The sequence below is a fragment of the Archangium lipolyticum genome, assembly GCF_024623785.1.
GTDB lineage: Bacteria > Myxococcota > Myxococcia > Myxococcales > Myxococcaceae > Archangium > Archangium lipolyticum.
Map to the genome: position 1 here is coordinate 285,174 of NZ_JANKBZ010000009.1, position 94,077 is coordinate 379,250.

87 protein-coding genes (1 of these 87 cut by a window edge) are annotated in these 94,077 nt (G+C 68.7%); 45 read left to right on the forward strand and 42 right to left on the reverse strand.

Features of this window, described 5'->3' with window-relative positions:
- The 3 genes in view from NR810_RS21515 to NR810_RS21525 are tightly spaced (at most 44 nt apart) and all read right to left on the reverse strand, a layout consistent with a single transcriptional unit that may run on beyond the window.
- Positions 1–1,014 carry the 5' portion of a hypothetical protein gene (locus NR810_RS21515; protein WP_257455181.1) on the reverse strand. Its footprint begins 564 nt before the window's first position, so only the first 1,014 of its 1,578 coding nucleotides appear in the window; its start codon is at positions 1,012–1,014; the stop codon falls past the left edge of the window.
- A gap of 44 nt (positions 1,015–1,058) precedes the next feature.
- The gene (locus tag NR810_RS21520) at positions 1,059–1,406 is read right to left on the reverse strand and encodes a P-II family nitrogen regulator (protein ID WP_257455074.1); all 348 of its coding nucleotides are present in this window, start codon (positions 1,404–1,406) and stop codon (positions 1,059–1,061) included.
- Positions 1,403–2,752, reverse strand: coding sequence for a bifunctional glycosyltransferase/class I SAM-dependent methyltransferase (locus NR810_RS21525; RefSeq protein ID WP_257455075.1), 1,350 nt, complete (start codon positions 2,750–2,752; stop codon positions 1,403–1,405). The genes NR810_RS21520 and NR810_RS21525 overlap by 4 nt, the downstream gene beginning before the upstream one ends.
- A gap of 166 nt (positions 2,753–2,918) precedes the next feature.
- Between NR810_RS21525 and NR810_RS21530 the strand changes: the two genes are divergently transcribed.
- Genes NR810_RS21530 through NR810_RS21550 form a run of 5 tightly spaced genes read left to right on the forward strand, consistent with a single transcriptional unit; the run spans position 2,919 to position 9,931 of the window.
- A complete protein-coding gene (locus NR810_RS21530; RefSeq protein ID WP_257455076.1) occupies positions 2,919–5,114 on the forward strand; it encodes a GumC family protein in 2,196 nt (731 codons plus the stop codon).
- A 14-nt stretch (positions 5,115–5,128) separates the two neighbouring features.
- The gene (locus tag NR810_RS21535; protein ID WP_257455077.1) at positions 5,129–6,265 is read left to right on the forward strand and encodes a glycosyltransferase; all 1,137 of its coding nucleotides are present in this window, start codon (positions 5,129–5,131) and stop codon (positions 6,263–6,265) included.
- Positions 6,262–7,656 (forward strand): hypothetical protein, encoded by a 1,395-nt coding sequence (locus NR810_RS21540; RefSeq protein WP_257455078.1) that lies wholly within the window; start codon positions 6,262–6,264, stop codon positions 7,654–7,656. Before NR810_RS21535 ends, NR810_RS21540 begins: the two co-directional genes overlap by 4 nt.
- Positions 7,653–8,768 carry a glycosyltransferase family 4 protein gene (locus NR810_RS21545; RefSeq protein WP_257455079.1) on the forward strand — a complete coding sequence of 372 codons (1,116 nt, stop codon included), beginning with the start codon at positions 7,653–7,655 and terminating at the stop codon, positions 8,766–8,768. Before NR810_RS21540 ends, NR810_RS21545 begins: the two co-directional genes overlap by 4 nt.
- Positions 8,765–9,931, forward strand: coding sequence for a glycosyltransferase family 4 protein (locus tag NR810_RS21550; protein WP_257455080.1), 1,167 nt, complete (start codon positions 8,765–8,767; stop codon positions 9,929–9,931). Before NR810_RS21545 ends, NR810_RS21550 begins: the two co-directional genes overlap by 4 nt.
- A 12-nt stretch (positions 9,932–9,943) precedes the next feature.
- On the opposite strand, the gene NR810_RS21555 is transcribed toward NR810_RS21550, so the two are convergent.
- From NR810_RS21555 to NR810_RS21565, 3 genes are read right to left on the reverse strand one after another with little or no spacing between them, the layout of a single operon-like run.
- On the reverse strand, positions 9,944–11,098 hold the full coding sequence (locus tag NR810_RS21555; protein ID WP_257455081.1) for a glycosyltransferase family 4 protein: 1,155 nt from the start codon (positions 11,096–11,098) through the stop codon (positions 9,944–9,946).
- The gene (locus NR810_RS21560) at positions 11,095–12,285 is read right to left on the reverse strand and encodes a glycosyltransferase family 4 protein (RefSeq protein WP_257455082.1); all 1,191 of its coding nucleotides are present in this window, start codon (positions 12,283–12,285) and stop codon (positions 11,095–11,097) included. Before NR810_RS21560 ends, NR810_RS21555 begins: the two co-directional genes overlap by 4 nt.
- The gene (locus tag NR810_RS21565; protein ID WP_306818371.1) at positions 12,282–13,544 is read right to left on the reverse strand and encodes a glycosyltransferase family 4 protein; all 1,263 of its coding nucleotides are present in this window, start codon (positions 13,542–13,544) and stop codon (positions 12,282–12,284) included. Before NR810_RS21565 ends, NR810_RS21560 begins: the two co-directional genes overlap by 4 nt.
- Positions 13,545–13,670: 126 nt before the next feature.
- Between NR810_RS21565 and NR810_RS21570 the strand changes: the two genes are divergently transcribed.
- From NR810_RS21570 to NR810_RS21580, 3 genes are all read left to right on the forward strand, one after another.
- A complete protein-coding gene (locus NR810_RS21570; RefSeq protein WP_257455083.1) occupies positions 13,671–15,218 on the forward strand; it encodes a lipopolysaccharide biosynthesis protein in 1,548 nt (515 codons plus the stop codon).
- Positions 15,215–16,411, forward strand: coding sequence for a glycosyltransferase family 4 protein (locus NR810_RS21575; protein ID WP_257455084.1), 1,197 nt, complete (start codon positions 15,215–15,217; stop codon positions 16,409–16,411). Before NR810_RS21570 ends, NR810_RS21575 begins: the two co-directional genes overlap by 4 nt.
- A gap of 123 nt (positions 16,412–16,534) precedes the next feature.
- On the forward strand, positions 16,535–17,692 hold the full coding sequence (locus NR810_RS21580; protein ID WP_257455085.1) for a polysaccharide pyruvyl transferase family protein: 1,158 nt from the start codon (positions 16,535–16,537) through the stop codon (positions 17,690–17,692).
- On the opposite strand, the gene NR810_RS21585 is transcribed toward NR810_RS21580, so the two are convergent.
- A complete protein-coding gene (locus NR810_RS21585) occupies positions 17,662–18,867 on the reverse strand; it encodes a cytochrome P450 (protein ID WP_257455086.1) in 1,206 nt (401 codons plus the stop codon). The genes NR810_RS21580 and NR810_RS21585 overlap by 31 nt on opposite strands.
- Before the next feature lie 63 nt (positions 18,868–18,930).
- Between NR810_RS21585 and NR810_RS21590 the strand changes: the two genes are divergently transcribed.
- Positions 18,931–19,680, forward strand: coding sequence for an AraC family transcriptional regulator (locus tag NR810_RS21590; protein WP_257455088.1), 750 nt, complete (start codon positions 18,931–18,933; stop codon positions 19,678–19,680).
- A gap of 9 nt (positions 19,681–19,689) precedes the next feature.
- Positions 19,690–22,314, forward strand: coding sequence for an alpha-amylase family glycosyl hydrolase (locus NR810_RS21595; RefSeq protein ID WP_257455089.1), 2,625 nt, complete (start codon positions 19,690–19,692; stop codon positions 22,312–22,314).
- A 38-nt stretch (positions 22,315–22,352) separates the two neighbouring features.
- Here the strand turns inward: NR810_RS21595 and NR810_RS21600 are convergent, their stop codons facing one another.
- From NR810_RS21600 to NR810_RS21620, 5 genes are all read right to left on the reverse strand, one after another.
- Positions 22,353–23,060 (reverse strand): 2OG-Fe(II) oxygenase, encoded by a 708-nt coding sequence (locus NR810_RS21600; RefSeq protein ID WP_257455090.1) that lies wholly within the window; start codon positions 23,058–23,060, stop codon positions 22,353–22,355.
- Between the two features lie 98 nt (positions 23,061–23,158).
- Positions 23,159–24,328, reverse strand: a complete 1,170-nt coding sequence (locus NR810_RS21605; protein ID WP_257455091.1) for a S8 family peptidase — start codon at positions 24,326–24,328, stop codon at positions 23,159–23,161.
- A 401-nt stretch (positions 24,329–24,729) separates the two neighbouring features.
- Positions 24,730–25,689 (reverse strand): NAD-dependent epimerase/dehydratase family protein, encoded by a 960-nt coding sequence (locus NR810_RS21610; protein ID WP_257455092.1) that lies wholly within the window; start codon positions 25,687–25,689, stop codon positions 24,730–24,732.
- A 5-nt stretch (positions 25,690–25,694) separates the two neighbouring features.
- The gene (locus tag NR810_RS21615; RefSeq protein WP_257455093.1) at positions 25,695–26,444 is read right to left on the reverse strand and encodes a nucleotidyltransferase family protein; all 750 of its coding nucleotides are present in this window, start codon (positions 26,442–26,444) and stop codon (positions 25,695–25,697) included.
- Positions 26,441–27,592, reverse strand: a complete 1,152-nt coding sequence (locus NR810_RS21620) for a glycosyltransferase family 4 protein (protein ID WP_257455094.1) — start codon at positions 27,590–27,592, stop codon at positions 26,441–26,443. The genes NR810_RS21615 and NR810_RS21620 overlap by 4 nt, the downstream gene beginning before the upstream one ends.
- Positions 27,593–27,768: 176 nt before the next feature.
- Here NR810_RS21620 and NR810_RS21625 point away from each other — a divergent pair, with 176 nt between their 5' ends.
- Genes NR810_RS21625 through NR810_RS21635 form a run of 3 tightly spaced genes read left to right on the forward strand, consistent with a single transcriptional unit; the run spans position 27,769 to position 30,994 of the window.
- Positions 27,769–29,253, forward strand: coding sequence for an MraY family glycosyltransferase (locus NR810_RS21625; protein WP_257455095.1), 1,485 nt, complete (start codon positions 27,769–27,771; stop codon positions 29,251–29,253).
- A gap of 5 nt (positions 29,254–29,258) precedes the next feature.
- Positions 29,259–30,302 carry a nucleotidyltransferase family protein gene (locus NR810_RS21630; protein WP_257455096.1) on the forward strand — a complete coding sequence of 348 codons (1,044 nt, stop codon included), beginning with the start codon at positions 29,259–29,261 and terminating at the stop codon, positions 30,300–30,302.
- A 14-nt stretch (positions 30,303–30,316) separates the two neighbouring features.
- Positions 30,317–30,994 carry an acetoacetate decarboxylase family protein gene (locus tag NR810_RS21635; protein WP_257455097.1) on the forward strand — a complete coding sequence of 226 codons (678 nt, stop codon included), beginning with the start codon at positions 30,317–30,319 and terminating at the stop codon, positions 30,992–30,994.
- Positions 30,995–31,022: 28 nt separating this feature from the next.
- On the opposite strand, the gene NR810_RS21640 is transcribed toward NR810_RS21635, so the two are convergent.
- Positions 31,023–31,424, reverse strand: a complete 402-nt coding sequence (locus NR810_RS21640; RefSeq protein ID WP_257455098.1) for a DUF6567 family protein — start codon at positions 31,422–31,424, stop codon at positions 31,023–31,025.
- Between the two features lie 91 nt (positions 31,425–31,515).
- On the opposite strand from NR810_RS21640, the gene NR810_RS21645 reads away from it, so the two are divergent.
- Both NR810_RS21645 and NR810_RS21650 read left to right on the forward strand, forming a co-directional pair.
- Positions 31,516–32,487, forward strand: a complete 972-nt coding sequence (locus tag NR810_RS21645; protein WP_257455099.1) for a nucleotidyltransferase family protein — start codon at positions 31,516–31,518, stop codon at positions 32,485–32,487.
- Between the two features lie 87 nt (positions 32,488–32,574).
- On the forward strand, positions 32,575–33,873 hold the full coding sequence (locus NR810_RS21650) for a UDP-glucose dehydrogenase family protein (RefSeq protein WP_257455101.1): 1,299 nt from the start codon (positions 32,575–32,577) through the stop codon (positions 33,871–33,873).
- Positions 33,874–33,931: 58 nt separating this feature from the next.
- On the opposite strand, the gene NR810_RS21655 is transcribed toward NR810_RS21650, so the two are convergent.
- Positions 33,932–34,270 (reverse strand): hypothetical protein, encoded by a 339-nt coding sequence (locus NR810_RS21655; RefSeq protein WP_257455102.1) that lies wholly within the window; start codon positions 34,268–34,270, stop codon positions 33,932–33,934.
- A gap of 105 nt (positions 34,271–34,375) precedes the next feature.
- On the opposite strand from NR810_RS21655, the gene NR810_RS21660 reads away from it, so the two are divergent.
- On the forward strand, positions 34,376–34,987 hold the full coding sequence (locus NR810_RS21660; RefSeq protein WP_257455103.1) for a hypothetical protein: 612 nt from the start codon (positions 34,376–34,378) through the stop codon (positions 34,985–34,987).
- A 109-nt stretch (positions 34,988–35,096) separates the two neighbouring features.
- Positions 35,097–37,715: an O-antigen ligase family protein gene (locus NR810_RS21665; RefSeq protein WP_257455104.1), complete on the forward strand. Its 2,619-nt coding sequence runs from the start codon at positions 35,097–35,099 to the stop codon at positions 37,713–37,715.
- A gap of 33 nt (positions 37,716–37,748) precedes the next feature.
- On the opposite strand, the gene NR810_RS21670 is transcribed toward NR810_RS21665, so the two are convergent.
- The 4 genes from NR810_RS21670 to astB form a co-directional block, all read right to left on the reverse strand.
- The gene (locus tag NR810_RS21670; protein ID WP_257455105.1) at positions 37,749–38,654 is read right to left on the reverse strand and encodes a DUF3396 domain-containing protein; all 906 of its coding nucleotides are present in this window, start codon (positions 38,652–38,654) and stop codon (positions 37,749–37,751) included.
- On the reverse strand, positions 38,651–39,472 hold the full coding sequence (locus NR810_RS21675; RefSeq protein WP_257455106.1) for a hypothetical protein: 822 nt from the start codon (positions 39,470–39,472) through the stop codon (positions 38,651–38,653). The genes NR810_RS21670 and NR810_RS21675 overlap by 4 nt, the downstream gene beginning before the upstream one ends.
- A 117-nt stretch (positions 39,473–39,589) precedes the next feature.
- The gene (locus NR810_RS21680) at positions 39,590–40,096 is read right to left on the reverse strand and encodes an aminoacyl-tRNA deacylase (RefSeq protein WP_257455108.1); all 507 of its coding nucleotides are present in this window, start codon (positions 40,094–40,096) and stop codon (positions 39,590–39,592) included.
- A gap of 99 nt (positions 40,097–40,195) precedes the next feature.
- Complete coding sequence (gene astB / locus NR810_RS21685; RefSeq protein WP_257455109.1) at positions 40,196–41,521, reverse strand: N-succinylarginine dihydrolase; 1,326 nt, start codon at positions 41,519–41,521, stop codon at positions 40,196–40,198.
- Between the two features lie 17 nt (positions 41,522–41,538).
- On the opposite strand from astB, the gene NR810_RS21690 reads away from it, so the two are divergent.
- From NR810_RS21690 to rpoN, 5 genes are all read left to right on the forward strand, one after another.
- Entirely contained in the window at positions 41,539–42,489 is a 951-nt protein-coding gene (locus NR810_RS21690; RefSeq protein WP_407653813.1) for a lysophospholipid acyltransferase family protein, read from the forward strand.
- Positions 42,490–42,494: 5 nt separating this feature from the next.
- Positions 42,495–43,037, forward strand: a complete 543-nt coding sequence (gene lptC, locus NR810_RS21695) for an LPS export ABC transporter periplasmic protein LptC (RefSeq protein ID WP_257455111.1) — start codon at positions 42,495–42,497, stop codon at positions 43,035–43,037.
- On the forward strand, positions 43,030–43,965 hold the full coding sequence (locus NR810_RS21700) for an LptA/OstA family protein (protein ID WP_257455112.1): 936 nt from the start codon (positions 43,030–43,032) through the stop codon (positions 43,963–43,965). Before lptC ends, NR810_RS21700 begins: the two co-directional genes overlap by 8 nt.
- The gene (lptB, locus tag NR810_RS21705) at positions 43,962–44,699 is read left to right on the forward strand and encodes an LPS export ABC transporter ATP-binding protein (RefSeq protein ID WP_257455113.1); all 738 of its coding nucleotides are present in this window, start codon (positions 43,962–43,964) and stop codon (positions 44,697–44,699) included. Before NR810_RS21700 ends, lptB begins: the two co-directional genes overlap by 4 nt.
- A 264-nt stretch (positions 44,700–44,963) precedes the next feature.
- Positions 44,964–46,478 (forward strand): RNA polymerase factor sigma-54, encoded by a 1,515-nt coding sequence (gene rpoN, locus NR810_RS21710; protein ID WP_257455114.1) that lies wholly within the window; start codon positions 44,964–44,966, stop codon positions 46,476–46,478.
- A gap of 154 nt (positions 46,479–46,632) precedes the next feature.
- Here the strand turns inward: rpoN and NR810_RS21715 are convergent, their stop codons facing one another.
- Positions 46,633–47,733 (reverse strand): glycosyltransferase, encoded by a 1,101-nt coding sequence (locus tag NR810_RS21715; protein WP_257455115.1) that lies wholly within the window; start codon positions 47,731–47,733, stop codon positions 46,633–46,635.
- Positions 47,734–47,830: 97 nt separating this feature from the next.
- Between NR810_RS21715 and NR810_RS21720 the strand changes: the two genes are divergently transcribed.
- Together NR810_RS21720 and NR810_RS21725 are read left to right on the forward strand one after the other, a co-directional pair.
- Complete coding sequence (locus NR810_RS21720; RefSeq protein WP_257455116.1) at positions 47,831–48,646, forward strand: hypothetical protein; 816 nt, start codon at positions 47,831–47,833, stop codon at positions 48,644–48,646.
- A gap of 104 nt (positions 48,647–48,750) precedes the next feature.
- The gene (locus NR810_RS21725) at positions 48,751–49,629 is read left to right on the forward strand and encodes an SDR family oxidoreductase (RefSeq protein ID WP_257455118.1); all 879 of its coding nucleotides are present in this window, start codon (positions 48,751–48,753) and stop codon (positions 49,627–49,629) included.
- Here the strand turns inward: NR810_RS21725 and NR810_RS21730 are convergent.
- Entirely contained in the window at positions 49,604–50,032 is a 429-nt protein-coding gene (locus NR810_RS21730; protein ID WP_257455120.1) for a thioredoxin domain-containing protein, read from the reverse strand. The two genes, NR810_RS21725 and NR810_RS21730, sit on opposite strands and share 26 nt — an antisense overlap.
- A 208-nt stretch (positions 50,033–50,240) precedes the next feature.
- Positions 50,241–50,825, reverse strand: coding sequence for a TetR/AcrR family transcriptional regulator (locus tag NR810_RS21735; protein WP_257455121.1), 585 nt, complete (start codon positions 50,823–50,825; stop codon positions 50,241–50,243).
- 212 nt (positions 50,826–51,037) lie between these two features.
- Here NR810_RS21735 and NR810_RS21740 point away from each other — a divergent pair, with 212 nt between their 5' ends.
- Together NR810_RS21740 and NR810_RS21750 are read left to right on the forward strand one after the other, a co-directional pair.
- Positions 51,038–52,048, forward strand: a complete 1,011-nt coding sequence (locus NR810_RS21740; protein ID WP_257455122.1) for a Rossmann-fold NAD(P)-binding domain-containing protein — start codon at positions 51,038–51,040, stop codon at positions 52,046–52,048.
- A gap of 212 nt (positions 52,049–52,260) precedes the next feature.
- Positions 52,261–52,410: a hypothetical protein gene (locus NR810_RS21750; protein WP_257455124.1), complete on the forward strand. Its 150-nt coding sequence runs from the start codon at positions 52,261–52,263 to the stop codon at positions 52,408–52,410.
- Positions 52,411–52,443: 33 nt separating this feature from the next.
- On the opposite strand, the gene NR810_RS21755 is transcribed toward NR810_RS21750, so the two are convergent.
- Entirely contained in the window at positions 52,444–53,178 is a 735-nt protein-coding gene (locus NR810_RS21755; protein ID WP_257455125.1) for an SDR family oxidoreductase, read from the reverse strand.
- A 133-nt stretch (positions 53,179–53,311) separates the two neighbouring features.
- Between NR810_RS21755 and NR810_RS21760 the strand changes: the two genes are divergently transcribed.
- From NR810_RS21760 to NR810_RS21770, 3 genes are all read left to right on the forward strand, one after another.
- Complete coding sequence (locus NR810_RS21760) at positions 53,312–54,154, forward strand: helix-turn-helix domain-containing protein (protein ID WP_257455127.1); 843 nt, start codon at positions 53,312–53,314, stop codon at positions 54,152–54,154.
- 285 nt (positions 54,155–54,439) lie between these two features.
- On the forward strand, positions 54,440–54,835 hold the full coding sequence (locus NR810_RS21765; RefSeq protein ID WP_257455128.1) for a VOC family protein: 396 nt from the start codon (positions 54,440–54,442) through the stop codon (positions 54,833–54,835).
- A gap of 543 nt (positions 54,836–55,378) precedes the next feature.
- Entirely contained in the window at positions 55,379–56,512 is a 1,134-nt protein-coding gene (locus NR810_RS21770) for a M12 family metallopeptidase (RefSeq protein WP_257455129.1), read from the forward strand.
- 231 nt (positions 56,513–56,743) lie between these two features.
- On the opposite strand, the gene NR810_RS21775 is transcribed toward NR810_RS21770, so the two are convergent.
- From NR810_RS21775 to NR810_RS21795, 5 genes are all read right to left on the reverse strand, one after another.
- Positions 56,744–57,079 (reverse strand): putative quinol monooxygenase, encoded by a 336-nt coding sequence (locus tag NR810_RS21775; RefSeq protein WP_204219566.1) that lies wholly within the window; start codon positions 57,077–57,079, stop codon positions 56,744–56,746.
- 420 nt (positions 57,080–57,499) lie between these two features.
- Positions 57,500–58,789, reverse strand: coding sequence for a matrixin family metalloprotease (locus NR810_RS21780; RefSeq protein ID WP_257455130.1), 1,290 nt, complete (start codon positions 58,787–58,789; stop codon positions 57,500–57,502).
- A gap of 422 nt (positions 58,790–59,211) precedes the next feature.
- Positions 59,212–59,766: a carbohydrate-binding protein gene (locus NR810_RS21785; protein WP_257455131.1), complete on the reverse strand. Its 555-nt coding sequence runs from the start codon at positions 59,764–59,766 to the stop codon at positions 59,212–59,214.
- Positions 59,767–59,777: 11 nt separating this feature from the next.
- Entirely contained in the window at positions 59,778–61,271 is a 1,494-nt protein-coding gene (locus NR810_RS21790; RefSeq protein WP_257455132.1) for a TIM-barrel domain-containing protein, read from the reverse strand.
- 559 nt (positions 61,272–61,830) lie between these two features.
- Positions 61,831–62,298, reverse strand: a complete 468-nt coding sequence (locus NR810_RS21795; RefSeq protein WP_257455133.1) for a MarR family winged helix-turn-helix transcriptional regulator — start codon at positions 62,296–62,298, stop codon at positions 61,831–61,833.
- Positions 62,299–62,478: 180 nt separating this feature from the next.
- On the opposite strand from NR810_RS21795, the gene NR810_RS21800 reads away from it, so the two are divergent.
- The 5 genes from NR810_RS21800 to NR810_RS21820 all read left to right on the forward strand — a co-directional run bounded on the left by NR810_RS21800 (position 62,479) and on the right by NR810_RS21820 (position 66,662).
- The gene (locus NR810_RS21800) at positions 62,479–63,258 is read left to right on the forward strand and encodes an alpha/beta fold hydrolase (protein ID WP_257455134.1); all 780 of its coding nucleotides are present in this window, start codon (positions 62,479–62,481) and stop codon (positions 63,256–63,258) included.
- Positions 63,259–63,505: 247 nt separating this feature from the next.
- Positions 63,506–63,733 (forward strand): hypothetical protein, encoded by a 228-nt coding sequence (locus tag NR810_RS21805; protein WP_257455135.1) that lies wholly within the window; start codon positions 63,506–63,508, stop codon positions 63,731–63,733.
- Positions 63,730–64,401: a ferric reductase-like transmembrane domain-containing protein gene (locus NR810_RS21810; protein WP_257455136.1), complete on the forward strand. Its 672-nt coding sequence runs from the start codon at positions 63,730–63,732 to the stop codon at positions 64,399–64,401. Before NR810_RS21805 ends, NR810_RS21810 begins: the two co-directional genes overlap by 4 nt.
- Positions 64,402–64,581: 180 nt before the next feature.
- Positions 64,582–65,322: a response regulator gene (locus NR810_RS21815; RefSeq protein ID WP_257455137.1), complete on the forward strand. Its 741-nt coding sequence runs from the start codon at positions 64,582–64,584 to the stop codon at positions 65,320–65,322.
- Complete coding sequence (locus NR810_RS21820; protein ID WP_257455138.1) at positions 65,319–66,662, forward strand: sensor histidine kinase; 1,344 nt, start codon at positions 65,319–65,321, stop codon at positions 66,660–66,662. Before NR810_RS21815 ends, NR810_RS21820 begins: the two co-directional genes overlap by 4 nt.
- Before the next feature lie 154 nt (positions 66,663–66,816).
- Here the strand turns inward: NR810_RS21820 and NR810_RS21825 are convergent, their stop codons facing one another.
- Positions 66,817–68,565, reverse strand: coding sequence for a DUF4082 domain-containing protein (locus NR810_RS21825; protein ID WP_407653814.1), 1,749 nt, complete (start codon positions 68,563–68,565; stop codon positions 66,817–66,819).
- 726 nt (positions 68,566–69,291) lie between these two features.
- On the opposite strand from NR810_RS21825, the gene kdd reads away from it, so the two are divergent.
- A complete protein-coding gene (gene kdd / locus NR810_RS21830) occupies positions 69,292–70,329 on the forward strand; it encodes an L-erythro-3,5-diaminohexanoate dehydrogenase (protein ID WP_306818378.1) in 1,038 nt (345 codons plus the stop codon).
- A gap of 103 nt (positions 70,330–70,432) precedes the next feature.
- Here the strand turns inward: kdd and NR810_RS21835 are convergent, their stop codons facing one another.
- The gene (locus tag NR810_RS21835; RefSeq protein ID WP_257455141.1) at positions 70,433–71,395 is read right to left on the reverse strand and encodes a LysR family transcriptional regulator; all 963 of its coding nucleotides are present in this window, start codon (positions 71,393–71,395) and stop codon (positions 70,433–70,435) included.
- A gap of 114 nt (positions 71,396–71,509) precedes the next feature.
- On the opposite strand from NR810_RS21835, the gene NR810_RS21840 reads away from it, so the two are divergent.
- Positions 71,510–72,562, forward strand: a complete 1,053-nt coding sequence (locus tag NR810_RS21840) for an NAD(P)-dependent alcohol dehydrogenase (protein WP_257455142.1) — start codon at positions 71,510–71,512, stop codon at positions 72,560–72,562.
- Between the two features lie 110 nt (positions 72,563–72,672).
- On the opposite strand, the gene NR810_RS21845 is transcribed toward NR810_RS21840, so the two are convergent.
- Entirely contained in the window at positions 72,673–73,866 is a 1,194-nt protein-coding gene (locus NR810_RS21845; protein ID WP_257455143.1) for an FAD-dependent oxidoreductase, read from the reverse strand.
- 84 nt (positions 73,867–73,950) lie between these two features.
- On the opposite strand from NR810_RS21845, the gene NR810_RS21850 reads away from it, so the two are divergent.
- From NR810_RS21850 to NR810_RS21860, 3 genes are all read left to right on the forward strand, one after another.
- Positions 73,951–74,883, forward strand: coding sequence for a LysR family transcriptional regulator (locus NR810_RS21850; protein WP_257455144.1), 933 nt, complete (start codon positions 73,951–73,953; stop codon positions 74,881–74,883).
- 154 nt (positions 74,884–75,037) lie between these two features.
- The gene (locus tag NR810_RS21855) at positions 75,038–75,307 is read left to right on the forward strand and encodes a hypothetical protein (RefSeq protein ID WP_257455145.1); all 270 of its coding nucleotides are present in this window, start codon (positions 75,038–75,040) and stop codon (positions 75,305–75,307) included.
- Between the two features lie 63 nt (positions 75,308–75,370).
- Positions 75,371–76,414, forward strand: coding sequence for an SDR family oxidoreductase (locus NR810_RS21860; RefSeq protein ID WP_257455146.1), 1,044 nt, complete (start codon positions 75,371–75,373; stop codon positions 76,412–76,414).
- Positions 76,415–76,470: 56 nt separating this feature from the next.
- On the opposite strand, the gene NR810_RS21865 is transcribed toward NR810_RS21860, so the two are convergent.
- The 9 genes from NR810_RS21865 to NR810_RS21905 form a co-directional block, all read right to left on the reverse strand.
- The gene (locus NR810_RS21865) at positions 76,471–77,460 is read right to left on the reverse strand and encodes a serine/threonine protein kinase (RefSeq protein ID WP_257455147.1); all 990 of its coding nucleotides are present in this window, start codon (positions 77,458–77,460) and stop codon (positions 76,471–76,473) included.
- Positions 77,461–77,942: 482 nt separating this feature from the next.
- Complete coding sequence (locus tag NR810_RS21870; protein ID WP_257455148.1) at positions 77,943–78,437, reverse strand: hypothetical protein; 495 nt, start codon at positions 78,435–78,437, stop codon at positions 77,943–77,945.
- A complete protein-coding gene (locus tag NR810_RS21875; RefSeq protein ID WP_257455149.1) occupies positions 78,437–78,790 on the reverse strand; it encodes a DUF6152 family protein in 354 nt (117 codons plus the stop codon). The genes NR810_RS21870 and NR810_RS21875 overlap by 1 nt, the downstream gene beginning before the upstream one ends.
- Before the next feature lie 169 nt (positions 78,791–78,959).
- Positions 78,960–79,865: a hypothetical protein gene (locus NR810_RS21880; RefSeq protein ID WP_257455150.1), complete on the reverse strand. Its 906-nt coding sequence runs from the start codon at positions 79,863–79,865 to the stop codon at positions 78,960–78,962.
- A 386-nt stretch (positions 79,866–80,251) separates the two neighbouring features.
- Positions 80,252–83,632: a kelch repeat-containing protein gene (locus NR810_RS21885; protein WP_257455151.1), complete on the reverse strand. Its 3,381-nt coding sequence runs from the start codon at positions 83,630–83,632 to the stop codon at positions 80,252–80,254.
- Positions 83,633–83,736: 104 nt separating this feature from the next.
- Positions 83,737–84,057, reverse strand: a complete 321-nt coding sequence (locus NR810_RS21890; protein WP_257455152.1) for a hypothetical protein — start codon at positions 84,055–84,057, stop codon at positions 83,737–83,739.
- Between the two features lie 6 nt (positions 84,058–84,063).
- Positions 84,064–84,531: an SRPBCC family protein gene (locus NR810_RS21895; protein WP_257455153.1), complete on the reverse strand. Its 468-nt coding sequence runs from the start codon at positions 84,529–84,531 to the stop codon at positions 84,064–84,066.
- Positions 84,532–84,601: 70 nt separating this feature from the next.
- The gene (locus tag NR810_RS21900; RefSeq protein WP_257455154.1) at positions 84,602–85,804 is read right to left on the reverse strand and encodes an aminotransferase class V-fold PLP-dependent enzyme; all 1,203 of its coding nucleotides are present in this window, start codon (positions 85,802–85,804) and stop codon (positions 84,602–84,604) included.
- Positions 85,805–85,951: 147 nt separating this feature from the next.
- Complete coding sequence (locus tag NR810_RS21905) at positions 85,952–86,182, reverse strand: hypothetical protein (protein WP_257455155.1); 231 nt, start codon at positions 86,180–86,182, stop codon at positions 85,952–85,954.
- 301 nt (positions 86,183–86,483) lie between these two features.
- Here NR810_RS21905 and NR810_RS21910 point away from each other — a divergent pair, with 301 nt between their 5' ends.
- A complete protein-coding gene (locus NR810_RS21910; RefSeq protein WP_257455156.1) occupies positions 86,484–87,119 on the forward strand; it encodes an HD domain-containing protein in 636 nt (211 codons plus the stop codon).
- On the opposite strand, the gene NR810_RS21915 is transcribed toward NR810_RS21910, so the two are convergent.
- On the reverse strand, positions 87,053–88,066 hold the full coding sequence (locus NR810_RS21915) for a GlxA family transcriptional regulator (protein WP_326522514.1): 1,014 nt from the start codon (positions 88,064–88,066) through the stop codon (positions 87,053–87,055). The genes NR810_RS21910 and NR810_RS21915 overlap by 67 nt on opposite strands.
- 191 nt (positions 88,067–88,257) lie before the next feature.
- Between NR810_RS21915 and NR810_RS21920 the strand changes: the two genes are divergently transcribed.
- From NR810_RS21920 to NR810_RS21935, 4 genes are read left to right on the forward strand one after another with little or no spacing between them, the layout of a single operon-like run.
- A complete protein-coding gene (locus NR810_RS21920; RefSeq protein ID WP_257455157.1) occupies positions 88,258–88,812 on the forward strand; it encodes a hypothetical protein in 555 nt (184 codons plus the stop codon).
- Positions 88,813–88,847: 35 nt separating this feature from the next.
- Positions 88,848–89,420: an RNA polymerase sigma factor gene (locus NR810_RS21925; RefSeq protein WP_257455158.1), complete on the forward strand. Its 573-nt coding sequence runs from the start codon at positions 88,848–88,850 to the stop codon at positions 89,418–89,420.
- Complete coding sequence (locus tag NR810_RS21930) at positions 89,417–90,253, forward strand: DUF4384 domain-containing protein (RefSeq protein WP_257455159.1); 837 nt, start codon at positions 89,417–89,419, stop codon at positions 90,251–90,253. The genes NR810_RS21925 and NR810_RS21930 overlap by 4 nt, the downstream gene beginning before the upstream one ends.
- Positions 90,250–92,121, forward strand: coding sequence for a hypothetical protein (locus NR810_RS21935; RefSeq protein ID WP_257455160.1), 1,872 nt, complete (start codon positions 90,250–90,252; stop codon positions 92,119–92,121). The genes NR810_RS21930 and NR810_RS21935 overlap by 4 nt, the downstream gene beginning before the upstream one ends.
- A gap of 70 nt (positions 92,122–92,191) precedes the next feature.
- On the opposite strand, the gene NR810_RS21940 is transcribed toward NR810_RS21935, so the two are convergent.
- On the reverse strand, positions 92,192–92,851 hold the full coding sequence (locus tag NR810_RS21940) for a type IV pilin protein (protein WP_257455161.1): 660 nt from the start codon (positions 92,849–92,851) through the stop codon (positions 92,192–92,194).
- A gap of 299 nt (positions 92,852–93,150) precedes the next feature.
- Here NR810_RS21940 and NR810_RS21945 point away from each other — a divergent pair, with 299 nt between their 5' ends.
- Entirely contained in the window at positions 93,151–93,570 is a 420-nt protein-coding gene (locus NR810_RS21945) for a GFA family protein (RefSeq protein WP_257455162.1), read from the forward strand.
- Positions 93,571–93,572: 2 nt separating this feature from the next.
- On the opposite strand, the gene NR810_RS21950 is transcribed toward NR810_RS21945, so the two are convergent.
- The coding region (locus NR810_RS21950) for an alpha/beta fold hydrolase (protein ID WP_257455163.1) at positions 93,573–94,077 on the reverse strand (505 nt) is incomplete at its 5' end.

Here is a 94,077-nt window from a genome sequence, read left to right on the forward strand (position 1 = left end):
CGTGAAATACGTGTACCCGGCGAGCAGCGCCACCACGAGCCACAGGTGCGCCCGCATCTCCACGCGGGTGCGTGCCTCTCGCCACAGCACCACCACCCCGGGCAGCGCGAGCAGCAGGAAGGGCGACAGGGTGAACAGCCCCCGCAGCGGCGAGAAGAACGAGAGGAAGAACGCGCGCGGATCCGGATAGCGGATGCCCAGGAATCCGCCCAGGTGCCACGGCTGATAGGCCGCGTCGTTGAGATGCTTGTACCCGCTCTCCAGCGGGTGTCCGAAGGCCGCCTGGTGGTACAGCATCAGCCCCACCACGAAGGGCAATGCCCCCAGCGTGGCCAGCGCGGCCCCCCGTCCCAGCCGTACCCACCGCGCGCGCACCGGCTCCTCGCGCCACAACACCGTCAGCACCGCGTACAGCACCAGCCCGAGCACGCCCAGCGCGCCGGTGTACTCGGCGGCCACCGTGGCCCCCGCGCACGCGCCCACCACCAGATAGCCCCGCTCACGCCACTCGCCGCGAGCCAGCCGCCACAGCGCGTAGAAGCCGCCGAACAGCAGCACCGCCGTCGTCTGGTGGCTCATGAAGAGCAGCGAGTAGCTGAACGCCAGCGAGCCCAACCCGTACGTCACCGTCACCGCGTCCGCCACCGCCGGGGACAGGTACGCAAGCAGGAAACGGCGCACGAGCCACAACATGAACAGCGTGGGCAGCACGGTGAGGAACAGCCGGCTGAAGAAGACGAGCGGCACCTCGGGCACGGCGTAGAGGAAGTCACCGCCCCACCACCGCAGCACCCCGTAGACCGGCACCGCGGCGAAGGACAGCAGCGGCGCCTTGGACGGGTAGTACCTCCCGTCCTTCACCGACAGGTCTCCCACGTAGCCGAAGTCCTGCAGGGCCCGGTTGATGTCCAGCGTCCCGTACTCCACCAGCGCGCGCGTCTGCCACAACCGGCACAGCTCGTTGGGCGAGCGCAGGCCCGGGTGGTACGGGAACAGCAAGACGTACAACGCCACTACCACCGCGTACACCGCTCGCGGTGCTCGCGAGGGCAGGGGACTCACAGCGCGTCGCTACCGCGCTCCCCCGTGCGGATGCGCACGGCCTCGTCCACCGGCAGGACGAAGATCTTCCCGTCGCCAATCTTCCCGTCGGGGCCCGAGCGCGCCGCGCGCACGATGGCGTCCACCACGCGCTGCACCAGGTCGTCGTCCACCACCACCTCCACCTTCACCTTGGGGAGGAAGTCCACCACGTACTCGGCGCCCTTGTAGAGCTCCGTGTGGCCCTTCTGCCGGCCGAACCCCTTCACCTCCACCGCGGTGAGACCGTGCACGCCCACCTCGTGAAGGGCGTCCTTCACGTCATCCAGCTTGAACGGCTTGATGATGGCTTCGATCTTCTTCATGCGGCACCTCCAGTGGCGCGCGCCACCGCGAAGAGGCTCATTCCCACGGGCAGCTTCACCTGACTCTCGGCTCGCGCCAAGAACGGAGCGATGCGGTCATACACCTTGAGCTGCAACTTCGGTACCGAGCGGCGGCGCATCACCCGGCTGTTCATGAACCAGCCCGGAATCCCCACCAGGTTCATCCACTCGAGCCGCTCCACCTCGAAGCCGTTGCCCTCCAGCACGGAGCGCAGGCCGGGCATCGTGTAGCGCCGGTGGTGTCCCACCGCCTCGTCGATGGCCCCGAAGAGCTGCGGCAGCGCCGGCACCAGCACCACCACCCGGCCGCCCGGGGGCAGGATCTGCCGGAAGCGCCGCACCGCCGAGGCGTCGTCCGGGATATGCTCCAGCACGTTGGACAGCACGATGGTGTCCAGCCGCTCGGCCTTCAGCGACTCCCAGTCCGCGAGCGCCACGTCCGACAGGTACGGCCTGACGTGCGGCCGGCCGCGGAACTTGTTGCGCAGCCGGTCCACGTAGAAGCGGTCCACCTCGAGCGCGATGAGCAGCTCCAGCCCCGGCTCCAGCTGCTCGGTGATGGTGCCGATGCCCGCGCCAATCTCCAGCACGCGCCGGCCCAGGTGCTCGCGGAAGCGCTGGCCCAGCCACGCGTTGTAGTTGCTGGCGCCGTCCATGCGCTCCAGCGTGTTGTAGCCCTCGTGCTGGTTGTCCGCGTCGTTGCGTACCGTGGCGTAGCGCATCAGCGTGCGCAGCCGCGCCAGCTGCGAGGCCAGCGGCTGGTGCGGCGCCGTGTCCAGCACCAGCGGCACCTCGGCCAGCCGGAAGAGCTGCGCCGCCAGCTTCACGACGATCTCCGCGTCCACCGAGTCATCCTCGCTGGTGAGCGACACCGACTTGAGCGCCTCGGTGCGGAAGGCGCGCTGGCCAGAGAGCGGATCCGTCAGCGACACGTCCGTGACGAAGCGGGTGACGTGACCCAGGGCCTTGTCCGCCAGCACCTCCGCGTCCCGCGAGGGCATCCGCCGGCTGCCGAAGACCGCGTCCGCCGCGTCCTCGCGGATGGGCCGGCACAGCGCCTCGTACGACTCCAGCGGGTAGGCCGTGTCCGCGTCCTGGAGGACGGTGATATCTCCCGTCACCCGGCCGAGCGCCGCTCGGATGGCCGCTCCCTTGCCAGGCAGCCCCGGGAGCACGTTCACGTTCGGCCCGGAGGGCACATCGAGCGGCCCCTCTCCGGCGAGGATGACCTCGGCCCCCCGGGCGGCGAGCAGGTGGGCGAAACGGGAGGCGGCCGGGGCGGACGCGGGGGTGAAGGGGATGATGAAGGAGGGAGACGGACTCACGCCCGCGTGACTACCACACGGCGGGCGCGGGTGCTCGGGCGGACGGCGGGCGTGTGTTAGGAGGGCATCCGGGCGAGGCGGTGAAGATTGACCCACCCGTCCTCCCGGGGCACTCTGGCCCCTTCGCCACGGCGCGGGTACGCCCGCGTTCCGGCAGGAGAGCGACGTGGAAGAGACCCCCAACGAGGCCCCCGAGGCCCAGGAGCCCGCGCTGGACGTCATGCAGTACGTCCGCGCGCTCTGGCGCCGCAAGTGGCTCATCGTCGGCGTGACGGCCGTGATGGCCCTGGTCGGCACGCTCTACACCCTGCGCCAGCCGAAAATCTATTCGACCAGCACCTCCCTCATCATCGACGTCGCCGCGCCCCGCGTGCTCGACACCGAGGTCAAGGAGGTCATGGGCGACGAGCGCAGCAACTACTGGGCGAACAAGGAGTACTACCAGACGCAGAACGAGGTCATCACCTCGCGCGCGGTGGCCTCCCGGGTGGTGGACAGGCTGGGCCTGCAGAACGACGCGGCCTTCCTCGGCGTGGAGGGCATCAAGGACGAGGAGGCGCGCAAGAAGGCCATGGCCTCCATCGACGCGGTGGGGCTGGTGCGCTCGCGCATCAACGTCATCCCCTCGGTCAACTCGCGCGTGGTGCGCATCGCCGTGGAGGACGTGGACCCCGACCGCGCGGCGCGGCTGGCCAACGAGGTGGCCGAGGCCTACATCGCGGAGAACCTCAACCTGCGCTTGAAGACCACCGAGGGCGCCAGCGCCTGGCTCGAGGAGCGGATGAGCGAGCTAGGGGCGCGTGCCAACGGCAGCGAGCTGAACCTCTTCAAGTTCAAGCGCGGCGCGGACATGCTCTCCATGTCCATCGACAAGAAGGGCGCGCCGCAGCAGAGCACGGCGAAGCTGGCGTACGACACGTACATGGCCACGCTCATCGCGGTGCGCACGAAGATCGCCGGGCTCCAGGCCCGGGTGGACTCCATGCGCCAGCTGCGCAAGAGCGCCAGCCCCGAGTCGGAGCACTGGGCCGAGGGCCTGTCGGAGGCCAGCGAGGGCGCCCTGCGCGACCTGCGCACCCGGGTGCTGGAGCAGCGCACCGCCTGCGTGGAGCTGTCCGGGCGCTATCTGCCGGATCACCCCAAGATGCAGGAGTGCCAGCAGAAGCTGTCCGTGATGCAGCAGGAGCTGCGGCGCAGTCTGGAGAACCTCGTGCGCGGCGCGGAGACGGACCTGGCGGCCGCCCAGGCCAACGAGCGCAACCTCCTGTCGCTGGTGGAGAAGGCCAAGGCCGAGGCCTTCCAGGTGACGGAGAAGGAAATCCAGTACGAGAAGCTCCAGCGCGAGGCGGAGAACGACCAGCGCATGTACGAGATGGTCCTCAAGCGCTTCAAGGAGCTGGAGGTGTCGGGCCTGCTGCGCACCAGCAACGTGCGTGTGCTGGACCCGGCGCTGCCCAACCGCGTGCCGGTGCGGCCCAACACCCGCAACTCGGTGCTGCTCTTCGTCATGCTGGGCCTGCTGGGAGGCGTGGCGGTGGTGCTGGGGCTGGAGTTCCTCGACGCGAGCGTGGCCAGCCGCGCGGACGTGGAGGAGCGGCTGGGGCTGTCCTTCATCGGCGTCATGCCGCCGCTGGTGCCCAGGGACGGAGGCCCGGTGGACCTGTACATCCATCGCCACCCGCGCTCGCCGGCGGCGGAGATGTGCCGGGCCATCCGCACCAACCTGCTCTTCATGTCTCCGGACAAGCCCTTCCGCACGATGGTGGTGAGCTCCGTCGAGCCCTCCGACGGCAAGTCCACGGCCGTCATCAACCTGGGCATGGTGATGGCGCAGACGGGCACCCGGGTGCTGTTGATGGACACGGACCTGCGCCGGCCGCGCCTGCACCGGGCCTTCGGCGTGCCCGACGACGTGGGCGTCAGCTCCCTGGTGGTGGGCGAGGGCTCGCTGGAGGGCGCCATCAAGCCCACCGACGTGCCCAACCTCTTCGTCCTGCCCGGCGGGCCGCTGCCGCCCAACCCCGCCGAGCTGCTCCACACCCGCGCCTTCTCCGAGCTGCTCGGCAAGCTGCGCGAGCGCTTCGACTGCATCCTGCTGGACAGCCCGCCCCTGGGGCCCGTGTCCGACGCGCTCGTCCTCTCCAAGCAGACGGACGGCATCCTCCTGGTGCTCAAGGCCGGCACCACCCACCGCGAGAAGGCCAAGCGGGCCATCCGCTCGCTGCGCGACGTGAAAGCCCACATCATCGGCGCTCTTCTCAACCACGTGGACATGAAGAATGGTAGGTACGGGGGCGAGTACGGCGGTTACAACTCCTACCTCGGCTACGGCGGCGAGCGCGACGAGCGCACCGTCTCCTGAGAAGCGCTCCGGCGATGAAGGTCCTCCAACTCGGCAAGTACTACGCCCCCTACCGGGGCGGCATGGAGACACACCTGTCGGGCCTGTGCGAGGAGCTCGTGGGCCGCGTGGAGCTGGAGGTGCTCGTCTCCAACACGGTCCCGCGCACGGTGCACGAGGTGGTGCGTGGCGTGTCCGTCACCCGCTGCGCCGAGCTGGTCAAGGTGGCCTCCACCTCGCTCAACCCCACGCTGCCGCTGGAGCTGTCGCGGCGCCGGTATGACCTGCTGCACATGCACTTCCCGCACCCCATGGCGGTGATGGGGTACCTGGGGAGCGTGCGGCCGAGGCGGCACGGGCTCGTCATCACCTACCACAGCGACGTGGTCCGACAGAAACGGCTGCTGAAGCTGTACGGGCCCTTCATGCGGCGGGCGCTGGAGCGCGCGGACGCCATCCTGGTGGGCTCGCCCAACTACGTGGAGACGTCCGAGGCGCTGCGCCCGCACCGGGCGAAGTGCCACGTGGTGCCCTTCGGCATCGACGTGACGCGCTTCACGCGCACGCCCGAGCGCGAGGCGGCCGCCGCGGCCGTGCGGGCCCGGTACGGCGGGGCGCCGCTGCTGATGGGGGTGGGGCGGCTCGTCTATTACAAGGGCTTCGACCACGCCATTCGCGCGCTGAGCCAGGTGGCGGACGCGCACCTGCTGCTGGTGGGTGAGGGCCCGCTGCGCGCGGAGCTGGAGGCGCTGGCCCGGGAGAGCGGCGTGGCCGGGCGCGTCCACTTCCTCGGGAACCTGGGGGACGAGGCGCTCCTGTCGCTGTACTACGCGTGCGACGCCTTCGTGCTGTCCTCCGTCACCCGCGCCGAGGCCTTCGCGCTGGTGCAGCTGGAGGCCATGGCCTGCGGGCTGCCCATCATCAACACCGCGCTGGATTCGGGAGTGCCCTTCGTCAGCCGCCACGAGGAGAGCGGGCTGACCGTGCCGCCGGGAGACGAGGCGGCGCTGGCCGCGGCCATGAAGCGGATGCTGGCGAACCCCGAGCAGCGGCGGGCCTGGGGTGAGGCGGGCCGCGCACGCGTGCTGGCCGAGTTCACCCAGGCGCGCATGGGCGAGCGTGTGCTCGACGTGTACCGGCGGGTCCTGGACGGAGGAAGGGCGCGGCGATGATCGGCCTGCTGCTCACGGTGCTGGCCATCGTCGTGACGATGTTCGCCACGCGGCGTGCCGTCGGCCATGGGCTGGGCGCGCTGATGCTGTTCGGCTACTTCTACGGCATCCTCCGCGCGCGCTTCCTGGATGGCTTCTCGCACTTCATCTGCGACGGCGCGGTGCTGGGGCTCTACCTGGCCTTCTTCACCGGGCGGCGCAAGGCGGTGCGGGTCGGCCGGGACGGTCTGACGCTGAAGCTCTGGGTCAAGGTGCTGATGATCTGGCCCCTGTGCACCATGCTGCTGTCGCCGCTCTTCGACTCGCAGCACTTCTTCATCCAGATCGTCGGCCTGCGGGTGGCCATCCTCCTGTTGCCGCTCATCACCATCGGCGCGAGCCTGGACGACGAGGACCTGGACCGGCTCGGCGAGTGGATCCTGTGGCTCAACCTGGTGGCGTTCGCCTTCGCGCTGGCGGAGCTGCGCTTGGGGCTGGAGCCCTTCTTCCCGCGCAATGCCTCCACCGCCATCATCTATCTCTCCACGGACGTGGGAGACGAGGGACTGCCCCGCATCCCGTCCACCTTCAACAACGCGCACTCCTTCGGGGGCACGATGCTGATGACGCTGCCGATGCTCCTGCGCCGGTGGCACCGGCGCCCGCGGGGCCGCCTCCTCACCGCCGCCGTGCTGGTGTGCAGCGTGCTGTGTCTCTTCATCTGCGCGGCGCGCCAGCCCGTGGTGCAGCTCCTGGCCATCATCCTGCTGCTGCTGCTCTTCACCCGCGTCTCCCTCAAGGTGATTGGCTCGGTGCTGGCACTTGGCGTGGTGGTGGGCCTCGTCGTCATGCAGAACCCGCGCTTCCAGCGCTTCGCGACGCTGCAGGACACCGAGTACGTGTCCGAGCGCGTGTCCTGGAGCGTCAACAGCAGCTTGATGGATGTCGTCACGAACTACCCGCTGGGCAACGGTCTGGGTAGCGCCGCGGGCACGAGCATCCCCTTCTTCCTGCTGGACCTGGCCAGGCCCCAGCACGGTCTGGAGAACGAGTTCGGCCGCATCGCCATGGAGCAGGGCATCATCGGGCTGCTCATCTGGATGGGTTTCCTCCTCTGGCTCGTCACCCGCATCCCGCCGCGACGCCGCGGCGCCTCGCTGGTGGCGGACCGGATGATCTGGCTGACCATGGGAGTGATGTGGATGACGGCCTTCATCGGCACGGGCCTGCTCTCCTCCGTGCCCGGCTCCGCGATGCTGCTGCTCTGGATGGGGGCCGTGGTGGGGATGCGGCGTCCGGCTCCCGCGGCCAGACCCCGGCAGGCCGCCGCTCGTGCGCCCGTTCCCGCTCCCGCCGGGCCGCCCCCTCCTCCGGCCTTGCCGGTGGGTTCCCTGGAGGCGGTGCGCCGATGAAGATCGCCCTGGTGGTGCACGACTACGAGCGCGGCTTCGGTCACAGCCGCTACGTCGTCGAGCTGGCCGAGCGCTTCCGCCAGAAGCACGAGGTGCATGTCTTCGCCGACCGCATCGACCGGAGCGGCTCGGAGGGCATCACCTTCCACCACGTGCCCGCGGTGCGCACCACCGCGCTGGTCAGCGTGCTGTCCTTCTATGCGTCCGCCACGCTCCAACTGGGACGCGCCCGGGGTTTCGACATCATCCACGGCCAGGGGCTCATCGCCGCGCAGGCCAACGTCCTCACCGCGCACATCTGCAACCGCTCGTGGTTCCAGGCCCAGCGCGCGCTCGGCTACGACTACACCCCGCGCCAGCGCATCTTCGAGAACGTGCTGGTGCCGCTGGAGGACCGGCTCTACCGGAAGTCCGGCGCTTCCGTCATCGCCATCTCCCACAGGCTGGAGGAGGAGCTGCGCACCCTGCACGGGAGCCGGGCCCCCATCCACGTCGTTCCGCACGGCGTGGACGTGGAGCGCTTCCACCCCTCGCTGCGCGGGCAGGTGCGGAGCGAGGTGCGCGCGCGGCTCGGCATCGCGCCGGAGGAGCGGTGCGCGCTCTTCGTGGGAGACCTGCGCAAGGGCGCCGCCGTCACCGTGGAGGCGCTCTCCCGTGTCCCGGACCTCTCGCTGGACGTGGTCACCCGGAGCGACACCGCCTCGCTGCGCGCCCGGGTGGAGCGGCTCGGGTTGGGCAAGCGGGTGCGTTTCCACCCGCCCACGGCCACGGTCGAGCGCTTCTATGCCGCGGCGGACCTCTTCGTCTGCCCCACGCCGTATGACGCCTTCGGCATGGTCGTCACCGAGGCCATGGCCTGCGGGCTGCCCGTCATCGTCTCGCGAGCCGCCGGGGCCTCCGAGCTCATCACCCACCGCGAGGACGGGCTGCTGCTGGAGGACGCCGGGGACATCGAGGGGCTCGCGGCGGGCCTGCGGGAGCTGGCCGTGGACAGGGACTTCGCGGAGCGCGTGGGCCGGGCGGCACGGGCCCGGACGGAGACGCTGACCTGGGATGAAGTGGCGAGGCGGACGCTCCAGGTGTACGAGCAGGTGCTGGAGAGGCGTGCATGACGACCCCCACCCGCCGCCGGCTGGTGTTCATTTGCGAGAGTGGTACCGACGTGCGTCTGGTGACGGGGCTGAAGCAGCGCTTCGAGCTGACGCTGCTGCTGCGCCCCGCCTTCGGACCGCGCACCATCAACTGGAAGGACGAGGGCCCCGAGCCCGTCCGCATCGTGGAGGGGCCCGCCGGGCGGGTCGCCTTCGCCGCGTACGCCGGGGCGTGGCTCCTGCGGCACCGCGCGGAGTTCGACGCCGTGCTGGCGCAGAACGCGGGCGTGGCCTCGCTGGCCGCCAACGTCACGCGTGGCGTCACCCGTGCTCCCACGTACCTGCTCATCTGCAGCCCCAACATCGCCTACTTCCAGTGCCGCTACTCGCGCGGGGAGATTGGCCTGCCGGCCTATGTCGCCGGGCGCACGTTGTTGGAGGCGGCACGTGCGGCCAACGCGCTGCTGGCGGATCGCTACCTCGTCCTCAGTGACTACCTGGGGCGCGAGGTGTCACTCGGGCGGACGGAGAAGGTGCGCCTGGTGCCCCTCTACGGGGTGGACACGTCGCGCTTCACGCCGGTGTCCGCCGAGGAGAAGCGGCGGCTGCGCGCGAAGCTGGGCCTGCCCGAGGAGGGCTTCCTCATCTTCTTCTCCAGCCGGGTGGCCCCGGAGAAGGACACCGAGTCGCTCCTGGATGCCTGTGCCCTGCTGCGTGCGCAGGGGCGCTCCTTCTGGATGCTCAACCTGAGTGGTGGGCACAAACGGCTGAAGGAGCTGGCCATGGAGCGGGGCCTGGGGAACTGCACCCTCGCTCGTGACGCGGTGGACCCGATACGCGAGCTGCCCGCGTACTACCAGGCCTCGGACGTGTGCGCGCAGGTGTCGCTGGAGGAGGGGCTCGGGTTCTCTCCGCTCGAGGCGCTGGCGTGCGAGGTGCCCGTGGTGGCCACGTCCGTTGGCGGACTGCGGGAGACGATCGTCGATGGCGAGACGGGCCTCTCCGTTCCGGTGCGCTCGCCCCGGAGGCTCGCCGCGGCCCTGGCCCGGGTGATGGACGAGCCGGAGACGTTCCTCGCCATGGCCCGGAACGGGCGGCGCATGGTCCAGGAGCGTTTCGAGGCCTCGCGCTGCTTCGATGCCTTCGCCGGGCTGGTGGAACAGGAACTGGCCTCCCGGCGCTGAGCGGGAGGGGGCTCAGCGCCCGGCGAGCCGGCGGTACGTGTCCAGGATGATGCGCGCGTGGTTCGTCCACGAGTAGCCGCGCCCGCGCTCGATGCGCCGGCTCCGGGCCGCATCGGATTCCGGTGCGCTCAAGACGCCGTGTACCGCCTCCGTCCACGCCACGGTGTTACCCACCGCTGCGTAGTTGGCGGCATCCCCGCCTACCTCGCGCAGCACCGGGATGTCGCTCGCCACCACGGGCGTGCCGCAGGCCAGCGCCTCGATGACGGGCAGCCCGAAACCCTCGGACTCGCTCGTCACCAGCACCGCCTTCGCCTTCCGGTACAGCCCCGCCAGCGTCGCCCGGTCGAGCTTCGCGGGCTGTAGCAGCGCGTCGCCAATGCCGAGCCTCGCCACCTGGGCCAGCTGGGCCTCGTTCAGCGCCGCGCCCTGCTGCACCAGCCGCAGGTCCGGATGTTGGCGGCGCATCGCGGCGAATACCTCGAAGAGCACGTCCAGGCGCTTGCGCGGAATCCCGCTGCCCACGTGCAGCACGTAGGGCCGTCCACCCAGGGGGCGCAGCACCTCGTCGCTCGTGTCTCCCGGCACCGGCTCGGGTCCGTACTCCTCCGAGACTCCCAGGGGTGCATGCACCAGCCGCTCGGCGGGCACCACTCCGTGGCGCAGCAGCTCCTCTCGCACCGCGCCCGTGCTGTGGAACACCACGGCCGCACGTTGCAGTCCCTTCAGCGTGGTCCAGGCCATCGCCTTGAACCAGGCCGGCCTCCGCTCCTTATAGGGCTCGAGGATGCTGCGGAAGGCATCCAGGTCATGGCAGTACACGCCCGCGCGGCCGGGCGGGAGCGTGTGCACGAGCTGCGCATACGTGTGGTCCACCACGTGCCAGGCGTCCTGCCCGCGTCTGCCCAGGGCCGTCCGGGCCGGGTACGCGAGGAAGCGCGTGAGCACCCGGTCCACGTTGAGCGCCTCGCGCCTGTCCCGCAGCACCGGCAGCTTGCGCGCCAGGGGCAACAGCTTCGGGCGCATCGACGTCACGTACACCGCTTCGGCCAGCGGACCGTGGAACTGCTGGTGCAGCGCCTCGCCCGCGAGGTCCATGCTCGGCCAGCCCTCCTCGAGCGGGTCCATCAGCAACGCCAGACGCAGGGGGCTCTCGGTGCGGCTCATGTGTCCTCCACCACGCGCGCGGGCGCTCGGTCCAGCAGCACCTCCAGCGTATGTGTGAGTGAGAAATTCTCCGTATAGAAATCGGCGCCACGCTGGCCCAGGGCGGACCATGTGTCCGGCGCGGACAGCAGGGCCTCGGCCGTCTCCCGCACCGAGACGCTCGAGGCCTCGGGGGCCAGCGCGAGCGCGCCAGAGCCATGCCACAGGGGCTCGGTGGCGGAGCCGGCGTTGGACACCAGCGGCACGCCCAGCCCCAGCCCCGCCATGGCGCTGCTGCGGCGCGTGCTCAGCCCATCGGGGAAGGGCTGCAGGAGCACGTCGCAGGCCTTCAGCGTGGCGGCCAGCTCGTCCCCGGGCAGCCCTCCCAGCGCGCGCACGCGTCCGGCGAGCTCCGGGTGGCGCCCGGTGAGTTGCTCCGCGAAGCGCGTGCTTCCCCGGCCCGTCAGCACCGCCAGCCGGCGTGAGTCCCGCCGCAGCAGCCCGGGCAGTGTCTCCTCCAGCATCGTCACGAGGGGCTCACCGTACGTCCCCAGGTGGCCGAGCAGCACGGTGTCCGGGCTCGTGCGCAGCGAGGCCCGGGCGCTCTCCACCCTGTCCGGGGACGGCCGCGTGGAGAGGTTGCTCGGCACGGGCAGCCATTCGATGGGCGCCCGGCGCGGTGGCCGGGGCAGGCGCTCCTTCCACCACGGCGTGGAGACGAAGAGCCGGTCCGTCCGGGCCATCACGAGCGCCGCCATCACCCGCGTGACGGCGCCCAGCACGTTGTGGCGCCACGGCCGGTCCCAACCCCAGGGGAAGGTGACCTCGTGGAAGAACGTCCACATCTCGTCTCCCCTGCGCCTCGCGAGCCACAGCGCGAAGGGGACGTTCATCGCCCGGTAACCAAAGGCGTGGGGCACGTACTGCACCAGCAGCCGCTTCGGGCCGGGAAGCCTCTCCAGCTCGCGCTCCATCCGCAGCAGGCCTCGCGGGCCGAAGCCCTCGGGGAGCCGGTGCACGGTGACGCCCTCGGGGGGCGGGGTGTCCTGGCGCTCGCCCGGAGCCCAGACGTGGACGGCGCAGCCTTCGCGCGCGAGCCCCTCGGACACCTGCCACGTGTGGTCGCTCACCCCGCCGGGTTGGGGCGGGTACTCGCCGGTGAGGAGGTGCCAGGAGACGCCGAGCCCGTCCTCGCGCTGCCCGCTCATCCCCGCCCTCCCAGCACCCGCGTGTAGACGTCCCGCACCTGCGAGGCATAGCGCTCACGGGTGAAGCGCGCGAGCACCGAGCGGCGGGCCTCCTCGGCCAGTCGCGCGCGCAGCTCCGGCTCCCGGACGAGCCGTGCCATCGCCTCCGTGAGTCCCTCCACGTCCCCGGGCGAGAAGGCCAGCGCGTCATTCCCGGGCCGGACGAGCTCCGCGGCCCCTCCCGCGGCGGAGACCACCACCGCCCGGGCGCAGGACATGGCCTCGACGATGGTCATCCCGAACGGCTCCGGCCGGGTGCTGGCGTGCACCACGCCGTCGAGCGCCCGGTAGATGGTGGAGGGCTCGGCCTGGAAGGGGATGAGGCCCACGTGGCCCTCCAGGCCCAGCGCGTGCGCGGTGGCGCGCAGCTCCGCCTCGGAGTACTGCGAGCCGGGCGTGCGGTACACGGGGCTGCCCACCACGTAGAAGCGCACCGCGTGCGTGGGGAGCCGGGCCCGCAGCCGCGCCGCGGCCTGGAGGAACACCTCCTGGCCCTTCCATCGCGCGTACGTGGCCACCAGCCCGAGCCGCACCGTGCCCTCGGGCGCCGGGGGCAGGCCCGCGAGCGTGTCGAGTCTCGCGCCCTCGGCGGGGCCGGGCGCGAAGCGCTCCGTGTCCACGCCGTTGTGCACCGGGTACACCGGGACGCGGCCGAGCACGTGCCGGGCGTCCTCCGCCACCGCCGCCGAGTTGGCGATGGCCGCCGCCGCGCGCACCCCGGCCACCCGCAGCACCCGCCGCAGCAGGGGCCGCTCACCGAGGAAGTCATGGATGTGCCACACCACCGGGGCTCCGGGGGCGCAGAGCGCGGCGAGCAGGTGCGTCTTCAGGCCGTTGGAGTGGATGAGGGTGGGGCGGAAGTTCCGCAGCGCGCGCTGAAGGGACAACAGGTGGCCCGCGGCGGCCGGGGTGGCCCGGGCCAGGGAGGCGCCGAAGCGCAGGACGCGGTCCGCTCCCGCCCCCCGGAGCTGCGAATCACCGAGCGTGGCGAGCTCGGAAGGCAGGGGCAGGGCGAGCGTCTCCACGCCGAGCGCCCGTGCCTGCTCCGTCAACGGCCCCTCCGCTCCGGCGATGAGCCCGAGCCAGGGGCCGTCGGACGCACGGCGCAGACAATCCAGCAGGTCCAGGAGCGTCCGCTCCGCACCGCCCACCACCCCCACGGGACTCAGGAAGAGCAACCGCACCGGGCGGACGCCACCAGAGGTGGAGCGGTAGGTCAAGGCGCGGATGCGCCCATCTTGAAGGGACGGAGGGCTCGGTTGACTGCCGGGCGCTCGGGGGTCCCCGCCGACCCTGACATGTCTCGACCGTTCCCGAGTGGGGTGGTGGCAGTATAGGAGGCGCTCATGAGTCGAACGCGCCGGTACCTTCGTGGAATGGGGGTGGGTTACGCCCACCAGTTGCTGTCCATGGGGGTGGGGCTCTACCTGACCCGGTTCCTGCTCGAGCGCCTGGGCTCGGAGCAGTACGGCCTCTGGATCGTCGGCATGCAGCTGCTGGGCTGGCTGCTGCTGCTGGACGTCGGGGTGGTGGCGCTGGTGCCCCGGGAGATCGCCATCTCCACCGGCCGCGCGGACGACCCGGAGGCCACCTCGCGGCTGGTGGGCTTCTCCGTGCGGTTGGCGCTGATGCAGACGGTGCTCGTCGGAGTGGCGGCGCTCGTCCTGTGGTGGCTGTTGCCCTCCGACTGGGACGCGCTGCGTCCGGCGTTGGGGCCCACGCTGCTCGCCTTCGTGCTCCAGTACCCGTTGCGCCTGCTGCCGGCGCTGTTGGAGGGCTTGCAGGACCTGGCCTGGCAGTCGGGCGCACAGATGGTGGCCTTTCTCCTGGGCAATGCCACCACCGTGGGACTGGTGCTGTCGGGCCAGGGGCTGGTGGCGCTCGCCTGGGGGTGGATCGTCCAGCAGGGAGTGGTGGCCATGCTGGCCGGCTGGCGCCTGTGGCGGAACCACCGGCACCTGCTGCCCCGGGGGCTGCCCGCGCTCGCCTGGCCCGAGGTGCTCCACTGGCTGCGCCGGGGCGCGTGGATCAGCGTCGACAAGCTGGCCACCCTGCTGGTGAGTGGCACGGACCTGCTGCTGGTGGGCAAGCTGCTGGGGCCCGAGGCCACCGTCGCCTACGCGTGCACGGGCAAGGCGGTGAGCATCCTCATCCACCAGCCGCGCATGCTCGTGAACACGGCGCTGCCTGGCCTGAGCCAGATGCGCACCGGGGAGTCTCGCGAGCGCCTGCTGCATGTCACCACCGGTCTCACCCAGGCCACACTGCTCGTCAGCGGGCTGCTCGCCACGGGGGTGGTGGCCGCCAACGGGGCCTTCGTGGGCTGGTGGGTGGGCGCGGACAAGCACCTGGGGCTCGCCGTCACGGTGCTGTTCGCCCTCAACATGACGCTGCGCCACCTGGCCAACGCCACCGCGCTGGCCACGTTCTGCTTCGGGGACGAGCGCCGCATCGCGCTCACCACGCTCGTGGATGGCTCGCTGGCCTTCGTGCTGGGCGCGGTGGGCCTGAAGCTCTTCGGCTACATCGGCGCGCCGCTCGGCACGCTCGCGGGCCTGGTGCTTGTGAGCATCCCCGGCCACCTGCGCGCGCTGGCGCGCCACTCCGGCACCTCGGTGGGGCAGCTCCTGTTGCCGCTCGCGCCCTGGGGCCTGCGTACCGGAATCCTGATGGTGCTCGGCGCCGCGGCGGCCCTCGCCTGGTCGCCCGGCCATTTCGCGGGCCTGTTCACGCTCTCCGCCGCCGCCGCGCTGCTGTACCTGCTCGTGGTGGGCCCCGTGGCCTTCCGCGGGCCGCTGGAGTCCTACGTGCGGCCCCGGTGGAACGCGGTGCTCGCGCGCATGCCGGCGCGTTGGGCGGCTCGCGCGGGCTCCAAGCCCTCGGGAACGCCATGAGCCACGGTCCGCGCATCCTCCTCGTCACGAGACACCGCGCCGTGGTGGGAGGCGTCGAGACGCACCTGCGCACGCTGCTGCCGCTCCTCCAATCCCGTGGCTTCTCCCCCGCGCTCCTCTTCGAGCACGACGCCGCCCCGGGCCAGGCGCGCATCGACGAGGGGCTTGGCATTCCCGTGTGGGGCCTCGACGCGCTCGGACGCAAGGGAGTGCTCGACGCCGTGGCGGCGTGGAGGCCCGCGCGCGTGTACCAGCACGGCGTGCAGGACCTGGAGCTGGAGGAGGCGCTGCTGGAGCGCTACCCGGCGCTGCTCTTCCTCCACGCCTACTACGGCACGTGCATCAGCGGGATGAAGCGCCATGCCTTTCCGCGGCCCGTGCCGTGCCAGCGCGTGCTCGGCCCCGCGTGTCTCGTGCACTACCTCCCGCGCCGCTGCGGCGGGCGCAGCCCCCTCACCGCGGTGCGGGAGTACCACTACCAGCAGCGCCGCCTCGCCCTGGCCCGGCGCTATGGCACCGTGCTGGTGGGCAGCCGGGCCATGCGTGAGGAGTACCTCCGGCACGGGCTCTCCGAATCCCAGGTGGTGCTCCTGACGCTCTTCGGCGACAGCCTGCCGGACCCGGAGCCTCCCGCGCCCCGGCCCTTCTCCGGACAGGTATTGATGGTGGGGCGGCTCACGGAGCTGAAGGGTGGGGTGGAGCTGGTGCGGGCCCTGCCCCGGGCCCGTGCGGCGCTGGGGCGCGAGCTGGAGCTGGTGGTGGCGGGAGACGGGCCGGAGCTTCCGCGCATGCGAGCGGAGGCGGAGTCCCGGCGCGTGCCGGTGCGCTTCACGGGTTGGGTGGACCGGGCCGAGCGGGAGCGGCTGATGCGTCAGGCGGACCTGCTCGCGGTGCCCAGCGTCTGGCCCGAGCCCTTCGGAGTCGTGGGAGCGGAGGCGGGCGGGGTGGGGCTGCCCTCGGTGGCCTTCGCGGTGGGCGGCATTCCGGACTGGTGCGAGCCGGGTGTGTCCGGTGAGCTCGCCCCGGGTGACCCTCCCACGCCCGAGGGACTCGCCGACGCCCTCGTCCGGGCGCTCGCCGATGCGGACCACCATGCCCGGCTGCGAGAGGGCGCATGGCGCATGTCCCGGCATTTCAGCACCGGCACCCACCTGGACGCGCTGTGTGCGCTTCTCGGTGCGCCCGCGCGGTGACGGACGGCTGTGTCGGCTGCTGAAACTCTCCGGCGCCGATTCCGTTCTCCAGTGAAGGAGTCCAGGGGACGCGGGTGCTCGGGATGAGCGCTTCGTCAGGTGGGTGCACAGGCTTTTTGTCGGATGCATGCCCTCCTCGCCGCCATCCACCGCAATCTCCTCGTTGCCCGGGAGCGGCTCTGCTTGTTGAGGGAGGGGGGGCCGCGGGTGGCGTACGCGGGCGGCCAGGGGTGGCGGAATCTCGGAGATGATGTCCTCTTCGAGGCCGCGCAGCGGGTGCTCGGGGGCGTCCGCCTCGTGTCCTTCCGCTACCCTCGGCAAGAGGAGCGCTTCGCCCGCCTGGGCCTCTCCGGCCGGTCCTACTTCCAACTGTTCATCCTGGGTGGAGGGACGTTCATCAACCCCTACGGGCTTGGCACGGTGCGCGCGGCCCTCCGGCAGGGACTGCCCGCGTGGACGCTGGGCACCGGGGTGGGCAGCGCCGGCTTCAACATGAGCCGGAGGCCGGAGCTGGCGGAGTGGCGAGCCCTGCTGCGGGACTTCCATGCGGTGGGGGTCCGGGGACCCTGCTCCAAGGCCCTGCTCGAGGACCTGGGCGTCTCCCAGGCGGAGGTGATCGGCGATCTGGCGCTGGTGCTGGCGCGCGAGGCGCCGATGCGGCCCCTGGAGCCGCGCCGGTTCGCCGTCAATCTGGTCCTCCCTCCGCGGCAGGAGCGAGAGGGCTTCTCCTACGAGCGGCTGGAGGGATTGGAGCGCGCCATCCGTCACTTCATGGACCAGGAGTGGGAGCCCCTCTTCGTGGCCATGCACGAGCATGATGTCGAGTCGCTGCACCGCCTGAAGACCGCGGTGGGCAGGGCGGAGGATCCCACGCACAGCCCGCGGACCGCCGAGGAGTACATGGAGCTCGTCGGCCCGTGCACGCTGACGCTCGCCACGCGCCTGCATGCCGCCGTGCTCTCGTGTTGTGCCGGCACACCGGCCCTCTCGCTGGGCTACCGGGAGAAGTGCCTCGACTTCATGTCCTCGTTGGGACTGGAGGCGTGGCACGTGGACCTGTCGGTTCCCGAGGAGGACATCTTCGAGCGGGCCGTGGCGCTGGCCGAAGTGGCCGACCACCTTCGTGCCCCCATCCTGGCGCGAGCCCAGGCGCGGAAACGGCGCCTCCATGCCTATGCACGGAGCCTGCTGGCGAGTGCCTCTGGCTGTGAGTTCCTCGAGGTCGGGGGACGCTCGGCCGAGGAGGCGCGTCATGACAGCTGGGACCGTACGGGGACGTAGTCCCGCCTGACGGGCTCGAAGCGGATGGGCAGGCGGGCCGGGCCGTGTACGTGGATGGCCTCGCGCGGCTCCCACGGTGCGTCACTCGCGAGCTCGAAATCCTTCACCCGCTCCAGGAAGGCGGGGAGGGCGATCCGGGCCTCCAGGCGGGAGAGTGGTGCTCCGATGCAGAAGTGGATGCCGTGCCCGAAGGCGATGTGCGGGTTGGGATCTCGCGTGATGTCGAACCGGTGCGCGTCGTGGAACTTCCGAGGGTCCCGGTTCGCCGAGCCAATCATGGGCATCACCATCTTCCCGGCGGGAATCACCTGGCCATGCAACTGGACGTCGTGCCTCGTCACGCGCCACATCGCCTGGACGGGCGAGCGGTAGCGCAGGACCTCCTCGATGGCCGAGGGCAGGAGGTCTGGCGCCGCTCCCAGGCGGGCGCGTTGGTCCGGGTTCTCGATGAGGCAGAGGATCGCGTTGCTGATGAGGTTCGTGGTCGTCTCGTGGCCCGCCACGAGGAGGAGCTGGAAGAATCCCAGCAATTCCTCCTCCGTCAGCCGCTCGCCATCCACCTCGGCCTCGACGAGCCGGGTCAGGAGGTCGTCTCCTGGCTCCGCCCTCCGTTGCTCGAGCAAACCCCGAAGATAGACCTTCATCTCATCCGTCACGGCCCTGAACGCACCCTGGACCCGGGCTGCCTCCTCGCCACCCGAGGTGGTGTGGCTGAGGGCCAGGATGACATCGCTCCAGCGCCTGAACCGAGGCTGGTCGTCTATCGGGGCTCCGAGCATCTCCGCGATCACCATCAGCGGAAGGGGAACGGAGAAGTCCGCGACCAGGTCCATTTCACCGCGCTCGAGCACCGGGGCCAGGAGTGCGTGCGACAACTCCCGGATGCGGGGCTCGAGGCTCGCCACGGCCCGTGAGGTAAAGGCCCGCATGATGAGGGCGCGCAGCTTCGTGTGGCGCGGCGGGTCGGAGAAGATGAGCCATTGAGAGGTCTGGGTGGTCGGCGGTGCCAGGATGGAGCTGAACGCCTCGTGGTCATTGAGCACGCGTTTCACGCCCTCGTAATCGAAGAGCATCCATGAATCGGAGCGTGGCTCGTGGAGCAGGGGAGAGCGGCTTCGGAGCTGGTCGTACTCGGGATAGGGATTGCGGCGCGTCTCGTCGGAAAGAAAGTTCATCACTGCTCATGACCTCCAGGACCTCGAGTCACGGACATGGAGAGACGGTACAGTCACGGGCTCATGGACCGCTTGAACGAATCGCGGATCGGTGCCGTGCTCACGGACACGTTCGCGGTACGCGCCTCGATGGGGACGGCTTCATCTCTTCACGCTCAGCACGGCGTGGGGATCCTCGTCGGACTGGACAGCGACGTGACGGTGACCGGGCCAGACGGCGCGCGGGTGAGTGGACGCGTGGTCGTGGTGCCTCCCCATCTGCCGCACGCCGCCTCCTGTCCCGGGCCCACCCTCGGGTTCCTCTACGACCCGGAGCGGGCCTCACACGTCGCGGGCTATTCGCGCCTGCGTGGAGGAGCCTTCCCTCTCGAAGGCCGCCTCGCTGCGCGTTTCGGAGCGGCCCTGGCCGCGCACCGCGCCTCCCTGTCCCACCCCGAGAGCCTCGACGGTCTCGCGCGCGAGTACGCGGCCTGGCTGGCGAAGGAGTCACCCCGCCGCGAGCCTGACGGACGTGTTGCCCGTGTCCTCGAGGTCTTGCGCGATCCGGAAGCCGACCGGCGTCCCGTCGTCGAGCGCATCGGCATCTCCCAGGCGCACCTGCAGGCGCTGTTCGTCCGCGACGTGGGGCTGCCCATCCGCACCTTCCAACTCTGGCACCGGCTCCTCGTCGCGGTGGCGGCATCCGCTCGGCTCGATGCGACGAACGCGGCCCACTTCGCGGGGTTCGCCGACCTCGCGCACTTCTCGCGGACCTGCCGCCGCATGCTCGGCTACACCCCGACCGCGCTGCGCAGCGGGCTCCTCGCTGTGTAATCTCGGGGCATGCGTCCCATCTCCTCGAAGTTCCTGGCACTGGTATGGGGTGTCGCCTCCCTCCTGGGCTGCAAAGCCCACGAGGAGCCGCCACCTCCACCGCCTCCCGCGGATCCGCTCCACGTCCCTTCTCCGGACTGGAGGGACCAGATCCTCTACTTCGTCATGACCGACCGGTTCGCCAATGGCGACCCGGGCAATGACAACCAGGGAGCGGGCGAGTTCGACCCGGCCAATGGAGCGAAGTACAGCGGCGGGGACCTGAAGGGAGTCCTCGACCGGCTCGACTACATCCAGGGACTGGGCGCCACGGCCATCTGGATCACCCCGCCCGTGGCCAACCAATGGTGGGATCCGCTCGTCAACTACGGCGGCTATCACGGCTACTGGGCACGGAACTTCACCCAGGTGGATCCCCACCTGGGCACGCTGGAGGACTACCAGCGCCTGTCCCGAGGCCTTCACGCGCGCGGCATGTACCTGGTGCAGGACATCGTCCTCAACCACATGGCCAACTGCTTCCGTTACACGCGCTACGACCCCTCGGACGTGACAGCCAACGTGGTGCTCAACACCGGAGCCAGGCCGGCCTGTGGCCCCACCCAGGCGCCGTTCGACCAGTGGGATCCCACCAACGCCGCGCACCGTCAGGCCAACATCTTCCACTGGACGCCCACCATCGCGGACTACGGCAACCGCGAGCAGGAGGCGAACTGGCAGCTCTCCGATCTGGACGACCTGAACACGGACAACCCGGCGGTCGTCGCGGCCCTCAAGGACAGCTACAACTTCTGGATCCGCGAGGTGGGCGTGGATGGCTTCCGCGTGGACACCGTCTTCTACGTGCCCTCGTCCACCTTCAAGGACTTCCTCTACTCCCAGGACAAGGAGCATCCGGGCGTCCTCGAGCACGCGCGGAGTCTGGGCAAGGAGGGCTTCCTCGCGTTCGGAGAGGGTTTCGCCGTCGACAAGCCCTTCGATGACGCCGCGTCCAGGAAGGTGGCCTCGTACATGAAGGACCCGGCCACCGGTGAGGACCTGCTGCCGGGCATGCTCGACTTCCCGCTGTACGGCACGGTGGGGGATGTCTTCGCCCGGGGACGCCCCACGTCGCAGCTGGCGTACCGGATGTCGCGCTCGCGCGAGCTGTTCGCGCGGCCGCACCTGATGCCCACGTTCCTGGACAATCACGACGTGGACCGCTTCCTGGCGGGAGGCTCGGAGGCCGCGCTGCGCCAGTCGCTGCTGTTCATGATGACGGTGCCCGGCATTCCGGTCCTCTACTACGGCACGGAGCAGGGCTTCACCGAGCAGCGCGGCGCCATGTTCCAGGGCGGCTTCGGGTCGGGCGGGAAGGACCGCTTCGATACCTCCGCGCCGCTGTACGGCCTCATCCGGGAGCTGACGTCCCTGCGCAAGTCCCAGGCCGTCTTCCGCCGGGGCACGCCCACCGTGCTGCGGCAGAACGACGCCCGTGGCGGAGTGTTCGCGTACAAGATGGAGGGTGAGGGGCAGGTGGCCTTCGTCGTCTTCAACACCTCGGACGAGGAGACGCTGCTGGACAACCTGGGGACGGGACTGGCCGATGGCAGCGAGCTGAAGCTGCTCGCGAGCCTGGGGCCCGCGGCCGGGGACGCCGCCGTGGGACGTGGTGGGAAGCTCTCCCTGAAGCTGCCCGCGCGCGCGGCCCGGGTCTTCATGCCCACCGGCAAGGTGACGCCGCCGCCCGCGGAGACCGCCCGCATCACCCTGGCCGCGGCCAGCGGCGACACGGTGAGCGGAGACTTCGACCTGTCCGGCACCGCCACGGGTGTGTCCACCTTCAAGGTGGTGGTGGATGGAGCGCTGGGCTCGGCGAGCACGGTCACGGTCGGGAATGACGGCACCTGGCGGACCACGGTCAGCGTCGCCGGCATGGTGGACCCCGGCATCCAGCACTCCCTGGTGGCCTGGGCCGAGGACGCCCAGGTCTTCTCCGAGACGCGCACCTTCCGCGTCGACCGTTCCTTCTCGCCCCTGCTCACCCACGAGGATCCGGCGGGTGACGACACCGGCCCGGGGGGCAACTACCACTACCCCACCGACTCCTCCTGGGGAGAGAACCACCAGGGAGATCTGCGCCGCGTCACCCTCCTGGGCTCCGGCAATGTCTTGAAGATCGCCCTCCAGACGAACCGTGTCACCACCATCTGGAATCCGCAGAACGGCTTCGACCACGTGGCCTTCACCGTCTTCGTCGACGTTCCCGGGCGCACGGGCATCACCGTGATGCCACAGCAGAACGCCTCCGTGCCCGCGGGGATGGAGTGGGATTACCGCGTCCGTGTCCACGGCTGGTCCAACGCCCTGTTCGACACGCGTGGCGCCTCGGCCTCTTCAGACGGCACCCCGGTCTCTCCCGCCGCCGCCATCGAGGTGGACATGGCCGGGAACACCGTCACCCTCACGCTGGCGGGAGAGCTGTTCGGTGGCCTGACGAGCGTCAAGGGGGTGAAGGTGTACGTCACCACCTGGGACTACGACGGAGGCTACCGGCCGCTGGTCCCCACCGCCGAACAGTGGAAGTTCTGGGGCGGCGATGGGGCCACGGACCCGCTGGTGCTGGACGACACGCCCGTGCTCGTCATTCCCTGAGCACGGGCGCGGCGCTCAAGGTTCGGGGCGCGCGGAGCTCACGCCGGAGGGGCGCCGCCGTACAGCGTCTCGGCGCGGTGGAACAGCACCCAGGACGTGATGATGTATTTGTCACCGGACCGCGGCACGTTGCCCCGGTGGGTGTGTGTGAAGCCCGCGGGGAAGATGATCATCCGGCCGGCTTTCGATTGGACCTTTTTCTCCTGGTAGAAGAATTCGGTCTCGCCGCCCTCGCTCACGTCGTTCAAATAGAATTGGAACGCGAGGACGCGGTGCAGGGGCTCGCAGCTGGCGTCCTTGGGAAATATCTCCGAGTGCCAGTGCGGATAGCCGCCGGAGCCCTGGAGGTACTTCTGCACCTGGAGGTTGCCATAGCGGTAGAGGGTGCCGATGAGCTGGTCGAGGGCCGGGCCCTGCAACTGGGAGAAGTTCTCCCGGGTGATCGTCATCAGCTGGCCCGTCTGGGGGTGCTTCATCGACAGCGAGACGGCGCCGACCAGGGCGTACAGGTACTTGCTCAGGTAGCTCCTGAGCGGAGGGAAGGCGCGGTCCAGCAGGAGTCGGAGCAGCACCTGGTATTCGGGGTGGGCGTTGAGCAGGAGGTCGTAGCTGTCCTTCTTGCTCAGGTCGACGCCGCCTCCGGTCTTGCCCCGGTACTTGTGGGGGCTCTGTTCGAAGAGCTGGATGATGTCCTGACACAGCCCGGGGGGAAGGACGTCGTCGTGGACTTCGATGAAATCGGTCATGGCGTTGGCCTCCCAGTCTACCCGCAACGCAATGCACACCGGGGACCGTGGCGTGAGACCACGGCCCCCAGTGGGCTCATCCGTGCTTCAGCCGTGTCTTACAGCGAGCCCTTGTAGAGCAGCTTGTTGGGCGTGCCCGAGGGGTTGCTGGTGACGGCGTTGTTGGTGGCGTTGTTCTTCAGCCACGCGTCGATGGTGGCCTGGGAGGCATCGCCGTAGGTGGCCTTGTAGAGCGCGGCCACGCCGGCCACGTGCGGAGAGGCCATGGAGGTGCCGCTGATGGTGTTGGTGCTGCCATTGGACCAGGTCGAGGTGATGCTGGAGCCCGGGGCGTAGATGTCCACGCAGCTGCCGTAGTTGGAGTACGAGGCGCGGGCGGTGGTCTTGGTGGTGGCGGCCACCGTGGTGACGACAGGCGCGCTGGCCGGCGAGTAGTTGCAGGCATTGGCGTTGTCATTGCCCGCGGCGACGGCGACGAATACGCCGGCGTTGGCCAGGTTGGTCACCGCCGTGTTGACGGTGGCGGAGTAGCCACCGCCCAGGCTCATGTTGGCCACGGCCGGCTTGATGTGGTTGGTGCGCACGTGGTCGATGCCGGCGATGACGCCCGAGTTGGTGCCGGAGCCGTTGCAGTCCAGAACGCGGACGCCGTGCAGGGAGACGCCCTTGGCAACGCCGTAGGTGGAGCTGCCCACCGTGCCGGCCACGTGGGTGCCGTGACCGTTGCAGTCCTGGCCGTTGCCGCCGAACGCGTCATACACGTTGTTGGCGCGGCCACCGAAGTTCGAGTGGGTCGTCAGGATGCCCGTGTCGATGATGTACGCGTGCACGCCGGCACCCGTGCTGGTGTACGTGTAGGTGCTGTTGAGCGTGCTGGAGCTCTGGTCGATGCGGTCCAGGCCCCACGTGGCGCCGCTCTGGCTGGCGCTCGACGAGGCGAACTGGTCCTCCTCGACATACTCGACGTTGGGGTTGCGGCGCAGGGCGCGCAGCTGCGTCTCGTTCAGCGTCACCGAGAAGCCGTTGACGGCCTGCGAGTACACCAGGTTCGGCGACACGCCCAGGATGGCCGCCACGGAGCGCGCCTCCGCACCGTCCTTCAGCTTCACGATGTAGTCACCATCGACGCGCAGGCCCGGCGCGGCCTGGTGCAGCGGCGCCACGCTCTGGCCGAGCTCATCGTCGGCCGCCATGTCCATCTCGTTGCCACCGCAGGCCGCCAGGGACAGCACGGAACCAAGGAACAGCACATTACGCATCGCGCGCATGGAGTCTTCCTTCCGTTGACTGCTGATTGATGTGGGGGGGTGTTCGCTTCACCGTGAGTGAAGCGGATGGAACCCTATATCAACAGCAACTATGTTGCAATAAGGCGAGGGCTGTTTTTCGAAATCACCCGGTCAAACGTGAAAATCACGTCGAGCCGATAAAGTGCAATGGTGTTGCAAATGCAAAGAAGTATCCGAGAAGAGGACGCCCTGTTCGGAACGAGGACACCCCTCGGCGAAAGGCTGTCGTGTCTTGAGGCGGTGTCTGGTTTGTGAGCGGGCACCCTGCCTGCTTCGTTCAATGAAAGACATTGGGTGCCGGAAAAAGAACCGGGGCCGCTTCGAGAGGAAGCGGCCCCGGGGAGCAAGTCAGGAGTCGAACGGATGGACCGTGTGGCGGACTACTCGAGGTGCGAGCCGCCGCTGGCGAGGTACTGCCGGTACCACTCCACGGTGCGCTTGAGGCCCTCGTCCAGGCTCACGCGCGGCGTCCAGCCGAAGAGCGTGCGCGCGCGCGAGCTGTCCGCGAACATCCGCCAGATCTCCGTCGGCCGGTACTCCAGCGCGCCAATCTCGATGGAGGATTTGGTGTCGGTGAGGGCGGCGATCTTCTTCACCAGGTCGCGGATGGCCACCTCCTCGCCCGAGGCGAGGTTGACCGGGCCCTCGATGGTGCCGGTGTGATCGGCGGCGGCGAGGAGCCCGTCCACCAGGTTGCCCACGTAGTTGAACTCGCGGGTCTGCTCGCCCTTGGTGGTGCGGATGGGCTTGCCCTTGAGGCAGTTGATGATGAGCTCGGGGATGATGGCCTTGCTGCTCTGATAGGGGCCGTAGGCGTTGAAGGGCCGCAGCACGACGATGCGCCCGCTGCCCTTCATCCGCTGCTTCATGCGGCAGTACAGCTCACCGGAGTACTTGGTGATGGCGTAGGGAGAGATGGGCTCGGGGTTCATCGTCTCCACGAAGGGCACGCCCGACTGGTGGCCGTACACCTCGGAGGTGGACATGTAGACGAAGGCCTCGGTGCCGGGCACCACGTCCAGCAGGTTGGCCGTGCCCTTGGCGTTGACGTCGAAGCACTCCTCCACCTGCCGGAAGCTCTCGCCCACGTGGTTGTAGGCGGCCAGGTGGAAGACCACGTGCGGGTCGAACTTCGCCACCTCGTCCAGCGCGCCGCGGTTGCGCAGGTCCGCTTCGATGACCTTGATGCGCGTCCACTCATCGCGCAGGCGCTCGTTCTTCATCACGTTGCCGTAGCGCGTGGTGACGGCCACCTTCGCGCCCTGCTCCAGCAACCGCTTCACCAGGTGGCTGCCGATGAAGCCGGAGCCGCCCGTCACCACCACGCGTTTGTCTTTCATCCCGCTCATGTTCCCGTCCCTTCCAGAAGGGTGAAGAATTCGATCTCGCCCTCGGCTTCGGTGCGTTCCTTCTCGGTGTTCACCGTGAGGTGCTTGCCCTGGTGCTTGTGTGCCCGTACGGCCCCGCGCTTCGTCAGCGCGCCGAGGAACATCATCAGGTCCGTCCCCCGCCGCATCTCGTCCAGCGCGGCGGGCTCGCAGAGGATGAAGCCGATGTTGATCCAATACGGCAGCACGGGCTTCTCCAGCAGCCCCGACACCCGGTCCGTGTCCCCGTCCATGGAGACGATGCCGTAGGGGCTCTGCAGCGGGTACACCGTCATCGTGGCCAGGGCTCCGGCCTCCGTGTGGTGGCGGGCGAGCGAGCCCAGGTCCACGTTGGCCAGGGTGTCGCCGTAGCAGACGAGCGCCCGGCCGGGCACGTGCCGGCGTGCATCCAGCACGCGGTCCGCCATGCTGGCGTCCTCACCCGAGTCCACGCACACCACCTCTTCGATACCCGAGGGCAGGGACAGCTCCTCGACGAAGCGGACGATGGCCTCGGCCTTGTAGCCGGTGCACAGGACGAAGCGGCGCACGCCCTGCAGGGACAGGTAGCGCAGCAGGTGCTGGAGCAGCGGCTTGCCGCGCAGGGGGACGAGGGGCTTGGGGAGGTGCTCGGTGAAGGGACGGAGGCGCTCGCCCTTGCCGCCACACAGCAGCACGGCGGTGACGTCCGAGAGGGGAGAGCCGGTATCGGGAGGAGGAGTGCTCATGTGAGGGCCTGCTGGATGCGCGTGACGAGCGGGCGCCGGAAGTTCTCGGGGGTGAGGTGGCGCTGCACGGCCTCGCGGGCCTTGGCGCCCATGCCAGGCAGCAGCTCCGGGTGGCGGTGCAGGTGCTCCAACCGCTCGCGGATGGCGCGTGCGTCACCGGTGGGGACGATGTAGCCGTTGACGCCGTCCTCCACCAGGTCCGCCGCGCCGGTGTTGTCGGTGACGATGACGGGCACGCCGCTGGCCATGGCCTCGGCCACGGAGTAGGAGAAGCCGTCGGCCAGCGAGGGGTGTACCAGGACGCTCGTCTTCCCGTACACCTCGCCGTAGCCCACCTTGCGCACCTCCACCGGCTTCACCACGAGGGAGGCGTCGCGCGCCTGGAACTCGCGCAGCATGTTCGTCGCCGCGCGCGAGCCCGGCCCGCCCCAGAGCACCAGCTCCGCGTCCTTGGGCTTCAGCGAGTCCCAGGCCTCCAGCAGGTAGTGGAAGCCCTTCCACGGCTCGATGAGGCCCACGAAGCTCACCCGGAAGACGTCCTGTGGGAAGGTGGCCTGGGGGAACTCCGAGAGGTCCAGGGGCGGCGTGGCCACCACCAGCTTCTCCTCGGGGAAGCCGCGCGCGAGGAAGGTGCGCCGGGCGCGCTCGGACATGACGCGCACCACGTCCGCGGTGCGGTATTCGTCGAGGATGCGCCGGTACATGCGCGGGCCGATGTTGCCCTTGAGGCCGAACTTGCGCGACTCGCGGTCCACGTGGGAGCGGAAGTCCTCCACATGGGTGTTCACCACGTCCAGCACCGTGCGCATGCCCCGCCGGCGGGCGGCATGGAGGCTCTCGGCGCACTGGCCCACCACGCCCTGGAAGACGTCCGCGGCGGGCAGGTTCGAGGCCACGTAACGGTCGAAGTGCAGGTCGCTCGCGAGCACCATCCAGTCGCGGCGGCGGCGCAGCAGCGGCACGCGCCCCATCCACGTGGACAGGGGCGAGGCGGGCACCCGGTGGGTGCGCGGCTCTCCCGAGTCACGACAGAAGACGCTCAGCGAGAAATCCTCGCGGAGCGCCTCGAGCATGTGCTGGAGGTTGAGGCCCTGGCCACCTTGTCGGGCCACGGCATTGGCTGCGAGGAGCAGAGCCTTCTCGTTCACGGCGCCCTCTTACACAATCCCACCCCGGCTTGGGTACAGGGGATTGCATCGCGGGGGGATTGAATTGTCCGGTCGGTCCCTCCCCATCCGGACGACATATTTGTCACACCTCCGGGCATTGACGCACCGCGCCCATCTCGGCACCATGCGCCGCCTTTGGGGGTGGAGAGTTCGAGATGATTACCTATCTGGTGGCATTCCTCGTCGCGCTGATGGTGGCCCTGGTGCTGACGCTGGTGGTGCGTAACCGTGCCCTGGTCTGGGGCTGGGTGGATCAGGCCAACTCCAGCCGGAAGGTCCACGTCCGTCCCATTCCCCGTCTGGGCGGAATTGGTATCGTGGGCGGATTCTTCGCGCCGCTCTGTGCGCTCTTCCTGGTGGACTCGGTGGTGGGTGTCCAGTTCCTCTCTCAGACGGAGCTGGTGTGGGGTCTGTTCGGCGGCGGGCTGGTGGTGGCGCTGCTGGGACTCTATGACGACTTGAGGGGCGCGGGCGCGAAGCTGAAGTTCAGCGTGCAGATGCTGGTGGCGCTCGGGCTGTACGCGCTGGGCTTCCGCATCGAGGTCCTCGCCAATCCCTTCGGGCCCGAGGTGCCGCTGGGCCTGCTGGGGCTGCCCTTCACCGTGTTCTGGGTGGTGGGGGTCATCAACGCGCTCAACCTCATCGACGGGTTGGACGGGCTGGCCGGTGGGGTGGCCTTCTTCGGGGTGGGCACCAACTTCATCCTCGCGCTCAGCCGTGGGGACGTGCTGCTGTGCCTGCTGATGGCGGCGCTGGCGGGCGCCATCCTCGGCTTCCTCGTCTTCAACTTCAACCCGGCCTCCATCTTCATGGGGGACACGGGCAGCATGTTCCTGGGGTTCGTGCTGGCGGCCGTCTCCATCAAGACGAGCGCCAAGAGCGGTACCGCGGTGGCCATGCTGGTGCCGGTGATGGCGCTGGGCCTGCCCATCATGGACACGCTGCTGGCCATGGTGCGGCGCACGCTGCTGGGCCGGCCCATGTTCAGCGCGGACAAGGAGCACATCCACCACCGGATGATGAGCCGGCTGGTGCTCAGCCACCGCGCGACGGTGCTGGTGCTGTACGGGCTGTGCGCCCTCTTCACGCTGACGGCGCTCGGTCTGCACTGGGCCAACAGAGCGCAGAGCGCCATGCTGCTGACGGGCATGGGGGTGGTGGTGGCGGTGCTGATGCGCAAGCTGGGCTACCTGGACCTGCGGCGCGCCAGCGGCATGAGCGAGTTGCGGCGCAAGAACATCCGGCTGCGCTCGCTGGTGAAGGGCGTCACCGACGAGGTGCGCGTGGCCAATGGGCCGAAGGACCTCTGGGCCGCGGTGCGTCCGCTGGCGGAGGCGCTCGACGCCTCTCGTCTGGAGCTGCGCCTCGAGCGCCAGCGTGACGGCAACCGCGACGGGCTCACCTTCGAGACGCGGCGGCCCGCCGGCGCGGCGCTGCCGCTGGAGGTGTCCCTGCGGGTGGAGGGCTCGGGCGAGACGCTCGGCCGGTTCCTGATCGCCTGGAGTGACGGGCGCTCGGAGATCAACCGCGACGAGGAGCTGGCGCTGGAGCTGGTGGTGGACGCGGTGGGGGACCGGGCCGGGAAGCTGCTGGCCCAGGCCGAGGCGGATCCCCTGCGCGTCGTCTCGTTGCGGCGGTGAGCGGCATGGGCGCGCGGGCGCTCCTGGACGTGCTCCGGGCCTGGCCGGAGGCCCCGGGGGGCTCCGTGCCCGGAGACGCGGAGGCCTTCGTGCACGCGGCGGCCCGGCATGGGCTCGCGGGCTTCGTGCAGCACGCGCTGGGGCGCTCGGGCTGGGCGCTGGACGAGCCGGTGCGCACGCGCCTGCGCCGCGAGGCCCTGGCCCAGGCCGCCCGGGGCATGCGTGTGAAGGCGCTGCTGCTGCGGAGCCTGGACGCGCTGGCTCCGGTGGGGGTGGTGCCAGTGCTGCTCAAGGGCCACGGGCTGGCCGTGCGCCTCTATCCGGAGCCGCTGCAGCGGGCCACCACGGACGTGGACCTGCTGGTGGCGGACGAGGAGGTGGCGCCGGCCTCGCGTGTCCTGGAGGGGCTGGGGTTGAGGCCGCTGAGCGAGGCGGCGGCGGCGCACGCGCGGGAGCACGAGCACCACCTGACCTTCTCGGGTGCCGCGGGGATGGTGGAGCTGCACTTCCGCGCCCTCGTCGGCTACGGCCAGGCGCTGGAGGGACGGGCGCTGCTGGCGCGCGCGGAGGAGGCGGTGCTGGAGGGCCGGCGCGTGCGCTACCTGAGCGCGGAGGACGAGCTCGTCTACCTCGCGCTGCACGCGAGCAACCACCTGCTGCAGCGGCTGTCGTGGCTGTTCGACCTGAAGCTGCTGATGCTGGCCCATCCCGGGCTGGACTGGGGGCGGGTGGTGGAGGTGGCGCGCGGGACGGCCTTCCCCCACCTGGCGTGGTACGCGCTGGAGGCGGCGTGGCGGCTGGTGGGAGCGCCGGTGCCGGAGGTGACGCTGGCGGCGCTGGCTCCGCCCTCGTGGCAGCGGATGATGGCGGCGCGCTTCTTCACCGCCGAGCGGCTGTTGGACACGGAACTGATGAACCACAAGCCGGCGTGGGTGGCGGCGAAGCTGTTGCTCGCGCCACGGCTGTTGCCCATGGCACGCTATACCGCGCGTCGGCTGCGGGAGGATGGGCTCGCGGCGCTGCGCGCGCACTTCGTGTCCTCACCCTGAAGGGAGCCCCGCTCGTGTCCAGGTCCTCGGCGTCGAAAGACTTTCCTCCCGCTCCCTGGGTCCTCCGGGGACAGATCTACGGCTCCATGTGGATGGTGCCCGCCGAGCGCATCCAGTTCCGTGTGGATCCAACCTTCGAGCTGCTCACCTTCGCGGGCCGTGTGTGCGTCGTCGCCTGCTTCGTGGACTACCAGGAGGGGAGCGTGCTCACCTATGGTGAGCTCTTCGGTGCCGTCAGCGTGAGGACGCGGGAACCGCGCCACCGGGGGCTTACGGTCACCCACATGTGGGTGGACAGCGAGCGCTCCATGCGTGGAGGCCGCGCGCTGTGGGGCATGCCCAAGGAGATGGCGCGGTTCGAGTTCGACCACCATCCGCCCGAGGGGGCCTTCAGGGGCATCGGTTGGGATTCACGGAAGAAGGAGCTGGCGAGGATGAGCTGCGACGTGGTCGCTGGACTGCCCGACAGCGTCCGCATCCCGATGAGCCTGCCGAACCTGCAGATGCTGGATGGGAAGGTGCAGTCACCGAAGACGGCGATCCACTTCTCGCCCCGGCTGATGCGGACCGAGTGGTCCATCCCCGAGGACAGCCCCCTGGCCTCGTTGGGCATCTCGGGGGCGAGCCCCTGGATGAGCTTCCAGGTGCGGAACTTCGAGTGGAACCTGCCCGCGGCGACTCCAGTGGACTGAGCGCCGCGGGAGGTGGGCGGGCGCTGGACTACTTGCTGACGGACGGGCGCCCGGCCGCGCCGGACGGCGTGAGCTCGAACACGTCGCCAGACACGGTGAGCTGGCGGGTGCAGTAGAAGCCCAGGTAGGAGCGGATGGCGTAGTCCTCGCGCAGGTTCATGATGACCTGGTTGGGCGCGAGCTCGGCGGAGAGGTACAGCTCCTGCATCGCCTCCTGGTACAGGTTGGTGGAGAGCGGGATGATGCAGAGCACGGAGCCGGTGGAGGACGCGCCGCTGGCCGGTTTCACATAGCGTACGCCCGCGACATCCATGCGGTACTCGAGCTGCTGGGTGGAGATGGCATCGCGGATGAAGCCGCCGGACGCACCGCAGCCGGCGAGCAGTCCCGCGCCGAGGGCGAGGGTCGAAAGACGAAAGGTCTGGGTCATGGTCGCGCAGCCAACAACCAGTGGCCCGGTGACGTCAAGAGCAGGCTTCCGATTGCGTCCCGTGCGTGCGAGTCGCTAAAGGTCCGGCCTCATGGCGATCAGTCTCATCGACACCTTCCGTCTCCTGGCCTCGTTCGACCCACCGCGCCGTTCACTGCGCGGGGCGCCGTGGGAGGAGTACGTGGACTGGTCCATCGCGCAGGGTCTGGCGCCGTTGGCCTCGTACAACCTCGAGTACCGGCTGGGTGGGGCGGACGCGCCGGAGTGGGCTCGCGACCGGTTGCTGAGCATCTACCAGGGCTCGCTCAACGACAACGTGATGAAGCTGGTCAACTTCAAGCGCTCCGTGGATGACCTGGAGGGCCGCAAGCTCCTCCTGTTGGGAGGAGCCGCCTTCGCCGACACGCTCTATCCGCACGTGGCCTTCCGCCCGGTGCTGGAAATCCAGATGCTGTTGCGGCGCATGGACGTGGATGCCTTCGCCGGCTACCTCGCCCAGCACGAGTTCCGTCCGGAGCCCGACGAGCCCGCCCATGGCGCGGCCCGGGTGGTGTCCGACGGCCGGACCCCCATCTTCCTCTACGCGGACGTGCTCGGCTCCGAGCGCCGCGACGAGGTCCAAGGCATCTTCGAGCGTGCGAAGCCGATGAGGATGTACGGCTCCTCCGTCTACCGTCCGGACCTGGAGGACATGGTGCTGCTCGTCGTCCTGCAGCACGCGCGAGAGGGCTACCAGGTGCCCTGGCTGTCCTTCGTGGACCTGCGCGAGCTGGTGATGGGGGCGAAGTCGATGGGGGGCCTCTACTCGCGCTCCATGGATGTAGCGCTGTTGCTGGAGCGGGCGAAGGCGTGGAGGCTGGAGCGCTCCCTGTATGCGTCGCTGTCCCTCGTGGCGCGGCTGTTCCCCGAGACGACCGAGGCGGTGAAGCCGGCCCTGCCGCCGCTGCGCCGCGCCACGCGCGAGTTGCTGGACAGGCTGGTCGTCAACCCGGCGAGCGAGCCCGGCCAGATGAGCCATGTGCGGGGCTCGGATCGGTTGCGCCGGCTGCTCACCGGGCAATGAGGGGGGCGCCTGGACGTGACTCGCCCCTTCCCCCGGGTGCCCCTCCCGGCGTAAGAGCGTTCCCGGCTTCTGTCAGCCAGGACGCTCATGCACATCGCCATCATCGGAACGGGCTACGTAGGTCTCGTCGCGGGTACCTGCTTCGCGGACTCGGGTAACGACGTCATCTGCGTGGATATCGACGCGCGGAAGATCGCCCAGCTTCAACAGGGAGAGGTTCCCATCTACGAGCCGGGTCTCGAGGAGCTCATCCGCAAGAACACGCGGGACAGGCGCCTGAGCTTCACCACGGACCTGGCCGCGTCGGTGTCGCGTGCGCAGGTGGTGTTCATCGCCGTGGGCACGCCCGAGGGTGAGACGGGCGAGGCGGACCTCCAGTACGTGCTGGCGGCGGCGGAGCAGATCGGCCGGGCGATGCGCCAGTACACGGTGGTGGTGGACAAGAGCACCGTGCCGGTGGGCACCGCGGACAAGGTGCGCGAGGTCATCTCCCGCGTGACGGAGGTGGAGTTCGACGTCGTCTCCAACCCCGAGTTCCTCAAGGAGGGAGCGGCGCTGGACGACTTCCTCAAGCCGGACCGGGTGGTGATCGGCACGGAGTCGGAGCGGGCGCGCAAGGTGATGGGCCAGTTGTACGCGCCGTTCGTGCGCACGGAGAACCCCATCCTCTACATGGACACGCGCTCGGCCGAGCTGACGAAGTACGCGGCCAACGCGATGCTGGCCACGCGCATCTCGTTCATGAACGACATCGCCGCGCTCTGCGAGCGGGTGGGCGCGGACGTGGACTTCGTGCGCAAGGGAATGGGGGCGGACAAGCGCATCGGCTACCCGTTCCTCTTCCCGGGCGTGGGCTACGGCGGCTCGTGCTTCCCCAAGGACGTGAAGGCGCTGGTGGCCAAGGGCCGCGAGCAGGGCCTGGAGTTGGATCTGCTGCGCGCGGTGGAGCGCACCAACGAGCGGCAGAAGAAGGCGCTGGTGCACAAGGCGCTCAAGCACTTCGGCTCGCTGGACGGGCGCAAGTTCGCGGTGTGGGGCCTGGCCTTCAAGCCGAAGACGGACGACATGCGCGAGGCCCCGTCCATCGAGGTCATCGAGGGCCTGCTGGCCAAGGGCGCGCAGGTGTCGGCGCATGACCCCGTGGCCGAGCGCACGGCGCGGCGGGTGTTCGGCGAGCGCATCCGCTACACGAACGTGCCCTACGAGGCGCTGGAGGGCGCGGACGCGCTCTTCGTCGTCACCGAGTGGAACGAGTTCCGCCACCCGGACTTCGAGCGCATGAAGGCGCTGATGAAGACCCCTGTCATCTTCGACGGCCGCAACATCTACGACCCGTCGCGGATGAAGGAGCTGGGCTTCTCGTACATGGGTCTGGGCAGGCGGTAGACCCTCACCCCGGCCTTCTCCCAAAGGGAGAGGGTGGGGGGCCCGGTGCGGCCGGGGTTCAGCGGGCCAGACCGCAGTCCTGCTTGCCCTTGTCCGTCCGGATGAACGCGCAGAAGCGCCGGTTCTGGGCTTCTTCGTCCTGATTGTTCGGATCCGTGTCCTGCTCGTCCGGGGGAGGGGCGACGCACGTCGTCAGCTTCTCCTCGCAGGCGGCGAGCTGCTCCTCGGTCTCCTCGACGCGTGTCTGTTCATCGGCCACGGCCTGGAGGCAGATGGTGCGGTTGACGGGCTCGACACAATCGCAGAGCCGCTCCGACAGTTCCCGGCACGAACTCTTGCAACCGGCGAGGGCGAGCAGGGCGGAGGAGATCAGGAGGAGGGTGGCGGAGCGGCGCATGAGGTGGGCGAAGATGCCAGATGGAGTCCTGGATGCAAGCAATGGCGGAGGCAGGGTCGGGTGCTAGCCTCTCCGGTTGCTCACTTTCCGGGAGACTCCCTCGTCATGACGTCGCTCCTCCTCGTCCTGCTCGCCGTTTCACCCATGCCCGGCCAGGCCTCGTTGCTGGCTCCCGCCCGTGCCGAACCGGGGCCTTCGGCGAGGCTGCTCGTGGCCCGGGACACGCGGGAGGAGGCGGTCCTGCTCTCCCGGCTCGAGGCTCCCGCCACGGAGAGCCATGAGGAGCGCATCCGCGCGCTGTCCCGTGAGATTGACGACATCAACACACGCCTGCGCCGCACCAGTACGAACTGGCCCATCGGCTCTCTGGTGATGTCCTACGCGGGCTACGTGCTGGCGCCGATGCTGCTCGTCGGGCTCCCGCTGATCGTCTACGGGCTGGCCGTGTCGACGCAGTACGCGGCCACGCTCGTTGGTATCGGCGCGGCGCTCACGGTGCTGGGAGGTGGTGGCGTGGCCCTGCTCATCGTGGGCATCGTCAGTGGCATCAACGCCTCGGAGGCGGCCCGAGCCGAGCGCGATGACCTCCTCCGCAGGCGCGGTCAGCTCGAGGACGAGCTGCGCGAGCTGAAGCAGGCGAGGCCGGAGTCCTCCGTGCAGGCCTGGCGCGATGGACGGGCCGAGAGCTTCATGAGGGTGGCCTCGCTGTCCTTCTGAGCAGGCGGGCGGGCTTCCCTCCGCATCCCGGCTTCCCCTGGGGAGGCGGGTCCGGAAGCGGCCACTTCCGAGCGCCTGTTCGGACCCGTGACATACTCGGGCCGCCCCCATGTTCCCCGTGTCTGACTCCCACTCCCGGCTCTCCCGGTATGCCCTCGGCGCCGAGGGAGTGCTGGCGATGCTGCTGGTGCTGCTGCCGCTGGCGCTCGGGAGCGCGCCGGGCTGGGTTCTCTGGCCGCTCGTGGCGCTCTCGGGACTCGCCTTCGTCCTGGCGTGTGTGGGGGCCAGGAGGCAGGGCCGGGCGCTGTACCTCCCGCCGCTCGCGCTTCCCCTCGGGGCGGGGGCCCTCCTCTGCCTGCTTCAGCTCGTGCCGTTGCCGCCGGGGCTCCTCGCCGTCCTGAGCCCCGAGGCCGCCGGGCTGCGTGACTTCGCCCTCGTTCCCCTGGGACTGGACGGCCCGCGGCCCCTGTCGCTGGACCCGCCCGCCACCTGGCGCGAGCTGGCCCGGCACCTGGCGTACCTGCTCACCTTCGTCGCCGCCGTGCAGGTGTGCCGCTCCAGCCGCGCGCGCCGCCGGCTGTTGAGCACGCTCGCCTTCACGGGAGCGGGGGTGGCCTCGCTGGGGCTGCTGCACGCGTTGCTCAGCCTCGACAGGCTCTTCGGCGTCATCGCCTTCATCCACGCGCGGCCACCGCTCCTCACGCCCTTCGGCAATCCCAACCACCTCGCGGCCTTTCTCACCCTGTCGGCCACCGTGGCGTTGGGGCTCGCGCTCTCCAGTGGGACGCGGGTGCGCGCGGTGCCCTTCGCGGTGGCCGGCGTGCTGAGCGGAGCCGGCGTGCTGCTGACCCTCTCGCGCGGGGGCATCGCCTTCTTCGTCTTCGGGCAGCTCGCCTTCGTGCTGTTGCTGCTCGGGCGCCGGGCGGAGAAGGCGCGGGCGCGCACGTGGCGCCGGGGCGGGGCCGTGCTGCTGTGTTTCCTCGCGGTGCTCGTGGTGGGCGGCTACGTCGCCTCCGAGCGCATCTCCGCCGAGCTGGCCACCGCGGACAGCGTGGAGGAGCTGCGCCAGAGCAAGATGGAGCTGTGGCCGGAGGTGGCCTCGGCCGCGCGAGCCTTCCCGCTCGGCATGGGGCGCGGTGCCTTCGAGTCCGTCTTCCCCCGCTACCAGACCCGGCCCGTCATCAATACCTCCACGCACCCGGAGAACGCGGTGCTGCAGCTCGCCAGCGAGCTCGGGGTGCCCGGGGTGTTGCTGCTCGCCATGCTGCTGTGGGGCTTCGGCCGGTTGCTGCGCCGGGAGAGGCTGGGGGTGATGGAGATGGCGGTGCTGGCGGGCGTGGCGGCGCTCGGGCTGCACGACCTCTTCGATTTCAGTCTGGAGCTTCCCGCGAGCGCGGTGGCGGCCTGGGTGGCACTGGCCACCGTGGCCCGGTCCGATGACTGGGAGCGCTCCGGGTCCCCGCGCGGCCATGCGCCCCTGCCGGTGCTCGCGGTGGGAGTGGTGCTCACGGCCGTGGGACTGGCCGCGCTCGTTCCCGGCCGGAGCACCTTGGCCACGGCCGAGGAGGAGCTCGGCGGACTCGTCGCCGCGCGCGCCCCGCTCGCCGAGGTGCGTGCCCGGGGGCTCGCGCTCATCGACCGGCACCCGGCGGATCATGGGCTCCAGGACTTGATGGGCATCGCCCTCGCGGACGCGGGGCCCTCGGAGGCGGTGGAGGCGCTCGCCTTCGCCAACCGGGCCCTCTTCCTGAACCCGCAGGATGCACGGGCCCACCGCGTGGCGGCGCGAGCCCTGCTCACGCTGGGCCGCCGCACCCAGGCCTTCCTCGAATACCGCCTGGCCTTCGGGGCGGGAGACCGGGAGCTGGTGTGGCGGGAGGCGCTCGGGCGGGCGCGCACCCTCGCCGAGCTCCAGGCCCTCACGCCGGACTCGCCGGCGGACGTGGTGCCCTTCGCCACGGAGCTCATCCGGACGGGGCACGCGGAGGAGGCGCTTCCCTGGCTCGCCTGGGCCCGCGAGCGCCTCGGCGAGGCTCCCGAGGTGGTGGGCTTGTGGGAGCGCGAGGCACGTCTGCGGCTCGACCGGCGCGAGCTGGTGGAGGCCGAGTCCGCCAGCGCCGAGGTGTCCCGCCGGGCACCGGACGTGCTCTCCTCGCACCTGCTGCACGCGGACGTGCTCCGGGCCCAGGGCCGGAAGGAGGAGGCGCTCGAGTTCCTCGAGGCGCTGCGCACCCGCTTCCCGGGTGACGAGGAGCTGGCCTTCACGCTGGCGCGGCAGCAGGTGGACCTGGGCCTGACGCGGCGTGCGCGGGAGACGCTCCAGCAGGTGGCGCCCTTCCTTTCGAGCCTGCCGCATCGGGCCCAGCTGTTCATGCTGGAGGGGGCCAGCTACGAGCAGGAGGGGCACCGCGCGCGGGCGCTCGAGTCGTGGAAGTCGGTGGCGCGCATCCAGCCCGGCCCCGAGGCCTGGTTCAAGGTGGCGAGTCTGCACGAATCGCTGCACCAGTTGGACGCCGCGGCGCGGGCGGTGCGCGAGGGATTGAGGCTGCTGCCCGCCGACAAGCGCGCGGAGGGGGAGGCGTGGGTGGACCGCCTGGAGACGGCGGAGCGCCAGCGCATGGAGTCCCGGCGTCGCGAGCGGATTGGGGACGCGGACGAGCGGGACCAGCTGCTGCGGGTGCTGGGGTCGGAGGAGGACGTGAGGGCCGACGGAGACGAGGGACTCTGAGCGGTCGCCCCACGGGTGCTCCGAGGGACGCGGTCAGTCGAGGAAGCGGCGCTCCCAGCGGAGCATGTCTTCCGGGGTGAACACGGGGCGGCGGCCTTTCTCCTGGTGGTAGAGCCAGGGCTCCAGGACGCGTGCGAGTTCGCGATACGCGGGCAGTACGTCACCGCGTTCGGTGTCTCCCGCCTTGGGCCATGGGCCCAGCGTGATGACGGCCCTGTCACCTTCCATTTCCTGGACGGTAGTGCCCTCGGAACGCAGTCGTGAGCGCAACTCCGCCACGCCACCCAGTTGTCCCAGCAGCGGTTGGCCGAGGAAGGTCAGCCATGCGGGACCACGCACGTGGGTGCCAATGTGTAACGAGAGCCATCCCAGGTCGGGGATATCCAGGCCCGGGTAGCGGAAACAGAACTTCTTGATTTTGTTCATCACCCCTACCATGTCGGTGGAGCAGTGGAAGGAGAGGCCTGCGTAACCGGAGCAGAGGAATGGCAGGGAAGAGGCCAATTCCATCGCCAACTCACAAACCCGTCCCGGCCCGTGCTCTTCCAGATATTCAGTGGGCAGCCAGACGCTCATTGCACTCATGGCTCCCGGCAGATAGCGCATCGCGGGCAGATCGGGTCGCTTACCCCGGTATTGGAACTGATACCATTGTTCGACATGCGGTGTGCCCGTCAGCAACAGGGTAGGCTTGGTGCCCGCGAGCATTTCGTCCCGGATGCGCGCCAGAATGGCATCATCGAGCTTCTGCCAGTCTCCTTCTTCGTCCACATATCCGTCGAGCGTCTGGGGACCCACTGCGCGCACATACGCATCCAGGGCACCAATCACTCCTTGCCCCATGTGGGAATGGGGATGCATGTAGAAGTCAATGCTCACGCCTTCGCGTATGAAATAAGCTCCGCGGTCAATACGGATTCTCGGGTAGTGCTTGCTCATCGCAGGATTCCCCATCGGGGGGCCACCCTCACCGGTTCGGGTCCCAGGGCTTTTTTGTAGAGTTGTCCCTGATTCATGAGTCCGTGGCAGGGATGCCCTTCGGGGTACTCACGCCATTCAGAACTCTTGTCGCCGTCCTTGTTCACGCAGGGGAACTTGAAATCGAAGACGGCCAGGGCCTGGAGCGGGTTTCCCGTGTGGATGACGACATCGGGTCTGATGGTGCCCTTCAATTCGCTGCTGCATCCATTGGCCAGCAGTTCCTCGACCTGCTCACAGCTGATGAAGGTCGTCTGCCCTGTCCGCAGGTCGTGGCGGTAGCACGGCTCCAGGCTGAAGCCGCCCGGGCGCAGACCGTTCAATTTCCCCTGGGCACACTGGAGGGCCACCTCGTGCATCTCGCTCCCGAGCCGCATGGCCCATGTCACGCGCCTGCCCTGGGCGTCCGTTGTCCACTGCCGGCACTCTGCATCCGACGGAGTCGGGTCCACGAATTGCGCCCTGTGCCGGATGAGAACCTCTGACCGGGCCAGGTTGGCGCAATCCACCAACTCCTCCTGGATGTGCTCCTCCAGCGTCTTGTCCAACACCGCGAGCACCGCCGCGCCAGAGGCCACGGCCGTGCCCACCGCCTGCACCGTCGTGGTCTCCTTCCCGGTCAGGGTGGCGCAATAGGCGGGATTCCTCAGGCACCCGTTCGACAGCGAATCGAGCGCGTAGTGACCCGGAACGCCACGGCCCGGGGTGCTGACACACGCCCCAAGCAACATGCTGCTGGCGAGCAATCCCCGGAACTTGAGCATCGGTCGATGCGACATGGCCTCCACCTTGCCGGCCAGGATGACCCAGGTGGCGGGTGTCCCTCGTGCCGGGCGCCGGCATCCTACGGAGCGGGCGGGCCGCGAGGCCATGACTACAGCGTTCGTCCCTTCAAGCTACGGGTGCAGGTCGTGGTGCACGGCGTGCGACCGCTCCGGTTGTTCCAGGCTGATGGAGGCCATCCGGGGTGACTCGAGGCCGACGAAGTCCTCGACGCTCACCTCCAGGGCTTCCTCGTGCGAACCGGCGCGCAGTAGCAGGTCCTCCGCCACCTCCAGGCCGCCGTCCATGAGCACGGGCAGGCCATAGAGCTTGCCGAAGGGGGGCTCCGCTCCCAGCTCGCATTCCGGGAACCGGTCCGCGAACTCGTCCTCGGTGGCCAGCCGGGCCTCCCGGGCGCCGAGCGTCTCCCGGACCTTTTCCAGGTCCAGCGTCGCCGAGGCGGGAATGAGGCAGATCCACAGCTTCTGGTCCGCCTGGACGATGACCGACTTGACCACGCGGTAACCCGTCACATGGAGCGATTGCGCCAGCTCCTGCGCCGTCACCGCGCGCGAGTGCCAGTGCCGCAGGAAGGGAACGTGCTGCTCGTGGAGGTAGTGCTGGATGGGCTCGGGGATCATGGGTGCCACCTTCTGTCTCGAAAGTGGATGGTCCCCGGCCCGCAGGCCATGCCTCTCCAGGCGTGTGCCTCCCGAGCGGGCGGGCACGCGCCCCTGGCTTCACCTCTGGAAATCGTACACGTTGCCCAGGCCGAGGATGCGCGTCAGCTCGTCGAGCGCCGTCATCGTCTCGCGCGCCAGCTGCGGGTCCGCCAGATCCCGGGCGCGCAGGTCCTCGCGGTAGTGCCGCTTCACCCAGGTGGCGAGCGCCTCGTGCAGCTCCGGGGTGTAGAAGACGTTGGCCTTCACCGCGGCGCGCTCGGTGTCGGTGAGCCACACGCGCTGGCGCAGGCACGCCGGGCCACCACCGTTGTTCATCGACTGACGCACGTCGAGGTAATACACGCGCTTGACCGGGTTGTTCTCCGCCACCACGCGCTCCAGGAAGCGCCGCGCCGGCTCCGTCTCCCGGCTCTCCTCCGGCGCCACGATGGCCATGGTGCCGTCCGGTAGCGAGAGCACCTGCGAGTTGAACGGGTAGGCCTTCACCGCGTCCCGCGCGGGCAGCTCCTCCTCGCTGGCCAGCACGTACGTGAAGCCCTCGCCCAGCTTCTCCCGCAACGTCTTGAGCAGCCCCTGGGGGTCCACGAAGGCCAGCTCGTGCAGCATGAGGAAGCTCTGGTTGCCCACCGCCAGCACGTCGGTGTGGAAGGCGCCCGCGTCGATGCCCTCGGGGGCCTGCTGCGGGAAGAGCACCTGCGCCCGCTCCAGCTGGTGCAGCCGTGCCAGCGCCTGGCTGGCCTCGAAGGTCTGCCGGGCGGGGAAGCGGGTGGGGTGGCGCACGTCATCGCGCCAGACGCTCCGTCCCCAGGCCAGCAGGTGCACCGCCGCGTGTCCCGGGGTGACGAGCCGGGTGTGGTTGGCCGCGCCCTCGTCCGCGAAGTGCCCGCCGCCGGGCAGTGGCGCGTGGACGGCGAAGTGCTTCTCGTCCGCGAAGATGGCGCGCAGCACCGCGTGCGTCGTCTCCGCCTCCAGCGCCCGGTGGAACATCTGCTGAAGGTTGGCCGGCGTCAGGTGCATCCGCTTGTCCGCCGTGTCCTCCGAGGGCGCTCCCGTGGCCGCGTTCGCCGTCCACATGGCGGCCGAGCTGGATGTCAGCCGCAGCAGGTGGTCGGCCTCCTGCCCGGCCCGGGTGATGACCTCCTCGTCCGTCCCGGTGAAGCCCAGCGCGCGCAGCGCCTTGAGCGAGGGCCTCGGCTGGGGCGGCAGCACCGCCTGGCCCACCCCCAGGCCCGCCACGAAGCGCATCTTCTCCAGACCCTGGAGGGCCGCTTCTCGGGGGTGGCTCACCTCGCCGCCGTGACGGGCGGACGCCAGGTTGCCGGGCGACAGACCGCCATAATTGTGGGTGGGACCGACGATGCCGTCGAAGTTGTATTCGCGCATGGGATATGGAAACGCTCGTGGAGCGCCCTCCCTTAGCAAAGCGCCTCAAGCGTTTCCTCCGCTACCTGCTCGTCCGTGTGGCACTGGCCATCGTCAGCCGCCTCCCGTTGGGCTTCGCCCGGTGGTTGGGAGCCGGTTTCGGCCGGTTCGCCTTCGCCGTGGCGGGAGGCGAGCGCCGTAAGGCCTTGAAGTCCCTGGCCCGTGCCTTCCCGGAGAAGTCCGACGCGGAGCGGCATGACCTGGCCCGTGCCTCCTTCCGTCACCTGGGCATGGCCGCCTTCGAGGTCGGGGCCACCGACTCGATGGACCGTCAGCTCGAGCGCCTGGTGCATTGGCCGGAGGAGGACCGGCGCATCCTGGACACGGCGCTCGCCCGGGGCAGGGGCGTCGTCTTCATCTCCGGCCACGTGGGCAACTGGGAGCTGCTGGCCCGGCGGGTGGCCCGGGCGGGCTACCCCAGCCAGAGCATCGCCAAGGAGACCACGGATCCGCGGCTCACCACTCTCGTCGAGCGCTTCCGGGCCCGGGGCGGGGTGCGCAGCATCTGGCGCGGCCAGGAGGGAGCGGCGCGGGCCATGCTGCGCGCCCTCAAGGCGGGGGAGATTCTCGGGCTGCTCATCGACCAGGACACCCGGGTGCAGTCCGTCTTCGTCCCCTTCTTCGGCGAGCTGGCGGCCACCCCGAGGGCGGCGGCGGACCTGGCGCTGCGCACGGGCGCGGCGGTGGTCGTGGGCTTCTGCCAGCGCGAGGGCGACGGCTACCGGCTGTGGATGGAGGAGGTGCCCTGGCAGGCGAGCGGAGACCGGGAGGCGGATGCCCTGGTCCTCACCGCCGCCCTCTCGCAGCGCATCGAAGCGGCCATCCGCCGTGCCCCCGAGCAGTGGGTGTGGATGCACCAGCGGTGGAAGACCCGGCCCGCCGAGCCACCGGGCATGCTCGCGGCTGGAGCACCCACGCCCACCCGGTGATAGAGATGGGCCCCGTGCCACGTGCCGTTCTCATCTCCTGCCTCCTCGCCCTCCTGGCCGCCTGCGCTCCGAAGCAGGCCACCGGAGACGCCTCCGAGCCTCCCGCCGTGGTGATGCACGGGGTGCGGCTGCGCTCGTTCGAGGGCAGCACCCTGTCGATGACGGGGGAGGCCGAGCAGGCGACCTACCATCGCACGGGCGACATCGTCGCCACCCAGGCCACGCTCCACGTGTTGGGCAGGGGCCAGGGGGAGGGTGCTCCCGGCGGAGAGACGACGGTGAGCGCGCGGACCATGGAGGGCAACCTCATCACGCGGCAGTTGGAGGCCTCGGGAGACGTGGAGGTGCGCACGGCCACGGGCATGGTGGCGCGCTCGCCCCGGGCCACGTATGACGGCGTCCAGCAGCGGGCGCGGGGCACGGAGGGCGTGCGGGTCCAGGGGCCGGATTACCGCCTCCAGGCCGAGACGTTCTCGCTGTCCTTCCCCGACGAGAGCTTCACCTTCGAGGGCTCCGTACGGACGACCCTGGGAGCCGCGCGTGATTGAGTACCTCGTGACGGCCTTCTTCGTGGCCCAGCCGGTGCCGGCCACCGCCACCGCGGGGGCCCGCGCGCCCAACAAGGTGGAGGCTTCGCAGCTTCGCAGTCCGGTGGAGATCACCTCCAAGCTGGTTGCGGGCTCGCGCAGCCAGGCCGTCTTCACCGGCGACGTGGTGGTGAAGCACCAGACGATGGACCTGCGGTGCGACAAGATGACCGCCCACTACAACGGCCCCCGCGAGGTGACGCGGGTGGAGTGCGAGGGCAACGTGCGCGCGGTGGATGGCGAGCGCACGGCCCGGGGCGAGCGGGCCGACTTCGACGTGCCCGCCGGCCTGTTGGTGGTGACGGGCAACCCCGAGGCGAAGGACCCGAAGGCCCACCTCCGGGGCTCCGAGGTGCGCCTGACGCAGGGCAACTCGAACTTCGAGGTGAAGGACGCGGTCGTCACCCTCGAGTCGGCGCCGCTCAAGGTGAAGGGCGCGCAGCAGCGCAACCCGGTGGACATCAACGCGAAGCGGGTGGCGGGCACGCGCACCCAGGCCGTCTTCACTGGCGACGTGGTGGTGAAGCACCGGACGATGGATCTGCGGTGCGACAAGATGATCACCTACTACAACGGCCCTCGCGAGGTGACGCGGGCGGAGTGCGTGGGCAACGTGCGCGCGGTGGATGGCCAGCGCCGGGCGAAGGGAGAGCGTGCCAACTTCGACGTGCCCACCGGAGTGCTGGTGGTGACGGGCAATCCCGAGGCGTGGGATCCAACGACCCACCTCCGGGGCTCCGAGGTGCGCATGACGCTCGGCAACCAGAACTTCGAGGTGAAGGACGCGGTCGTCACCGTCGAGACGGCCCCGCTCCAGGAGCAGCAGCAGAAGCGCAAGAGCGGCAAGGGCACGACGGGCAACACGGATGGGGGAGCGAAGCAGCCATGAGCGGGCAGTTGTGGGCCGAGGGTCTGCAGAAGACCTTCCGGCGGCGCAAGGTGGTGCAGGGCGTGTCCTTCCACGTCTCCCAGGGCGAGGTGGTGGGACTGCTGGGTCCCAACGGCGCCGGGAAGACGACGAGCTTCAACATGGTGGTGGGTTTGGTGCGGCCGGACGCTGGCCGGGTGCGCGTGGACACCGAGGACCTCACCCACCTGCCCATGCACCGGCGCTCCCTGCGGGGCGTGGGTTACCTCCCCCAGGAGGCCTCCATCTTCCGCAAGCTCACCGTGCGCGAGAACTTCCTGGCCGTGCTGGAGCTACAGCGGGGCCTGGACAAGGCCGCCCGCGAGAAGCGCGCCCAGGCGCTGCTGGAGGAGTTCGGCCTGGGCCACGTGGCCGACTCGCTGGGCGAGACGCTCTCGGGTGGTGAGCGCCGCCGCGCGGAGATCGCCCGCTCGCTCATCCCCGAGCCCCGCTTCATCCTCTTCGACGAGCCCTTCGCCGGTGTGGACCCCATCAACGTGGGAGACCTCCAGCGGCAGATCTCCCACCTGAAGTCCCGGGGACTGGGCGTCCTCATCACCGACCACAACGTCCAGGACACCCTCGGCATCTGCGATCGCGCCTACATCATCGCACAGGGTCAAATCCTGGAGGAGGGGACGCCCACGCAGATCGCCTCCTCGGCGAGGGCACGGGCGGTCTACCTGGGGGAGCGATTCCGCTTGCAGTCGGTGTGAGGGCCGAGGAACCGGCTCCGCCGTTCCTTCCCCACAGCGGCACGGCTTCTTGCGGAGGCCCGCTCGCACGTCCATTCTTGAACGTCTTTACGCGAGAATGAGACGGTGCAAGTAGGCGGAATAAAAGAAGAAATTCACACAATGCAAAGGGTAGGCCGGACTCCCGGACACTGGACGAAGTCAGGGGGCCTTGTTAGTTTGGCACGGTCCTTGATGGCAGGAAGCCGTCGAGTGGGTTGTTGAGAGTGGTCGGGAGACCTGAGCATGGCGATGGAACTCAAGCAGAGCCTGAAGCTGTCGCAGCAGCTGGTGATGACGCCCCAGCTGCAGCAGGCCATCAAGCTGCTGCAACTCTCCAGGATGGAGCTGCTGGAGCAGGTCCGGGAGGAGATGGACCAGAACCCGCTCCTGGAGCAGCCGGACGAGGCGCCATTCGGGGATACGGCGGAGAAGGAGCCGGGCGAGGCCTCCCTGGAGGCGGCGAACACCGAGCTGCCGATGGGGGTGGAGGCGCGGACGCCGGACGCGGCGCCGGAGTTCAAGGCGGATGGGGACGGGCCGCCGGAGATCGACTGGGAGGCCTACCTCAACAGCTACCAGTTCAACGAGCCCACGACGGCCTCCAACCGGGGCAACGTGGCGACGGAGGATCTGCCTTCCTTCGAGGCCAACCTCGTGGAGAAGGAGGATCTGGTCGATCACCTCCAGGAGCAGCTGGGGACGCTGCGGCTCAACGAGGCCGAGCGGCGGATCGGCATGCTCATCCTGGGCAACCTGGACCATGACGGGTACCTGAAGCTGGACGAGGTGGAGGGGGATCCGCTGATCCGCCTGGCCAACGAGGCGGACGTGCCCATGTCGGTGGCGGAGCGGACGCTGCGCCGGATCCAGAACCTGGAGCCCAAGGGGTGCGCGGCGAGGGATCTGCAGGAGTGCCTGCTCATCCAGGTGGCGGCGCTGAAGGAGAAGTACGCGCCGCTGCTGGGGCTGATCATCAAGCGGCACATGAAGTACCTCGAGAGCAAGAACCTTCCGGCGATCGCGAAGGATCTGAAGGTGTCGCTCGAGGAGGTGGTGGAGGCGTCCAAGCTGTTGCCGAGGCTGGATCCGAAGCCGGGCCGCAACTTCAGTGGGGACGACGCGCAGTACATCACGCCGGACGTGTTCGTCTACAAGCTGGGGGATGACGACTACACGGTGGTGCTGAACGACGACGGCCTGTCGAAGCTGAGGATTTCGGGCACGTACCGGAACGCGCTGAAGGGCGGTGGGGTGGGGCCTGGGCAGACGAAGGAGTTCATCCAGGAGAAGCTGCGGAGCGCGCAGTGGCTCATCCGGTCGATCCACCAGAGGCAGCGGACCATCTACAAGGTGACCGAGAGCATCGTGAAGTTCCAGAGGGACTTCCTGGACAAGGGCATCGCGCACCTCAAGCCACTCATCCTGAGGGATGTGGCGGAGGACATCGGGATGCACGAGTCGACGGTGTCGCGTGTGACGACGAACAAGTACGTGCACACGCCGCAGGGCATCTTCGAGCTGAAGTACTTCTTCAACTCATCGATCGCGAGGGTGTCCGGGGAGGACACGGCGAGCGAGGCGGTGAAGCACCACATCAAGCAGCTGGTGTCGCAGGAAGACCCGCGCAATCCGTATTCGGACCAGAAGATCGTGGAGCTGTTGAAGGCGCAGGGGACGGAGATCGCGAGGCGCACGGTGGCGAAGTACCGTGAGGTGCTGGGGATCCTCCCGAGCAGCAAGCGCAAGCGCTACTTCTAAGCGTTCACCAACCCAACCCAAGTCCAACCCAACCCACCCCCTCTCCCTTCGGGAGAGGGACGGGGTGAAGGTATCGAGTGCCCCGGGTTGAACCCGTGAGAGCTCCCTCTCCCTCTGGGAGAGGGCTGGGGTGAGGGTCTACACGCGCACGGGGTCACTGTCGCATCGCGAGCTCAATGGCCTCCTCCAACAAGGGCACGCGGACGGAGGGAACATAAAGACCCTCCGCGAGCTGTCGCCCAGCGAGGCCCAGGGCGCGCCGAGCCTGGGGGTCATCCAACCAGCGAGCGAGCACCTCGGCGACGGCATCCGGCCGGGGAGGAACCCGGGCGCCACACGAGGCATCGACGATCTCCCGGGCACCGCCCATGTCCGTGGTGAGAACGGGCAGGCCGGCGTACATGGCCTCGACGAAGACGATGCCGAAGGGCTCGGGACCGAGGTTGGGCTGGCAGAAGATGTCAGCGGCGGCGAGCAACCTGGGGACGTCGGAGCGCTGGCCGAGGAATCTCACCCGGCCGGACAGCCCCAGGGTCTCCACGCGAGCCCGCAGGCGGGCCAGGAGAGCCAGCTCCTCGGGGCGCTGAGCGCCGCCCACCACCAGACAAGCCCAGTCCGCCGCGCGAGGCAGCCGCGCGAGTGAGTCCAGCAACAACTCCTGGCCCTTCCAGGCCTCGAGGCGGCTCACCTGGACGATGACGGGAGTGTCCTCGGCGAGGCCGAGCTCCTGGCGGACGGCGTGCCTCGCGCCGGGCTCTCTTGGAGCGCGGTCTTCGACGGGGCAGCCGGTGACGAGTGGGGTGAGCCCGGGCAGAAGGGTGGACGCGGAGGAGGCGGTGAAGGCCGAGTTGGACAGGAGCGCGTCCGGGGGCAGCCACGCGAGGAGCCGATCCAAGGGGAAGCGGGGGTCGACCGGGCCGTGGAGGAAGAGGGCCTGCCGGTGACCGAGCAGTGCGGGGCCGGCGGCGGCCCTGAGCCAGGAGGAGTGGACGAGCACCAGGTCGGGGCGCCAGGAGGACAGGAGGCGGCGAAGCCGGAGCTGTGGAGCGACGAGGGTCCACGGGCGGCCGAGCCGGGCCGGGCCGAGGACATCGACGGAGGCCCCGGAGGCGCGCAGCTCCGAGGCGAGACGGCCCTCGAAGAACAGGGCGAAGCGGTGCTCGAGACGCCGGGGAGCCCTCGCCAGGGTGACGAGGAAGCTCTCCACGCCTCCGTACAGATTTCCCGCCGCTAGGTGGAGCACACGGCCCGCCACGTTGCCTCCTCGTTGTCCGCGGGGGGATGTTGGCCCCGGGAGGCGAGCCCATCAAGGAAAGGCGCCTGATTGTCCGGGAGGAGGAGGAGGGGGCGTCATGAACCGAGCCATTGTGAAGGGTGGTGGTAGGGTGGGGCCGATGCCTTCCGCCTCGTCTCTCCGTTGCGTCGTGGGTGCGGTGGCCGCGCTGGGGCTCGCCGGCTGTGGCCGCACCGTGGCCGAGTCCGTCACCCTCGCGGACCTGAAGGACCGCACCCTGCAGTTCACCCTCACGGACGTGGACTCCCTGGAACGGGAGACCTCGACGTTGGGGGCGCACCGCTTCACCGCCATCTTCTCCGCCGGAGACATCTGCGCCCGGCTCACGGGGAACGTCACGGCGACCCTCAACGGCCAGCCCATGAAGCTGGAGCCCGGGGGAGTGCCCGACACGGGCGTGGGGGGACGCGAGGTCTGCGAGGCGCCGCGCGTCACCTTCGACTTCGATCCGGGACAGTGGAACGAGGAGCCCACGGAGGACCTGCGGGTCATCCTCCAGGACGACACCCACTCGGTGGTGCTCGTGCTCGAGAATGCCAAGGCGAAGCGGCGCTTGCTGCGCAGCGGTGGCACCGCGGGCACGCTGCGGCGCGGACAGACGCATACCTACGTGTGGCTGCCCGAGACGGATACGCTCGCGGCGCCCGTGCAGGCCAGCCTCTTCCCGGCCAGTGGGGGCGCGGAGGCCGCGCTCGAGGTCCAGCAGGAGGGCAACGCGGCCCGCATCTCCGTGCGCGGCACCACGGTGGAGGGGGCGTACTACCTGCGCCTGAGTGGCACCGCCAACGCCCAGGTGCTCACCTGCGAGGGGGTGGCCGGCTGCCAGGGAGGCCTCTTCCACTCGGAGGACTTCGAGGTCTCGGTCATCCCCTGAGCCCGCCCGCCGTGCTTGCGGCCGAGGGTCGTCCGGGCGGTGGTTGCCGGGGTCCACCAGTCTCCCCACCGTGGGCGGGGTAGGCAACTGGAGGACACCCCCACATGGCTCAGAAGAATCCCCGTGACGCAGGAGTGAAGCCCCCTCTGCCCGGCCAGGAGCAGGCACACCCGGGCATCGAGGCGCAGATGACACCCGAGCCGGACTACGGCCTCACGTCGTACAAGGGGCTGGGCCGGTTGAAGGACAGGGTGGCACTCGTCACCGGAGGGGACAGCGGCATTGGCCGTGCGGTGTGCCTGGCCTTCGCGCGCGAGGGGGCCGACGTGGCCTTCGCGTACCTCAATGAGGACAAGGACGCCGAGCAGACGCGGCGCGTGGTGGAGGACTCGGGCCACCAGGTGCTCTCGCTCAAGGGCGACCTGACGGACGAGGCCGTATGCCGCCGCATCATCGAGGACACGGTGAAGCGCTTTGGCCGCATCGACGTGCTCGTCAACAACGCGGCCTTCCAGGGCAAGTCGGTGGAGAAGTTCGAGGAGCTCACGGCCGAGCGCATCGAGCGGACCTTCCGGACCAACATCCTCGCGATGTTCCACCTGGTGCGCTACGCGCTGCCGCACATGAAGTCCGGGGCCTCCATCATCAACGTGGCCTCCATCCAGGCGTACCAGCCCAACCCGGGCATTCTCGACTACGCGAGCACGAAGGGCGCCATCGTCACCTTCACCAAGGGGCTGGCGCAGGAGCTCATCGAGCGAGGCATCCGTGTCAACTCGGTGGCGCCGGGCCCCGTGTGGACGCCGCTGATTCCGCAGTCCTTCGACGCGGAGAAGGTGAAGTCGTTCGGCAAGAGCTCGCCGATGGGCCGGCCGGCGCAGCCGGTGGAGCTGGCGCCTTCGTTCGTGTTCCTCGCCTCGGACGAGTCGCGCTACGTGAACGGGGAGATTCTCGGCGTCACGGGTGGCCAGGTCCTCGCCTGACAAACCGGGCCTTGCTCACGAGGGGCGGCGGGTTCGATTCCCGCCGCCTCCACTCCGGAATTCCCGGAAAGGACTCAGCTTTCCGGGAGGCTGTGGCAAGGGATGTAGCAAGGCTCCGGGCGCCATCAGGCGAGCCGGGGTCTTCTTTTTCCGCTGAAGCCGCCAGCGGCAGCCGGGCGAACTGGCCTCGCTCGTGGCGCTGCACCTTGAGCTTCACCACCTCGGCGCAGAGGGCCTTCCACGGGAACGTGGTGTAGAGGTCGATGATGTTGCCGCTCTTGCGCGGGGTATGGGACGAGTCCGCGCGAAGGGAAATCCGCACGATGCCGGTCAGTCCCTTCTCCGCGAGATAGATGCTCACCCGTCGCGGATAGACACCGTAGCTCAGTTCGTAGAACTTCATGTTGCGACCCATGGGCTGTGTCTTGTGTTCGCCCAGGGATGAATAGATACGAGGACTCCGTCCCCTTGGGAGGGCGAGCCCTCAGCTCGAATCGGCGCATCTGCGGATGGTTCACTCCACTCGCGTCTGCCCGGCTGTGTTCAATCGGCATCTCCTGACGATTTGTGTAGGCCCCCTCTCCCTCTGGAAGAGGGATTCCGCGGGGCGCCTATGTGGAGAGCCCGCGGATGATGAGCGCGGCCAGGGTCGAGGCGGCCTTGGCCTCCTCGACGCGGCCTCGAATCATCTCCCGCGAAATCGCCTCCGCCGCACCGATGATTCCGACGCAGCGCAGGTGGAGTTCCTCCTTCGACAGGTTCGTGTAGGGCGCGAACGCCTCGCAATAGAGGGCCACGTAACTGTCGAGCAGCTCCTGCTGGAAGGCCTCCATCTCCTCGTCGCCCTTCAGCGCGGCCGAGATGGCATGCCACTCCGGACCCACCGACGTGTAGCAATTCATGTAGGCGCGGCTCACCACGCGGGCGACGTCCTCCAGCCGGCGCCGTGTGCGCTCGAGCGCCTCCTGCAGCACCTTGACCTGCCGGGCGTCTATCTGCGCGTAGAGCGCGATGAGCAGCCCGGAACGTGTCTTGAAATGCTCGTAGGCCACCGGCTTGCTGACGCCGGCACGCTCGGCGAGATGGCCGAGGGTCAACGCATCCGTCCCCTCCTCGCGCACGATGGTCTGCGCGATGTCGAGCAACTGGTCGCGCCTCTGGGCCTTCGGCAGCTTCTTGCTGGATGTCTCGCTCATGGCAACGCGGCTCGCACCTGAACCGGTGTCAAGTGACTGTAGCGCGCCGCCAGGCGCGGAGCACGAGCCGCTTCGCCGCCCCTTGCCCTCCCTACGAACAAATCGTGGCGAACCTACTGCCGGTAACTTACTAAAGGTAGGAGCCCGGGCGGGATGGGCGCGACCCATTCCGGCCACGCCGCCGCCCCGCCATGCAGAGGAGCCCTCCCACCATGTCCGCGAACACGCAGCAGCCCGTCCTCATCATTGGAGGCTCCGGCCTCGTTGGCTCCCAGGCCGCGAAGATGCTCCGCCGGCTCCAACCGGGCCTGCCCATCACGATTGGAGGACGCGACCTGGCCCGGGCCGACGCCGTCGCCAGGGAGGTGGGCGGCGCGGATACCGCGAGGCTCGACCTGGAGCGACCCGACCTGGGCCTGCCTGCCGGGAAGTCCTTCAGTGCGATCGCCATGTTCCTGAAGGACGACACCCTCAACTCGCTGCGGTACGCGCAGGCCAGGGGGGCGGCCTATCTCGGCATCTCGACGGCCCTGTTCGAAATCGGGCCGGAGGTGGGGTTCTACGTCGCCAGACCTGGCAGTGCGCCCATCCTCATGGACAGCCTCTGGCTGGCGGGAGCCGCCACGCTGCCGGCCCTGCACTTCGCCAGGGAGTTCCGGACCCTCGAGGCCATCGAAATCGCCGCCGTTCTCGATGAGGAGGACATGGGTGGACCGGCGGCGTATGCCGACTTCGAGCGCATGACGAAGGTCACGGCGAGCGCCCTCCGCCTCGAGGACGGCAAGTGGCGCTGGGTCCAGGGAGAGGACGCGGCACGCACCCTCGTGGGCGTGGACGGAGCGGAGCTGCGGGTCCAGGCCTACGCGCCGCTCGACCTCATGAGCCTCGCCGGGGCGACCGACGCCCGGTCCATCCGGTTCGACCTCGCGGTGGGGCAGTCGGCGACCCGCAAGCGCGGCGAGCCCTTCTCGACGGAAATCATCATCGAGCTGGTGGGCCAGCGGTGGGATGGAACGACGGGACGCGTCCGCTACGAGCTCGTCCATCCGGCGGGTCAGGCGCCCGTGACAGCCCAGTGCGTCGCCGTGGGTCTCGAGCGGTTGCTCGGCCTCGCGGGCGGCCCCCCCGTGCCGCCGGGGCTCTACCTCCCGCACGTCCTCATCGACCCGGCCTACATGGTGCGGCGCCTGGAAGAGATCGGCACCCGCATCCGCCGGGTGTGAGCGGCCCATGTGTCAGTCGCAGGGCGACTGGGAGAAAGCAGGAACCCTGCTGGCCGATGCGGCGATCTCCCTGAAGCGGGCGGGCGGGAGGCCATTGTTCTCTGTACCAACACCATGCACAAAGTCGCCGAGATGGTGGAACAGCGCAGCGAGCTGCCGCTGTTGCATATCGTCGACGCTACCTCCTCTCGTTCGAATTGAGGGCGGATGGCATGCCCGTCACGATGGTGGTGGCGCTCATGCCGTCGCTGAAGGAAACGCCGATGCTGCTGCGCGCGGCCGAGGACTTCTTGCATGCTGTGCACACCTTGAGCAACCCGGCCGTGCTGAGCGGGTCATTCTCCTTCCCGGACGTGTGGTAGGCGTCATGGACAGACCCGCTCGGAGAGGCGGAGTCACACCTGCGCGGTGGGACGGATGACGATCTCGTTCACATCGACATCGGCCGGCTGCTCGATCGCGAACGCAATGGCGCGGGCGATCGCATCCGGCGGCATCGCGAGCTTGTCTCGGGTGGCGGCGAGCTGGGCTCTCACCTCCGGATTCGCCACGCCATCCGCGAAGTTCGTCCGGACGATGCCAGGCGAAATGATCGTCACGCGCAGCTTGTCGCCGGCCTCCTGGCGCAAGCCCTCGGAGATGGCGCGCACGGCGAACTTCGTGCCGGAATAGACAGACTGGTTCGGCACGGTGCGATGCCCTGCTGTGGAAGCGATGTTGACGAAATGCCCGAAACCCTGCTTGCGGAAGACAGGCAGTGCCGCGGAAATGCCATACAGAACACCTTTGATGTTGATGTCGATCATCTCCTCCCAATCCCCAACGCGCAGGTCGTCGAGGGGAGAAACCGGCATGATGCCGGCGTTGTTGACGAGAACGTCGAGCTTGCCATACCGCTCACATGCCAACCTGACGAGGCCGGCCAGCTCGTCACGCCGTTTGACGTCCGTGCGTGCATGGGCAGCTTCGCCCCCCGCTCTCACGATACGGTCCGCGAGTGCCTCGAGGCGATCCAATCGGCGCGCGCCGAGTACGACCTTCGCACCGCGCTCGGCGAGCAGGAGCGCGGTTGCCTCACCAATTCCGCTGCTCGCACCTGTGATGACGACGACCTTGTCTTCGTTCCGCACGGAGAAACTCCTTCCCTGGGGTTGCGGGGCAAAGGAGTAGAGGGTGGACGCTCGGCGGGCTTGGGCATTGTTGGCGGACATGTCCCGCCAAGAACGCCCAAGCCACGGTGGCGGCTCGCGGTAGCATCGAGGCGTGAGCCCTTCCCTTCGCGCCGTCTCCGATGGCCCGCACTCCATCCGGGTCTTCCTGCCCCCGAGTTGCCCGGGCCTGCGGGTGGTGCGCTACAGGACCGACGAGCGGCTGTGGCGCTCCGTGAAGGAGCGCTTCTCGGTGACGCTGACGTACTCGGGCCGAGCGGAGTGGTGCAGCCGTGGCAGGGTCTGGTCCACCACTCCCGGGACGCTCGACCTCAAGCAGATCGGACAGGTCCACCGCGATCTGCGCCGCGAGGGTCCTTCCCGCTTCCAGGTGATCTCCTTCGATGAGGCGCTCGTCACCGAGGCCCGTGAGGCGCTGGGCCATCCGGCCTCATCCCACCTGCGGCGGGTACAGTTCGAACGCGAGCAGCCCATGGCGGCCCCCTTCGTCCGTCTCCATGCCCTGTTGGGCGAGGACAGAGTGGAGCCTTCCAACACACTGGAGCTCCAGACGGCGCTGACCGAGGCGCTCTCCGCGCTGGCCACGTGCTTCGGTGACACCGACGAGCCGGAGCGGCGCGCTCGCGGGCCCGTCCGCCGGGCGCGCGAGGCGCTGCACGATGCCCTGGAGCAGGGCATCACGCTGGAAGCCCTGGCCAGGCTGGCGGGACTGGACAAGTTCCACCTGTGCCGAGCCTTCCGGGAAGAGGTGGGGATGCCGCCCTACGCGTACCTCACCCACCTGCGCATCTCCCGGGCCATGGGGCTGCTGACCCAGGGGCTGACCCCTTCGGAGGTCGCGCTCCGGGTGGGGCTCTACGATCAGAGCCAGCTCAACCGGCACTTCAAGCGCATCACCGGGCTCACCCCGGGCCAGTTCGCGCGCGCCGTGCAGTGACGATCGCGCGGGGCAAGTCGAGGTATTACGGCTGGAGGGGCGAGATATTCTTCAAGTGCGTGGGCGGCGAGGCGGGAATGCCCACGCGTGTGCGGTGTCGGGGATGCGTGCCTCGGCGACGATGGCGACGGCGAGCGCACGGCCGATGCCATGGGGGCGCGGTAGGGGACTGGGCCTGTTGGCTCTGCGGTGGCGTAGACCGCTGGCCCTTCGCGGCTCTGGCCGGTTGGTCGCCTGCCTGCTCAGCGTTGACGTGGCCGTGCCGTCCGGCTTCACTCCGCCGCCATGGCAAAAGTCACCGGCATCGGCGGCATCTTCTTCAAATCGACCAAGGACGACAAGGCGCTGTCCGAATGGTACCAGCGTCACCTCGGCATTCAGCTCGAGCCCTGGGGCGGCGCCATTCTGAAGTGGCCCGAGGATAAGGCCGAGGACAAGGGCCTCACGGTGTGGAATGTCGCGGCGAAGGACAGCGACTGGTTCGACGCGCCGTTCATGATCAACTACCGCGTCGACAACCTCGGCGAGCTGCTCGCTCAGCTTCGAGCGGCGGGGGTGCAAATCGTCAAAGGCCCCGAGAGCCACGAGAACGGCAAGTTCGCGTGGATCATGGACCCGGACGGTAACAAGGTGGAGCTCTGGGAGCCCATGCTCTGGGACGAGAAGAACAAGCAGCGCTGAGCTGCGCGCGTTCCCAACCGCGCAGGAACACTCGACATCCGCTGTCCGGCGCATAGGCGGGATGGGAGGCCTGGCCAGGAGGGTCGGGCGACCCGCCCTGCCTCGGGCTCCTCGAGAGGGTGCGTGCCTCCGCTGTGAGTAACTCCCAGAGCTCCTGCTGCGCTGGCCCCCAGGCCGGAGCCAGGACAGCAGGCAACTGAAGGTGGCCCGAGAGGGTGTCAAAGAACTCGAGCAGTGGTGAGGGGGCGGCAACCGCATGCCCGGCCCGAGCATTTCAAGAGGAGCCCGGGCCATGGGGGTATGTCGCCACGCGTCAGGACTTCCTCACAGGCCTTCCAAACCGCCAGGCCCACTCCCAGCCCTCAAGTAAAAGTTTCCAAGGAATCAGATAAATCAATTATGACGTTTCTGGGAGAATTGGCCATTATTGTTCGTTTAACCCGATTGTGCCAGTTGTTGCCTCTGTAGTGGCAAATGGTTCGAGAAGGTGCGTGGCCTGCACTCGAGGCGACTCGCCGAACCGCACAGCCTGAAGGAGGCGAAATGTTCAATCGTGCAATGCGTCACACGGCTTTTCTTGCCTTGGGTTTGTTGAGCACCGCGTGTGGAGATCAGGCGGCAACGGAGCACGAGAGCGAGTTGGAAAACGACGCCGTGTACAATTCACAGTACCCGAAAGGCCAGTCCTTCCAGGTGCGGCTGGCCGGCCTGAAAGAACCCGTCACGGCGGTGCTCAAGGGCGACTATGCCTTTGTCGGCGACCAGGTGATCGGCCAGGTCTCTGGCACGCAGGTGCTCAGCGCGGACAAACAGGTGCTGTTGACACTGGATGGTGAATCGCGAGTCAGGGCCATGGGCTCTGGCATCGTCAACGCCAACGGTCAGAAGTGGCCAGGGGGTGTGATTCCGTACGAGATCGATCCCGCCGCGTCGGCGGCAACGCGTGCGGCCTTCGAGGGCGCCAAGGCCGACTACGACGCGAAGACCTCCATCCGCTGGGTTCCCCGAACCAACCAGGCCGATTACGTTCGGATCATCACCGGCGACGGGTGTTGGAGCTACGTCGGCAAGATCGGAGGACGGCAGGACTTGTCGCTGGGCAACGGCTGCGGCGTGAACCCCGCCCGGCACGAGCTCGGCCACGCTGTCGGGTTGGCGCATGAGCAGGTGCGCCAAGACCGCGATACATGGGTCACCGTCAACGCGGGCGGCAGCCAGAACGCCATTGACTGGGGATCGGCGGGCACGCCCATCGGAGCATACGACTTCGAGTCGATGATGCACTACCGCAATTACTTCGTGAATGGCCGTTGGGATTACGTTCCCAAGAATGGCTTTCCGCCGGAGTGGGTTGGCAACGATCGCGTCAACACCTTTACCGCTGGCGACCTCGGGGCCATCCGCGCCATCTACGGCGGCACGACCACTGGTGTCTGCTTCTACTCTGACATCGACTACAAGGGCGAGAGCTTCTGCGCGACCAGCGACAGCTCCTGGGTCGGGACGCAATGGAACGACCGCATCTCCTCGGTCAAGGTGAGCCCCGGCTTCGAGTTCACCTTGTTCAACGACATCAATTTCGGCGGAAGTGGTCTGGGGTGTGGTTGTGACATCCCGAACCTGGTGCAGCACAACTTCAACGATCTCACCTCTTCGTTCCGGATCAAGAGGAAGTAACAAGACCGTTCGTCCAAGCCCGGGCCGACGCATAGGGCGAATAGAAGGACTGTTGAGGGGGCGGGCTGGTGCAGAGGGGCCGAGGAGGGTCGGCTTGGGCCTGTGGGCAACTGCGGCCCGGCTCTCAACACCACGCGAGCTGCGTCCGAGAGGGTGTCAAAGAACTCGAGCAGTGGTGAGGGCGCAGCACCCGCATACCCGGCCCGAGCACCTCAAGCGGCTCGGGCGACGTCACAACGGCAGATTGACTGCAATTCCCTCGCGGCCGGAAATCCACTCGCGCAAGTACTGGTTGAGCTCCCCGTAGAATGACACCGACACCAGGTCAGCCACCGCAAAGAGTTCGCGGAGCAGTGAATCCACATGGTTGTTATGCGTTTCGGCCGCGTCAGCGTCGACGTACTCCTCAATTATCGAATAATGACCGGGCCTCTGCGTGACGAACCACTGGTAGCGCAACGTTCCCGGCTCGGTCGCAGCGGCGGATGCCAATGCCCGCGCCACCCGCAGGAACTCTGCCTCTCCGTCGGTCCGTGCTCTGAACTCACATAGCACCAGAAGACTCATACGATTCTCCTGCGCAGGCCGCGCTTTGAGGGTCGGTTTTCGTCGTACCACTCGGCAGGCTAGAAGTCGTCTGATAACCAGCCTGGCTGTCCCGCTTGTGCACGTCGATGCCGATGTTCTCCATCTCCCACTCCCCCCCACTTCGGCGGTCACGTCCGCGCCGCCGCAAGTCAGGGCTCGGTGGGCCTCCACGCACGTGGCTGGCCAGCCGCTTCATCACCGCTATGCGTCCGACGTGCCGCCGCTGGCGATAGCGCGCGGGCCCCCGCAGCCGGACTTCTGGCACCAGCCCCTCCCGCGCGTGTCCCCACCAGGCCCGCGCTCACCCAGACACGTCCAGGTATCCCCGCGGAACGTACACGCGCCTCCGCGGCCAGGAGCCGGGAGGCGCGCTTGGTTCAGCTTGTCCTCAGACCGCGCTCAGTACGGATAGCGCTCCGCCACCGCCTGCATGTCGCAGGTCGTGATGTTGGCCGCACACGCGGTGGGGTTGTAATACATGATCGAGTTGCAATCCTTGTGGTGATTGAGGCCGAGGACGTGCCCGATCTCGTGGGTCGAGACCGTCTTCCCGTAGTGCCAGCCCGAGTAGTAGTAGGTGTTCAACTTGATGGTGGCGCTCGCCATGCAGGTAGCGCTGGCGGCGTTGTAGTTCGCGTACCCGTACCAGCCGGTGGCGCCGTAATTGGCCTCGTACACCATGACGTCGGACGTGCCGCTGGCGCGCCAGTGGAGGTACAGGCTGTTGTTGTAGTTGTTGTACATCCACTCGTTCATGCCGTCGCCGACGGGCCACTTCGAGCTGGAGTAGTCCGTGAAGGTGATGTTCGTGGGCTTGCGGCACCACTTGTGGGGGAAGAGCGGAATCCCGCACCAGCTCTGGGCGGACGGCCCCTGCGAGGGGCGCTCATCCAACATGGCCAGCTTGGGCAGGTCGGGGCCCAGGTACTGGACGGCCTTCGCGCGGGACGCGACCCGCTCGAGCAGCGCGCTGACCGGCTTGCCGGCGTATCCCTCGGTCGCGGCGGCGTGACGCTGCGAGCCCGCGTCCTGGATGAGGCCGTCCTTCACCTGGAACTGGCCCAGCGGGCCGCCGGTCACGGAGTAGATGCCCTCCATGGAGCGCGTGGCCAGGGGCGCGGTGCCCCCCGGCGGGACGAGGAAGAAGACCGCCTGCGCGCCCACCGCCGGCAGCGAGCTGTCCTGCGGCGCGATCGTGCATCCGTCGGAGAGCAGACCGCCCGGGAACATGATCTCCACGGTGGAGCCCTGCGCCACCGTGCCGCCCGAGGCGGTCTTGAGCTCCTGCGAGGAGCGCGCGATGTCGCCGATCCGCACGGTCGCGATGGTCACCGGAAGGTCGGAGTAGATGCCGCTCTCCGGTCCGGTGGGCTGCCCCTCCACCTTGGACTGCGCCCAGGCGCGGACGACGTCGTAGCGCGTGGATTCCACCCGGCCGCTGACGATCAATGCCGAGTGGTCGGTCAGGTCATCGATCGAACCGTCCCGGCGGATCCAGTCCATCTCCATCGTGTGCTCCGTTCCCTCGGCGTGCGCCTGGGCGGGCACCGGCGTCCCGGGCACCCACGCCGTCACGCGAGCGTCCTCGGAAGCGGGAGCGGGCGCTTCGTCGGAACCGGGCTTGGCACATCCAGCCAGGCCCAGGAGGGCGAATGGAACGACCCAGGAACACGTCAGTTTCTTGGTCACGAGCATCTCCGCGGGGTGAACGCCGGAATTCAGCGCCAGCGTGGGTTCTCCTAAAGGACGAGAAAACGAGACGCCTGTCCCACGTGGAGCCGAAAAAAGTGCGGGGGTAGCCACGACGGAAAAAGGTGCTCACGGCGGAACCTGGCGCCGGAGATGGTGTCAAAGGATTCGAACGCGGGACTCAAGTCACGCAACGAGACTCGGTATGGACGGGGGGCCCACGGGTCGTCGTCTGTCTCTCCAAGGCGCTCGGCGGGGGATGGCTGGCGAGCACGCAGTCCCCGGGGACGAGCGCGGGCGGGTAGGGGCTTGCCCCGGTTGGCACTCCCGCCCTGCGAGGCTGGGGGGATCCTTCCAATTGGCTTTAGCGGAGGGCCCCCGCCATGCGGTGACGGGGGCGAGGACGAGCATCCCGTGGTCCGCTACGGTGCGATCGTCAGGGAGTCGAGGTTGACGTGGCCCGAGTCTCCCGAGCCGTAGACGTAGGCGAGGGTATTGGTGCCCGCGTTCAGCGGGATTCGCGCGGTGTAGGTCGACCAGGAGTTCCAGTCCGCTGTCGCGGGCAGGGTGATCTGGGTGCGCACGCCATTCAACATCATGGAGACCGTCTGGGCCGAGCCGCTGCCGTTGCTGTACTTCAGGGTCGCGGAGTAGGTGCCCGCCGTGCTGGCCTGCAGGGTGAACGCGGTGGTCGCTCCGGAGTTCCAGTACCCAGCGACGAACCCGCGCCCGGAGTAGCCCGGGTGGTCGTTCAGGGCGATCGCGCCCGAGGACAGCGCCGCGTCCTCCGCCTCGAGCACGAGCATCGGGGGAGGGGGCGGTGCGATCGTCAGGGAGTCGAGGTTGACGTGGCCCGAGTCTCCCGAGCCGTAGACGTAGGCGAGGGTATTGGTGCCCGCGTTCAGCGGGATTCGCGCGGTGTAGGTCGACCAGGAGTTCCAGTCCGCCGTCACGGGCAGGGTGATCTGGGTGCGCACGCCATTCAACATCAGAGCATGCGGGTGCGCTGCTCGGCCATATTGCCGAACCCGGATTCGATGTCGCCGGACCACATGCCGTAGCCGTAGCGCTGGGCGCCGAGGTAGAAGTTGCGGTTGAGCGAGAACACCCGCCGGTCCGAGACCGCCCGCTGCCCGTCATACAGCGACCGCTGCATGTTGAAGTGCTGGAGGCTGTTGAACAGCGTCCCGTTCGCCTCGTCGGCCTCGTCGTTCCACCAGCCCGCGATGCCCGAGTCGAACAGCGTCCGGGAGTGCTGCCAATACCAGTCACGGCACGTCTGCTTGGAGAAGTCGACGTCGTTGGCGGGCCGGCCGGAGAAGTACTCCATGTAATCGGCCAGGCCCGGGTAGAAGCAGCCGTTGGTGCGCGCCCACTGTCCCTGCACCGTGGTGCCTCCGCCCGCCTTCCCGACGATCACCCGGGGCTTCATGATCCCCATCAACATGACGCCCCTGGCCGCCATGTCCCGGGCGAACGTCCCGGCCGCCCCGCTGGGGAACTTGTTCGGGTGCACGTTGCCGCTGGCGGAGGTCGAGTTCCACCGGAACTCGCCGTAGTCGTCCTCGCCCCAGGCCTTGAAGTCGAAGTCCAGGGTGAAGGCATCCAGGGGGATCTTCCGATCCCGGTAGCCCTGGACGATCGAGATGACCTCCGTCTGCGTGGTGCCCCACTCGCTGTTGTTGAACCCCAGGGCCCACTTGGGTGACAGGGCGGGCTTGCCGGAGATCTCCGCGACGCCCGCCATCACCTGCCGGGGCGGACCGACCAGGACGTAGTACGCGACGTTGCGAGTCGACACGCCACTGAACTCCAGGGTGGTGTCGGTGATGGCGAAGTCCCCATCGATGGAGTCCACCAGCAACCCATAACGGCTGGTGAAGGCGAGCGGAGCCCCACCGTCCCCCTGCATGTTGGCGCTGACCCGGCCGCCGTCGTTGCGCTGCATGCCCTCGGCGAGGTTCTGCTTGGGATCCTTCTCGGCCCAGGGCACCGGGTTGCCGGTGATGCCGTAGAACGCCTGTCCGGACCCATGGTTGAACTTCACCCCGTCCGCATACACGCCCTCGGCGGCCTGCTCGCTCAGCACCAGCGCTCCCGTGGCGTCGAAGACGGAGAGGCGGGCGGGATTCCGGCTGATCTTCACGGTCAGCTGCGCCGTGGTGACCACGATGGGATTGGACGCCATGTCGGCGGAGGTGATGTTGCCCGTGGCCCACGTCTTGGCGGGATCGATGACGGCGGTGGGGGGATCGGCGACGCCACCGGGACGGTAGTCCACCTTGACGATGTCCGGGCGCAGGGCCTGGATAAGGAGCTTGTCGCCGCCGACGGTGAGGGTGAGGGTGTCACCCGAGAGGGAGGCACTGGTGACGGACCCGAGGGCGGCGTGAGCGGGCAGGGCCGACAGGCCGACCCCGGCCACTGTGGAGAGCAACGTGGTCGCGAGCAACCTCGCTCGGCGGCGGTGAGACGCGAACATGAGACAACCTCCCGGAATGGGAATGCGCGTGACGCGGCGCGCGAAGGCCGATCCGCTGAGCCCGGCATCGGAGCGGAAGGAAGCCGCAGACGCGCTGCCAGAGTCAGGACCCCCCTGAACCGGGGTCTCTGGGAGCATGACACCGGGAAATCGAGTTCGTAAAGAAAAACAGCTAAAACCTTAAAAAGTGGATGAACCAGGAAAACGATGCGCCGCGTGATCCCCGCGTCTCCACGCCCCATGAGCAGCTTGTAGCCGGTGTCCGCGCTCAGCCCGTGGGCCGCGCTGAAGCTCTTCGTGGAGGCCGCGCTTCCAGGCTGGATACCGGGCAGGTTCACCTGGGTCGTCCCCAGGGTCTTCAGCCAGGTGTTGGACGCGTTCAAGACGATGAACTCCAACTTCCAGCCCTCGTTGATGTTTTCCATGACATGGCAATGCCCGCGAGCACGGGTGGTGAGCACCAGCCCATCGCCTCCGAAGGGGCCGCGCGACGAGCCCGGGAAAGGTGTCCCGGGAAAGGTGCCAAAGAGCTCGTTGCGACAGACGTGCGCGCCGCAGCCTAGTCGCCGCCCGGGCTCCAGCCACCGATGCTGCGATAGATGCTGTCGCGGAGCTCGCGCACCTCGGCATTCAGCCGGTCCAGCCGGTCCATCGACATGCCGGAGGCCGAGAGCAGCCTTTCTCCCAGGCAGCCGGCTCGCGTCCGCAAGGTGCGGCTCTTCTCGGTGAGGGCGATCAGCACCTGCCGTTCGTCCGTGGGATTGCGTATCCGGCGCACCAGGCCCGCCGTCTCCAGACGCTTGAGCAGCGGCGTGAGCGTGCTGGACTCCAAGGCGAGACGCTCCGCGATGCGGCCGACGCTCTGCTCGTCCGTGCGCCAGAGCACGTTCAGCACCAGGTACTGCGGGTAGGTAATCCCCAACTCGTCCAGCACCGGTTTGTAGGCGCGCTGAATCGCCAGGCTCGCGGAATAGATTGCGTAGCAGACCTGCTCGTCCAGGCTCGCCGGGCTCTCGACCTCGTCCATCTCAGCTCCTTCCCTTCAACCCCTACATCTCACTTCATCGGTTCATTCTCGTACGAAAGGATATCGCGATAACATTCTGGTGGACAACGGCACTCGGCGGGTGTACCTACTTGCTTATCGCGATAACGATTTTGCTTATCGCGATAACCAACCCATCCCTCTCGAACAGGAGACAGAACCATGAACCTCACGCTTCGTACCCTCGTCTCGGCCGCCGCCTTGCTCGTGGCCGGCCTCGCCGCGGCCACCCCTGCCGGCAACCCGGCCCCCATCAAGAACGTGGTCCTGGTCCACGGCGCCTTCGCCGACGGCTCTGGCTGGCGCGGCGTGTACGATGTACTCACCGCTCGGGGCTACCGGGTCAGCATCGTCCAGAACCCGCTGACGTCGTTCGAAGACGATGTGGCCGCCACCCAGCGGGTCCTGAACCGTCAGGACGGGCCCGCCATCCTGGTGGGCCACTCCTACGGAGGCAGTGTCATCACCCAGGTCGGTGAAAGCCCCAAGGTCGCGGGCCTCGTTTATGTCGCCGCCTTTGCGCCCGAGGTCGGCCAGTCCACGCTTGATCAATACGCGGAGGTCCCCCCGCCGCCGAACTTCGTGCCCGAGGAGCAACCCGACGGATTCGCCTTCCTGAAGGGCGAGACGTTCCGGGCTGGCTTCGCGGGCGACGTGAGCAAGAAGGACGCCGCCTTCCTGCGCGACTCACAGGTCCCGATCGCCATGGCCGCCCTCAAGGCCAAGGTCACGACCGCGGCGTGGAAGACCAGACCCAGCTGGTTCATCGTGGCGACGGAGGACGGAGCCATCGCGCCGGAGCTGCTGCGGCGGACCGCCAGGCGCATCGGAGCCCGGACGACCGAGGTGAAGGGCAGCCACGTGGTGTTCCTGACCCAGCCCAAGGCGGTCGCGGACGTGATCGACTCCGCGGCGCGCGGGGTGTCGTCCGCGGCACGCTGAGCACTCGGGGCGCCGCGCTTGCTCGAGTTCTTTGACACCCGTCGGGCGTCCGCTTCACCCTGACCGAGCCCGCCTGGTTTCAATGCGCCTGGCGGCTCCGGCCGCCCTCTTCGTATCCGAATGTATCCGCCCCACGGGCGGCTAACTTTCCCGACAGATCCACGGGTTGCGCGACATCTGCGCGATACCTCGCGGCCTCCCAATGGCGCCACTGGAACACACGGCCCGCCAACCCGAGGAGAGCGCGATGTCCACCCGCAGCACGCCTACCCCGCCCCTGATGTCCCGCGTCGACGGCGTGGGCCAGCGGCTGGCGGGCCAACGTCTGGAGCGGGCCCGACCACCTGTCCGCGCTGGCGGCGGAAACCGCGGCAACGCCACCGAACTCGAAGCGCATGGCCTGCTGCTGTTGCGGCAGTCACGCGAACAGCGCGTCGTCCTCGGCACGCTCGAACCCAAAGGAGCCCTGTCATGAACACGAAAGTCCCCTCCATCACCGGCTGGAAGCTGTTCTGGCTGATCGGCACGCTGGTTCTAGCGATGTCGGCGCTGCTCCTGGCGCTCAATGCCGATCCCGTCGAAGGCACGCGCTCGGTGATCCGCGCCACGGCGCGCACCTCGTTCGCGCTGTTCCTGGCCGCGTTCGTCGCCTCCTCGCTGAACACGCTGGTACCCAGTGACTTCACGCGACGCCTGATGCGCGAACGCCGCTACGTGGGCCTGTCGTTCGCCTTCTCGCACCTTGTGCACCTGATGGCGATCTTCAGCTACGGCGTGCTCAATCCGCAGTTCTGGCCCAGCCGCAACACGTTGACCAATACACCGGGCACTGTTGGCTACGTGTTCATCGCGTTGCTGGCGATCACGTCCTTCCATGTCGTCTCGCGGCACATGACCGCGGCCTCGTGGAAGCGTCTGCACACCGTCGGCATGTGGGTGATCGCCGCCATCTTCGGCTACTCGTTCTTCAAGCGCATTCCGACGATGAGCGTGCTGTACGCCATTCCATTCTCGATGCTCTGCGCCGCCGTCGCCGTCCGCCTCGTCGGCAAGTGGGCGCAGGCGAACAAGCGCAGGCAGGCACACGCCCGCGGTTCCTACCACAACGTCCCCTCCCCCAACGCACTGGAGTCCCTGTCATGACCCCCTCCCTCGAAACCGTTCTCTACACCGCGCCCCCCTGCCCGGCCTGGACGGTGACATGAAGCGCCGTCTGGTCGAGGCCGGCCGGCGGCTCCGCGCGTTCGACATCGCGCCGCCCCGACGCGGTGGCACAATCGCGACGGACGAAGCCTCCGGCACTTCCCCCCTGCCAGGAACCAGATGGAACACGTAGATCACATCCTGGTCGTCGACGACGACCGCGAGATCCGGCAGATGGTCGCGGACTATCTGCAGAAGAACGGGCTGCGCGCTACGACAGTGGCCAACGGCCGGGAAATGCGCGCCGTGCTCGACACCCACGCCGTGGACCTGATCGTGCTGGACGTGATGATGCCCGGCCAGGACGGCCTCACGCTGTGCCGCGACCTGCGCGCCGGCAAGCACCGCGCGATACCCGTGGTGATGCTGACCGCGCGCGACGACCAGACCGACCGCATCATCGGCCTGGAAATGGGCGCCGACGACTACGTGACCAAGCCTTTCTCCGCGCGCGAATTGCTCGCGCGCATCAAGGCGGTGATCCGGCGCACGCGCATGTTGCCGCCCAACCTGCAGGTCACCGAGGCCAGCCGCATTCTGGCGTTCGGGCGCTGGCGCCTGGACACCACCGCGCGCCACCTGCTCGCTCCCGACGACACCGTGGTCGCGCTCAGCGGCGCCGAGTTCCGCCTGCTGCGCGTGTTCCTCGACCATCCCAACCGCGTGCTCACCCGCGACCAACTGCTCAACCTCACCCAGGGCCGCGACGCGGAGCACTTCGACCGCTCCATCGACCTGTTGGTCAGCCGCCTGCGGCAGCGCCTGCAGGACGACGCACGCGAGCAGAGCTACATCAAGACCGTGCGCAGCGAGGGCTATGTCTTCAGCATGCCGGTGACGCTGGTCGGTGAAGGAGAATGAACGCGCCGCGCCACCGCAGGTGGTCGCGCTGGCTGCCCAGGACCATCGCCTCGCGCCTGTACCTGATCCTCTTCAGCGGCCTGCTGCTCGCGCACGGGCTGTCGTTCGGCCTGCTGTTCTACGAGCGCTACGAAGCGGCGACCTCGATGTTGATGACCAACCTGGAGCAGGACGTCGTGGTGGCGGTGAAGCTGCTCGACCGCCTGCCACCGGAGGAACGCGAACACTGGCTGCCGATGCTGCGGCGTCGCACCTTTCACTATATGCTGGGTCCTGGACAGGAGGGCGGGCCGCTCGCCAGCGACACCTCTCGGGACATGGCCAGCATGATCGCCATGGCGCTGGGCCCGCGCTATCCGACCAGGGCGAACGCCGTGTCCGCGGATCCGGAGCGGTTCCAGGTGCACCTGAAGCTGAGCGACGGCAGCCCGATGGTGCTTGAGGTGCAGCCATCGGTGATGCCGCTGGCGAAGTGGCTGCCTTACGTGCTGGCCGTACAGCTGGGCTTGTTGCTGCTGTGCACGTGGGCGGCGGTACGCCTGGCGACGCGACCGCTGGCGCGACTGGCCGACGCCGCACATACGCTGAGCCCGGCCGGCGAAGGCGAGCGCCTGCAGGAAGGCGGACCGGTCGAGGTCGCCAACGCAGTGTCCGCGTTCAACGCCATGCAGGACCGCATCGCCCGGTACATGCAGGAGCGCCTGCGGATCCTCGCGGCGATCTCGCACGACCTGCAGACGCCGATCACGCGCATGAAACTGCGCGCCGAAACGATGGACGAGTCTCCCGAGCGAGAGAAGATGATCGGCGACCTCGGGCAGATGGAGCACCTGGTGCGCGAAGGCATCGCCTACGCGCGCAGTGCGCACGGCGCGTCGGAGACGCCCGTCAGGATCGACTTCAACGCGTTCTTCGACAGCCTGGTCTACGACTATCTCGACACCGGCAGGCAGGTGGCGTTCACCGGCCGCGTCAACGCTCCCGTGACGACGCGGCCGCATGCCCTGCGCCGGGTGGTCTCCAACCTGATCGACAACGCCATCAAGTATACCGGCGCAGCCGAGCTGGACGTCGGCAACGACGACAAGGGCGATGTGCTGATCCGCGTGCGCGATCGTGGCCCCGGCATTCCCGAAGCCGAGCTGGGCAAGGTGATGGAGCCCTTCTATCGCTTGGAAGACTCGCGCAACCGCGATACCGGCGGCACCGGCCTTGGCCTGGCGATCGCGCAGCAGTTGGCCGAGTCGATCGGTGCGACGCTGACGCTGCGCAATCGCGAAGGCGGTGGACTGGAGGCCATCGTGCGCGTACCGGCGGGCCTTCGAAACCGCGGGCGATGACTGGGGGCTCGCGAGGAGCGTACTCGTGGGCGAGAAGATTGAGATTGCCCTCGAGGTGCAGGCGGTCAAGGCCCACGCCCAGAAGGGGGCCTGACGTTGGACGCCCGTCGAGCGGGCCCGTCCCTCGTGAATGGACGGGCCCGCGTCCGGTCTCTCAGTCCTGGATGCGGTACTTGTGGTGCGTGTACTCGGCGGCGAAGGAGTCGGTGAACCTCCCGCCGGAGTAGGGGATGGTGCGGTTCTCGCCAATCACCTCGATGGTGCCGCTCGCGGGCAGGCCGGGCGGCAGGGTGTAGGTGTACGTCCCGCTGGCGAACTGCCGCTTCTGCATGGCGAAGACGTAGGCGGCGTTGTCGCGGTACTTGAGCATCGTGCTCAGGTTCGGGTTGAACTGCCACACGTAGGACTGCGTGTTGAGCACCCGCGCGAGCGACTTCACCTCGGCGTTGATCTTCTTCACCCGGTCATGCGTGGCCTGGTAGGCGGCGCGTGTGTCATTGAGCACGTCCGGGGTCGACGGGTTCGCGGTGGAGTCAGAGAAGACGTGCGAGAAGTACGCGAGGAGGCGCGCCTCGTGGATGAGCGTGGACCACACCGCGCCCTCGATCTGGTTGGCGTTGATGACGCTCCCGGTGGCCACGCCGAGCCGCCACTTCGCCCGCGGGTCCGGCCCGTCCGCGCCGGAGAGGAACGTGGCCCGCTCCTCGTCCGACTGCCACATCAGCGCGCCCTTGCCGACGTTGGCGTAGATGAGGGCGTTCGGGTTGTTCAACTGCTCGTACTGGGTGTTGTAGACGGAGTAGCCGCAGGCGTGCGGCTGGTCCGGCACGCAGGTGTCGTACACCGCGTCGTTGACGTAGCCGGTCCACGGATTCCAGCCCGGGCCGCCCCACATGTCCACCTCGTCGTGGAAGGTCGTGCCGACCGACTCACCGCCCAGTCCGGTGCCGGCGAGGTTCCAGATGCCGTACTTCCGCATCCATGCGCCCGAGCTCTCGTTGGTGTTGTACACCTCGAGGAACGTGTTGATGCCGTGCGCCGCGTCGGTGCTGAAGCGCCACTCCTCGTCGGAGTACGCGCCCCAGTAGCCGATGGGGAAGAAGTCCTCGCGGGTCCACGGCGTGCCCGCCATGGCCGGGAAGCGCGCGTAGTACGACGGTCCGCCCTCCCACGGCACGCGCGGCAGGCTCAGCCCGGGGGGCGGCTGCTCCGAGGTCGTGGTGGCCGAGGCCGTATTGGACGCGGGGCCCAGGTTGCCGACGGCGTCACGGGCCCTCACCGTGTACGTGTAGAGCGTGGACGCCGCGAGCCCGACGTCCTTGTACGTGAGCGTGTTCCCGGAGACGGTGGTGAACTCCTCGCCGTTGCGGAAGAGGACGTAGGCCGTCACGCCGATGTCGTCCGTGGCCGCGGTCCAGGTGAGCTGGATGGCGCCCGCCGTGGACGGCGCCGCGGCGAGGGAGCCTGGAGCGGAGGGCGCGCCCGTGTCGGGGGTGGGGGAGAAGAGCACGTCCACGAAGTAGTTGGTGCTCTGGTAGCTCTGCGTGGGGAAGCCGCCGCTGCCATAGAGATAGACGCCATTCTCGCCGTCCACGCCGGAGGCCAGCGCCGTCAGGGGGCCATTCGTGATGCCCTGGCTGGCGAAGGCGTTGTCCGTGGCCGAGTAGCGGCCGCGCGGCGCGAGGTACGAGGCGACGTACGTGGTGTTGGCGGAGATGCTCACCGGCGTGGCGAAGCGCACCATCTGCCACCCGGTGGCCGTCTCGTTGGTGAACGTCGCGGACGCGAGCCGCTGTCCCGAGCGGCTCCAGAGGCTGCCCACGTGCGTCCCACTGTTCGCCGAGCTGCCCTTGTAGAAGCGGACGCCCGCCACGGTGCCCGGGACGCTGGCGCGGAACTTCACGCCCAGCTCGACGGACGCCGTGTCCGGGTCCGCGAGGATGGCGGGGGTGACACTCGCGCCGAAGATGCTGGCCTCGGTCGCGAGGCGAGGGAGACGCCCCGCGGCTTCGGCATCAGCGCGAGCTGCAACGTCGCCGGCTTCTGCTGCTGCGTGACCCGCCCGAGCAGTGAGCCAGGCGGGAAGAGAAGCCGCGCAGCCCCTTGAAGTACACATCGGCCCTGGCCACCCTCCCATGAGGTGCGCGGCAGTGGCCTGGCTCTCTTGGCCCGGGCGGCATAAGCCTCAGAGGATGTTGAAGTGGAGCAGTCAGGCGAAGCGCCGAAGCATGAGGTCAATCATTCCGAGTTGGATGAAGGCGTCGGAAGCCGATGGAGGTATTCGAATTCTCCTCCATGTCCATGAGTTTCACGGCGGCGGCACTGGCCGTGGAAGGTGTGGGCAAGGAAGTCACCTTGCTGGTGGGCGGCGGCGACGTGCCTGTGTCGAGTCGCGCTACGTCCAGCGGGCGTTGGTGCGTACACTCAGGCACAATGGGGCCGTTCATCAGTCTCGTTCCGCCTTCGACAGCTTCGGAAATCCCACAGGTCAATCACACGCGGCGCGGTACCGCCCCCGGTTCCTGGCGGGGGTCGTTCCCGCTTGGCATGAGCGGCGCACGGGTGGCGCGGGGACGGCCCACGTGTGTCGTCCATCCCCCGGATGTCCTGGGGGGAGTGGGGGAGCGCCATGGTGATTCCAGATCCTTACGGGCTCAAACGCGTCATCGGTGAACGAGGCGTGTTGCCTCAGCGGGCGAAACGGTTGGACCCCTCGTTGCCGTGCCGTGAGTCGGAGCTGCTCATCGACGTGGAGCGTCTCAACGTCGATGCCGCGTCCTTCCAACAGCTCCGGGACTCCGCTGGCGGAGATCCGGCGCGCATCGCGCAGCGCATCCGGGAGATCGTCCAGGAGCGAGGCAAGATGCACAACCCGGTGACAGGCTCGGGCGGAATGCTCATCGGGCGGGTGAAGGAGGTGGGCCCGAAGTATCCAGCCCGCAAGCGGCTGAAGGTGGGGGATCGGGTTGCCTCCATGGTGAGTCTCACCCTCACGCCCCTCCAGCTCGAGGGAATCGACCGGGTGAACGTGGACAACGGCCAGGTCGACGTGCGTGGACACGCCATCCTCTTCGCCACCGGCCACTACGCGAAACTACCGGATGACCTGCCCGAGGCGCTCGCGCTCGCCGCGCTGGATGTCTGTGGCGCACCGGCCTTGATTCACCGGTTCGTGAGCCCCGGGATGACCGTGGGTGTCCTGGGGGCGGGCAAGGGCGGGGCACTCAGCCTCACCCAGGCCCGCCGGAGCCTCGGCGGACATGGGCGGCTGATAGCCCTGGATGCATCCGAGGATGCGCTCGCTCTGCTCTCGGGCCTGGGCCTCTGTGACGCGGCACTGCGCGTGGATGCCACCCAGGCCGTCGAGGCGATGGAGAAGGTGTGCCAGGCCACCGGCGGAGAGATGTGCGATCTCGTCGTCAACTGCGCTTCGGTGGGAAACACCGAGATGGCCACCCTCCTGGCCACGCGTGCGGGAGGCATGGCCATCTTCTTCTCCATGGCCACCAGCTTCACCACGGCCGCGCTCGGGGCGGATGGCATCGGCAAGGACGTCACCATCCTGGTGGGCAACGGCTATGTGCCTGGTCATGTGGAGCTGACCCTGGACCTGCTACGGACCGAGCCAGCCCTGCGCCAGTTCTTCGAGGAACGCTACCGCGTGTAGGAAATGAGCGGGGTGGCTGGAGGATGGATGTCTCTGGGTGGGATGGGGAGCCACCGAGCATCCTCGGGGACTCCCCACCTGGCTTCGTCCTACCACCGGGATGTCATACTTTTCGCGGTGGGCGCGGGCTCGCGGGGCCCCGTGCGCCTTCCGGGGCCTCCCTCTTCTTCCGTGGCGCCGCCTCGCGGGCCACGTCCACGAAGGCCCGCAGCGCGGGCGATACCTGCGCGCGGCTGGGGAAGTAGAGGAACAGGCCCGGCACCAACGCCGCGTAGGGCTCCAGCACCACGCGCAGGGTGCCTCGCCGCAGTTCCTCCGTCACCATGGGCTCGAACGCGTAGGCGAGCCCCACCCCGGCCTCCGCCATCCGCAGCAGCAGGTGGCTGTCCGAGGTGATGACGGGCCCCCGTACCGGCACGCGCCAGCTCCGCGTCCCGCGCTCCAGCTCCCACTGGTAGATGCCTGACGTCGTGGTGGAGCGGATGCAGATGCACTCATGGGACAGCAGGTCGTCCGGCGTCTCCGGCGTGCCCCTCCGCTCCAGGTACGAGGGCGCGGCCACCACCACGAACCGGCACGCATCCGACAGCCGGACCTGCACCATGTCCCGCTCGATGGACTCCGTCAGCCGGATCCCCGCGTCCAGCCCCTCGGCCACGATGTCCACCAGGCGGTCCTCCACCCGGACGTCCACCTCCACCTTCGGGTAGCGCGCGAGGAACCGTGGCAGCAGCGGCGCGATGAGGGTGGACACCGCGATGGCGGGAACCGTCAGCCGCACCCGTCCCGTCACCTCCCCCGGCTGCACCGCGGCCGTCCTCAGCGCCTCCAGTGCCTGGTCCACCGCCGGCCCGGCGTTCTCCAGCAGGCGCTGCCCCGCCTCCGTCAGCGCCACGCTCCGGGAGGTCCGCGTGAGCAGGGGGACGCCAAGCCGTTCCTCGAGCTGGCGGACGGATTGGCTCAGCGCGGACGGAGAGATGCCGAGCTCGGTGGCGGCGGCCGTGAAGCCGCGCCTCCGGGCTACGGCGAGGAACGCATTCAGGGCATTGAGCGGGGTGAAGGCCATCTTGAAGTATTTCTAAATGGCCCATGTGGATCCTGCCAGTTTCGCCCGCTGTTCCCGGAGCGCATACCTGGGGGGCGTGACCCCCAGGCCACGAAAACCCCCAAGGAGAACCCCATGCCGAAGACTCCTGCCTATGCCGCCCCCGCCGCTGGAAAGCCGCTGGCGCCCTTCTCGTTCGAGCAGCGCGAGGTCGGCCCCCATGACGTGCTCATCGACATCCTCTACTGCGGGGTCTGCCACTCCGACATCCACCAGGCTCGTGACGAGTGGGGCGGCGCCATCTTCCCCATGGTGCCGGGCCACGAGATCATCGGCCGCGTCAAGCAGGTGGGCCAGCACGTCACGAAGCTGAAGGTGGGCGACATGGCGGGCGTCGGCTGCATGGTGGACTCGTGCCGCGACTGCCAGACGTGCCGCCGGGACCTGGAGCAGTTCTGCGAGCGGGGCATGGCCGGCACGTACAACGGCACGTACATGGACCGGAAGACGCCGACCTACGGCGGCTACGCGTCTCGCATCGTCGTCACCGAGCACTTCGCGCTGAAGGTGCCCGAAGGGCTCGACCCCGCTGCCGCCGCGCCGCTGCTGTGCGCCGGCATCACCACGTACTCGCCGCTGCGCCAGTGGAACTGCAAGAAGGGCGACCGCGTGGGCGTGGTGGGCCTGGGCGGGCTGGGCCACATGGCCGTGAAGCTCGCCGCGTCCATGGGCGCGGAGGTGACGGTGCTCAGCACGTCCCGCACCAAGGAGGCCGACGCGCGCCGCCTGGGCGCCCAGGGCTTCGAGGTCACCAAGGACGCGGACACCTTCAAGAAGCTGTCGGGCCGCTTCGACCTCATCATCGACACCATCTCCGCCCCGCATGACTACAACCAGTACCTGGGCATGCTGCGCCCCCAGGGCACCATGGTGGTGGTCGGCGTGCCGCCGGAGGCGGTGCCCGTGCACGCGTTCTCGCTCATCGGCGGGAACAAGCGCCTGGCCGGGTCGATGATCGGCGGCATCGCCGAGACGCAGGAGATGCTCGACTACTGCGCGAAGCACAACATCGTGTCGGACATCGAGATCATCCCCATCCAGAAGATCAACGAGGCCTACGAGCGCATGATGAAGGGCGACGTGCGCTACCGCTTCGTCATCGACATCGCGAGCCTCGAGCGCGCGTAGCGGAGCCGCGGTCCTTTCCGCACCGGGTTCGTTGGGTACCGGCGGTGGCCGAGCTCCATCGCGAGGCGACTCCGCCTCCCGGACTGCGTGAGCCGGGGGGCGGAAGGCGTTCACGCACGCGGCTGGTTCCACTCCAGGCGGTACGAGTACATCTTCGATTGGCCGGAGGCGCCGAGCCGCAGGAAGAAGGGCAGCATCCGATCTCGAAACCACTCCGAGACCGCGCCGCTCACGGCCTTGCCGCTCCCGTTGCGGCGTGCGGCGCGGAAGATGGCGTCCACCCGAGGGCGACGGGCCTTCTCGAAGGCGGCGAAGGCCTTCTCCGGGGTGGGGATGTCTCGCAGGCATTGGGCCAGCACCAGCGCATCCTCCATGGCGAGGGCCGCGCCCTGACCCGCGCTCGGAGACATCGCATGCGCGGCATCCCCCAGCAGGCAGACCCGGCCCGAATGCCACCGTGGCATCGCGTGCAGGTCATGGATGGGCCAGGGTCCCAGGAGTTCCGGCGTGGCGCGAATCACGTCGCCGACCCACGGCGGATCCTCCCGATGGAGTTCCAGGAGCCGCTCGCGCTCCCGGGAGGGATCCGGGTGCTTCCGGAGTGCCTCGAGGTCCGAGCTCCCGGGCGCGCCGTTGTGGAACCACCAGATCTCCCCCGACGGGGTAACGAAGGCGCCGAAGAAGGCCCGCCGCCCGAAGAGCATGAGGTTGACGCCCGGCGGCACGGGCACCTGGACGCCCCGGGCGAAGCCACCGTAATCGAGCAGCCCCGTGAAGCTCGGGGCCGGGGCGTCCGGGAGGAGCAGCGACCGCACCCGCGAGCGCAGCCCATCACAGCCGACGAGGATGTCCGCCGACGACTCCGAGCCATCCTCGAAGCGGGCAATGACGTGGCTCGGGTGGGACTCGTCCACGGCCACGAGCCGCTGGCCCCAGCGGATGTCCACGCCCTGCCGGGCGGCCTCCTCCGCCAGGATCGCGTTCAACTGTCCACGCCGGATCATCGTCAGGGGTCTGCCGAACGCGCTCACATCCCCGCTGCGATCAATGGCGCCGATGGTCTCTCCCCGGCGATTGATGAACTGGAACGATTCACACGGAGTTCCCGCCGCGGCCACGGCGGCGGCCACTCCCAGCGGCTCCAGGGCATTCATCCCGTTCGGAGCGACGCCCAGGAAGGCACCTTCCCCCACCGCCGCCGTCGGCCGGGCCTCGGTGATGGAGACCTCCAGCCCCAGTCGCTTGAGCCACATCCCCAGGACGGGTCCCGCGATGCCTCCCCCCACGATCAGCACTTTGCGCATGTCTCTCGGCCTCCGTTCACCGCTTCATATGCGGAGAGACCGATTCACCTGCAGTGATGATTCGTGATCATATCGTACACCGATATGAACCTATCCGCCCTCGACCTGAACCTGCTCCTCGTGCTGCACACGGTCCTCGAGGAGAAGAGCGTGGCGAAGGCGGCGGCGTCGCTGCACGTGACGTCCTCGGCGGTGAGCAATGCGCTCGGACGGCTGCGCGGCCTGTTGGGAGATCCCCTGCTGGTGCGCCATGGGCGCGGCCTGGTGCCCACTCGCCGGGCCACCGAGCTGGCCCCGCGCCTTCGTGCCGCGTTGAAGGAGTTGCAGGGCGCGCTGGAAGGAGCCGCCGCCCCTTTCGAGCCCGCTCGGACCGACCGGATGTTCACGCTGGCGTGCTCGGACAATGACCAGATTGCCCGGGTGCCCCGGATCGCCGCGGCCTTCTCGGCGCGGATGCCTCGCGCGACGCTGAGGATCGTCAGCATCGACCAGCTCGAGGCCACCGACGGACTCGCCAGTGGACAGGTGGATGCCGTCATCGGCCCGATCGAGGCCGCCGCGCCGGGTCTACACGCGGCGGAGCTGTATCGCGACGAAGCGGTGATGGTGGTCCGCCGGGATCACCCCAAGGTGGGCAAGCGGCTGTCGAAGCAAGCCTTCAATGAACTCCGGCACGTGGACATCTGGCTCTCCATCGAAGGGCCAGGGGTGGGGCACCGCTTCATCGAAGGTTTCTTCCAACAGCACGGTCTGCGGCGGACCGTCTCCCTGGTGGTGCCCAGCTTCGCCGCGGCGGCGATGGTCGCCGCGACCACCGACCTGCTCGCGGGCCTGCCGCGCCTCGTGGCGGAGGCACTCGCCCAACACCTGCCCCTGCGGATTCTCGAGCTGCCCGTGGCCCCACCGCCTTTCCAGATGCACCTGCTCTGGCACGAGCGCACGCATGCCGATGAAGGAGCACGCTTCTTCCGGGAGCTCGTCCTCGGAGCCATGCGCCCTCCCGGAAAGGCAACGTAGCCTCACCCAGGCCCAGCGCGACGCCTTCGGCGCCCACACCTACCAGCGCCGCGCCTGGTCAGTCGGCGGCGGGTTCGATTCCCGCCGCGTCCTCACACGAGCCGGTGTCCTCCATCCACATGCAGCACCTCGCCGGTGGGACACCTCCTTCCTCATGCTCGGCAACGGAGTGGGGCCCGTGGACCTGCACTACGGGACGCCGCGCGAGAATGCCGTGGACACGTTCGCGCTCGCGCTGGACGCCAGCGGGTTCCCCATCATCGCGTGGCTCAAGCAGACCTCGGTGCACTTCCCCAACGTCGTCATCCGGGCTTCGCGCTGGGATGGACAGGCGTGGGTGGCCATGGGAGGGGCGCTCAACGAGGTGGCTTCTCCGGACTCGGTGGCCTCGAAGCCACGCCTGAGCTGGACGCGAGCGGCGTAACAACGCCGGCATCACCCCAGGAATGATTGGTGACCGGTCCACTTCGTCCTGCATAGTACGAGGATGAGCACAGTCCTGGTGACAGGTGGATCGGGTTTCATCGGCAGTCATTGTATCCTACGGCTCCTGGCGGCGGGTCATCAGGTGCGCACCACGGTGCGCAGCCTCGAGCGCGAGGGCGACGTGCGCGCCATGTTGAAGCAAGGCGGTGCCGAACCGGGCGATCGCTTGTCCTTCGTCGCCGCTGACCTCGAGAACGACGCGGGCTGGCCGCAAGCCGTCGCCGGCTGCGAGTTCGTGCTGCACGTGGCGTCGCCCTTTCCTCCGAACATTCCCAAGAACGAGGAGGAACTGCTCGTGCCCGCGCGCGAAGGCGCTCTGCGCGTCCTGCGTGCCTCACGCGCCGCGGGTGTCAAGCGCGTGGTGCTGACCTCTTCGTTCGCGGCGATCGGCTATGGCCAGAATCCGCGAGGGACACCGTTCAACGAGTCGAACTGGACGGATCTCCAGGGCGATGACGTCATCCCCTACGTCAAATCGAAGACCCTGGCCGAACGCGCGGCCTGGGATTTCATCGCCAACGAAGGCGGCGGCTTGGAACTCTCCGTCATCAATCCGGTGGGCGTGTTCGGCCCGGTCCTGGGGCCTGACTACTCAACCTCGATCCTCATGGTGCAACGCCTGATGGACGGCGCCATGCCCGGGTGCCCGCGGCTCTATTTCGGCATCGTCGATGTGCGAGATGTCGCCGACTTGCATATCCTCGCCATGGCTCATCCCGCGGCCAAGGGCGAACGCTTCCTCGCCGTCGCGGGCGATTTCATGCCGATCATCGGTATCGCCAAGGTGTTGAAGGACCGCATGGGCACATGGGCCAGACGCGTGCCGACCTTACAACTGCCCAACTGGCTGGTGCACCTCGCCGCGCTGCGAGACCCCGCGGTGCGTCAGATCCTGCCCGAGCTCGGCAAGACGAAAAACGCCACCAACGAAAAGGCCAGGCGGATGCTGGGTTGGGCACCGCGCTCGAACGAGGAGTCCCTCGTTGCCACCGCCGAGAGTCTGGTGCGGCTCGGGCTTCTGAAGGACAGCCCGAAAAAAGGGTAGGCCTATGTCCCTGGTGCCTCCGCCTCGGGCAAACCTCACGAAGCTCGGGCTCCCCCTCAATCCCTTGTAAAGGGGAACCCCGGAAGCGGGACAACCTTTACGCGCTCGTGGGTGTCGGGTCCCTGTTGGAAGAGCTCGCTCATGAATTGCTCGAGCATGTCGGCGGGGGATAGCGGAGCCTGGGTGCTCATCCAATCCGACAAGGCTTGCTGAAGCGCCTCGGCGGTCGGGTACCGGTCATCCCGTGCTCTGGCCAACGTACGCTGGAGGATCGCCAGGAGGGTCTCGTCCAGAGAGGGATTGAACTCCCGCGCGGGAACCAGCCGCCCCTCCACGGCATGGGAAAGCCGCTCGAACTCGGATTCACCGACACCGAACGGGAGGCCCCCGCACAACATCTGATACAGCACCACGCCCACGACATAGACGTCCGAGCGGGCGTCCAGCACCTGTCCGAGCACCTGCTCGGGAGAGAAATAAACGACCTTGCCCCTCAACCTCCCCTCGTCCGGCGGCCACACCCTCCTGTCGATGCCGAAGTGGGAGATCTTCACCTCCCCCTCGAAGCTCACCAGCACATTGCCGCGATAGAGGTGCTGTCTGACGAAACCCAGAGGCACTCCCCGCGCGTCCAGCCGCGTGTGCAAATAGTGCATGCCCCGGCATATCTCGATGGCGATGCCCACGGCGATGGGCGCGGGCAACCATTTCTGACCCCGCGCCCTGGCCCGATTCCGCACATGGCACAGGGAATGGCCATCCACCCATTCCAGGGCCAGGAAGTACTCGCCCGCCACCCGTCCGAAGTCGAGAACCCGCACGAGGTTGTCGTGGCTGAGGTCCACCGCGATGCGGGCCGCATCGAGAAACATCTCGACGAACGCGGGGACTTCGGCGTTGTAGTCGTGCACCCGCTTGATGAATACATCCCGGGTAGCGCCGGACGCCGCCGTGTCGCGGGCCCGGTACCCCATCGACAATTCCCCCACGTTCAACCGCTCCAGCAATTCGTACCTGCCGAACCGCGTCGTCTGGATGTCGGACATGTCCGAGATGCTATCACCCCAGCCAACAGGCCCAAGCTCCTGCCGCGCACCGCTTGGGAGCGCGGCCTGGGCAGGCGTGTACACCCAAGGGGCTGCGCGGCCTCTGCACAGGCTGGGCGCACAACATGGCGTCCCGGGTTACGTCGTCTATGCGACCAGCGCCACCACGGGCACGACCGCGCAGGATGGCGTCCGGATCGGCGGCGGCAATCTGTACAATGGCAACGTCAACAGATGAGCGGGTGGTGCGAGCGGGGCGCGGGAGGGGCTCAAGCAGAACCCCTCCCGCGGATGCGGCTCGCAGCGCTCAGCCCACCACGAGGTTGATGATGCGGCCGGGAGAGCCGCTGTGACGTGCTTTGCTACATTGCTACAGCAGGCCCGCGCTGGAGCGCTCTTGCCGGAAGCCTCCAGCGGCGGGTTCGATTCCCGCCGCTTCCATACAAGTCTTTTCTGGCATGGTCCCCAAGGCCCGAGGGGGCTCACAAGTAGGCCAGCATCCGGCCGCAGGTGATGACACCCGTCCACAGGACGAGCGAGACCCCGGCGGCGACTCTCGCGGCGGGAGGAGCCACCGTCTCGGTGTTCCACGTCTGGACTGAACGGAACACGCCCCGGTGAAAGAGCAGGGAATTGAGCCCGGCGAGCACGATGAGGGCGAGCTTGAGACCGAAGACGGGGCTCGTCCCCAGGTGGAGCGCCTGGGGGAGGAAGAGCAGCACTCCGGACGGTACCACCACCGCGAGGCCGCCTCGGGCCCACGGCAGGAGATGACGCGCGAGCTCCACCACGGGCAGCCGGCGGGAGAGGCCCAGCAGGCGCAGGTCGAACATCACGGCGGCGCCCACCAGGAGGACGAAGCCGAGGATGTGAACCACCTCCACCAGCGGGAACAGCAGTGGCTCGCGGCGCATCACCTCCGCGAGCCGGGTTGTCTCCAGCCAGACGAGCCACGCCGGACCCCTGGGCGCCGACATCAGCGCAACTCCACCGTCCTCCCCCCTACGGTGATGCGCTCGGCGCGCAGCTCGTCCGGGGTGGTTCGATGGGGATGGCCTTCCACGGTGGCCTCGGCGCCCTCGGCCAGCGCCTCCCGCGGCAACCCCCGGTTCTGCATGCGCGCGGGCGGAGCGAGGACGACGTGCCACGTCCGTGCATCCCCTTCGAGCACGATGTAGCCATGGGGATTGTCGTACCCCGACTCGCGGATGACTCCCGTGAGGGTCATGGGCCGCTCACTGTCGTACCCGCTCCATCCGTGATGTGCGAACGCGCTGCCCGACAGCCACAGCGCCCCGAGGACACCGGCCCAGCTCGAGGTTCTCATCATCCTGCCTCCCCAGGAGGAAACGGTCTCCGCCTGCCGGCGAATCCCTCCCCCTGGGGGCGAGCGCTCCGCGAATGGCCATTGTCCGGGCGACCGCTTCCTGGTCAGGCTGGTTGCCGCAAACCCACGGCCCTGGAGGAGGTCCTGGCCTGGCGGCGTGCCCGCCAGGGGCTCAGCGGAAGCTCAGCACCTGTTGGCAGGCCTGGGGCAACTCGCGTGAGGAGCCGCCGGAGATGCACGAGATGTAGGTCGGCAGGCCGCGCACCTGGGTGCCCCCGAAATACACGTCACGCCGTCCGGCGGGGTCGAGCAGGCGGAGGTGCGTGCACTCCGTCCTGACGCCGTCGATGGCACAAGGGATGCGGGATTCCACATACGGAACCCGGCCGATGTCCTTGAACGTCTCCACGCCATCCCGCACGAATGTCTTCAGGCGGGAAGCATCGGGGAGATGAACCCAGTCGAGCCGCGAGCCATCACCACACTCGATCTGGCCGCTGCCGTCGCCCGACAGGAGCTTGCATCCGGCAGGCGCGGAGAGCTCCCGGCCCGCGAGCGCCGCCTCCGGCTGCTTCACGGTGGCCCCTGCCTCGGGCGCGGCCCTCCAGCCGTTGCCCGCGAGCTTTTCCAGCACACGCCCACAGAGTGACTGCTGTTCCGGGGTCGTCTTGCAGAGAACGCGCCGCGCTCCCTTTCCCTTCACCGGGATGACAGCGAACGTCGACATCTCATGAGCCTCCGGCGCCTTCGCGCTCATGCGCAGGATGCGAGCCTTCTGGCCCGCCAGCGTCGCCGACTCTTCCTCGAATTTCATCCGGCCCGCGGCTTGCCCCTCGAAGGTGCGGCGACTGTTTTCCCACAGGCTCTCGGCGGAGACACCCGGGTGGTCGGAGATGATGGCGTTGAAGCCCCGGCACTCGTAGCCCCACCCCTCGACCCCGATCGACTCCGCCGTACATCCGGCGAAAAGAGACTCGGAGGGAGTACTGGGGCTGGCGTGAGCGGACAGGGTGGGACCCGCCGCGCACAGAACGAGGGACAGCCCGAAGGGGAGATGGAGCGAAGAGGCGAGATTCAACGGAACCTGCTTTCCGGAGTGGGTTGGCGCGCGACAGGACGCGGGCTGGCCGGTGTTCCTGACAAGCCCGCGCATGACCGACCCGAGTGGCTCAGGAGCGCGCACGTGCGGCGTGCGCGGCACATAGGGCGAATAGGAGGCCGGTTGAGGGTGAGGGCTGGTGCAGAGGGGCCGAGGAGGGCCGCTGACGGGGGCCACCTGGGCTGTGCGCCAGGGCGAAGAGGCCGTGCAGCCCCCGTTGGGCACACACTCGCCCTGACGGCCCTCCCAGGAGGCCGGGGGAGGGCAGGGGGCCTGTAGGCACCTGCTGTCGCGCCGCCCTCCCCGCGCCAGTGTCTCGGGCGCGAGGAGGGCGTTTCAGGCGGAGTGTCTCCAGAGGAGTCCTCTCAGGGCGTGTAGAGCTCCACCGAGGAGAGATAGCCGCCTCCGGTGCCAGTGCCCCCCGAGATGAGCACCTTCCCGGAGGGCAGCCGGGTGGCGTTGTGGCCGGAGCGTGCCGTGGTCAGGGGCGCGGTGGAGGACCAGGAGTTGGTGGCCGGGTCGTACACCTGCACGGAGGTGATGGGCTTGTCCGCGTTATCGGCCCCGCCCGAGATGAGCACCTTGCCGGAGGGGAGCAGGGTGTCAACGTGTCCCGAGCGTTCCACGGCCAGAGAACCCGCCGGGGACCAGGAGTTGGTGGCCGGGTCGTACACCTCCGCGGTCGCGAGATGACTGTTGTAATAGTTGTACTGGCCCCCCACGACGAGCACCTTGCCGGACGCGAGCAGCGTCGAGGTATGGGCGTAACGGACCGAGGCCATGGAAGCAACGCGGGACCAGGAGTTGGTGGCCGGGTCGTACACCTCCGCGGTGGAGAAGAAGCCGGCACCATAGCCCCCCGTGACCAGCACCTTGCCGGACGGGAGCAGGGTGGCCATGTGCAGGTAACGCACCGAGGTCATGGACGCAGCGGGGGACCAGGAGTTGGTGGCCGGGTCGTACACCTCCACGGAGGAGAGGAAGCTGCCGTTGTACCCACCGGTAACGAGCACCTTGCCGGAGGAGAGCCGGGTAGCGGTGTGGCCGAAGCGTGCCGCTGCCATGGAGCGGGCGGAGGACCAGGAGTTGGTGGCCGGGTCGTACACCTCCGCAACGGAAGTAGCACCGTTGTTGTATCCGCCTGCGATGAACACCTTGCCGGACGAGAGCAGGATGGCCGGAGCGGAGCTGTGGGGCGAGGCCATGGGGCCGGTGGAGGACCAGGAGTTGGTGGCCGGGTCGTAGAGCTCTGCGGAGGTGAGCATGCTGCTATTCTGGCCCGCCGCGACGAGCACCTTGCCAGAGAGCAGCAGGGTGGAGGTGTGGTTGGCGCGCGGCGTGACCATGGAGCCCGCCGACGTCCCCCCTCCGGATACAGGCGGCGGACGGAAGACCACGGACACCGTGTTGGTCTGACACAGGATGGCACCCGAGGCATTCTTGATGACGGCGTAGCGTGTGTAGTTGCCCTCGAGGCCAGGCGCGTTGGTGTAGGTGAAGCTGCCGGAAGCGGCACCAATCGGCTGATTCACCGCATCCGTCACCCCGTTCTTGGTGCCATTCCAATAGGCGCCAGCACCCGCGGGCACGAGGCCCGACACGCTGATGGTGAGGATCATCGAGCCGCCAGAGGGCACATCATGGCTGCTGGAGGACAGCGAGCAGCTCAGCGTCCCTCCACCGCCGCCCGAGCCGCCCGAGCCGCCCGAACCGGAGCAGGAGGTGGTGGCGCACCGGCAGAAGCCGCCGTAGGGGGCATTGCCGGTGCAATAGAGGCCGCTCTGACACTGGGACGAGCCGTGGCAGATGCTCCCCACCCCTCCCAATGGCCTGCAGGAGCCCCGGAGCGAGCCAGGGTAGGAAATGGGAGTGGAGCAATAGAGGCCGCTCTGGCACTCACCTGAGTTGGCGCAGGTCGTCCCATTCCCTCCCAGGGCCCGGCAGATGCCCTCGGAGAGACAGTAGAGGCCGCTCTCGCACTGAGACGTGCTGGAGCACCGCGCCCCCGCCCTTCCCCGAGGGACACTCACGGCCCACGCGGTGAAGTGCGGGACATCCACCACCCAGCTCAGGCGATCAGGGTCCGTGCTGGACGGCTGGATGTTGCCAGCCCCCTGCTCATGCCAGGCGTAGTCCGACAAGTCGAGCCACCACGCGGGAATCGTCTCTCCCGCGGGGTGACTGCTTGCCCAGGCGTCAGGCAATTCGAGTTCGAGCCTCACCCTCTTTCCCGGGGCCACCTGAGCGGAGGCGCCGTTGGACCAGAGGCTGACCTCGGCCATGCGCAGGTCTCCGAGATCCACCGGCTCCCCATCCGCCTCGCGCACGCCAATCCCAGGGCCAGGGAGCGCGGCGGGGTCAACGGTCGAGTCCAGTGAAGCGATGGTTACCTGCACGTCTCCCGTGACGGGGTTGCCCAGGGCATCCACGACGGCTTCGGGAGGAAAAGTGAGACGCACCCCCGGCACCTGGAGGGTTCCCCCCCGCCCGGCGTCGAGCGAGAGAGGCTCGCCCAGGGCGAGCAGCCGGATGCCACGGAGGACGAGCCCCTCCGCCTGCAACGGCACGATAGCGACCGCCGGGGCATGGCCGGGCGCCTCCACTCGCACCCGCAGCTGCTCCCCTGTCAAACCCTCGAAGAGCTGGCGCCCCAGGCCATCGACGGAGAAGGTCGCATCCATCGCATGGATTGCCGCCGTGGGGATGGGCCGGCCGGAGACGTCCAGGACCTGCAGGAGAACGCTGGTACTCGCGGGGTTCGCCGATGCGGGAGGCGTATAGCGCTCCGCGGAAGACTGGTTGCCATTGCTGACGCCGCCCGCCACAAGCACCTGGCCCCCCTCCAGGAACGCCGCCGTGTGCTGATAACGCCCCACCGCCATGTGGCCCGCGGGCTGCCAGGCCGCCATGGCGGGGACATACAGCTCGGCGGAAGTCTGGATTCCGGTGTGCTCGTGGTAGCCGCCCACCACGAGCACCTGGCCATCGGGCAGCAACGAGGCCGAGTGGTGGCGGCGCGGCAAAGCCATGCTGCCAGTGTTTATCCAGGTACCCGTATCCGGCGAGTACAGCTCCGCCGACACGCCGCCGCGCCACTCCTCCCCGCCTCCACCCGTGACCAGCACCTGGCCGCCGAGCAGCATGGTGGCGGTGTGGCCGGTGCGAGCCACCTTCATCGAGCCCACGGCATGCCAGGTTCCGGTGGCCGGGTCATACAGCTCCGCGGTGTTCACGCGCACGCCCGCCGAGTCGGTGCCGCCCGCCACCAGCACCTTGCCGTCGAGAAGCAGGGTCGCGGTGTGGTTGCGGCGCGCCGTGCCGAGGGCGCCGGTGGAGGTCCAGAGCCCGCTCTCCGGGTCATACACCTCGGCCGCAGCCAGGGTCTCTCCGTCACCGCCTCCGCTGACTCCGCCGGCGACCAGCACCTTGCCGCCGGGCAGCGGCGTGGCCGTATGTTGGCGACGAGGGTGGAGCAGCGCCCCCGTCGGTTGCCAGGTTTCAGCGGCGGGGTCATAGAGCGCCGCGGAGACACTGGGGTTCCAGTCGCCCGCTCCCGCCACCAGCACCTTGCCGTCGGGCAAGCGGGTAGCGGTCGCCTCCCGATAGGGATTGGGGGCATCGGCGACACCGCGCCAGAGGCCGGTCGCTGGATCATAGACCTCGGTGGAGACGTTATACCCACCGACGACGAGGACCTGACCATTCTCCAGGACCGTGGCGGTATGGAGCAGTCGAGCACGGGCCAAGTCGCCAGCCGGGCTCCACGTCCCTTCATCGGTGGTGCTCCCCTGCCGCATCGAGACGTGGGGGAATGACACCTTCGCTGGCTGCTCCGTACTGGAACAGCTTGTCAGGAAGAGGCCGAGAAAAAACAGCAGACCTGTTCGTGGATATCGTCGCACAAGTTCTCCGTGGAGATATGAGCCCTGGATTTACTCGTTGAAACAGTCAGCTCATACGGGATGTTATGTTCTTCCAGCTTGTGCTGGCTGGCAATTCCCTGGAGATGCTTCAGGACGAAGAAGAACGTGATGGTGGTGGCCGTGCGGCGGCTCTGGCGCTTTCGCAGGACCAGAAGAGTGCCTCGGCGGTTTCTTGCACGGCAAACCGTTGCATCATCAACGGCAGGTGCGTGAGCTGTCCGGAGTGAGCTGAGCAGTGGCGGTTCCATGAACACTCAGGAAGAGCAACCCGCCTCGACGAGCGCCGCGAGTTTCGCGAGTGACATCCGCCAGCCCGTCTCGTTGTCGGCGGGCGACACGCCGCGCGGTAGCCCATCGTGCACGGCGAGGATCTCGGTGCCCCCGTCCACATCGGTGAGCGTGGTCGTGATCGTCATCTCACCCTGCATCGCGGGATCCATCGTCTCGAACTCGACCACTTCGACCACCTGCTCGTCTGGCACGAGCTTCACGAAGCGACCGTGGTACGTGTCGGTGTGCGCGGTCGTCTTGCCGGTCTCCGTTGGAGCATCGTACGTGAGCGAGATCCGGAACGAGCCACCTTCGCGGGGATCGAACTCATGCACGTGGCTGGTCATGCCGGTGGGCACCTTCCACGTCGCGATCGCGCGCGCATCAATGAGCGCGCGATAGACGCGCGCACGGGGCGCGTTCACACGGCAGCTGATTCGGGTCGAGCTCATGCCCGGACTCTACTGTTCTTCGAAAATCAAAGCCCCCCCTCGAGAACCGCGCCGGCCTGGCACTCCGGCTTTACGACCGGGAGCCCGCCGGGCCCAGCTCCGCTTGCAGCGCGTCCGCCAGCCGCTGGTAATCCTCGGGCGAGTTGTAGAGCTGGGCGGACACTCGCAGGTGGCGCTGGGGTGGCCGGGGCCAGACGACGACAGGCACCTCGATGCCGTGCTTGAAGAGGAGCTTGTCCTGGAGGGGCTCCGACCCGCGTATCACGGACACCTCCATGCCGCCGTCCGGCAGCGCCACGGTGGCCATGGAGCCCACCATGTCCTCGGGACAGTGGGGCGCCACCCCGAGCCGCTGGCAGAGGAAGGAGCGCGCCGCGAGCGCCTTGGCCCGGTTGGAGGCCATCACTTCGGGCCAGCCGCCGGGCAGCATGCCGCCCATCACCTCCAGCACCTTCGGGATGCAGAGGAACGGGGTGGGGTCGTCCGTACCGAGCCAGTCGAAGTCGAGGCGGAATTGCGAGCGGTCCTTGCGCCGCGAGTTGTACCCGTGGCTGATGATGAGGGGACGGATGCCCGGCTGGAGGTCCCTCCGCACGTGGAGGAAGGCCGCCCCCTTGGGCGCGCACAACCACTTGTGACAGTTGCCCGAGTAGTACGCGACGCCGAGCTGGCGCAGGGAGAGGGGCACCTGCCCGGGGGCATGGGCGCCGTCCACGAGCGTCTCCACGCCGCGCTCGCGCAGCGCCCGGACGATGGTGGCCAGGGGGAGCACCAGCCCCGTCGGGCTGGTGATGTGGTCGATGAGGAGCAACCGGGTGCGCTCGGTGACGTGGGAGAGCACCGTGTCCACCACCGCCTGGGCCGAGGGCACGGGCCAGGGCAGCTTGATCACCACCACCTTCACGCTCCACTGGCTGGCCACGAACTCGAGCGCGTTCCTGGAGCCGTTGTACTCGTTGTCCGTCACGAGCAGCTCATCGCCGGCGGAGAAGCGCAGCGAGCGCAGCACGGTGTTGACGCCCGTGGAGGCGTTGTTGACGAAGGCCAGATCGTCCGGATCCGCGTCCACGAAGGCCCCCAGCGCCGCGCGGGCCGAGTCGAGCAGCCCCTCGACCTCGCGCAGGAGGAAGCGCACCGGCTCGGCCTCCAGACGGGCCCGCAGCCGGGACTGCTCCTCCAGTACCCGGGTGGGGCACGCGCCGAAGGAGCCGTGGTTGATGAAGGTCACCTCGGGGTCGAGCGACCAGTGGGAACGGAAGGGAGAGGTGTTCATGAGGAGCGCACCATAGAACGGCGCTTCCGCCCATGAACAGTGCCTCCCTTCCCGGGCTCAGCGCGGCGTGAGAAGGCCAGCTAGCGGAACCCAGGGCACCTCTGCCTCGCTGGGGCGAGGTGAGGTGCCCGTGGGCCCGCGAGAGCGTCACGCGCGGTCGGCGATCACCATGACGTCCACGAAGCCGTTGTAGGGATCATCGAAATTGCCAGAGCTGTCCCGGAGCGAGAATGTCACCAGGACCCTGACCGTGGTGAGCGTGATGTTCGTCACGCGTGTGTCGATCTCCGTCCTGAGCAGGTGATGATCACCGTTGGTGTACCCGACGTTGAAGCCGTTGAGCACGGCTTCGGCTGCCCGCACATTGGTCGGAAACACAAACGCGAGCTCCATGCTCTGGGCGCTACCGCTATGTGTCGGAAAGGTTGCTCTCCTCCGCTGAAAATCAATAGGCATTGTATTCTCCGGTGTGCTGGGGCCCGCCATGGGTCCCAACAGGTGGAGTGACCTTGCTGGGATGTGACTGAAGCCCTGGCCGCCAGGACTTCTCCATCCGGGCTGGAGACAAGGAAGAATGGCTTGGGCAATCTGGCAGGATTCGACGCCTGTTCGTCCGTTCCGGAGCGCCGCGTGAGGGCACCATGGGGCCTTCACCTCGCCTCACGGAAAGGGTCCTCCCATGATTTCGGAAGTCGCCGGTGTCCGCCTCCCCGATAGCAAGCTCGCACGCGAAGCGACCGAGCTCGTCCGCGACGTCTCGACCCCTCTCGTCTACCACCACGCGCTCCGCTCCTACGTCTTCGCCGAGCTCCTCGGGCGCACGCGGGGCCTCGTCTACGACTCCGAGGTGCTCTACCTCGGAACGGTGATGCACGACCTCGGCCTCACCGAGCGCTTCGCGGGCACCGAGCGCTTCGAGGTCGACGGCGCCAACGCGGCGCGCGACTTCCTCGTGCGGCACGACGCTCCGAAGGAGACCGTCGCGCGGGTATGGGATGCAGTCGCGCTCCACACCTCACTCGGCATCGCCGCGCACAAGGAACCCGAGGTGGCGCTGGCCCACCTCGGCATCGGTGTGGACGTCGTCGGAATCGGCGCCGAGCACATCGGGCGCGAGCGCCTCGAGGCGGTCGCCGCGGCATTCCCACGTCTGGGCTTCAAGCAGTCCTTCCTCCACGTGCTGGTCGGCGTGGTCCAGAAGAAGCCGCACACCACCGTCGGCAATTTCCTCTCGGACGTGGGCCGCCGTCACGTCCCCGGCTTCCACCCCGGGGATTTCTGCGACCTGCTCGTGGGGGCACCATTCACCGAGTGACGGAACTCGGCGGGGCCAACGCCGCGCTGCCGGAGGAAGGCGCGGCGCAGGCCGTTCGTGTTCTCGAAACCCACGCGCGCCGCGATGGTCTGGATCGGCAGCTCCGAGCCCTCGAGCAGCAACTGGGCGGCCTCGACGCGGGCGGCCTCGACGAACCGTGCGGGCGTCATCCCCGTTTCCCGCCGGAACACCCGCGCGAAATTGCGCGGACTCATGTGCACCCGTCGCGCGAGCTCCTCCACGGAGTGATTCTCGCGCAGGTGCTCCATCACCCACTGCTGCAGCGAGTGGATGGCGGGCATGTCGGCGAACTGGGCCTCGAGCTGGCGGCTGAACTGTGACTGGCCGCCGGGGCGCTTGAGGAAGACGACGAACTCGCGCGCGATGGTGAGCGCGAGCGCACGGCCGAAGTCCTCCTCGACCAGCGCGAGGGCCAGATCGATGCCGGCGGTGACGCCAGCGGAGGTGTATGTCGAGCCATCCTTGATGAAGATGTGGTCGGGCTCGACAGTGGCGGCCGGACAGGCACGCGCGAGGGCGCGAGCGAAGCGCCAGTGCGTGGTGGCGCGCTTGCCGTCGAGCAGTCCGGCCGCGCCCAGGACGAAGGCGCCCGTGCAGACGGAGCCGTAGCGCCGGCAGCGGGGGGCCTCGCGGCGAAGCCACTCGAGCACCTGGGGGTCTCCGGCAATCGGAGGAACACCGGGGCTGCCGGCGACGAGCAGGGTGTCGATCGGCCCTACATCCTCCGCGAGGGTGGCCGCGGGCCGGATCCCGATACCCGACAGGGTCGTGAAGGGGCCGGGACCGGTGCCGAGGATCAGGAGCTCGTAGCCCCCCCGGGAGAGCTGGGCCGCCGCGGCGAAGACATCCGCGGGCCCGACGGCATCGAGAGCCAGGACACCAGGATATGTGAGGATGGCGATTCGCAGGGCGGCGGAAACATAGATGCCCTCGCGTGCTCGGTGTCAAAGAACCCGACGCGCGGGCTTGGAGGGACGGACGGGCCACGAAAAAAAGCGCGCCGCTTTAAACAGGAAAAGGGGGCAGGGGTTCTTCCCGGCAAATCGCTTCGCGGGAGCGCCGTTCTCCTGCGCGGCCTTCTCTCCATCTTCTCATCTAGAGAAAAGGAACCCACTCCATGACCACGATCCGGAACACCCTGACCTGCGCCCTCGCCGCCGCCCTCCTCACCACCGGCTGCGGCCATCAGAGCACCGACCTCTCCCAAGGGGTCTACACGCTGCGCTTCGACAAGACCCAGGACACCTGCACCCCCGCGAGAGCCGGGGGCGACTTCGGCACCGTCCGGGTCGAGCAACTCGGTGGCATGGCCTTCGCGGAGTACCCTTCGATCTTCTCCCCGGGACCCGTGCGGCAGGCCTCGGTTCCCTTGTCCGAGGGCATGAGAACCGAGGGGACCACCGGGGGCAGCTCCTGGGCCGGAGTGCTCACGCACGACGGGGTGGAGGTCGAGCGTGTGGAGGAGAAGTCCTTCGAGCTCGGCTACAGCTACTCCATCGAGGGCCTGGCCAACATTCCCGCCGGCGAAACGCGCCCGGAGGGCTACCCGGAGGCGGACTGCGAGGTGCGGGGCCGCCTCGTCTACACGCTCAAGGAGGAGTGCCCGGTGCGCTGCGAGCTCGTGCGCGACAGCGAGACGCTCCCCCTCCAGACGCGTTGTGCCTGTCCCTGAGACGCCGGACGGGCTAGGTTGCGCGTCGGACACCCGTGGACTCCGACCCGCAGCTCGACGCACGTACCGATGAGGAATTGATGCTGCTCGCGGGCGCGAGCGACTCCCGCGCCTTCGAGGTCCTCGTCCGCCGCCACCTGCCGAGGCTCTCGCGCTACTGCGCGAAATCCGTGGGACATGCGGCCGAGGGCGAGGAGCTCGCGCAGGAGGTGCTCGTGCGCGTCTGGGACGCGCGGCGCGACTACCGCCCGCGCGCTCCCTTCACCGTCTTCCTCTTCACCATCGCGCGCAACCTCTGCCGCAACCGGGCGCGCGACGCGGGCCGCCGCCTGCGCTGGGAGTCTTCCGATTCCAACATGCCCGAGTCCACCCAAGGCAGCGCGAGTCACATGGACGTCCTGCTCGAGCGGGAGGCCCATCGGCACGTGAGGCAGGCCGTGCTCGAGCTACCCGAGAAGTTCCGTGAGGTGCTGCTCCTGCGCTTCGATCAGGGGCTCGAGTATCCGGAGATTGCCCGCATCGTCGGCAGTCCGGAGGCCACCGTGCGCTCTCGCGTCTTCCACGCGCTCAAGAAGGTTCGCGGCACCCTCGCTGGAGCAGCTTCATGACCTCTCCCTGTCCCCCTTCCGAGCAGTGGGACCTCCTCGCGGACCGGCAGCTGGGCGAGGACGAGGCCCAGGCCCTGCGCGAGCATGCTCGCACGTGCGATCGTTGCGGCAACGCGCTGAAGGACTCCGAGGCGCTGATCGCCAGGATCGCCGCGCCCTTCGGCGGCACCGCCGGAGAGGCCTCGGTGGCCGAGGTGATGCGCCGGGTGCGGATGCGCGAGGCGCCCCGTGCCCGTCCCCCCCGGCCTCGCTGGGCCCAGGCGGGCCTCGTCCTCGGGGCGCTGGCGGCGAGCCTCCTCCTCGTGCTCGTGGCGCCCCGGATGCTCGCCGGGGATGAATCGGCCGACTGGACACCGCGCGGCGCGGGGAGCCCGAGCGCGCTCTCCCAGCGCGTGGGCATCCGCTTCCACCGGGCCACGAACCCGCCCACGCCCCTGGATGCCGGGGCCCGGCTCCCGCTCACGACGCCGCTCGTCGTCGCCTACCGGAACATCGAGTCGGCCCGGCCGGTCTACCTCCTCGCCTTCGCGGTGGATGCCTCGGGAGAGGTGCATTGGCTCTATCCCGGCCACCTGAGCGAGACGAGCGACGAGCCCGCTCCGCGGCTGGAGACGACCGGCCCCCAGGAGCGGATGATGCCCGAGGCCGTGCAGCTCGAAGCGCCCGCGGCCGGGCCCCTCCAGCTCGTGTCCATCGTGTCCCCGGAACCCCTGCGCGTCTCCAGCGTGGAGCGCCTCGCGCCCGGGCAGCGCACGCTCGCGGCGCTGCGTGAGCGCTGGCCCGCCGCGGTGGTGGAAGCGCTCGAGGTCGAGCTCGCCAGGGACGCGAAATGAGCCTGGGGGTCGTCGCGACGGGCATGCTCCTCACGGCGCTCGCCGCCGCGCCCGAGCGCGCTCCTTCCGTCTACGCGCTCATCGTCTCCAACAACCAGAGCTACAAGCTCGCACGGCCCGCCCTGCGGTACGCGGACGACGATGGCGCGAAGTACCACGAGGTCTTCTCGCTCATCGCGGGAGCCGGGCACGTGACGCTCCTCGGCGACTTCGACCGGGACACGGAGCGCCAGTTCCCCGAGCTGGCTGCGGCGGTGAAGGAGCCGAGCGCCGGCAACGTGCGGGAGGCGGCTCGCACCGTCGCCGCCGCCGTTCGCGCGGACCGGGCGGCCGGCCGCGAGGTGGACTTCTTCTTCGTCTTCGCGGGCCATGGCGACGTGGACGGCGGCAGGGGGTTCCTCGAGCTGAGTGACGCGGCCTTCGACGCGAGCGCGCTCGAGGCCGTGCTGCGCGAGGTGGGCGCCACCCGCTCCCACGTCATCCTCGACTCGTGCAACTCGTTCTTCGTCATCAGCCCACGCAAGGCGGGAGGCCGGCGCTTCTCCACTCCCGCGGATGTCTCCTCGGGCGTGGCCCAGCGCGTGCCGAACGTGGGCGTCTTCCTCTCCACGAGCGCGGAGGCCGAGGTCTACGAGTGGTCCGAGCTGCAATCCGGCGTCTTCAGCCACGCGGTGCGCTCGGGCCTCCTCGGGGCCGCGGATGCGAACGCGGATGGCCGCATCACCTACCGGGAGCTCGAGGCCTTCGTGAGCGTGGCCTCGTCCGCGGTCCCCAATCCGCTCTTCCGGCCCAAGGTCTTCGCCCGCGGCCCCGGCCTCCTGGAGGAGGCGGTGCTCGTGGACCTGCGCGGCGTCGATGCGCCCGGTCTCGAGCTCCCCGTCTCCGAGCCCGTCCGCGTGACGCTGCGGGATACGAGCGGGCTGCGCTGGCTGGACGCCAACAAGGAGCGAGGCGTCGCGCTGCGCCTCCTCCTCCCGCCCCGCCTCGCCTCGGGCATGGAGGTGGAGCGCCGGCGCCCCGGCGTGGGCACCGAGCGCTATGAGGTCGCATCCGCCGCACGGGGGGTCGTGGTCCGGCTCGAGGACCTCAGCCCCACACCCGCGCCTCTCGCGGGACGCGGCGCCCAGGATCAGCTGCGCCGGCTCTTCGACGCGCCCTTCGGACCCGCCGCCCTCGCCGCCTGGGACGCCGCGCGCGCGGCCGAGCCGCCGCCCGTCTTCGGCATCTCCGAGGAGGATCGCGTCCGCATGCGGCTCGTGGTGGAGACCTTCGCCGCGGTGGAGCAGGACCGGATGAACGTCTCCATCATCACCTCCTCGGCCGCCGCCCTCTCGCCCATCGTCGTGGGGACCTACACCCTGCTGAGCGAAGGACCCCGCTCGCTGCGGGGCTGGGGGCCCATCATGGGCGGCCTCGTGCTGGGCGGATTGGACGTCCTCACCCTGTCGCGGCTCGAGCGTCCCTCGATGCTCCTCGAGGAGTTCGCGGACGACTCGCGCGACCCGGGCCTCGTCGTGGCGCGCACCGACTGGCGCCTCAACCGCTTCCTCGCCCAGGAGCGCCGGCTGCGGCGCAAGATCGAGACGCGGGGCTGGCTGCTGCTCATCGCGAGTGGAGCCCTGCTCACCCTCGGAGAGCTCGGACGCCTGGCGGACCTCCGGCGCGAGACCATCTACTTTTTCGAAGCGAACGCGATGGGTGTCGGCATCTCGGCCGCGAGTCACCTCATCCAGGCGTACTTCACGCGCCGGGCCGCCGAGCGGCTCATCGATTTGTGGCGGAGGGATCCGGGCCTGCGCGAGCTGCCGCGCGTCTCGCTCGTGCCACTCGAGGGCGGCGCGGCGCTCGCGGTCCACGGGTCCTTCTGAATTGAGCACCCTCCGCAACGCGGTGCCCGCCCTACGCGAGGGGGGGCACCGCAAGGGGAGAGGGGGGCCCTCAGATGTCGCACTCGATGTCGTCGTAGGTGTTGATCGGCGTCTTGGCCGGCACCACGTCGCCTCGCTCGGTGCCACAGATATCCGAGGCGCTATCGATGCTGACATTCTCCGTGGCGATGTACCAGGTATCCACACCGTGCGGTTCGTCGTCGAGCTGTCCGACTGCCACGGCGTCGGTGTTGCAGCCCGGGCAGGGACCCGAAATGCCCGGAACGTTAGTGGCATCCCCTGGTCCCAGGTGGATCACCTTGAATCGACGCGGGGCGGGCTTGGAGTCATTCCTGTCCAGGCCATGCACATAGACATCCACACCGATGCACTCCACCGACCCCGTCATGGGAGGGAGGGTGGCCGTTTCACGGAGCTCGCACTTCGAATCATCGCCGAAGTAGTAGGCGTAACGGTTTCCTCGTTCGACAGTGAAGCCGAGTGTGCGGATGTCCTGGGTGTAGCCGTTGGTCTCCTGGTGGTAGGCGTGTTGGGCCTGGGCCCACGACTTGAGGTTGTGCCGGGCCTCGGTCTGGAGGGCGCGGGAACGGGCCGCCAGGAAACGGGGCACGGCGATGGCGGCGAGCAGTCCGAGCATCACCAGGACGAGCGCCACTTCGATGAGGGTCGAGCCTCGGGGACCGCGAGGCGGAGAGGGGAGACGGTACATGGAGTCCTTTTGTCCGGGCGGGTGGATGGGGAGAAGGCATGCGCCCGATTGGGTGACAGGCCGTCAGCAGGGTCCATGCCAGTCAGGCCCCAGGCCCAACGCGCTGAAATCCCAGAGGGCATGGGGACCCGTGGAGCGTGGACTGCCCATTTTGGGCAGAGGCGTGACGCGATTCGTCCCTTGGGCACCCTTCGAGACCCAGCATGCGCATCTCCCGCGATGGCTCGTTGCTGTTCGCGACCACCGGGAGTGGAGCACCAGGCTTGCCCGCGAGTTGGACGTCCAATAAGAGTCGGGCAATGGACGCCAAGACGACTCGTTACACGGGCGGTTGCCTCTGCGGCGCGTTGCGGTACGAAGCCGAGGGTGAGCCGTTGTTCGCTGGCTATTGCTACTGCGTCGACTGTCGCAAGGCCTCGGGTTCGGGGTTCATCCCCTTCATGGGCTTCTCGAGCGCCGCGGTTCGCTTCAGTGGCGAAACGCGACAGTTCCGGTCGAAGTCCTTCAGGGGCGGTGACTCCGTGCGCAATTTCTGTCCCGTCTGCGGAGGACTCGTCTTCGGTGGAGAGGTCGGCAAGGACGATTCCCATACCATCTATGCGGGCTCCCTGGACGACCCCTCATCCTTCCAACCGAAGGTCGCGATCTTCACACGAGACCGTCCCGCCTGGGTCGTCATGCCGCCGGACCTCCCCGCCTTCGACACCATGCCGGAGTGAGCTCACAGGACGAAGCGCACGGCTTCCACCACGATTTCTGGCTCCGTGAACTGCGGGAAATGTCCGCTTCGGCTGGCGATCATCTGCCTCCCTTTGGGCGACAGTGCAGCCAGGCCCCGCTGGTGTTCCGCTCGTGCGGCGAGGGCTTGCGCCGGGGTGGCCCATGCCATGGCGGGTCTACCGCCCGTCACGACGACAAGGGGGACGTCTGGGAAGGGGCCTGCTCGCTGGATGAGGTCGACGGTGCGTGAAACGTGTTCGGTCTCTCCGAATTCATCCTTTCCGAAGAGCGCATCGAGCGTGCGCTGGGCAAAGCGCTGAAAGCCGCTTTGATGCCTGGTCATGACGCCGACGTCTTCGGGAGCAGTGGCATCGAGCAGCACCACGCCGGAAACCTCACCCGGGAATGTTCGGGCGAATAGATTGACGGCAAGGCCGCCGAGCGAATGACCCACCAGGAGGTAGGGCGGAGGCAGGTTGGCTCGAAGCAGGAGCGCACGGAGCGAC

Bases quoted from the DNA above. Each gene is read 5' to 3' on its own strand.
- NR810_RS21520 (WP_257455074.1), bottom strand. From the start codon at position 1,406: ATGAAGAAGATCGAAGCCATCATCAAGCCGTTCAAGCTGGATGACGTG.
- NR810_RS21535 (WP_257455077.1), top strand. From the start codon at position 5,129: ATGAAGGTCCTCCAACTCGGCAAGTACTACGCCCCCTACCGGGGCGGC.
- NR810_RS21540 (WP_257455078.1), top strand. From the start codon at position 6,262: ATGATCGGCCTGCTGCTCACGGTGCTGGCCATCGTCGTGACGATGTTC.
- NR810_RS21545 (WP_257455079.1), top strand. From the start codon at position 7,653: ATGAAGATCGCCCTGGTGGTGCACGACTACGAGCGCGGCTTCGGTCAC.
- NR810_RS21550 (WP_257455080.1), top strand. From the start codon at position 8,765: ATGACGACCCCCACCCGCCGCCGGCTGGTGTTCATTTGCGAGAGTGGT.
- NR810_RS21555 (WP_257455081.1), bottom strand. From the start codon at position 11,098: ATGAGCCGCACCGAGAGCCCCCTGCGTCTGGCGTTGCTGATGGACCCG.
- NR810_RS21560 (WP_257455082.1), bottom strand. From the start codon at position 12,285: ATGAGCGGGCAGCGCGAGGACGGGCTCGGCGTCTCCTGGCACCTCCTC.
- NR810_RS21570 (WP_257455083.1), top strand. From the start codon at position 13,671: ATGAGTCGAACGCGCCGGTACCTTCGTGGAATGGGGGTGGGTTACGCC.
- NR810_RS21575 (WP_257455084.1), top strand. From the start codon at position 15,215: ATGAGCCACGGTCCGCGCATCCTCCTCGTCACGAGACACCGCGCCGTG.
- NR810_RS21580 (WP_257455085.1), top strand. From the start codon at position 16,535: ATGCATGCCCTCCTCGCCGCCATCCACCGCAATCTCCTCGTTGCCCGG.
- NR810_RS21585 (WP_257455086.1), bottom strand. From the start codon at position 18,867: ATGAACTTTCTTTCCGACGAGACGCGCCGCAATCCCTATCCCGAGTAC.
- NR810_RS21590 (WP_257455088.1), top strand. From the start codon at position 18,931: ATGGACCGCTTGAACGAATCGCGGATCGGTGCCGTGCTCACGGACACG.
- NR810_RS21595 (WP_257455089.1), top strand. From the start codon at position 19,690: ATGCGTCCCATCTCCTCGAAGTTCCTGGCACTGGTATGGGGTGTCGCC.
- NR810_RS21600 (WP_257455090.1), bottom strand. From the start codon at position 23,060: ATGACCGATTTCATCGAAGTCCACGACGACGTCCTTCCCCCCGGGCTG.
- NR810_RS21605 (WP_257455091.1), bottom strand. From the start codon at position 24,328: ATGCGCGCGATGCGTAATGTGCTGTTCCTTGGTTCCGTGCTGTCCCTG.
- NR810_RS21610 (WP_257455092.1), bottom strand. From the start codon at position 25,689: ATGAAAGACAAACGCGTGGTGGTGACGGGCGGCTCCGGCTTCATCGGC.
- NR810_RS21615 (WP_257455093.1), bottom strand. From the start codon at position 26,444: ATGAGCACTCCTCCTCCCGATACCGGCTCTCCCCTCTCGGACGTCACC.
- NR810_RS21625 (WP_257455095.1), top strand. From the start codon at position 27,769: ATGATTACCTATCTGGTGGCATTCCTCGTCGCGCTGATGGTGGCCCTG.
- NR810_RS21630 (WP_257455096.1), top strand. From the start codon at position 29,259: ATGGGCGCGCGGGCGCTCCTGGACGTGCTCCGGGCCTGGCCGGAGGCC.
- NR810_RS21640 (WP_257455098.1), bottom strand. From the start codon at position 31,424: ATGACCCAGACCTTTCGTCTTTCGACCCTCGCCCTCGGCGCGGGACTG.
- NR810_RS21645 (WP_257455099.1), top strand. From the start codon at position 31,516: ATGGCGATCAGTCTCATCGACACCTTCCGTCTCCTGGCCTCGTTCGAC.
- NR810_RS21650 (WP_257455101.1), top strand. From the start codon at position 32,575: ATGCACATCGCCATCATCGGAACGGGCTACGTAGGTCTCGTCGCGGGT.
- NR810_RS21655 (WP_257455102.1), bottom strand. From the start codon at position 34,270: ATGCGCCGCTCCGCCACCCTCCTCCTGATCTCCTCCGCCCTGCTCGCC.
- NR810_RS21660 (WP_257455103.1), top strand. From the start codon at position 34,376: ATGACGTCGCTCCTCCTCGTCCTGCTCGCCGTTTCACCCATGCCCGGC.
- NR810_RS21665 (WP_257455104.1), top strand. From the start codon at position 35,097: ATGTTCCCCGTGTCTGACTCCCACTCCCGGCTCTCCCGGTATGCCCTC.
- NR810_RS21670 (WP_257455105.1), bottom strand. From the start codon at position 38,654: ATGAGCAAGCACTACCCGAGAATCCGTATTGACCGCGGAGCTTATTTC.
- NR810_RS21675 (WP_257455106.1), bottom strand. From the start codon at position 39,472: ATGTCGCATCGACCGATGCTCAAGTTCCGGGGATTGCTCGCCAGCAGC.
- NR810_RS21680 (WP_257455108.1), bottom strand. From the start codon at position 40,096: ATGATCCCCGAGCCCATCCAGCACTACCTCCACGAGCAGCACGTTCCC.
- astB (WP_257455109.1), bottom strand. From the start codon at position 41,521: ATGCGCGAATACAACTTCGACGGCATCGTCGGTCCCACCCACAATTAT.
- lptC (WP_257455111.1), top strand. From the start codon at position 42,495: ATGGGCCCCGTGCCACGTGCCGTTCTCATCTCCTGCCTCCTCGCCCTC.
- lptB (WP_257455113.1), top strand. From the start codon at position 43,962: ATGAGCGGGCAGTTGTGGGCCGAGGGTCTGCAGAAGACCTTCCGGCGG.
- rpoN (WP_257455114.1), top strand. From the start codon at position 44,964: ATGGCGATGGAACTCAAGCAGAGCCTGAAGCTGTCGCAGCAGCTGGTG.
- NR810_RS21720 (WP_257455116.1), top strand. From the start codon at position 47,831: ATGAACCGAGCCATTGTGAAGGGTGGTGGTAGGGTGGGGCCGATGCCT.
- NR810_RS21725 (WP_257455118.1), top strand. From the start codon at position 48,751: ATGGCTCAGAAGAATCCCCGTGACGCAGGAGTGAAGCCCCCTCTGCCC.
- NR810_RS21730 (WP_257455120.1), bottom strand. From the start codon at position 50,032: ATGAAGTTCTACGAACTGAGCTACGGTGTCTATCCGCGACGGGTGAGC.
- NR810_RS21735 (WP_257455121.1), bottom strand. From the start codon at position 50,825: ATGAGCGAGACATCCAGCAAGAAGCTGCCGAAGGCCCAGAGGCGCGAC.
- NR810_RS21740 (WP_257455122.1), top strand. From the start codon at position 51,038: ATGTCCGCGAACACGCAGCAGCCCGTCCTCATCATTGGAGGCTCCGGC.
- NR810_RS21750 (WP_257455124.1), top strand. From the start codon at position 52,261: ATGCCCGTCACGATGGTGGTGGCGCTCATGCCGTCGCTGAAGGAAACG.
- NR810_RS21765 (WP_257455128.1), top strand. From the start codon at position 54,440: ATGGCAAAAGTCACCGGCATCGGCGGCATCTTCTTCAAATCGACCAAG.
- NR810_RS21770 (WP_257455129.1), top strand. From the start codon at position 55,379: ATGTTCAATCGTGCAATGCGTCACACGGCTTTTCTTGCCTTGGGTTTG.
- NR810_RS21775 (WP_204219566.1), bottom strand. From the start codon at position 57,079: ATGAGTCTTCTGGTGCTATGTGAGTTCAGAGCACGGACCGACGGAGAG.
- NR810_RS21790 (WP_257455132.1), bottom strand. From the start codon at position 61,271: ATGTTCGCGTCTCACCGCCGCCGAGCGAGGTTGCTCGCGACCACGTTG.
- NR810_RS21795 (WP_257455133.1), bottom strand. From the start codon at position 62,298: ATGGACGAGGTCGAGAGCCCGGCGAGCCTGGACGAGCAGGTCTGCTAC.
- NR810_RS21800 (WP_257455134.1), top strand. From the start codon at position 62,479: ATGAACCTCACGCTTCGTACCCTCGTCTCGGCCGCCGCCTTGCTCGTG.
- NR810_RS21805 (WP_257455135.1), top strand. From the start codon at position 63,506: ATGTCCACCCGCAGCACGCCTACCCCGCCCCTGATGTCCCGCGTCGAC.
- NR810_RS21810 (WP_257455136.1), top strand. From the start codon at position 63,730: ATGAACACGAAAGTCCCCTCCATCACCGGCTGGAAGCTGTTCTGGCTG.
- NR810_RS21815 (WP_257455137.1), top strand. From the start codon at position 64,582: ATGGAACACGTAGATCACATCCTGGTCGTCGACGACGACCGCGAGATC.
- NR810_RS21820 (WP_257455138.1), top strand. From the start codon at position 65,319: ATGAACGCGCCGCGCCACCGCAGGTGGTCGCGCTGGCTGCCCAGGACC.
- kdd (WP_306818378.1), top strand. From the start codon at position 69,292: ATGGTGATTCCAGATCCTTACGGGCTCAAACGCGTCATCGGTGAACGA.
- NR810_RS21835 (WP_257455141.1), bottom strand. From the start codon at position 71,395: ATGGCCTTCACCCCGCTCAATGCCCTGAATGCGTTCCTCGCCGTAGCC.
- NR810_RS21840 (WP_257455142.1), top strand. From the start codon at position 71,510: ATGCCGAAGACTCCTGCCTATGCCGCCCCCGCCGCTGGAAAGCCGCTG.
- NR810_RS21845 (WP_257455143.1), bottom strand. From the start codon at position 73,866: ATGCGCAAAGTGCTGATCGTGGGGGGAGGCATCGCGGGACCCGTCCTG.
- NR810_RS21850 (WP_257455144.1), top strand. From the start codon at position 73,951: ATGAACCTATCCGCCCTCGACCTGAACCTGCTCCTCGTGCTGCACACG.
- NR810_RS21855 (WP_257455145.1), top strand. From the start codon at position 75,038: ATGCTCGGCAACGGAGTGGGGCCCGTGGACCTGCACTACGGGACGCCG.
- NR810_RS21860 (WP_257455146.1), top strand. From the start codon at position 75,371: ATGAGCACAGTCCTGGTGACAGGTGGATCGGGTTTCATCGGCAGTCAT.
- NR810_RS21865 (WP_257455147.1), bottom strand. From the start codon at position 77,460: ATGTCCGACATCCAGACGACGCGGTTCGGCAGGTACGAATTGCTGGAG.
- NR810_RS21870 (WP_257455148.1), bottom strand. From the start codon at position 78,437: ATGTCGGCGCCCAGGGGTCCGGCGTGGCTCGTCTGGCTGGAGACAACC.
- NR810_RS21875 (WP_257455149.1), bottom strand. From the start codon at position 78,790: ATGATGAGAACCTCGAGCTGGGCCGGTGTCCTCGGGGCGCTGTGGCTG.
- NR810_RS21890 (WP_257455152.1), bottom strand. From the start codon at position 84,057: ATGGAACCGCCACTGCTCAGCTCACTCCGGACAGCTCACGCACCTGCC.
- NR810_RS21895 (WP_257455153.1), bottom strand. From the start codon at position 84,531: ATGAGCTCGACCCGAATCAGCTGCCGTGTGAACGCGCCCCGTGCGCGC.
- NR810_RS21900 (WP_257455154.1), bottom strand. From the start codon at position 85,804: ATGAACACCTCTCCCTTCCGTTCCCACTGGTCGCTCGACCCCGAGGTG.
- NR810_RS21910 (WP_257455156.1), top strand. From the start codon at position 86,484: ATGATTTCGGAAGTCGCCGGTGTCCGCCTCCCCGATAGCAAGCTCGCA.
- NR810_RS21920 (WP_257455157.1), top strand. From the start codon at position 88,258: ATGACCACGATCCGGAACACCCTGACCTGCGCCCTCGCCGCCGCCCTC.
- NR810_RS21930 (WP_257455159.1), top strand. From the start codon at position 89,417: ATGACCTCTCCCTGTCCCCCTTCCGAGCAGTGGGACCTCCTCGCGGAC.
- NR810_RS21935 (WP_257455160.1), top strand. From the start codon at position 90,250: ATGAGCCTGGGGGTCGTCGCGACGGGCATGCTCCTCACGGCGCTCGCC.
- NR810_RS21940 (WP_257455161.1), bottom strand. From the start codon at position 92,851: ATGTACCGTCTCCCCTCTCCGCCTCGCGGTCCCCGAGGCTCGACCCTC.
- NR810_RS21945 (WP_257455162.1), top strand. From the start codon at position 93,151: ATGGACGCCAAGACGACTCGTTACACGGGCGGTTGCCTCTGCGGCGCG.